Here is a 112,100-nt window from a genome sequence, read left to right on the forward strand (position 1 = left end):
GAACGTGACAAGGTCACAACCGGGCCATCTGCACCCTTGTCCTTTCCTGCGGCGCGGGCGGCATCCACTACGAAATCCGGCAGACCTTCCAGATCATCCTCGGACAGGTCCATGGACCAGTCGCGTTCATCCGCCAGAAGGTTCTGGGTAAAAGACGTCCCCAGCGAAGCCAAACGCGCCTTGATCTCCTGCATCCTAGCGTCTTCGTCGCCTTCAAGCGCCGCACCTGCGCGGACAAAACCGCGATGGGTCAGCATCAATACGCGGGCCCGTTCATCTGTCAGGTTCAGCTTGTCCTTGCGGCCCCACAGGTCGGCCACGCGCTGAAACAGCGCCTTGTTCGACGAGATGCCCGAAAAATGCGTCGACAATTTGGGCGAGAAGTCGCGCTGCAGCGCTTCGCGGGCCGGGTTACTATCGGCCCCGGCAACGGTGAAAAACACCGAAAGAACCTTGTCCATCTGCTCGCCTGCGGCCTCAAGTGCCTCGATCGTATTTGCGAAAGTGGGGGCGTCCGGATTTCCTGCAATCCCATCGATCTGAGCATTATGGGCCAGCATTGCCTGATCCAGAGCGGGGGCAAAATCTTCGTCGGCTATGTCGGCAAAAGGTGCAATTTCAAACGGTGTGGTCCAGTCGGACAAGATCGGATTGGTCATAGAAGTCTCCTTTGACCACAGAATTAGGAACGGTAGACCGGATGATCCAGAGCGGGACTACGACCCAGCGCCACAAACCGGACAATCGGCGCGACGGGACAAAGTGATCTTACGGCTTTCACCGTAAAGCGCGTCATAGATCAGCATTTCCCCAAGCAGGGCTTGACCGGCTCCGGTGATCACCTTGATTGCTTCGACCGCCATCATCGATCCGACCACACCGGGCAAAGGGCCGATCACCCCGGCCTCGGCACAGGACGGCGCCAGACCCGGCGCCGGAGCTTCGGGGAAGATACACTGATAGCAGGGTGCACCGTTGGCCGGATCGAAAACGCTCAGCTGACCTTCCCATTGTGACAGTGCACCTGAGATCAGCGGTTTACCCAGCGCTACCGCCGTACGATTGGCCAGATAGCGGGTGTCGAAATTGTCTGTGCCGTCGAGCATTAGATCGAAATCAGCGAACAGGTCGGAGGCGATCTCATCGGTCAGACGACGGTGATAGGGCAGGACGGTGACATTGGGGTTCTGCGCCTGCATGGCTTGCTGGGCCGAGAACACCTTGGGCATGCCAATATCCGCATCGCGGTGGATCACCTGCCGTTGAAGGTTTGCGTTCTCGACCTCGTCATCGTCGATCACGCCAATTGTGCCCACGCCTGCAGCGGCCAGGTATTGCAGCGCGGGCGCGCCGAGCCCTCCGGCACCAATCACCAGCACCCGCGCCTTTTTCAACTTTTTCTGACCCGGACCGCCCAATTCGCGCAGAACGATGTGGCGAGCGTAGCGCTCCAGTTCGGCTTCGGAGAATTTCTCGGATGGCATTGCGGGCTCCTGAGCTGAGGCTGGAGCGGCGCGACTGCGCAACGCTTTCAGCATATGTCCGTAAAGCAGTACCAGTAGCGCAGTGCCGCCCAGTATCAGCCACATCGCCGCAGAGCCGCCGGTCGCCTCGCGCAAAGGATGCCCATCGGGAAGGAGCAATTGGGCCGTTATCACCCCCAGCAACAGAACAGCGACCGATGTTACGCGTGCCGACCGGGAAACGCCCGCCAAATAGCCGACGCCCCACAGGGCTGCGGCGAGGATCAAAACCAGCAGCATCAGCCGCGCCCGGTCGAGCCGAAACCACCCACACCGCGCGTGGTCTCACTGAGCGCTTCAACCGCTTGGAACGAGGCCTGTACAACAGGGGCCACGACCAGTTGGGCGATGCGTTCGCCATGGGTGATTTCGAACACCTCTTGACCCGCATTCAGGACTATCACCCCCAGCGGACCACGATAGTCACTGTCGATGGTGCCGGGTGTATTGGGCAATGTGATGCCGTGTTTCAGCGCAAGACCCGAACGAGGACGAACCTGCACTTCGAACCCCTGAGGAATTTCGATCCGCAAACCAGTAGGCACCAAGACACGCTGACCAGGTTCCAGTGTGATCGACACGCCATCTGGCAGGTTCGCCCGCACATCCGCGCCGGCTGCCCCGGTTGTTTCATAAGACGGCAAAGGCACCGACGGATCAGCGCCCTCCTCGCGGATCACACGAATTGCAACCATCATTGTTCCTCTTGTCTAGCTGGTCAGCGCATCGGCGATCTTTTGCGCCAAACGCTGGGCGACTTGATCTTTACCCATGCGCGGCCATTCCTCGGCACCCTCGTCCGAGATCAGGATCACCGCGTTTTCGGAGCCGCCCATTATCCCGGTTGCCGGGCTGACATCATTGGCCACGATCCAATCGCACCCTTTGCGCCCCCGTTTCGCGGTGGCATGTTCAACTACATTGTCTGTTTCTGCGGCAAAGCCGACGACCAATTGGGGACGTCCGGTTTCGAGATGCGAGATGCGTTTCAAGATGTCGGGGTTCTCGGCAAATTCCAGTGTCGGCATCCCATCACGGCTTTTCTTCAATTTCTTGTCCGAGGCGCTGGCTACCCGCCAATCCGCCACGGCTGCGGCGAACACGCCCGCATCAACCGGCAGTGCAGCATCCACCGCATCAGACATTTGCTGTGCGGTTTCAACCGGCACAACCCGGACGCCCTCAGGCGGGGGAACGTCTGCCGGGCCGGTCACAAAGGTCACGTCAGCGCCCAATGTAGCCAACGCCCGCGCCACGGCTGTTCCCTGCGCCCCAGACGAGCGGTTGGCGATATAGCGCACCGGGTCGATAGGTTCATGCGTCGGCCCCGAGGTCACAAGCACGCGCTTGCCGTTGAGCGGACCGCCACCCAGCTCTGTTTCAATCGCCGCAACGATCTCAAGCGATTCAGACATGCGGCCGGGGCCGTATTCACCGCACGCCATGTCGCCTTCATTGGGGCCAACAAAACGAACGCCATCCGCCTGCAGCTGTTTTAGATTTCGCTGCGTCGCAGGATGTTCCCACATCCGCACGTTCATCGCGGGTGCACAAAGAACCGGCGTATCCGTGGCCATCAACAGGGTCGAGGCCAGATCGTTAGCCAATCCCCCTGCCATCTTTCCCATCAGATCGGCGGTCGCAGGGGCAACGACAATCAGATCGGCCGAGCGCGACAGCTGGATATGGCCCATTTCTGCCTCATCCGTCAGATCAAACAGATCGCAATAGACCTTTTCTCCAGCCAACGCCGATACCGACAGGGGCGTCACGAATTCTTCGGCGGCGCGGGTCAGAACAGGCGTCACAGACGCGCCGCGTTCCCTCAGCCGCCGGATCATATCCAGCGACTTATAGGCTGCGATCCCACCGCCAATGATCAGCAGAATGCGTTTCGATGCCAGCATGTTGAACCCTTCCTGTCCCGGTCGGCCCCGACATTAGGCAAGGGGGGCGGACAGTTCCAGCGGTTAATTGGATGTCTGAAACGCCAAGCAAGGATCTTCGCGTTCGATAGTCGGACTGTCGATCACGGCATCGAATTCTCCCTCGATGAGACCGTCCTCGGACTGGCCCAGCACAAACACTTTCAGCCCTGGACGCAGCCGGGACAGAAATGTCGGAATGCCCCGATCTTTTCGCGCGTGACCATTGCCGGTTATCACCGCAACCGGTCCGCCTGTCTCATCGGTCGCGCGAAGGATCGCTCGGGTCAACACAGCATCGCGCAGACGCTGAATAGCAACCAGCTGCGGCAACGCACTTTCTGGCATCGCATTGCAATGCGCGGCCAGTTGATCGGCCTCGCGCGCGGCTTGCTCCTCGGCTGGTAGCGGAACGGTCAGACCATAACGCGCCGCATCCGCACCCAAGGCGGTGGCTGCGCCCCGCTCCATCGCGGCACGGGTGGCCGCGCGCGGAACCATGGCGCCATATACCGGCGCGTCCGAAGCCTGAAAGACCGGGTAATACATGCTGAGCGGCGGCCAGCCGGATTCGATCCATTCCAGAATCCGCGCAAGCTCCTCGGGGTCGGATACAGCCTTATCCGCAAGACGTTGCGCACCTTCTTCGGTCACCATCTCCCACACGACGGCAGAGGGTTTCACAGCCTTTAACGCCTCGGCCTGAATAACATGGTGCTGAGGATTGTCGTGCACCTCACCCAGAATCACCACGTCCGCCGAAGTCATCGCGGACAGAATATCATCGGGGATAAGATCATCGGCATGGCCGGGGCTGGCCATAACCGCAAGTGCGCAAAGCAGAATCGCAAGATGTTTCATGCGATGAAGTGTTGCACCTCACGCGATTGAGCTTCAAGACTCTTGCGCATTTTAACAAATGCCGCTGCCTCTATCTGGCGCACACGCTCCTTGGACAGGCCAAGCTCCTGCCCCAGACTTTCAAGGGTCCGTATGGGTTCACGCAGCTTGCGTTCGCGCACGATAAACCTTTCGCGGTCGCTGAGCGCCTGCATCGCCGTCACCAACCATTCGCGCAACTGTTCTGTGTCATGGCTATTTTCGACTGTCTCGGCGGCCTGCTCCCGCTCATCTTCCAGCGCATCAATCCATTCGCGCCCATCTTCGTCGGCCGATTGTACGGCGTTCAGTGAAAAGTCGGAACCAGATAGGCGTCCTTCCATCATTTCCACATCGCGCAGCGGCACGCCAATTTCGGCGGCAATCATCTGGTGCAACTGATAGCGATCCAGATCCATCCCATCGCTTGCGGCTTCGCGCTCCAAACGCGCCTGAACCCGACGCATGTTGAAAAACAGCGATTTCTGGGATGAGGTCGACCCGGTCCGTACCATTGACCAATTGCGCATCACATAATCCTGAATGCTCGCCTTGATCCACCAGACCGCATAGGTCGAAAAGCGCACGCCCCTATCGGGATCAAACTTGTCCGCCGCCTTCATCAAGCCCAGACCAGCCTCTTGGATCAGGTCATTCATCGGCGCGCCATAGCGTTTGAACTTGGCCGCCATGGAAATCGCCAAACGCATGTAAGCTGTAATGAGTCGATGCAATGCCTTTTCGTCACGCTCATCACGCCACGCATAAGCTAGTTTCAATTCCGTCTCCGCGTCCAGCAATTCGGCCTTCATCGCTTGCCGCGACATCGAGAAATCGTTTGCATTGTCGAGTGCCATTGAAATCTCCCCTTTTCACTGGCGCGGGCTGGGCTTGCCTTGCCGATCTATGGTCGATACGCAGAACAAAACCGGGTGGATCATAAGAAAGGTAATTATAGTGTATCCGGATTTAACCTTTGTGTTGGGGGGTGCGGCCTCGGGAAAGTCGGCATTTGCCGAACAATTGATTGTTTCATCAGGTAAAAATCGAATTTACCTTGCCACATCACAAGTGTTTGATGACGAGATGCGCGAAAAGGTTCAACGCCACATTGCCCAGCGCGGGCAGGGCTGGGAAACCATCGAGGCACCATTGGACCTTGGCCCGGCTTTGGGCAATCTAACCCCCGACGATATCTGCCTGATCGACTGCGCCACCATGTGGCTGACCAATCACTTGCTGGCCGGAAACGATCTGGAACAGGAGCAAGCCAACCTGTTGCAGGCATTGAAATCATGCCGCGCGCCGATTGTGATAGTCTCGAACGAGGTCGGCCATGGTATTGTCCCAGACAACGCCTTGTCCCGCAGGTTCCGCGACGCGCAGGGGAGGTTGAACATCGCACTGGCAGCGCAGGCCGATCTGGCTGTGCAAGTCATCGCTGGGCTACCATTGGTGCTGAAAGGGCAACTGCCATGACCCGCCTGCATCTTGTCCGGCACGGGCCGACACATGCTAAGACCATGATCGGATGGTCCGACATTCCGGCCGACCTCAGCGATCACGCCGCCATTGCACGCCTGTACGACCACCTGCCTGCCAAGGCATTGGTCATCTCATCCGACCTTTCACGCGCCGCCGACACTGCTACGGCCATTCAGGGTAAACGCCAACGCCTGCCGCATCATCGCGATCTGCGCGAAATCCATTTCGGTACTTGGGAGTTGCGCGGTTTCAAAGAGATCGAGGCCGAAGACCCCGAGCTGACCTTTGCTTATTGGGACAACCCCGGCGACGTGCGCGCCCCAAACGGCGAAAGCTGGAATGAGGTACGCAGCCGCGTCGATGCCGTGATCGATCAATTAATCGCAGATCATTCCGGGCGCGATCTGATTGTTGTCGCCCATTTCGGCGTGATCCTGACCCAAGTTCAGCGTGCTCTTGGACTTACGGCCTTTGAGGCGTTCAGTCATCGCATCGACAACCTCTCGGTCACGGACATAACCCATCGTGGTGATCGCTGGTCGGTGGGGCGGATCAATCACTGCCCGTGATCACATCCCGCACAAATCACTGATTTACTGAACGGTCACACCACGCCATCCTCGTGACATGACTTATGATTTGTTTATCGGAGACCGCCTGTTTTCCAGTTGGTCCTTGCGCGGCTGGCTGATGCTGGAAAAATTCGGCCTGCCCTATCGAAGCCAGATGATCGGTCTCTATTCCGGCACTATGGCCGAGGATATGAAGCCGCTCGCCCCGGCGCGCCTTGTCCCCGCCCTGCGCCTGCCCGATGGCACCGTAGTGGGCGAAAGCCTCGCCATGGCAGAGACGCTGGCCGAAAACCACCCCGAGGCCGGGTTGTGGCCGCAAGACCCCTCCGCCCGCGCAACCGCTCGGTGGCTTTGCGCCGAAATGGTGGCCGGGTTCAACACCCTACGTGCAGAATGCCCGATGCAGTTGATGCATTGCTGGCAGGGGTTTACCCCGTCACCTGAGACCCGGGCTGATCTGGAACGGATCGAAACGCTCTGGGCCCATGCTCGCGCCGTATCCGGTTCAGAAACCGGCCCGCTCTTTGGCGAATATTCTCTGGCGGACGTGTTTTTCACGCCAGTCGCCGCACGGATTATTGGCTATGGCTTGCCGGTGTCCGAGGCCAATAAAGATTATTGTCTGGAATTGCTATCCGACCCAACAGTGCGCCAATGGCGCGCGATGGGGATGACGGTGACCTATGAACCATTCCCATATGCGCTGGATCTGCCATCTAAGACTTGGCCAATTGGCGGCCAATCCGACGCACGCCCGATCGAAGGCGGATCTTCGGTTAACGACGCATGCCCCTATTCCGGCAAACCGGTCTCACATTTTCTGGAACTGAACGGGCAGCGTTGGGGCTTTTGCAATCAATTCTGCCGTGACAAAACTGTCGCGGACCCCGCTGCGTGGCCGAAATTCACCGAAATGGCCAGCGCTGTTAACCATTCTTAAACCGCGCCCATGGCAGCAACGACCTGTTAACTAAAAAGGTCGTTCATGGTCGCCCGCTCCCACACAGTTGCCTTCCAAGGCGTCGATGCCCGCCCGGTCGAGGTGCAATGCGCCGTCTCGCCGGGCCTACCCGCTTTTTCCATTGTCGGTCTGCCTGACAAGGCAGTGTCCGAGGCCCGCGACCGTATCCGCAGCGCGCTAAGTTCCATGGCCATTGCGCTGCCTTCGAAACGGATCACCATCAACCTCTCGCCCGCCGACCTGCCCAAAGAAGGCAGCCATTTCGACCTGCCCATCGCCGTCGCGCTGTTATCCGCGCTGGAAATCATCCCATCCGACGCTGCCGAAGGCGCTGTTTCGCTGGGTGAGCTGTCATTGGACGGCTCGCTGGTACCGGTTGTCGGTGCCCTGCCCGCCGCGATGACTGCCGCTGCCGAGGATCGATCACTGCTCTGCCCGCGCGCCTCTAGCGCCGAGGCCGCCTGGGTCGATGCCACACAGGTAATTGGCGCCGGCTCATTGGGCGATGTGGTGCGGCATTTCTCGGGCCAGTCACCTTTACCTGCTGCCCAGCCTGGCGAGGTAAACCTAGCGCCCAGCGCCCGCGATCTGCGCGATGTAAAAGGGCAGGAAAGGGCCAAACGCGCGTTGGAGATCGCCGCGGCCGGACGCCATCACCTGATCATGATCGGGACACCCGGTTCCGGCAAATCCATGTTGGCGGCGCGCCTGCCCGGTATTCTGCCACCGCTGACGCCGACTGAGGCACTGGAAACTTCTATGATTCAATCGCTGTGCGGATTGCTGGACGAAGGTGGCATCAGTCGCACCCGCCCGTTTCGCGAACCCCACCACACGGCATCGATGGCTGCAATCGTGGGCGGGGGGAAAGGGGCAAAACCGGGTGAAATCTCGTTGGCCCATAATGGCGTATTGTTCATGGATGAGTTCCCGGAATTCCCCCGTACGGTGCTGGAAACCCTGCGACAGCCAATTGAGACCGGAGAGGTCATGGTCGCCCGCGCCAATGCCCACGTGAAATACCCCTGCCGCTTCATGTTGGTGGCTGCCGCCAACCCTTGCAAATGCGGATACCTCACTGATCCGGCCCGCGCCTGTTCCCGCGCACCTGTTTGCGGAGAGGACTATCTGTCCCGTATATCAGGCCCGTTGATGGACCGGTTTGACCTGCGAATCGAGGTGCCGCCCGTTGGGTTCACCGACCTTGATCTGCCGCCATCCGGGGATAGTTCTGCCACCGTCGCGGCCCGCGTCGAACAGGCCCGTGCTATTCAGGCCGAACGGTTCACCCACACACCGGGAACACGCCAGAATGCAGATGTTGAGGGTACAGTTTTGGAAGAAATCGCTGCGCCGGATGCTGAAGGCAAAGAACTGTTGCTAAAAGCTGCAGAACGGTTTGGCCTGTCGGCGCGCGCCTTTCACCGCATCCTGCGGGTGGCGCGCACGATTGCGGACCTGGACGGAGCACCAGATGTCCGCCGCCCGCATGTGGCCGAGGCGCTGAGTTTTCGAATCAGCGCCAAGGTCGCGACTTAAATCTTGGCCTCGATCGCCTGCCAGATTTTTTCGGCGATGTTTACGCCGTCAAACCGCTCCAACTCCTGAATGCCGGTTGGCGAGGTGACATTGATTTCAGTCAGGTAATCGCCAATCACATCGATCCCGACAAACACCTGCCCCTTTTCCTTCAACAGAGGACCAATCGCGGCACAAATCTCAATATCCCGCTGGGACAGGTCGATCTTTTCAGGACGACCACCCACATGCATGTTTGATCGCGTCTCACCAGCAGCAGGAACCCGGTTGATCGCGCCCACGGCCTCGCCATCCACCAGAATCACCCGCTTGTCGCCATTGCTGACATCGGGCAGGAATTTCTGGACGATTAGCGGCTCTCGCGAAAATCCGGTGAACAGCTCATGCAACGAAGTCAAATTGCGGTCATTCGCATCCAACCGGAAAACCCCAGCGCCGCCATTGCCGTAAAGCGGTTTCAGGATCACGTCGCCATGTTTTTCCTTAAACGCCTTTATCGTCTGCAGATCACGCGCAATCGTCGTCGGCGGGGTCAGGTCGGGAAAATCCAGAACCAGCAGCTTTTCGGGGTAATTGCGCACCCAGAACGGATCGTTGACCACCAATGTCTGCCCTTTCAAGCGATCCAACAGGTGCGTCGACGTGATGTAGTGCATGTCGAACGGAGGGTCCTGACGCAGCCAGACCACGTCGAACTCGGTCAGATCAACCTCGCGTTCCGGACCCAGTTCAGCGGGGTTGCCGGCGACGCGTTGCACTTTCATGTCGTGTCCGCGCGCGGTGATCCGCCCTTGTTGATAGGCCAGCTGATCCGGGCTGTAGAAAAACAACGTGTGCCCACGCGCCTGCGCCTCTTCGGCCAGACGGAATGAGCTGTCTGCATTGATATCCACGGCCCCGATCGGGTCCATCTGAAAGGCGATTTTCATGGCGTGTCCCTCAGTTTCACGCCAGATACATGGCCCAGCGGGGCCGGGGGTTCAATGGGGATCAAGCCTGACCGAACGCGTTTTCGATGATTTGAACGGCACCGGTCGCATCCACCAAAGCCGCATCAAACCGGACATTTGTCAGCTGTCCGCCGGGTTCGTGTTCCAGAAATTGCGCCGCCGAAGCGCAAATCCGGGCGATCTGACGCTGGCAGATCCGAGCGGCCGCCATGTCGAAACTGCTGCTTTTCTTGACCTCAATGAAAACGATTCCATCCGCGTTACGGGCAATCAGGTCGATCTCTCCGCCCGATCCGCGCCAGCGACGGTGCGCAATAAAGAAACCACGCCTTTCGTAATCCGCCGCAACCTGCTGTTCCGCTGCCTGTCCGGCGTAAAAGGAAACCGAACTGCGAACGGATCTTGCGGTCATGTCATCCCTTTCCCAGTTTCAGAGCCTTCTGATAGATTGGTCGGCGCGGCAGCTTATACATCTGCGACACTAGATCCGCCGCGTCCCGCACCGAATGGGTTTCCAAGGCCCGTTTCAAAGCCTCTTCTACGTCAGATTCGTTAACAGTTTCCGAATGGCCGCGATCCACCAGCAGGACGATCTCACCTTTGATCGTCTGACCCTGCAATTCAGCGGCGAGGTCACCCAAAGACCCGCGCCGAACCTCTTCGAATTTCTTGGTCAGTTCGCGGCACAGCGCGGCGGAACGGTCTTCGCCCAGCACCTTGGCCAGATCATAAAGGCACGCGGCCACGCGTTTGGGCGATTCGTAAAACACCAGCGTGCCGGGAATGTCGCGCAGGGTCTCGATCCGCGACCGACGTGCACCGGATGCGTTGGGTAGAAACCCGGCAAAAAAGAACGCATCGGTGGGGAGGCCTGCCAGCGTCAATGCCATCAACGCCGCCGAAGGGCCCGGCGCGCAGGTTACGACATACCCGGCCTCAGCCGCCTGCCGCCCCAGATCATAGCCCGGATCGGCAATCAGCGGCATTCCCGCCTCAGACGCATAGGCAACAGATTTCCCTTCGGCCAGCGCATCCAAAATTTTCCCACGTGCCCCGGCACCGCTGTGATCGTGATAGGCTAGGATACGCCGCCCATCCAAAGGAACACCGTGAATTTCCATCAACCGGCGCAGGCTGCGGGTGTCCTCGGCAGCAATCACATCTGCCGAGGCAAGCACGTCCAGCGCCCTAAGCGTAATGTCGCGCGCCGTACCGATCGGAGTGGCAACAAAATACAGGCCAGCGCCCAATCTGACTTTTTGGAAATTCAAAGCTGGACCCTCACAGCGTGACGTTTATTATCGCGACCCAATACATTGGCGGCTTCTCAAACCGCCGGGACAGGGAGTTTTCATTCAGATGTTTACCGTTTGCAAGCCCGTTCGCAAACTGGCGCGCACCGCCGCCGTTTTGACCACCGCCGCATTTCTGGCAGCATGTGATGTCGGCACCATCGGCGGAGGGCCGTCGATCAATGCATCCGACCCCGTTCCAGTTGCCCTGCTGGTCCCTGCAGGTTCAGGACAGGCCGGGGATGAAGCATTGGCGCGCAGTCTGGAAAACGCAGCACGGCTAGCCATGTCAGATTTGCAGAATGTTCAGATAGACCTGCGGGTCTATGACACGCGAGGCAGCTCGAATACAGCGGCGGCGGTTGCGCAGCAGGCGGTGGCAGATGGCGCGAAAATCATACTTGGTCCGGTCTATGCGCAGGCTGCAAATTCTGCTGGCATTGCGGCACTGAGCAGCAACGTCAACGTATTGTCCTTCTCGAACAACACCAGCATTGCAGGCGGCAATGTGTTTGTGCTTGGACCGACTTTCGACAATACAGCCAACCGTCTTGTCAGCTATGCGGGATCGCGCGGCAAATCAAACATGGTTATCGTTCACAGTAACGATGCTGCGGGTCAGTTGGGTCAATCAGCCATTGCCAACGCGCTTGCCAACAGCCGCGTGAACAATGCCGGATCGGTGGGCTATGACCGTTCACAACAAGGCGTCATCAACTCGGTTCCCTCAGTCAAAGCAACCGTAGACGCGTCGGGTGCGGATTCCCTGTTCCTGACATCGACCACGGCTGGCGCACTGCCTCTGTTCACACAACTGCTGCCCGAAGCGGGCGTCTCGCCGACGAATACTCAGTTCATTGGCCTGACGCGCTGGGATATTCCTGCGCAGACACTGGAACTGCCGGGCGTACAGGGTGGCTGGTTCGCACTGCCGGACCCGTCCAAGGCCCAAGCCTATCGCCAGCGATATAACAACACCTATGGCGAGGCGCCTCATCCGATTAGCGGGCTGGCCTATGACGGTATTGCAGCAATCGCCGCGCTGGTGAGCCAGGGCAAATCCAATGCGCTGACAGCGGCGGCGCTGACACAGAACGCCGGTTTCCAGGGCGTTGGCGGTATCTTCCGTCTGCATCCGAACGGCACCAACGAACGCGGTCTGGCTGTCGCCACGATCCAGAATAAACAGGTAGTAGTTATTGACCCTGCCCCACAAAGCTTCTCAGGCGCTGGTTTCTGATCAAACGGGCCTGACGCTCACCCCAAGGGGTGAGTTGATCTGCCCAGCCGATGAAATTTTCGACAGTGCCGCTGTTCTGGCGCAGCTGTCGGACGCTTTTGACACCACAACAGACAATGCCGCGCGGCGAAATGAGACCGTGCGGATTTTGCGTGCCACCCAAAAGACCGGGCGTCAGGCCATTGCCGATGCCTTTGCCAAGCGCCCATTCGAGGCGCGCGCCCTGACCCGCTCTTACACCTACCTGACCGACGGGCTGGTCTGCACCGCCATGAAGGTTGCAGGTGAATATTTGCACCCGCTGGCCACGCCGACGCAGGGTGAAAAGATCGCAGTGCTGGCCGTGGGCGGATACGGGCGCGGAGAAATGGCACCTGCGTCAGACGTCGACCTGTTGTTCTTGACCCCCTACAAAATCACCGCTTGGGCCGAGAGCGTGATTGAATCCATGCTCTATATCCTCTGGGATTTGCGGCTGAAAGTTGGTCACTCATCCCGTACGATCAAGGATTGCCTGCGGTTAGGCACCGAAGACTTTACCATCCGCACCGCCATGCTGGAGCAGCGCTATCTGGCCGGGGATATGGCGCTTGCAGCCGATCTGGAAAGCCGCCTGAAATCCGATCTGTTCAATGGGAGCGAGCGGCAATTCATCGAAGCCAAGCTGCAGGAACGCGACGAACGTCACAAAAAGCAGGGCCAGCGCTATATGGTCGAGCCCAACGTAAAAGAGGGCAAAGGCGGGCTACGCGATCTGCAATCGCTCTACTGGATTGCGAAATACGTCTATGGCGTTCAGGACGTGGCCGAGCTTGTTCCGCTGGGCCTGTTCACGCGCGACGAATTCAAGACTTTCGTCAAAGCCGAAGATTTCCTGTGGGCGGTGCGGTCGCATCTGCATCTGGTCACCGGGCGTGCGACTGAGCAGTTGACCTTTGATCTGCAGGTCGAGGTGGCCAACCGGATGGGTTATGAAGATCGGGCTGGCCGACGCGCGGTCGAGGTGTTCATGCAGCGCTATTTCCGCGAGGCAACCTATGTGGGTGAGCTGACCCGCATCTTCCTGACCAAGCTAGAAGCCCAACATGTGAAGGGCGAGGCCCTGCTTGAAAGGATTTTTCGCCGACGTCGGCGGATCAAAGCAGGCTACAAGGTTGTACATGGTCGGCTAAACGTGGCCGACCCGGACACGTTCCTGTCAGACAAGCTGAACTTGCTGCGCCTGTTCGAGGAAGGTTTGCGCACCGGCATGCTGATTCATCCGGACGCCATGCGGCTGGTGACCGCCAACCTGAACCTGATCGACGAAGATATGCGTGAAAACCGCGAGGCGCAGCGTATCTTTCTTGATCTGATGCTGAAACACGGCAATCCCGAACGCGCCCTGCGGCGGATGAATGAACTTGGCGTGCTGTCGGCCTTCCTGCCGGAGTTCGAGCACATCGTGGCGATGATGCAATTCAACATGTATCACAGCTATACCGTGGACGAGCATACCATTCAGTGCATCGTCAATCTGGCACAGATCGAACGGGGTGAACTTGTCGAGTCGCTGCCGCTGGCCTCGTCGATCCTAAAAGGAGAGGTCAATCGCAAGGTTCTGTATGTAGCGTTACTGCTGCACGACATTGCCAAGGGCCGCCCCGAAGACCATTCGATCCTGGGTGCGAAGATCGCCCGCAAGGTTGCGCCCCGTCTGGGGTTGAGCAAGGCGGATTCGGAAACGGTGGAATGGCTGGTGCGCTATCATCTGTTGATGTCGGATATGGCGCAGAAACGAGACATCTCTGACCCGCGCACCGTGCGCGATTTCGCCAAGGCTGTAAAAACGGTCAAACGGCTGGACCTGCTGACAGTGCTGACAGTCTGCGACATACGCGGGGTGGGTCCAAACACCTGGAACAACTGGAAAGCCACCTTGCTGCGCGCCCTGCATGCCGAAACCAAGCGCGCGCTTGAGACCGGGATGGAAGACCTAAACCGCAGCAATCGCGGTGCCGAAGCCAAAAAGGCATTGCGAGCCGAACTGTCAGGCTGGTCCAAATCAGATCTCAAGGTGGAAATCAGTCGGCACTATCCGCCCTATTGGCAGGGCCTGAACCTGTCGACCCATGTAGAGTTTGCCGAAATGCTGCGGGCGCTGGAAAACAGCGGTGATCCGGGCGAGGTGGAGATTCGCATGCATCCGGACGAAGATCGCGACGCCACCCGCGCCTGTTTCGCGATGGGCGACCATCCCGGTATCTTTGCGCGGATTGCGGGGGCTTTGGCACTGATCGGGGCCAACGTGGTGGACGCGCGCAGCTATACCACCAAGGATGGCTATGTAACCGATGCGTTCTGGATTCAGGATGCCGAGGGGCACCCGTTCGAGACCAGCCGCCTGCCGCGCCTGACTCAGATGATCCACAAAACGCTGAAGGGCGAGGTGGTGGCCCGCGATGCGCTAAAATCACGTGACAAGATCAAGAAACGCGAGCGCGCCTTCAATGTCCCGACCCATATCACCTTCGACAATGACGGATCGGAGATTTACACGATCATCGAGGTCGATACCCGCGATCGTCCCGGCCTGCTGTATGATCTGACCCGGACGCTGGCTGCAGCCAATGTCTATATCGCCAATGCGGTGATCGCGACCTATGGCGAGCAAGTCGTGGACACGTTCTATGTCAAAGACATGTTCGGACTAAAATACTATGCAGACAGCAAGCAGCGCACGCTCGAGGACAAGCTGCGCAAGGCCATAACCGAAGGCGCCGAGCGCGCGGCCTCATGAAGCAGATACGTCTATTTTCGGGCCTGTTCACAGTTGGGTTCTGGACACTGGCCAGCCGAATTCTTGGTTTTCTGCGGGAAATCCTGTTGACAGCCTATATCGGTCCGGGGCCGGTGATGGACGCTTTCGTCGCCGCCTTCCGTCTGCCCAACATGTTTCGCCGGTTCTTTGCCGAGGGCGCGTTCAATGCCGCCTTTGTGCCGATGTTTTCCAAACGTCTGGAAGGCGACGAGAACGCGCAAGGCTTTGCGCAGGATGCCTTCAACCTGCTGGCCGCGGCCGTATTGGCCTTGGTAGGTCTGGCGATGGTTTTCATGCCCGGCCTCGTGTGGCTAACGGCCGAGGGGTTCTACGGCGACGAGCGTTTCGATCTAGCCGTGGACTATGGTTATGTCGTCTTTCCCTACATCCTGTTCATGTCTCTGGCCGCCCTCTTTTCCGGGGTTCTGAACGCGACAGGTCGCTTTGCGGCGGCAGCGGCGGCACCGGTTCTGTTGAACATCTTCGCCTGCACAGCCCTGATCGCAGGCGCGATGTCTGGGGGTGAGGTCATTCGCTGGCTCATCACCGTTATTCCCATTGCCGGCGTCGCTCAATTGGCGCTGGTCTGGGTGGCCACCGAACGTGCTGGCATCCGCATCCGCGTAGGTTGGCCGCGCCTTACGCCTGAAATGCGAAATATGGTTCGTATCGCTGTGCCCGCCGCCCTGGCAATGGGGGTGACGCAAGTCAATCTGGTGGTGGGGCAACTTGTTGCCTCGAAAACTGAAAAGGCGGTCAGCTGGTTGTTTGCGGCGGATCGCCTGTATCAGCTGCCCCTAGGCGTTGTCGGGATCGCCATAGGTATTGTCCTGCTGCCCGACTTGTCGCGCCGCCTGCGCGCCGATGACAAAGAAGGAGCCCGAAACGCCTTTTCCCGCGCGGGAGAGTTCATGCTGTTGCTGACCTTGCCCTCGACTGTGGCGTTCCTGATCATTCCAAACCCGTTGGTTTCGGTCCTGTTCGAACGTGGGCAGTTCAGCGCTGAGGATACTGCAGCCACCGCACTGGCTGTCGCTGTCTATGGTCTTGGACTGCCCGCCTTCATGCTGCAAAAACTGCTGCAACCGCTTTATTTCGCACGCGAGGATACGCGGTCTCCGTTCCACTATGCGGTGGTGGCCATGGTCATCAATGCAGGTCTGGCCTTCGGTCTTTATCCGCTGGTGGGCTGGATCGCCCCAGCCATCGCCGCCTCAGCTGCAGGCTGGGCCATGGTGGCGCTGCTGGCCGTCGGCGCGCGCGGGATGGGCGACGAGGCCCGGTTCGATACCCGGTTCCGCCAACGCGCCGGGCGTATCGTGGCAGCCTCGCTAGGGATGGGGGTCGTTCTGTTTGCCGCCATCCAACTGTTCGGGTGGGCGCTGGAAATGGCGGGGTGGCGATATCTGGCACTTCTGATGTTGATCGCAGTCGCCGCCCTTAGCTATTTCGCACTGGGCCATCTATTGGGTGCGTTTAAGCTGTCCGAGTTCAAACGCGCCCTGCGCCGCTCATGATCAGTCACGACGAATGCGGCTGACAATCCGAGCCCATCCCCCCGGAGCTAAAAAGAAGGACAGGCCAAACCCGGTAGCAAAACCGCCCAGATCGGCCACCCAATCGGATGTCCCACCAAACAGCAGACCGAACACCAGTTGGATGCCCATAAGTATCGCAATCAGGCTGAACGCCCGTGACTGGTTTTCCCCCACCAGCGACAGCTTGCGCCATAGCAACCAGGTGAAAGCGCCGATCAGGCCATAAACAGGGGGGAAACCTCCGACCAGCGGGTAATTGGGGTCCAGCAGCAGCGCGTAAGCCAACGCTCCGCCCACACCGGACAGTACAAAGATCAGCAGCATCTGGAACCCGCCAAAGACTTCGGCCACCATCTTGCCCATTGCCAGCAGGAAAACGCAGACAAACACGGCCTGCGTGAACGTGCCCGACACGAATGGATAGGTCACGAACCGGATCACATGCTCGATTGGCCAGCGCCCGTTCTGCATCATCCAGTCAAAGATATCGGGTGAGAAGGAATAGCTTTGCAACGCGTCCAGCCGCCAACCCACAGCCGACGGGCCTCCGATCAACCCGCGAGTGCCCAAAGTAAAGGCCAGCTCCACTCCCATGATGAACAGGGTCAAAGCCACCACAACAGGCGGCAGAGGGTTCACGGCGGGTGTATAATGCTCACTGCTCATTGGGCTGGCCTTTCGCGGCTGTTGACGTCCCTTGGCCTCATGGGTAAGCGACGGGGGCTTATTTTTCCAGACGGGAGTTCCCTTCGATGACCGAAACTCAGTTCACGCCGCGTGTGTTTTCCGGCATCCAGCCGTCGGGAAACCTGCACCTTGGCAACTATCTGGGTGCGCTCAAGCGGTTCGTGGATATGCAGCAACCGGATATGGAGACCATCTATTGCATGGTTGATCTGCACGCGATCACCGTCTGGCAAGACCCCAAGGAACTGGCTCATTCGACACGTGAACTGTGCGCGGGCTTTATTGCGGCAGGTCTCGATCCGGAAAAGTCGATCTTGTTCAACCAAAGTCAGGTACCCGAGCATGCGCAACTGGCGTGGATATTCAACTGCGTCGCCCGCATGGGTTGGATGCAACGGATGACCCAGTGGAAGGACAAGGCGGGTAAGAACCAGCAGAATGCCTCGCTGGGCCTGTTCGCGTACCCTTCGCTGATGGCCGCTGACATTCTTACCTATCACGCGACTCACGTACCGGTGGGCGACGACCAGAAACAGCACCTTGAGCTGACCCGCGACATCGCGATCAAGTTCAATCATGACTACGGCGTCGATTTCTTCCCGATCACCGAACCGGTGATCGAAGGCGCCGCGACCCGCGTCATGAGCCTGCGTGACGGGTCAAAAAAGATGTCCAAGTCCGACCCCTCGGACATGAGCCGCATCAACATGACCGATGACGCCGACACAATCGCCAAGAAGATTCGCAAGGCCAAGACCGATCCCGAGGCGCTGCCCTCGGAACTGGATGGTCTGGACGAACGCCCCGAAGCACGCAATCTTGTGAACATCTATGCCGCGCTCAGCGACCAGACCGCTGAACAAGTTTTGGCTGAAGTCGGCGGCAAGCAATTCGGTGAGTTTAAGCCGATTCTGGCGGAACTTGCGGTCTCGAAACTGGCGCCTATTTCGTCCGAGATGGCCCGCCTGATGGGCGAAGAGGCCGAGATTGACCAGATTCTGGCCAAGGGTGCGGAAAAGGCCCGCGCCATCGCGGCCCCGATCCTGCAGCAGACCTACGAAATCGTCGGCATGGTTGGAGCAAAACAAGGCTGATTGCTCTGGACCTTACCCTGACGTCTTCCTAGGTTTGCGCAAAAGCTTGGGAGGGCGTCATGGCAGTCGGCAAGAATATCCGCACATACTTTGAGGGACAGTGGCATGACGGAGACGCGCCTATCATGCGCGCGGCCGACCACGGGTCTTGGTTGGGTTCTTCGGTCTTTGACGGTGCCCGGTATTTCGACGGCATGGCCCCAGATTTGGAGGCGCATTGCGCCCGCGTGAACCGATCTGCCGAGGCGTTGATGCTGACGCCATTCGTCACAGCCGAACAGATGGTCGAGATCGTCCGCGAAGGACTAACCGCCTACGGCACGGATTCAGCGGTCTATATCCGTCCGATGTATTGGGGCATCGATGGCGATGCGACAGCTATCATTCCGCAAGAGAACAGCACCGGCTTTGCGATTTGTCTGGAAGAGATCCCGATGGCGCCCGAAACTGCCTCGGTGACGCTGGGATATACACGCTTCCGCCGTCCGGTCCTGGAATCGTCAGTAGTAAATGCAAAGGCCGGGTGCCTCTATCCCAACAATGCGCGAATGCTGCAGGAGGTACGATCGAACGGCTTTTCAAACGCGCTTGTCGCCGATGCGCTTGGTCATGTGGCCGAGACCGCAACGGCCAATATTTTCATGGTTCGCGACGGAGAGGTCTTTACCCCGACCCCCAACGGAACATTCCTAGCCGGTATCACGCGCGCGCGCCACATCAAAAACCTGCGCGCAGACAGCGTGACTGTAAACGAAGCCATCCTCAGCTTTGACGATTTCCACAAAGCAGACGAAGTCTTCATGACTGGCAACATGAACAAGATCACACCGGTCACGGCACTGGAAGACACACGATACCAAGTCGGCCCCGTTGCCCGCCGCGCGCGCGAACTTTACTGGGACTGGGCTCTGAGCACACGCTAGGCTTTGGTTGCCAGCACGCATTTGGTGGGGCATGATCGCCCGAAATGAATGAGGACACTTCATGCGCAAATTTCTGGTCATTCTGGATGACAGTCGCGAATGCCTGAACGCGATGCGCTTTGCCGCCATGCGGGCAGCCAATACTGGTGGCGGCGTAACGATTCTGTCGGTTATCCCGCCGGATGAATTCAATCACTGGATCGGCGTGGCCGAAGTGATGCGCGAAGAGGCCCGTGAACGGATTCATGCCCATTACGAGGTTTTCGCCAAATGGATGCGCGACAAACAGGGCATTGATCCGGAACTGGCGATCCGTGAAGGCGACCCGGTTCCACAAATCATCGAACATGTTCAATCAGACCCTGAAATTGGGGTGCTTGTATTGGGCGCGGGGGTTGAAAAGAAGGGCCCCGGGCCGCTGGTGACGCAGCTGACCAAAAACTCTGGCAACCTGCCGATCCCAATCACCATCGTTCCCGGTGATCTGAGCAAGGAAAAGCTGGAAGAGATCACCTGAGGGGGCCTTATGACGCGAAACATCCAGTTCTGGTTCGAATTCGCGTCGACATACTCGTATCTCAGCGCGATGCGAATCGAGGATCTCGCGACGCAGCATGGCGTCGCTGTTGAATGGCATCCATTTTTGCTGGGCCCCATTTTTGCGGCACAAGGCTGGGATAATTCTCCGTTCAATATCTACCCTGCCAAAGGACGCTATATGTGGCGAGATATGGAGAGGTTGTCTGCCCAGCGCGGTCTTCAATTTGCACGGCCTGAGCCATTCCCTCAGAATGGCCTGAAAGCTGCACGGCTTGTGCTGACAATGGATTCCCATCCCCAAAGGGCCGCATTTGTTCGCGCCGTCTATGCTGCCGAATTTGTCGATGGACTGAACATTTCGGATGACGCCGTTCTGGTCGATTGCCTGTCACAAGCCAGCTTGCCCGCCCAAACACTTGACCGGTGTGACAACCCACGGGTCAAGACCGCGTTGATGGAACAAACAAAGGTCGCCGAGGCCAAAGGGATATTCGGCGCGCCCAGCTTTGTGGTCGGGGATGAACTGTTCTGGGGTGACGACCGACTGGATGATGCAATGCAACTGGCGGCTGAAATTTAGAATCGTTCCAAATCTTGACTTCCTCAGCCCGCACCCGCATATCAGGAACAACTGATACGGAGCCGCGCCATGTTCATTCAAACTGAATCCACGCCGAACCCCGCAACGCTGAAATTCCTGCCCGGTCAAACCGTGCTGGAAGCAGGCACTGCGGACTTCCCAACAGCGGAAGCTGGTGAGAAATCGCCTCTGGCCAAACGGATTTTCGGAGTAAGCGGCGTTACCGGCGTTTTCCTTGGCAATGACTTTGTCACCGTGACCAAGTCAGACGACGTTCAGTGGGACCACATCAAACCTGCTGTTCTGGGCGCCGTTATGGAACATTATCAGTCCGGTCAGCCTGTATTGGGTGACGATGCTCCAGCGGCGTCCGGTCACGCCGAGCATACTGGTGAAGACGCCGAAGTCGTCAATCAGATCAAGGACCTGCTGGACACACGTGTTCGTCCGGCGGTGGCTCAGGATGGCGGCGACATCACGTTTCACGGCTTCGACCGTGGTGTTGTGTACCTGCACATGCAGGGGGCTTGCGCAGGCTGCCCCTCTTCGACCCTGACATTAAAAATGGGCATCGAGAACCTGCTGCGTCACTACATCCCCGAAGTAACCGAGGTTCGCCCCGTTGCCGTCTGACCCTATCATTCTGGCTTTTGACACATCGGCCGCGCATTGCGCGGCCGCTTTGTTGCAGGGGGATACTATCCTCCTGTCGCGCGCGGAACCCATGTCACGTGGTCAGGCCGAGCGGTTAATGCCCTTGCTGGAAGAGGTTCTGGCCGAGGCCGATTGCACATGGCGCGATCTCACAGCCATTGGCGTCGGAATTGGACCGGGGAATTTCACTGGCATCCGTATCTCGGTTTCTGCTGCACGAGGGCTGGCACTGGGGCTGGGAATTCCCGCCGTGGGCGTATCGGGCTTTGACGCGCTGGCTGAAATCGGAGATGGATTGCCCGCCATTCGCGCGCCACGCGAACAGGTCTATGTCGCATTGCCCGGCCAGGAACCGGCGCTGATGGCGCAGGATCAGGCAGAATCACTTGGCCCCTTGATCCTGAACGACGATGCCAAGGCACAGGTGCAAGCCATCGCCCGACTGGCGGCAAAAAACTGGCAGAGCACGACCACGCCTCCGGCACCGCTCTATGTGCGCCCAGCAGATGCGGCTCCGTCCAAAGACGCGCCGCCTGTTTTGCTGGAAGAATGACACCGCAGGACCTTGCCCAAACCCACGCGGCAGCCTTTACCCAGTCCCGCCCTTGGACAGCCCAGGAGTTCGCCGACCTGCTGGCCAACCGCTTCACGCATGTTGTTGGAACCGCTGAAGCATTTGCCTTGTTTCAGGTGATCGCAGACGAAGCTGAACTGCTAACCATCGCCACCCACCCTGACCACCAGCGGCAGGGGCTGGCGCGGATTTGCATGCAGGATTGGCAGGCCAAAGCCAAACGACTGGGCGCCACCCGCGCTATTCTGGACGTTGCGGCAGACAACCTCCCGGCTATCGCGTTGTACGAACGCTGCGGATACGCGCCCTGTGCCCGGCGAAAGGGCTACTATCAGCGTGGAAACACTAAGAAAATTGACGCAATTGTCATGGCTCGAGACTTGGCCTGAGCGACTGCCTTGCATTTATTCGACCGCTTGGTCAAAAATCAGTTGACCACACCTGTTGCAAACGGCCTTAATACCCGCCATCACAACAGTTATGCTCGCTAACAGTGGGTAATCGGGACTATCCTGTCCCCGACCAACAATAACAAACGGGAGTATGAAATGACCCTGATGAAATCCTTGATGGGCGCTGCCGCTGCCGTCGCTCTGACCGCAGGTGCGGCCTTGGCAGAACCGGCCCTGATCTTCGACCTGGGCGGAAAGTTCGACAAGTCGTTCAACGAAGCCGCGCATAACGGGGCATCGCGTTGGGCCGAGGAAACCGGCGGCACTTATCGCGAGATCGAACTGCAATCCGAAGCCCAGCGCGAACAGGCCCTGCGCCGCTTTGCCGAAGCTGGCCTGAGCCCGATCATCACCATGGGTTTTGCAATGGCCGATCCGCTCAGCACGGTTGTTGGTGACTACCCCGACACGAAATTTGTTGTGGTCGACGTGAACTGGCTAGACGCACCGAACCTGCGTCAAGTTGGCTTTGCCGAGCATGAAGGCTCGTATCTGGTTGGCATGATGGCAGCCATGGCGTCGGAATCGGGCACCATCGGCTTCATCGGCGGTATGGATGTTCCGCTGATCCGTCATTTCGGCTGCGGTTACGCGCAAGGCGCCAAAGCCGTGAACCCCGATATCAACGTGGTTGCAAACATGACGGGCACCACTCCGGCCGCATGGAATGACCCGGTGAAAGGGTCCGAGCTGACCAAAGCGCAGATCAGCCAAGGCGCTGACGTGGTCTATGCCGCGGCTGGCGGTACCGGCGTTGGCGTTCTGCAAACCGCAGCCGACGAAGGTATCCTGTCGATCGGCGTGGACAGCAACCAGAACCACCTGCACCCGGGCAAGGTTCTGACCTCGATGCTGAAACGCGTTGACGTCGCCGTCTATGACGCGATGAACGCAGGGGACGACCTCGAAACCGGCGTGTTTGCCATGGGTCTGGCCGAAGAAGGTGTTGGCGTTGCGATGGACGAAAACAACGAAGCGCTGGTTTCGGATGAGATGAAAGCAGCCGTTGAAAAAGCCCGTCAGGACATCATCGACGGTAACGTGAGCGTTGTCAGCTATTACGAGAACGATAGCTGCCCGGCACTGCAGTTCTGATATCAGGCGGGGCGGGGGTTTGCCCTCCGCCTCGCATCCACTTTGCTGCGCGGCCCGCGCGGCCCTTCGGCAATCTGAGGACAAGACATGACAGTCCCCGCCATTGAGCTCAAAGGGATTTCCAAAGCCTTTGGGCCGGTCCAGGCCAACAAGGACATTTCCATCAGCGTCGCCCCCGGTACGATCCACGGGATCATCGGTGAAAACGGTGCGGGCAAATCTACGCTGATGAGCATTCTCTACGGCTTTTACAAAGCCGACAAAGGCGAGATCTGGATCAACGGCACGAAGACCGACATCCCCGACAGTCAAGCGGCCATTGCAGCGGGTATCGGGATGGTCTTCCAGCATTTCAAACTGGTCGAGAATTTCACCGTTCTGGAAAACATCGTTTTGGGCGCCGAGGATGGCGGGCTGCTGGCACCGTCTCTGGCCAAGGCCCGGAAAGAGCTGAAAGAGCTGGAAGAAGAATACGAGCTGTTTGTTGATCCCGACAAACGCATCGACGAAATCGGTGTGGGTATGCAGCAGCGCGTCGAGATTCTGAAGGCACTGTACCGCAAGGCCGAGATCCTGATCCTCGACGAACCCACCGGCGTTCTGACACCGGCCGAGGCGGATCAGCTGTTCCGCATCCTCGACCGGCTGCGGGCCGAAGGGAAGACGATCATCGTGATCACCCACAAGCTGCGTGAAATCATGGAGAACACCGACACCGTCTCGGTCATGCGTCGCGGACAGATGACGGCGACCGTCAAAACCGCTGAATCCAGCCCCGAAGAACTGGCCGAACTGATGGTTGGCCGTAAGGTGTTGTTACAAGTCGACAAGGTGCCTGCGAAACCCGGCAAGCCTATTCTTGAGGTCGAAAACCTGCGGGTGTTCGACTCGGCCGGTGTTGAGCGGGTCAAGGGCATCGACCTGACCGTCCGCGCGGGCGAAATCGTCGGCATCGCGGGCGTTGCGGGCAATGGCCAGTCGGAGTTGCTTGAGGTGCTGGGCGGGATGCGCCCCGGTCAGGGCTCGATCAAGCTGAACGGCGCACCGCTAGCGCTCAGTGGCCATGGGTCTGATGGACAGGCCCGGCGCGCGCAACACATCGCCCACGTGCCCGAGGACCGCCAGCGCGAAGGTCTGATCATGGACTTCCACGCGTGGGAGAATGTGGCTTTCGGCTATCACCGCGACCCGGCCTATAAACGCGGCATCTTTATGGACAACGCCGCGCTGCGCGCCGATACCGAAGCCAAGATCGAAAAATTCGACGTGCGCCCGCCCAATGGCTGGCTGACCGCCAAAAGCTTCTCGGGCGGAAACCAGCAAAAGATCGTCGTCGCCCGCGAGATTGAACGCAACCCGGACCTGTTGCTGGTCGGCCAGCCGACCCGCGGTGTGGACATCGGCGCGATCGAGTTCATTCACAAACAGATTGTCGCCCTGCGCGATCAGGGCAAGGCGATCCTGCTGGTCTCGGTCGAGCTTGAGGAGATCTTCTCGCTGTCCGACCGGATCGCGGTGATGTTTGACGGACATATCATGGGCGAGCGTCTGCCCCATGAGACGGATGAAAAAGAACTGGGCCTGTTGATGGCCGGTGTTGCGGGAGAGGCGGCGTAACATGGATAAAATGCCCAAATGGGCCGATGTCGTCCTGATCCCTCTGATCAGCCTGATACTGGCCACAGTACTTTCAGCGCTGGTTATCCTCGCCATTGGTGAAAACCCGGTTGAGGCGGTGAACCTGATGGTCACCGGCGCGCTGGGGTCAACCTATGGCTGGGGCTATACGCTTTATTACGCGACCAACTTCATGTTTACCGGGCTGGCGGTGGCCGTGGCCTTCCACGCGCGGCTGTTCAACATCGGCGGTGAAGGTCAGGCGATGCTGGGCGGACTTGGTGTTGCCATGGCCTGCTTGTACATCCCGTGGCCGCATTGGAGCATCGCCTTGCTGGGCGCCGGTCTTGCAGCGGCACTGTTTGGTGCCGCATGGGCCGCAATCCCGGCCTATCTGCAAGCCAAACGCGGCAGCCATATCGTGATCACCACGATCATGTTCAACTTCATCGCAGCCGCCTTTCTGAACTATATGCTGGTCAACGTGATGCGCCCGCAAGGCTCCCAGGACCCGGCAACCGCGCGCTTCCCCGAAGCGGTGCATCTGCCAACGTTCCAGTCAATGTTCTCGACCGCTGAAAACGTGGTGTTTCGCGGCGCGCCTGCGAATATCTCGTTCTTCGTAGCGGTTCTGGCCTGTGTCGTTGTCTGGGCACTAATCTGGCGGACGCGGCTGGGCTATGAAATTCGCGCATACGGCCATTCCGAGACAGGTGCGGTTTATGCCGGTATATCGCCCGTGCGCATTACCATCGTTGCCATGCTGATCTCGGGCGCGCTGGCTGGTCTGATGGCCACCAACAATGTCATGGGTGAAGCAGAACGGCTGGTCCTTAATTCGACCGAGGGCGCGGGTTTCATCGGTATCGCCGTCGCACTGATGGGCCGATCACACCCGTTCGGCGTATTCCTCGCAGCTATCCTTTTCGGGTTTCTGTACCAAGGCGGCGCCGAATTGGCGCTGTGGACCTCGATCCCGCGCGAACTGATCGTGGTTATTCAGGCACTGGTGATCCTGTTCACCGGAGCACTGGACAATATGGTGCGCATGCCGCTTGAGAAGCTGTTTCTAGGTCTGCGGAAGGGGGCCGAGTGATGGAGTTTTTCGTAACACTCATTCAGGTTCTCGATTCGACGATCCGCCTGGCCACGCCGCTGCTGCTGGCCTGCCTGGCCGGGCTGTATTCCGAACGCGCCGGCATTTTCGATATCGGACTGGAAGGCAAGATGCTGATGGCGGCCTTTTTCTCGGCAGCGGTTGCGGCAGTGACAGGATCTGTTTGGCTGGGCCTGTTGGCGGGGATCGGATCCTCGCTGATCTTGTCGGCGTTGCACGGCGTGGCTTCGATTACCTTCCGGGGAAATCAGCTGATCTCAGGCGTTGCCATCAACTTTCTGGCCTCGGGCCTGACCGTGCTGATCGCGCAAAGCTGGTTCAAGCAAGGTGGGCGTACTCCGTCGCTGTTTGGTGGAGGTCGCTTTGAGCCCATCGAGTTCCCCTTCGCCGAGGCGCTGAGCGGAGTCCCAATCATCGGGCCGATCTATTCCGAACTTCTGTCCGGTCATTCCATATTGGTCTACGTGGCCTTCCTTATGGTCCCGCTGACATGGTGGGTTCTATTCCGCACCCGGTTCGGCCTGCGCCTGCGTGCCGTTGGTGAAAACCCGGCAGCCGTGGATACCGCTGGCGTGTCCGTCGTTGGCCTGCGCTTTGCCGCCGTTGCCATCTGCGGCGTGCTGTGCGGCATCGCAGGGGCTTATCTAGCTACCGCTTTACAGGCCGGGTTCGTCAAGGAAATGACCGCCGGTCGCGGGTTCATCGCGTTGGCCGCGCTGATCTTTGCGAAATGGCGGCCCTGGCATGCAATGTGGGCTTGTCTGTTGTTCGGCCTGCTGCAAGCTATCGCGTTGCGGTTCCAGAACATCGATCTGGGTGGCGTCGTCATCCCGGTGCAGGTCATGGACGCCCTGCCCTATATCCTGACCGTGGTCATTCTGGCCGGGTTCGTTGGCAAAGCCATCCCACCACGCGCCGGTGGCGAGCCTTATGTGAAAGAGCGCTGATAAGTCCAGTTTGGGGCTTAATGCAGTACCACTCGCAGAAGGGCGGCATGCAGAGTTGATTTTGCATGCCGCACCCGCTCTAAAGAGGTATGCAAGTGTTTCCCACGATAACCCAGATCGGGTCGAGCCCAAGCCGGGCACAGGAAACACAGAAAAGCGTTACCTCTGCCGCTCTATTTTCTGTTCCACCAAATCGGCTTACTGGACAGGCCCCAGACGGGCTGTTATTCGCAGTACAGCCGCACCGCGCGTGCAGCATTCCAGTCTCACCCCAACTTCATGAGACAGGCCGGATCGCCATGGGTGATACGCCTGACCTCATCCGGTAATTCAACATGCAGATTTACCTTCCTATCGCCGAAGTCTCCGTCAACGCCTTTTTGCTGCTGGGGCTGGGCGGGATGGTCGGTATCCTGTCAGGCATGTTCGGCGTCGGCGGCGGGTTTCTTATGACGCCGCTGCTGTTTTTCATCGGCATCCCTCCGGCAGTCGCCGTTGCAACCGAAGCCAACCAAATCGTTGCTTCGTCCTTTTCCGGAGTTCTGGCGCACTTCCGACGAAAGACTGTCGACTTCCGAATGGGCACGGTCTTGTTGGTTGGGGGGTTGATGGGCGCCGCACTTGGGGTGGTGGTCTTTAACTATCTCAAAAGTTTGGGTCAGGTCGATCTGCTGGTTACGCTGTGCTACGTCGTCTTTCTTGGCGTCGTCGGCAGCCTGATGTTTGTCGAAAGCCTACGGGCGCTGCGCAAAGCGAAAAAGGGCGGCGGCGCACCGGCCAAGCGACGTCAGCGTGGCTGGGTTCACGCCATGCCGTTCAAGATGCGTTTCCGCACCTCAGGGCTGTATATCTCAGTCATTCCGCCGGTTCTGGTCGGGCTGTGCGTCGGGGTCCTGTCGGCCATTATGGGCGTCGGTGGCGGGTTCATCATGGTGCCTGCGATGATCTACCTGCTGGGAATGCCTACCAAGGTCGTGGTTGGCACGTCTCTGTTCCAGATCATTTTTGTCACCGCCTTCACGACCATGCTGCACGCAACCACAAACTATACGGTTGATATCGTTCTGGCCGTTCTGTTGCTGGTCGGCGGTGTTATAGGGGCGCAGATTGGCACGGTCATCGGCTCGCGGATGCCAGCCGAGCAATTGCGCGTTCTGTTGGCGGCCTTGGTTCTGGTTGTCTGTGGAAAACTGGCGCTCGATTTGCTGATTGAACCGTCCGAGCTTTTCTCCCTCGGCACCGAAGGGGGCCACTGATCATGCTGAAACGCCTGATTGCCCTATTGGTTTTGTGTTGCACACCAGCCCTTGCAGAGGATGAGCAGGTTGTTCTGGGCCTCAGCCAGGATCGCGTGGCCATCACTGCTACGTTCGACGGCTCGGAAATCCTGATCTTTGGAGCCGTCAAGCGGGAAACACCAATTCCATCCGGCCCGCCACTTGAGGTGATCGTGGCCGTGGCCGGACCTTCCAGCCCAGTGATAGTGCGACGCAAGGAACGGAAGGTTGGGATTTGGGTCAATACTGACAGCGTTCTGGTCGATTCAGCGCCGAGCTTTTACGCCGTTGCCACGAGTGGACCGCTGGATGACATTCTGACTGACACCGAAGACCTGAGATACCGGATTTCCATTGAACGGGCCATCCGATCAGTCGGGGCGGCGATGCACATAAGGGGGGCGCAGGATTTCGCAGATGCGGTGGTACGCATTCGCGAGGATGAAAATCTGTACTCTATCCGCGAAAATACCGTTGCCGTAGACGAACAAACACTTTTCCGCACTTCGATCGCGATGCCCGCCGACCTTACCGAAGGTGACTACGCTGCACGCATCTTCCTGACGCGCGACGGTGAGGTCATCTCGCAATACGAAACGATCATTGATGTTCGCAAAGTCGGGCTGGAGCGGTTCCTTTATAACATGTCCCGCCAGCAGCCAGTCTGGTACGGATTGATGTCGCTGGTCATTGCGATTGCGGCGGGATGGGGGGCCTCGACAGCGTTCCGGTTGCTGCGCGAAACCTGACGCTTATCCGCGCCCGATATAGGGCATAGTTGTCGCCATCACAGTCATGAATTGCACATTCGCTTCGGGCGGCAATTTCGCCATGTGCAGAACCGAACGGGCTGCATCTTCGACAGCCATGGTCGGATCAGGTATTTGTCCGGCGGCAATAGCGCTGTCCACCAGCCCCTGCACCATTTGCGTTCGTGCATTGCCAATGTCGATCTGACCGCAGGCAATGCCAAAATCCCGCCCGTCCAGAGACAGGCTTCGAGTCAGGCCAGTGATGGCATGCTTCGTTGCCGAGTAATGTACTGAATTCGGGCGAGGAACATGGGCGGCAATTGAGCCGTTGTTGATGATACGCCCACCTTGCGGAGACTGGTGGCGCATGATCCGAAAGGCCTCTCGGGCGCAATGGAACATGCCGTTCAGGTTCACGTTGACGCTTTGGTACCAGTCTTCCAGCGCAATCTCGTCAATCGTCCCGCCCGGCGCGAAAATCCCGGCATTGTTGAACAACACATCCAGGCGTCCGACCTTGCCATGAAAGTTGTTAAACACCGTTCTGACGGCCTCGGCGTCCGTCACATCGGCAACCAGAGGGATAGCAGTCTCGGCGTCCGAAGCTATCTCGTGTAACACATCCGCGCTACGGGCCAGCAGCCCTACGGTCCAGCCCTCAGCCATAAACAATTCGGCTGTTGCACGCCCAATGCCCGAGCTTGCGCCGGTCACGATGATAGTTCTCATGTTTCTTCGGCCTCCAAAGTCAGCGATGCCGCCGGGACGGCGCGCAGGTCATCCACGCGCAGCGGATAGGTGGGTTTGGCCAACCGGTTGCGCACCACCCAGATCAACCTTTCCTGCGCGCGTGTTATGGCGACATAGGCCAGCCGTTTCCACAGTGGTTGCCCAGCCTCAGTCCGCCCCATTCGGGCAGCAGCATAAATATCCGGAGCAAAGACCTGAACCGTATTCCATTGCGATCCCTGTGCTTTGTGAATCGTCACTGCCGCGCCGTGCAGAAAGGTCGCGCCCATGCGGGCGGCATAGGGAATAAAGGGCTCTTCCTCATCCGGCTTTTCGATTTTCACAATAGAGGCTGCGCTGACCTGCGGATCTTCAGCCCCCATCACATGCAGGCGTGAGAACCCCGGCTTACGCCCCGGTCCCAGATAAATAACCTGAGCCCCCTTGATCAGCCCGCGCGCCTCAAGGTCCAGACGTTTTTTGCGGTGCTTCAGGGGCAGCTCGATCCCATCGCAGATCAACGGCTCACCTTCCAGCAATTCGGTATCCGGCGCGCCGTGCACATTTCGGAACGCCTGTATCAACCGAATACGGGTGGCGTTGCGCCAAACCAAAACCGGGCTTCGGGCCATCAGATCAACTTCGACCCGCTGCCCCCATATTACCCGATCATCCGTTCGTGCAGTTTGCTCGACCAGTCTTTCGAAATCCTCGAACCCCATCTGAGGGTCCGCCAACGCGTGGGCCAGATCGAGAATTGGGTTATCAGAATCCTGCCGGTGGACACGATGAAGGACCTGTTTGCGCGGCTCGGGCAAAGCGTCAAACACCATACTGCCCGATTGGTTAACCGGTGCAAGCTGCGCCGGATCACCGAACAACAGAAGGGTCGGAAAGATCTCCTGCAAGTCTTCGAACTGCCGGTCATCCAGCATTGAGGCTTCGTCCACGAACCCGATGTCCAGAGGTTCATCCCGGCGTTTCCAACCTGTGATAAAATCCGACCCGCGCAGGCCAGCCGCGGCCAGCGCGCCGGGAATTGATTTGTTGTTCTGATAAAACGCCGCTGCGCGATCCAGTGCCTCATCGGTCAGGCCCTCAATCTCAGGGCGTTCGTCATTGCCTGCCAGCCATTCCGCGATCCGCTCGTATTCCGGGTCATAGACCGGGGTGTAGAGGATGCGATGAATGGTCGTCGCAGGTACACCACGCAGGCGCAAAACGCTGGCCGCTTTGTTGGTAGGCGCAAGGATGGCGAGGCTGCGCTTTTCCTTCGCCTTGCGGCTTTCGAAATCGCCCGAGACAATCTGCACGCCTGTTTCGGCCAACGCCTTATACAGCTCGGCCAGCAGCAAGGTTTTACCCGAGCCCGCCTTGCCGATCACCGCCATCACCCCGGACTTTCCTGCCCCCGGCAATTTCAGCAGGGCATCGTCATCCAGGTCAACACCGGCCGATCGCAGCATCTCGGCGATGCTGTCGTAGGCGGTTGCTTGGTCGTCGGATAAGGTCACGGGGGGCATAGACATGGCGCGACCCTACAGGGCCGCGCCAGCTATCACCAGAGACGGATTGGCGTTTTCGACCGGTCAGGCGGACAGAGCGAAACGGGGCTGCCGCCCTATGCTGAATGCTGTTTTGAACCACAGCCGTGACAACTCGCGCGGGATGCCGGCTCGCTCGGCCACGCGGTTGCAATCCTCTGCCGAATAGGGCCACAGCCCGACTGAAATCTGTTCACGCCCCTTTCCTTCCGATCCCAGAACCACCGGAGACGAACCGATCAGGCGATATATCCGAATCATGCGCGCATCAAAGACACCGGCGATATGGGTCAGGCCGAACCCTTCCATCATCTCTCCGCCGCTCAGCATGATAGCCCCCGCCGTGTGCGGGCTGGCAGTGCGGGACAGGCAAAACCGGGTGACTTCCCAAATCAGAGGGCTACAGATCGGATCACCGCCTGTCAGATGCCCGAAGATGTCGTTCACCATAACCGGGCCAGTGGTCGGCAGCACCCGCATCGAACCACCGTGGCTGCCATCCTCTTCTTCCCAGATGACATAAAGTGGGTTCAGGTCGTCATACTGATCCCGCTCTTCTCCTTTCTCATTGACGTGGACGTCCCAACCCAACCGAGTTTTGAACTGATCCGCACGATCGCGGAACATCCCCTCGGCCAGATCCGGAAACTTGTGCAACTCATCGGCATACAGATAGCGCAACATGACTTTTTCCCCTTGTCGTCCTGTGCAGGAACGAAGGGGGTACAAAGTCATAGTTAATTTACCGTTGGAGGCGCGCGCGCGTCTTAAACCACTATTAATCCTCTGCTCAGCGCCGTGACGATGGCATGGGTGGTGTTCTGCGCCCCAAGCTTGGCCCGCGCGCCTTCGATATAGACGCGCAACGTATGCTCAGAGATCGACAGTGAATGGGCCACTTGCGCACGGCTGTAGCCCAATGCCAGCAATGTCATCGCGTCCACTTCACGGGGTGACAGACCTCGCGAGGCCTCGGGTTGCCGGTCCCTTTCGAACTCCAAGGCTTTACGATTGATGTAGTGGGCAATCAGGATCAATTCACGGGAATGCCGTTCGATGAATGCCTTCCATGTTTCATCATCACAGGTGTGGTTGACCGTAAATAAGGCGAATTGCCCGTTCGGGCCACGGATTGGGATCGAATACCCCTGATTTCCAACCCCATGGCTTTGCGCGTCTTGAAGGAAAGCCTTGGCTACCTTGCTGGACCAGTCCAGCGTTTTCCAATCGACCGGGTGGAACCGCTGGAAACAGCCCAGAATGACAGGATCAATACGGTGATAATTCTTTTCAAGATACCGCTCAGCCCAGGCATCGGGATAGGTCGTATAGCCGTATTGATCCCCAGCGCCATCAACCCAGTGATATATGAGATGTTCGACTTTAAGCCTGTCGCGTAACCGGACGGCGACGTCGCTTAGCTCGTCAAGCGTGCTGGTGTTTTCCAAGTCCTCCAGGACCTGGCTCATATCGAGATTTGTTCCCATCCGCAGGCGTCCGCACCTCAGCCTTCATGGACGCGATCTCGGCTGCGGCAATCAGCTTGGTGTCATCCAACTGCTCGGCCAGCGCGATCAAACCGTTCTCAACAGCGAAGGCGTTGAGGTCCGACAACACGTCCAGTATCCACTTATTCTGCGCCATCAGGGTCTCTCCGAAATAGTTAACGAAGGGTTAACACAACCATAGCATGTGCAGTATTTTTTAGTCTATTCACTGCTTTCTACTCCCCAAAAACAGCGGGGATATTCCATTCAAACCTTTGAAAAAGCGCAATCTACCCTAAAAAGGACGCCCGCGAACCGTCATACGATTCGCGGGCGCCTGTGTTTCATTTTGGTGCGGCTTAACCGCGGGCGTCCAAAACCTCTTCCAGTGTGCGCATTCCGGTCTGCGGGGCCTGAACCAGAACCGACATGTTGCCCGGCTTATGCTCATTCCGCAGCATCTTCATGTGAGCGTCCGGAAGTTCATTCCACGAGAAAACCTCGGACATGCACGGATCCAGGCGACGTTCGACCATGAGCTGGTTCGCTGCCGACGCTTGTTTCAGATGCGCAAAGTGTGAGCCCTGCAGACGCTTCTGGTGCATCCACATGTAGCGGACGTCGAAGGTTAGGTTGTAGCCGGTGGTACCGGCGCAAATCACGACCATGCCGCCTTTTTTCACCACGAAGGTCGACACTGGGAAGGTGCTTTCGCCCGGATGTTCGAACACCATGTCGACATTGTTGCCCTTGCCGGTGATGTCCCAGATGGCTTTGCCGAACTTGCGGGCCTCTTTGAACCACTCGGCATATTCCGGGGTGTTCACTGTGGGCAGCTGACCCCAGCAGTTAAAGTCCTTACGGTTCAGAACGCCTTTGGCGCCCAGGCTCATGACGAAGTCACGCTTGCTTTCGTCCGAGATCACACCAATCGCGTTTGCACCCGCAGTGTTGATCAACTGGATCGCGTAGGACCCCAGACCACCCGACGCGCCCCAAACCAGAACGTTCTGGCCAGGCTTCAGGTCATGCGGCTCGTGGCCGAACAGCATGCGGTAGGCGGTTGCCAGTGTCAGCGTGTAGCAGGCGCTTTCTTCCCAAGTCAGGTGCTTGGGGCGCGGCATCAGCTGCTGAGCCTGAACATTGGTGAACTGAGCGAACGAACCATCGGGTGTCTCATAGCCCCAGATCCGCTGGCTGGCCGAATACATCGGGTCGCCGCCGTTGCAGTGCTCGTCATCGCCATCATCCTGGTTGCAGTGAATCACAACCTCATCGCCCACTTTCCAGCGCTTGACCTTGTCACCCACGGCCCAAACGATGCCCGACGCATCAGAACCTGCGATGTGGAACGGCTGACCGTGGCCGTCGAACGGGCTGATCGGCTTACCCAGCGACGCCCAGACGCCGTTGTAGTTCACGCCTGCTGCCATCACCAGAACCAGCACTTCGTGGCTGTCCAGCTTGGGCACGTCCACCACTTCCAACTGCATGGCGGTATCCGGCTCACCATGGCGCTCTTTGCGGATCGCCCACGCATACATTTGTTTCGGGACATATCCCATCGGAGGGATTTCACCCATCTCATACAGGTCTTTTTCCGGTGCCTCGTACGACGCGATGCCGCTGTCGGTGTCCAGAGCCATGATAGCCTCCTATGTTCAAAACTCTCGCCGCGATGCAGAATCGTCGGCTTTACCCGATGAGTATTGACCGCTGAGCAACATTGCAACCCATTTTGAGTTATTTTTGTAACTTTATGACCCTGCGGCTGCAGAATTTTCTTTCGCAAGCGCAGCATCAAGCTGTTTTCCACCCAAAGGCGCCGAGGCTGCATAGTAGTCCAGAAGATCAACCCGTTGACCTGACGACGATAATTTCCCGTCCTCACGTTTGAGAATGCGACGATCTACCAATTGCTGAATACCGCTCTCGATCGTCTGACGATCCATCGGCACTGAATATCCGTTGTGTTGCTGAAGGTGATCAATCAACGCCACCGTGTCGGTTTCCGAGATTTCACCCTTTTCGCGCACGATCCAACAGGCTGCGGCGCCGGGAACCAATGGAATCGCCTCCGCAATGCCTTCCATAAGATCACGCGCCAAATCCGTCATCAGATCTTCCTCGTGATCCGCGCGAAACGCCTGCAGCGAGATCGGCTGCCCATACCGCACCGAGGCGACCCCGAACCGTTCGTAACGCCCGATCAGTCGTCGGCCGACCTGTTTCAAAATCCACCAGGCAATCACTCCGATCTTGGCACGAAACCGGCGCTCATTTCCCAGAGCGGCCTTGGTCAGAATCGTATCTTCAAGAACCCGGTCGTAATTCAAGGCGACCGGTACAAACACCACGTCCCGTCCGGCAGGGACGGTCGCATCGATAATGTATTTTAACAGACCCAGCTTGGGTCTTCCCAATGCCCCGGTTAGGCTCAACCCGCCTTCGGGGAACATGGCCTGCGTCACACCGGCCTCTGTTGCGTGACGCACATAACAAGCCAGCACCTGCCGATACAGCTCACTGCCCGATTTTCTGCGAATAAAGTAGGCTCCCATTGCTCGAATCAGGCGGCTAAGCGGCCAGACCCGCGCCCACTCTCCCACTGCGTAGGACAGGGCCGATTGCCGCGCGGCCAGATAAGTGACCAGCACATAGTCCATATTGCTGCGGTGATTCATGACGAAGACGACCGTGGCGTCAGGGTCGATATCCTTCAGTGCTTTTTCGTCCATATAGCTCAGCCGCACATTATAGAATGCGTTGCTCAGCATACGCGCCACGCGGATAGCTACGCTGAAATAGGCAACGGCTGAAAAGGACGGAACGATCTCGCGTGCAAAGCGGCGGGCCTGCTCAAAGGCGACGGCCTCGGGCACGCCAGTTTCTCGGGCATGGGCCTGAACGGCCTGCCCAACCTGGGGATCATAGATAAGGCGCTGAATCATGTCGTGTCGGCGCGCCAATTTGAACGGCTGGATTGGCCGCTGAAGCCGCGTGTTCAATCGCTTGACCGCACGCTCCAGACGACGGCGAAAAAACCAGCGCACCGATGGGAACAGAAAATGCGATGCCAGCGTGACCGCGGCAAACACCAGGATCAGCAAAAACAGCCAAAGCGGAAGTTCCACGGTCTGAGTCATGAGCGCACACTGCCACCAAACGTCACGTCCTACAATCTGAACACATATATGCCGCGACGCAGCGAATTGACATATCCCGAAAATTGCGCTTTAGAACGCTTGAGCGTAATTTTCTTACCCACCCGATACACGAGGCCCCGCTATGACGCAGACGCAGAAAGATCGCCCTTGGCTCATCCGCACCTATGCCGGTCACTCCACCGCCAAGGCATCAAACGCGCTGTACCGCGGAAACCTGGCCAAAGGGCAAACAGGGCTTTCGGTGGCTTTCGACCTGCCGACTCAGACCGGGTATGACAGTGATCACACGCTGGCACGCGGCGAGGTCGGCAAAGTTGGCGTACCGATTAGCCATCTGGGCGACATGCGGGTTCTGTTCGATCAAATCCCGCTGGAACAGATGAACACGTCAATGACGATCAACGCGACGGCCCCATGGCTGCTGGCGCTTTATATCGCGGTTGCCGAGGAACAGGGCGCAGATGTATCCAAGCTGCAGGGCACCGTGCAAAACGATCTGATCAAAGAATACCTGAGCCGCGGCACCTATGTCTGCCCTCCGAAGCCATCGCTGAAGATGATCGCCGACGTCGCCGAGTACTGCTATTCGAACGTACCGAAATGGAACCCGATGAACGTGTGTTCCTATCACCTGCAAGAGGCAGGCGCGACACCGGAGCAAGAGCTGGCCTATGCGCTGGCTACGGCAATCGCGGTACTGGATGAACTGCGCCCTCGCGTTCCAGCCGAAGATTTCCCGGCGCTGTGTGGCCGTATTTCCTTCTTTGTGAACGCAGGTATCCGCTTTGTCACAGAGATGTGCAAAATGCGAGCCTTCGTTGATCTTTGGGATGAGATTTTGAAAGACCGCTACGGCGTCGAGAATCCGAAATTCCGCCGCTTCCGTTACGGTGTTCAGGTGAACTCGCTGGGCCTGACCGAACAGCAGCCTGAAAACAATGTGTATCGCATCTTGATTGAAATGCTGGCTGTGACGCTTTCCAAAAAAGCGCGCGCCCGCGCCGTGCAGCTGCCGGCATGGAATGAGGCCCTTGGCCTGCCCCGTCCGTGGGATCAGCAATGGTCGATGCGGATGCAGCAGATTCTGGCCTATGAGACTGACCTGCTGGAGTATGGTGACCTGTTCGACGGCAACCCCGCTGTCGACGCCAAAGTCGAGGAACTGAAAGAAGGCGCGCGGGCCGAGCTGGCCAATCTGGACTCGATGGGCGGCGCTGTGGCGTCAATCGAATACATGAAATCGCGCCTCGTCGATTCAAATGCCGAACGCCTTAACCGGATCGAACGGAATGAAACCGTTGTGGTTGGCGTGAACAAATGGATTGAAGGTGAGCCGTCACCCCTGCAAACCGAAGATGGCGGCATCATGGTCGTCGACCCGGCGGTTGAGCAGGAACAAATCGACCGTCTGAACGCATGGCGTGCAGAGCGAGATGACGCAGCAGTGTCTGCCGCTCTGGCCGCGTTGCGTGAAGCCGCCCAATCCGGAACCAATGTGATGGAACCCTCGATTGCTGCCGCCAAGGCGGGCGTCACCACGGGTGAATGGGCGGAAGAGATGCGCAAGGTCTATGGCACCTATCGCGGGCCAACCGGCGTTTCAGGTTCTGTGTCGAACAAGACCGAAGGACTGGACGATTTGCGCGCTGCGGTCGACGCCGTCAGCGACAAGCTGGGCCGTCGCCTCAAATTCCTGGTCGGCAAGCCAGGACTGGACGGCCATTCCAACGGCGCCGAACAAATAGCATTCCGTGCCCGCGATTGCGGCATGGATATCAGCTATGAAGGTATCCGCCTGACCCCCGAAGAGATTGTCACCGCTGCAATTGACGACGACGCCCATGTGATCGGTTTGTCCATTCTCTCTGGCAGTCATATCCCCTTGGTGCAGGACGTGATGAACCGCCTGCGCGAGGCCGGATTGGACAATATCCCGGTTGTTGTCGGAGGAATTATTCCTGATGACGATGCCGCAAAACTCAAAGCCATGGGCGTTTCCAAAATCTATACGCCCAAGAATTTTGAGCTGAATGCAATTATGGGCGATATCGTCACCTTGGTTGATCCGCAAAATCTGGCAGCAGAATAACGCCCTGTTCATTTCAATTCTCGTATTATCTGTTGCTTTGGCCAACGAGATAGTTAAATTCCGTTTCCTGTAATACGGCGGGCTGTTAAGCCCGCCCGCAACAGAATGCGGAATGGAGAACTGAAATGGCGATCAACCTTGAAAAGATGTCGCGCAAAGACCTGATCGAATTGCGCGATCAGGTGGATATCGCGCTAAAAAATGCAGAAAAGCGCGAACGCAAAGAGGCATTGCAAGCCGCTGAAAAAGCTGCGGCTGAATTTGGGTTCTCACTTTCTGAATTGTCCGGTGACGTATCAAAATCTGCTAAGGCTTTAAAAAACAAAGCAAAATACAAAAACCCCGGCAACCCGGACCAGACCTGGTCGGGGCGTGGGCGCAAACCACAGTGGGTTCATGACGCATTGAAGGCCGGGTCAGATATCTCGGACCTGGAAATCTGACCGGAATTAGCCCTAAAATGACAATTCATATCGGTGCGCAAAAAGGCGAAATTGCTGAAACCGTATTAATGTCCGGCGACCCGTACCGTGCAAAATGGGCGGCGGAAACGTTTTTGCAGGATGCAAAGCTGGTTAATGACGTCCGCGGCATGTTGGGATTTACGGGAACCTGGAAGGGGAACCCCGTCACGATACAAGGCAGTGGAATGGGCATGCCTTCGTTGTCGATCTATGCCAACGAATTGATCCGTGATTACGGCGCCAAGACATTGATCCGTATCGGCTCGTGCGGCGGGATGCAGGACAACATCAAAATCCGTGACGTAATTCTGGCGATGACAGCAACCACTCTCAGCACGCCGTCGCGCGGCATTCTGAAAGAGTTGAACTATGCGCCTTGCGCCGATTGGAGCCTGCTTCAAGCCGCAGTGCAGGCGGCGACCGCTAAAGGTACGCCTATTCATGTAGGCGGGATTTATTCGTCGGACGTGTTTTATGATGAACGTCCTGATTTGAATGAACAGATGGTGCGGCACGGCATTCTGGGGGTCGAGATGGAAGCGGCCGAACTTTATATCCTGGCCGCACGTCACAACTGCCGGGCCTTGGCTGTTCTGACTGTCTCCGATCACCTACTGACCGGTGAGGCACTGCCTTCATCCGAGCGCGAAGGCAGCTTTGGCGACATGGTCGAGATCGCCCTGCAGGCGGCATTTCCAAACGTTGAGTAAGCAAAGACAGGGCGTCAACAACGCCCTGTTCTTCTATTTTCCCTTTAAGCAATTGGTCGGAGAAGCCGTCCCATCTTGCTGTGCTCCGCAATAGGCGCACACCCAAAAACCTTCCTTGCGATGTTGCCGCCATCGGCAATCACGCGTCAAAGAAGACGTTCGCGCCCGCCAAAAGAAATAGGCGAACACACCAGCGGCCAGTAGAAGCAAGAAAATAGGCATGCTAAGGCATCGCCTAATCAACGGGCAATTTCAAGCGTCATGCCGCGTTGGCATATTCGAACAGCTTAGGCTCATGGGTTTTAGAGACCGGGGCAGGTACAGGCGTGTAGTAGGCCCATGCCTGCTCCAACGCTTCCAGCGCCTCGGCTGCTTTGGTTTCAGAGTTTTGTTCTTGCATCGGAGCGATCCCGTTTCGGTTCCATCACTCCTCCCTGTGGGCAGACTCATGCGGATCAGGACCAGCTGCATTGCATAGTTTTGCAATCTTGCCATGCACTTGCCGCAGGACGGCAAGTGCAGCGATCTAAGGCTTATTTAGACTGAACGGTCGACCATCATCTTTTTAATTTCGGCAATCGCCTTGGCCGGGTTCAGACCTTTCGGGCAGGTCTTGGCACAGTTCATGATCGTATGGCAGCGGTACAGCTTGAAGGGATCTTCCAGCTCGTCCAGACGCTCACCCGTGGCTTCATCGCGGCTGTCGATGATCCAGCGATAGGCATGCAGCAGCGCGGCGGGCCCAAGATAGCGGTCACCGTTCCACCAATAGCTCGGGCACGAGGTCGAGCAGCTGGCGCACATCACGCATTCATACAGGCCATCCAGTTTCTTGCGGTCTTCGATCGACTGCTTCCATTCTTTAGCCGGGCGGTTGGTCTTGGTTTCCAGCCACGGCATGATCGAAGCGTGCTGCGCATAGAAATGGGTCAGATCTGGGATCAGGTCCTTGACCACCGGCATATGCGGCAGCGGATAGATTTTCACGTGGCCCTTGATCTCATCCATTCCATAGATACAGGCCAGCGTGTTGATCCCGTCGATATTCATCGCGCACGAGCCACAGATACCTTCCCGGCAGGACCGGCGGAAGGTCAGGGTCGGGTCGATCTCGTTCTTGATCTTAATCAGCGCGTCCAGAACCATCGGGCCGCAGCTGTCCATGTCGACGAAATAGGTGTCGAGCTGCGGATTTTTCCCATCATCCGGATTCCAGCGATAGATCTGGAATTTGCGCACATTGGTAGCGCCCTCTGGCTTAGGCCAGGTTTTGCCCGTCGTGATGCGCGAATTCTTGGGGAGGGTTAGTTGTACCATATCAGGTGTCCTTCTCTTGCCAGCTCCTCAACAGCTGAGTGCCCAGTCTTTTCAAGATAAAGAGCAATACATTTTGGAAGTGCCATACTCATATCAGAACCTCACCGGCGCGAGGTGCCCTGCCTGCGAACATTGCAATTTCATCATTGACATGTTTTGGGTTTTTTTCGGTGAAATTATTAAAGATCGTTTCTTCGTAGCGTATCGGGCGCAGCCAGCCCTTTTCTCTTGGCAGCGTAACGCCAATCAGTCCCCTCTCAAAGGCCCAGCGCGCCAATCTGACGTCAACGAACTTTTGGCTTCCAGCCATATATTCGTACGGTGGAAAATCTTCAGCTTTCAAAATTGCCACACCGGTTGCAATCTGGTCGACGACGATTGGGGCCTTCTGCCCATCAAAAAAAACGCATACATCTCGAAAATCTGCCAAACGAGATTTGTAGGTCATGAGTTCAAGCGGGTATGCAACTGGTCGTAAAAGAACTGCACCGAACGATTTCCGCTTACTTCTATCAATACATTTTGAAAATACCGGGCGCCTGTATATTGAACCGTGGTACGATCCGATCATCGCCCGATCACCCAACGCCTCAAAACTTGATACGGTTTTTTCAACATAATCAGATGGATATACAATATCGTCATCGAGCATTATTACGTATTTTGCACCCGATATGTCCGGATAAAATTTACCTACGTCTTTCGTATCTTCATTCGGAATAATTGGTACTACGTTTTCTATTTCAACTACTTCAGGCGGCACCTCTTCGTATTCATTGAGGACCACGTTCAAACGATCCACTTGAGGCGCGACAGATTCTAGAACCTCCCGAAGACACTTGCGTCTCTTAGGATATGTTGCCAAATTTGCGATAATCATTGCCGTTTGAACCTCAAGTCAAACCCTTCAACTCTTTCGCTGATCCGCAATCTTGTACGTTCTTTTAGGGGTATTCTATTAACCATTCTCATAACTCGGATGGCGGTATCCGAAAGAGCCGGGTTCCGCGGGCTGGTTACTGTCAATTCACCTAACTCTGCCTCAGAAACACCTACACTTTTCAATAAGGCAGTGCCCAAAATTGCACCGGACCTCAATTCTTCGTCCATAGACGTAAACGTAATCGGAGCAGAAACTGAGTTCGCCAAACGAACCGACCAGTCCTCCCAACGCGGCCACCCGCTTGCGAATGGCGCTGCTTTTACCCAATTTTCGTAGGAAGAGGACACGCCTGCACGTTTAACACATTGCCGATATGTACTTTTGCGCCAAGCGTCTGCATCCCTGGTATAAAAGTGAAAACCGATCTTCACTCCAGAAGCACAGCTTTCAATCAAAGGCAAAATTCTTTCACCCCACGAAATTATGTCGCCAGTTTCGCCGAAAGGCACCCGGCCCAAGATATTTTCGTCGGATATCAAATAGGTTGATTTCCCGCTATCACGCGCGGCAGAATAGTGGTGCTTCAACGCATCGATTAATTTTCTCTCCGAAGCAATACTAGGGGCTTTGCAGAATTCTCTACCGGCAACCCGTAAGTCTTTCGTCGCGTCGCCATATGCGCGTACATCAATGTCGGCCAAATGAATTTTATTTGCATTCAAGAGCGCCTGTATAGATGTTGTCCCTGTTTTCTGGAAACCTAGGTGAAATATGACCTTAGGGGCACGAGCTGACGCTCCATCCTTGCGAGCAAAAACACCAAAGTTTCTCTGTTCCCCAAGTGTCATTCGATTCTTTCATAAAGCGTAAAAAACGCAAATGAATTATTTTGTTGATCTCCTCCAACATCAAGTTTGTATGGGTTCTCCCACGACTGTTTACGTTTCCATTTTGGAGCGTTCTGGGCCACCCAATTTGAATATTTTCTATGCCTTACATGTACAGCTTGAACAACTTCGTCGTGGTCAGATGCGTATATTAGAACAAATCTTTGGGCAGATCCAAAAAGCCGTTTCATGTACTTTTCGAACACTTCATCCTCGACCAGATGGTAAATAACATCCAACGACAAACCCAAATCTTTGGAGACGCGCGACTGGTCATATTGGTCTATCGTTACAAAAGCCCAAGTCTCGCGGTCGGAAAATCGCTCTGCACATTTCTCTACAACCTGTGGAACGACATCCACACCCAGATAGTTCTTGAACTCGAACAGACTCGCCTGATTACCATCGCCCGAGCCAAATTCAACTACCGACCGTATTGAATGATCTGAAACGAATTTGTTAATGAACTCAGCTTTATAGTCGGCCAATCTGCCATAAGAACCCGCTCCCGAATTGCGGCCCTTTTTATATCGTTCCACCCAATACTCGGACGAAACAAATTCACCCTTCTGAAGAGAAGTCGTATTTTGTTTTTTCTTTTTGAAGGGCCTAAATGGCATCAAAACGTCCTCGCCTTAGGCGCGATTTTCTTGAGGCTGATGCCACCCTCATCTTCGGTGGTCAGCGGGTCGACAATAACCGGTCGATAGCTGAGTTCAACTTTGTTGCCCTCAACCCGAGACACGGTGTGAACGCGCCAGTTCTCATCATCGCGTTCGGTGAAATCCTCATGCGCGTGCGCGCCACGGGATTCCTTGCGTGCCTCGGCGCCGACGATGGTGGCCAGAGCGCTTGGCATCAGGTTGGTCAGCTCCAGCGTCTCCATCAGGTCGCTGTTCCAGATCAAGGAGCGATCGGTGACCTTCAGGTCGTCCATTTTGGCGGCAATTGCCGTCATCTTCTCGACACCCTCGGCCATGGTCTTAGCGGTCCGGAATACGGCTGCGTCTTCCTGCATGGTGCGCTGCATTTCAAGCCGCAGATCGGCGGTCGGGATCGCGCCGCTGGCGTTGCGGACCGCGTCTAAGCGGTCAAACGCCTTGTCCACCGACGCCTGGTTCAGAACCGGATTCGCGGCTTTGGCGTCCACAACCTCACCTGCACGAATCGCAGCCGCGCGGCCAAACACCACGAGGTCGATCAGCGAGTTCGAGCCCAGACGGTTCGCACCGTGGACCGAGGCACAACCGGCCTCACCCACAGCCATCAGGCCCGGGACAACAGCGGTCGGGTTGTCGGCAGTGGGGTTCAGGACCTCACCCCAATAGTTGGTCGGGATACCGCCCATGTTATAATGCACGGTCGGCAGAACCGGGATCGGTTCCTTGGTGACATCGACGCCGGCAAAAACGCGCGCCGATTCCGAGATGCCCGGCAGACGCTCTGCCAGTGCTTCGGCGGGCAAGTGGCTTAAGTTCAGGTGGATATGGTCGCCATTCTCACCCAGACCACGGCCTTCGCGGATTTCCATGGTCATCGAGCGCGAAACATAGTCGCGCGGTGCCAAATCCTTGTACTGGGGCGCATAGCGCTCCATGAACCGTTCGCCTTCAGAGTTGGTCAGGTAACCACCCTCACCACGCGCGCCTTCGGTGATCAGGCAGCCCGAGCCATAGATGCCAGTTGGGTGGAACTGCACGAACTCCATATCCTGCAGCGCCAGACCCGCGCGGGCCACCATGCCGCCACCGTCACCAGTGCAGGTGTGGGCCGAAGTTGCGCTGAAATAGGCGCGGCCATAGCCGCCGGTCGCCAGAACAACCATCTTGGCGTTAAAGACGTGCATCGTGCCATCGTCCAGCTTCCAGCAAACGACACCCTGGCACTGCCCGTCTTCGGACATGATCAGGTCGATAGCGAAGTACTCGATGTAGAACTCGGCATTATTCTTCAGCGACTGGCCGTACAGTGTGTGTAGGATCGCGTGGCCGGTCCGGTCGGCGGCGGCACAGGTGCGCTGCACCGCGGGGCCTTCCCCAAACTCGGTGGTGTGGCCACCAAAGGGACGCTGATAGATTTTGCCTTCTTCGGTCCGGCTGAAGGGCACACCATAGTGCTCCAGCTCATAAACGGCCTTGGGTGCCTCACGCGCGAGGTACTCCATCGCGTCGGTGTCACCCAGCCAGTCCGAGCCTTTGACGGTGTCATACATGTGCCACTGCCAATGGTCAGGACCCATGTTTGAAAGCGATGCGGCGATCCCACCTTGCGCGGCAACCGTGTGCGACCGGGTCGGGAAAACCTTGGTAACGCAAGCCGTGCGCAAGCCTTGTTCGGCCATACCCAGCGTCGCCCGCAGACCCGCACCACCTGCGCCTACAACAACAACGTCGTATTCGTGGGTTTCATATTCATATGCTGCTGTCATTGTTCTTATTCCTTACCGCGCATCATCACAGGGCGAGTTTGACCAGGGCAAACAGCCCGGCCGCCATCAGCGTGTAGCCCAGAGCCCACATTGCAGCGAGGGAGACTTTCTCAAGCACCCCATGCACATAGTCCTCAATCGCTTCCTGAGCTTCGTACATCAGCTGCAACAGACCCACGATCAACGTCAGGGCGGTTACAATCGCCGGGAAGGGGCGGCTGAAATAGGCCAGAACCTCTTCGTAGGTTCCACCAATGCCTGCACCTAAGGTGAAGATGAAAATCGGAACCAGCACGGTCAGGATCATCGCCCGAACCATCGTCTGCCAATGGGTGTGTGTGCCGGATTTGCCTGCGCCCAGACCCTGCGCGCGCTTACGGTCAGTCAGATATCGCATGTGCCGTCTCCTTAAACCGCAATCACAGTGATGATGGTCAGGATGGTCGCGCCAACGAACATGCCCAGCCCCAGCTTCTCGGCAACTTCGATATCCAGGCAATAGCCAAAATCCCAGAGAACATGACGCAGACGGCCCAGCGTGTGATACCAAAGCCCCCAGGTCGCAGCGGTCAGGACAATGTCGCCGAACCAGCTGCGCAGGAATCCGTCGATCCCGGCAAACGCAGCTTCCGAGGTTGAAGCGGCCAGCAGCCACCAGACAACCAGAATTGCAACGGCGAATACCCCAATCCCGGTCAGACGGACCATGATCGACGACACAGACGTCATCTGAGGGCGGTAAATCATAATATGTGGCGAGAGCGGGCGGTTGCCCCGATTGACATCGGCCATGTCGGCTCCTCTTACGTTGGCTATTCGTCGTTTTACCTTTTTTTGCCTCGCTGTCACGTGCTGCATGCGCAAAAATGGGTAAAATAAGGTCAAAGTTGCAGATTTTGACAAATCGTGATCACACCAAATAGACCTGTGATCACAAAATTAATTCAATTATCTCAATGTTAGCGTTTACGGGTGTCGCTTATTGTGATCACGAATCTTCGCCATCACTCCAGAGCCGCCGATTGTTTCACAACTTCGCGCAACAGCTTTTTTCGGATCCGTTCGGGATAGTCGGCGAACCCGGATGCAGACACCACAAACGCCCCCTCCCCGACAATGACGTTTTCAAAGAAATAGGCCGTCAGGTCAGGCTCGCTTTCTTCGATCGCTATGGCATTCACGGTCACACCTCGACTGCGCAATGCTTCGTGAAGTTCCGACGGCTCGACCCCTTCGTTCGAAACACCGTCACCCGAGATGTCGATCAGGTGGCGTTTACATTCGGAAACCGGCTCAAAGCTGGACATGGTCATCTCAAGCGCCTCGCCGATCGCAGTGGAAAAATTACGCCAGACCCTTGGATCGCTGGCGACCTGATCCGCAAACTGTTCAAGCGTTTCAAAACTGTCGATCTTGGTCCAGGGGATGGTGATCTTCTGCCGCGAGGATCCGGTCCACTGTACCAGCATCACCCGCGCCTGCCCGCGCACCAGCGCCTCGGACACAAGGGGATCGCGCAGACCAGCGGCTAGGCCATCCATCTGAATCCGGTATTCCGATGAATCGACCGACCCGGATACATCCACTGCCAAAGCCAGCGCCAGATCACACGCCAACGCAGGCGGTGTCAGAAACAAGCAAGTAGCGAGTGAGCGAAGAAGGATCATGACCGCAGCCTAGCATGAACAGCGCAGACTGCGATCACATGAATGTGCTTCTATCAGGTCGGCATCAACGCCCAATAGTCGAGGTCGAGCAGAACATTCGGATGATACCGACCCTCTTCGTTTTTCAGCTCAAATGGCTCTCCACCCTTTGTAGCCACTAGTCGCAGACGGATGGCACCTACTCCGGGTACGCCAGTTTCGGCCTTATCCAGTACCTCGGACCAGGCCTTGATCGTGTCGCCTGCGAAGCAGGGGTTGGCATGGGCGCCACCATTCAGACCAACAATCATTTGCGCGTTGGCCAGCCCATTGAAAGACAATGTCCGCGCCATCGAGATCACGTGGCCACCATAGATCAACCGTCCATCGGGGCGGAAAGTCAGGTCGAAATGCACCTTTGCCGTGTTCTGCCACAGACGCGTGGCCAACATATGCTCGGCTTCTTCCACGGTAACGCCGTCCACGTGGTCGATGGTTTCGCCAATTTCGTAGTCGCCCCAGCGATGTGGCTCGCCTGCCAGCGCGAAATCGTAGTTTGAAAAGTCCAACCCTTCGGGGACAACCAGATCACCTGGCTCCAAAACCTTTTTCAGCTCTGGCACCACCGTTTCTGGTGCAGGTGCATTCGGGTTCGCCTTGCGCACCATCACCCAGCGGACATATTCGATGACCACTTCGTCCAACTGGTTCAGGCCGCGCGTCCGCACCCAGACCACACCAGTCTTGCCGTTCGAGTTCTGCTTGACACCGATCACCTCAGAGACCGAGCGCAGCGTGTCACCGGCGTAGACCGGCAGCAACCAACGCCCCTCAGCGTAGCCAAGGTTGGCCACCGCATTCAGCGAGACATCCGGCACTGTTTTACCGAACACCACGTGAAACGCCGCCAGATCATCAATGGGGCTTTCCTGCAACCCGCAGGCGCGTGCGAACTCATCAGACGAGTAAAGCGCATGGCGCGCCGGATAGAGCGCATGGTAAAGGCCCCGCTCACCTTCAGTAACCGTGCGTGGCACGGCATGGTGCAGGACCTGCCCGACTGCGTAGTCTTCGAAGAATCGGCCCGGATTTGTTTTTGCCATTATTGCTGTCCCAGTTTCATTTCGGGGGAATAGTCGGCCTCAACCTCTTTGGTCACGGCCTGCGCGCAGCGCATCATGCGGCTGTTTTCGTCATATGCATAGGAAGGTGAGCCATAAAGCTCCCACCCTTTGGCCAGCGCGTCAGACACTTTGTGGCAGAAGGCCGAGGTGTCTTCCTCGGTAAGCAGACGATATAGTTTTGCCATGATCTTTGCTCCTTATCCGCCAAACGGGGATGGACCGACCAGCCCGTGGATGTAACCAATCACACCCAGCAGAACGATCGACGCGACAAAGAACATCGCATCCTTGCCATAGGTGCCGGGCTCACCCGGCGTCCATTCAGGTTCGGACTTGTTGATTACGATCACTTCGACCACGGCCCAGGCCAGAAGCCCGCCAAACAGGATGATCGAGGCCAGATCACCATTGACCAGCAAATGCGCAAAGGCCCACAGCTTGAACCCACCCAGCATGGGATGGCGGAGCTTGTTCAAGAGGCGGCCTTTGGTGCCTGCGGGACTCATCATGTAAATCGCGATCAGCACCAGCAGGTTGTTTATATGCACCATAAACGTTGGTGGCGCCCAGACAAAGATCGTATCGGTCATGCGATAGCCGAAAATCATCAACAGAATCGCTGCCACCAGAGCCAGCGCAACAGCGCCTTTTCCGCCATTACCAAAAGCCGCGCGCTGTTCAGGCATCACGCGTTTGAACAGATGCGCGGCCCACCAAAGCGCCACACCAAGGATCAGAAGAACAAAGCCCATATTGGCTTACCCCGCTTGCAAAGCTGATATCGCCTCTGCTTTTGCCAGAGTTTCACGGGCTGTTACAACATGCAGGTTTTCAACGATCTTACCGTCTACTACGGCAACACCCTGACCCTGCGCCTCGGTCTCTTCAAACGCCGCGATCTGCCGACGGGCAAGATCAATTTCAGCCTCGGAAGGTGCAAAAGCCGCATTGGCGACTTCCACCTGAGCCGGGTGAATCAGGGTTTTGCCGTCGAAACCCATATCGCGGCCCTGCTCACATTCAGCAGCAAGACCGTCAGTGTCCTTGAATGCGTTATAGACGCCATCCACGATGATCAGCCCTTCGGTCTTGGCGGCCAGCAGGCAAAGACCCAGCGAGGTCATCAGCGGCAGGCGGTCAGGGCGGAACCGGGTCTGGAGGTCTTTTGCCAGATCGTTGGTGCCCATAACGAAGCCTGCCATCAGAGGATGGGCCGCAATCTCGGCAGCGTTCAGCATTCCGCGCGGTGTCTCCATCATCGCCCAAATCGGCATATCGCCGGTAATCGCCGCCAATGCGTCCACGTCAGCGGCTGAGTTCACTTTGGGCAGCAGCACCACATCGGCGTCCATGTCTCGTACGGCTTCGGCATCGGCCCGACCCCATTCGGTATCCAGGCCGTTGATCCGCACGATTTTGACCCGATCACCGTACCCTCCGGCTGCCAGTGCAGCGCGAAGCGTTTCGCGTGCATTGGCTTTTTCATCCGCTGCAACTGCATCCTCGAGGTCAAAGATGATCGCATCAACTGGCAAAGTCCGAGCCTTATCCAGCGCCCGATCACGGGAACCGGGGATATAGAGAACTGAGCGATAGGGGCGCTGACGAGGGTCCATTGGCCTCTCCCTTTGAAAGAATGTTGCGCGGAATGGGGCATTTTTTGCCGGAAAGTTCAAGGGCAAAATCGCCGCGCTGCAGCATTTGCGGCGCAACGGGCGGTAGTTTAACCAGATTTCTCCCAGTCCGCCTCACCCTGAAGCCAGATGGAATCCAGAGGGTACGCAGATGAAAAAGACGCTGTTCACGATGACGATGGGCCTTGGAATCATGGTTCTTGCTGCGCAACAGGTGCGGGCCAGTACCTGTGCACCGCGCGAAGATGTGATGAAACGACTGGCCGAAACCTATGGTGAAACGCGCCGCAGCATCGGCATTGCGCGTCAGGGTGCGGTGATGGAAATTTATGCCTCTGACCAAACCGGCAGTTGGACGATCACGGTGACGCTGCCGGACGGGATCACTTGTCTTGTTGCCTCGGGTCAAGCTTATGAGGCGATGGCCGAGGCGCTGCCTCCAAACATCTAAGTCAGAGCGTCCCAGATCAGTTTACTGCCTGTCAGTGTCAACAACACATAGGCGATGGAAAAAAACATGCGCTCGGACAGCAAGAAATGTGCCCGGACGCCCAGCCAGGCCCCGAGAATTGCAAAGGGTGTCAGCAGCAGATCGGCCCAAGCGGTGTGCCAGGTGAACAGGCCCAAATAGGCATAAGGCACAAATTTTGCGATATTAATAACCCAGAAAACCAACACGGTCGAAGCCTGAAACTCGGTCTTTGTCAGGCGCTGTGACAGCAGATAGACGGCGGCAGGCGGCCCACCGGCGTGGCTGACAAAGCTGGTGAAACCCGCGACCAACCCGGCAAACAGCCCCGCAATTGGCGGCAGGCGGTTGGCAAAGCCACGGATCAGGCCTTTGCTTTGGCCAATATGCCAGATCACGAAGCCAACCGAGATCCCCCCGATGAGAAGGCGCAGCAGGTCGTCATCCGTGGCGCGATACAGCAAGGCACCCAGCGCTACACCCGGCACAGCGCCCAAAATCAGCAGGCGTGAGTCCGGCCAGTTCCAACGTTTCCAATAGGGCCCAAGAGTGGCCACATCTATCACCATCAGGATTGGCAACATCAGCGCCAGCGCCTGACCGGGTTCGAGTATCAGGGCCAGAATCGACGAAGATGCAAAAGCCACGCCCGATCCGAACCCACCCTTCGAGATTCCCGCAAAGATCACCGCAGGGATCGCCACAGCAAAAAACATCAGGTTCAATTCGAACATGCGGCATCCCGGTTATAGGCTTGTCTTAAAGGCCGTTTAGCGCAATCACAGACCGCAGTGCAAACTGTATGCGGTTGCATGCCGCGCCCCATGATACTTGCAAGAACAAATTTAAACGACTAGCACAGCCGCAATTTCAAAACCGACCGGAGATCATCCAAATGGCCAGACCCAAGATCGCGCTTATCGGCGCGGGGAACATCGGCGGCACACTTGCCCATCTCGCAGCTGTTAAGGAACTGGGCGACGTTGTCATGTTCGACATCGCCGACGGCTTGCCGCAAGGCAAGGCGCTCGACATCGCTGAATCCGGACCGTCCGAAGGTTTCGACGCGGCCATGTCTGGCACCAGCGACTATGCCGACATCGCTGGCGCAGACGTCTGCATCGTCACTGCCGGGGTTGCACGCAAACCGGGCATGAGCCGTGATGACCTGCTGGGCATCAACCTGAAAGTCATGAAATCGGTTGGCGAAGGCATTGCCGCCCACGCGCCCGACGCATTCGTGATCTGCATCACCAACCCGCTGGACGCGATGGTCTGGGCTCTGCGCGAATTCTCAGGCCTGCCGCACCACAAAGTCTGCGGCATGGCAGGCGTTCTGGACTCGGCCCGTTTTGCACACTTCCTGTCGGAAGAGTTCAACGTTTCAATGCGCGATGTCACCGCCTTCGTTCTGGGCGGCCACGGCGACACCATGGTTCCTTCGGTTCGGTACTCGACCGTCGCCGGCATCCCGCTGCCCGATCTGGTTGAGATGGGCTGGACCTCGCAAGAGAAATTGGACGCCATTGTGCAGCGCACCCGTGACGGCGGCGCTGAGATCGTTGGCCTGCTGAAAACCGGCTCTGCGTTCTATGCTCCGGCAACTTCGGCAATCGAAATGGCCGAAGCCTACCTGAAAGACCAGAAACGCGTTCTGCCGTGCGCCGCCTATTGCAACGGTGAGCTGGGTGTCGACGGCCTGTATGTCGGTGTCCCCACAGTGATTGGCGCCGGTGGCATTGAACGCATCGTCGACATCAAGCTGAACGAAGACGAACAGGCAGGATTCGACAACTCGGTCAACGCCGTTAAGGGTCTGATCGACGCTTGCAAAGGTATCGACAGCTCGCTCGCCTGAGCCTTTCAGTAAAACTTCGGAAAACCGGCCCCAATATCGGGCCGGTTTTTCTATTTAGCACCTATGGTCGATCTGATTTACACAACTGTAGATGTTGGCGCAAACGGCCCAAATCCCTTTATTGAATGTGTTTTTGAGCGTTTCGCCCAGTCAATCGAATCAAAAATCACCAAGACCCGAAAATGTGATCACACCCCAGAAAGCTGTGATCACAAATAGGGAAAATCTTCGTGAAAAAACGCCATGCTGTCAAAAAACCCTTTAAATTTCTGCTCTACAGCACTCTATAACGGGTTAATCGTAGTCAGACGGGACAGTGTTGATGAACATTCACGAATATCAAGCCAAAGCTCTTCTTCGCAGCTATGGCGCTCCGGTCTCCGAAGGTCGCGCGGTTCTGCGCGCCGAGGAAGCCAAAACCGCAGCAGGCGAACTGGATGGCCCCCTATGGGTTGTTAAGGCGCAGATTCACGCAGGTGGCCGAGGCAAAGGGTCTTTCAAAGAGGCCGATGCCGGCGAAAAGGGCGGTGTCCGTCTGACCAAATCGGTCGAAGAGGCCGCCGAGGAAGCCAAGAAGATGCTGGGCCGCACGCTGGTCACACATCAGACCGGCCCCGCAGGCAAGCAGGTCAACCGCATCTATATCGAGGCCGGTTCAGGCATCGAACGCGAACTGTATCTGGCCTTGCTGGTGGACCGCCAGACCAGCCGCATTTCCTTCGTCTGCTCGACCGAAGGCGGCATGGATATCGAAGAGGTGGCCGCCGCCACGCCCGAGAAAATCCTGTCCTTCTCAGTTGACCCCGCAACTGGTTATCAGCCTTATCACGGCCGCCGCATCGCCTTCTCGCTGGGCCTTGAGGGCGCACAGGTCAAGCAATGCGTCAAACTGATGAACCAGCTCTATAATGCCTTCGTCGAGAAGGACATGGAGATGCTGGAGATCAACCCGCTGATCGTAGCAGACGACGGCAACCTCAAGGTATTGGACGCCAAGGTCGGCTTTGACGGCAACGCGGTCTACCGCCACCCCGATATCGCCGAACTGCGCGACACGACCGAGGAAGATCCCAAGGAACTCGAAGCCTCGAAATACGACCTGAACTACATCGCGCTGGATGGTGAGATCGGCTGTATGGTGAACGGTGCCGGTCTGGCGATGGCAACCATGGACATCATCAAACTCTACGGTGCTGAACCTGCCAACTTCCTCGACGTGGGCGGCGGTGCCACCAAAGAGAAAGTGACCGAGGCGTTCAAGATCATCACCTCGGACCCGCAGGTCAAAGGCATTCTGGTCAACATCTTCGGCGGCATCATGCGCTGTGACGTCATCGCCGAGGGCGTTGTGGCCGCAGTGAAAGAGGTCGGCCTGCAGGTTCCGCTGGTCGTGCGTCTGGAAGGCACGAATGTCGAGAAGGGCAAAGAGATCATCAACACCTCTGGCCTGGACGTGATCGCAGCGGACAACCTAAAAGACGGTGCCGAGAAGATCGTGAAGGCGGTTAAGGGTTAAGCTCTTTGCTAAAACTGGCGGCCATAACTATTGCAGCGTTTTCGCAAATTGGTTTCGCACATGCTGAATCCGAAGCGTGTGCGTCCAATGACGAAACTTGCTTGGCATGCGCCTCAGCGATCCAAAATGGCATCTTGCAGAAAGTCGTGGTGAGTTCTGTCGATATGGGACATTGGACAGCAAACGCTGCATTGGTTCCTGGGTCAACTGATGGCTTGCGGCGTTACGTCTTTCCTGATGTTGCCATTTTGGGAGAGAGTGGATCCAAGTATCTGGCTCATGCGGAGTGCTTTCTCAATAAGCCTGCTTCAGAACCAGTGTGGATCACGGTACAGTTTCGCGAGACACCGGCTTCAGAAGATTATGGCCTTCCCAACAGTCGTCAAAAAACACCGAAGCAAGCGCTTAGTTTGTTAAGCGACGAAGAATACGAGGCCACCGGCCTTCCATTTTCTCGCTATTTCGCGCTGAACTCAGATCAGATTTCAGAAATCCTGAACAAAGAATAGGAGACTCCAAAAAATGGCAGTCCTCATCGACGAAAATACCAAAGTGATCTGTCAGGGCTTTACCGGCTCGCAGGGCACATTCCACTCTGAACAGGCCATTGCCTATGGCACCAAGATGGTCGGCGGCGTGACCCCCGGCAAAGGCGGGATGACCCATCTCGACCTGCCCGTGTTCAACTCGGTCCACGAAGCCAAGCACGTGACCGAAGCCAACGCATCGGTGATCTATGTGCCGCCGCCCTTTGCTGCGGACTCGATCCTCGAAGCGATTGATGCCGAGATGGAAGTGATCGTCTGCATCACCGAAGGCATTCCGGTTCTGGACATGATGAGAGTACAGCGCGCGCTGGAAGGCAGCAAATCGCGCCTGATCGGCCCGAACTGCCCCGGTGTCATCACGCCTGATGCCTGCAAGATCGGCATTATGCCCGGCCACATTCACAAACGCGGGAGCGTGGGTGTCGTTTCCCGCTCGGGTACGCTTACTTATGAAGCTGTGAAACAGACAACTGACGTAGGACTGGGCCAGTCCACCTGTGTGGGCATCGGCGGCGACCCGATCAAAGGGACCGAGCATATCGACGTGCTAGAATGGTTCCTGGCGGATGACGAGACCGAGTCGATCATCATGATCGGCGAGATCGGTGGCTCGGCCGAAGAAGAAGCCGCACAGTTCCTGGCGGATGAGGCCAAGAAGGGCCGCAAAAAGCCGACCGCCGGTTTCATCGCAGGCCGCACAGCCCCTCCGGGCCGCCGCATGGGCCACGCGGGCGCGATTGTCGCCGGCGGCAAGGGCGGTGCCGAGGACAAGATCGAAGCCATGCGCTCGGCCGGTATCGTCGTGGCGGAAAGCCCGGCGCAGCTGGGTGAGGCCGTGCTGGAGGCGATTGGGTGAGGTCAGCGCCCCTCATACTATCTCTTGCAGCAGCATTGTTGCTGCAAGGTTGTGTTTCTGAACACAGCTCATCGGTCGAACGGTCTACTGAATTCAACAACGAGCAGCTGACGGGCATTGAGCCTGTTTCAGGCATTGATAACGAAGCCCTCGCTGCCGTTGTTGGAATTGGTTCGCAGATCGGTGTGTTTTATTATCCAGATCGGATTGATCGCAAACAATTGAGTGCAGCCCCTGCGAAGCTATGTGCAGAAAGAGGTGCCAAGGTCTTAGAGGTAGAAGACGTGGAATTGCACCATCCAGAAGAGTTACCGGGAACACGCCATCTAGTTGTGCGATGCACCGGTTAGTTTTGAGGACCTCGGAATAGTTTAGATGACCTTCTCCGACTCCATACGCACTTGTTTTACCAAGTTCTTCACCTTCTCGGGCCGTGCTTCGCGGCCCGAATACTGGTTCTTTCTCCTGTTCATCGTGATCTGGAGCTTCATCGCTGGGATCATCGACTGGCAGTTCTTCACTCAGGTTTCGGTCAGCGAAAGCGATGAAGTGAAATCCGTCACCGCGACGTCCTCGCAGCCGGTGCAAAGCATTGTGGGTCTGATCGTCTTCATCCCGCATCTGGCTGTCGCCTGGCGGCGGATGCACGATACCGGGCGCAGCGGGCTGTATGCTCTGCTGCCGATCCTTTTGATCCTCGGTGCCGGCGCCGTCCTGGTCTTTGGCATCGGCCTTGCCTCCAGTTTCCAGCATGGTGGCAATCTGGACATCCTGTTCACCCGCGCCACGCTGCTGATCGTCATTCCGACACTGCTTGTTCTGTTTGTGTCGCCCCTCCTGGTTCTGTGGTGGCTGACCCGCCCCAGCCAGCCAGGCACCAACCAATACGGTCCCAACCCATATGAGGTAGCCCAATGACCGAACATACGCCCAATTCCGCGTTTCACGCCTCAAGCTTCATGCAGGGGCACAATGCCGAGTATCTGGAGCAGCTTTATGCCCAGTACACCAAGAACCCCGGTGCGGTGGATGCCGCCTGGGCCGAGTTTTTCAAGGCCATGGGAGACGCTTCACCGGACGTTCAGAAAGAGGCCGAGGGGCCATCCTGGGCGCGGACCGACTGGCCGCCGATGCCAGCGGATGATCTGACAGGTGCGCTGACCGGCGAATGGGCTGAGATTGATGCCAAGGCCGCAGGCAAGAAGATCAAAGAAAAGGCGGCGGACAAAGGCGTTCAGGTCAGCGAAGATCAGATCAAGCGCGCTGTACTGGACAGTCTGCGGGCGCTGATGCTGATCCGGGCCTATCGTATCCGTGGCCACCTAGCCGCCGATCTGGATCCATTGGGTATGCGTGCGGCCAGCACGCATCCCGAGCTGGACCCGAAGACTTATGGCTTCACCGATGCCGACATGGATCGCCCGATCTTTATCGACAATGTTCTGGGCCTGCAGATGGCCAGCATGCGTCAGATCGTGGAGATCGTAAAGCGAACCTACTGCGGTACGTTTGCGCTTCAGTATATGCATATCTCGAACCCGGAAGAGGCCGCTTGGCTGAAGGAGCGGATCGAGGGCTATGGCAAGGAAATCGCCTTTACCAAAGAGGGCCGAAAGGCGATCCTGAACAAAATGGTCGAGGCCGAGGGATTCGAGAAATTCCTGCATGTCAAATACATGGGCACCAAACGCTTCGGTCTGGACGGTGGTGAGGCGCTCATCCCGGCGATGGAGCAGATCATCAAGCGCGGCGGTGCACTGGGCCTGAGTGACATCGTCATCGGCATGCCGCACCGGGGCCGCCTGAACATTCTGGCCAATGTGATGGGCAAGCCCTACCGCGCGATCTTCAACGAATTCCAGGGCGGCAGCTTCAAGCCAGAGGATGTGGATGGCTCGGGCGATGTGAAATATCACCTCGGTGCGTCCAGTGACCGTGAGTTCAATGGCAACAGCGTGCACTTGTCGCTGACTGCAAACCCTTCTCACCTTGAGGCGGTCAACCCGGTCGTGCTGGGCAAGGTCCGCGCAAAGCAGGATCAGCTGCATGATGAAGATCGCACCAAGGTCATGGGCGTTCTGCTACACGGTGATGCGGCATTTGCCGGTCAGGGTGTGGTGGCCGAAGGCTTTGGTCTGTCGGGCCTGAAAGGGCACAAGACCGGCGGCACCATGCATATCGTCGTGAACAACCAGATTGGCTTTACTACCGCGCCGCACTTCTCACGCTCCAGCCCGTATCCTACAGATATCGCTCTGATGGTCGAGGCACCGATCTTCCACGTGAACGGCGACGATCCCGAAGCCGTGGTGCACGCCGCCAAGGTGGCGACAGAGTTCCGTCAGAAGTTCCACAAGGATGTTGTCATCGACATCTTCTGCTACCGCCGGTTTGGTCACAACGAGGGCGACGAGCCCATGTTCACCAACCCGATCATGTACAAGAAGATCAAGACGCATAAGACCACTTTGTCGCTGTATACCGAGCGCCTGGTCAAAGATGGCCTGATCCCCGAGGGCGAAATCGAGGACATGAAGGCCGCCTTCCAGGCCCATCTGAACGATGAGTTCGAGGCTGGCAAAGACTTTAAACCCAACAAGGCCGACTGGCTGGATGGGCGCTGGTCGCATCTGGACAAGAACAAAGAAGAATACGTCCGTGGTGAAACTGCAATCACGCCGGAAACCCTGGCCGAGGTCGGCACAGCGCTGACCAAAGTCCCGGACGGGTTCGCACTGCACAAGACTGTGGGCCGCCTGCTTGACCACAAAAAGCGGATGTTTGAAACCGGCAAAGGTTTTGACTGGGCCACGGGTGAGGCTCTGGCTTTTGGCTCTCTGCTGACCGAAGGCTTCCCGGTGCGTTTGTCTGGTCAGGATGCAACACGCGGCACATTCAGCCAGCGCCACTCGGGCTTTATCCATCAGGAAAGCGAGCAGCGTTATTATCCGCTGAACAATATACGCAAGGGTCAGTCACATTATGACGTGATCGATTCTATGCTGTCCGAATATGCGGTTTTGGGTTTCGAATACGGCTACTCGCTGGCAGAACCGAACGCCCTGACCCTGTGGGAGGCGCAATTTGGCGACTTTGCCAACGGTGCGCAAATCATGTTCGACCAGTTCATCAGCTCGGGCGAAAGCAAGTGGCTGCGCATGTCCGGTTTGGTCACCCTGCTGCCGCACGGGTTCGAAGGGCAAGGCCCCGAGCACAGCTCGGCCCGTCTGGAACGATTCCTTCAGATGTGCGGCCAGGACAACTGGATCGTGGCGAACTGTACGACGCCTGCGAACTACTTCCACATCCTGCGCCGTCAGCTGCACCGCACCTTCCGCAAGCCGCTGATCCTGGTGACCCCGAAATCGTTGCTGCGCCACAAGCTGGCAATCAGCACGGCCGAAGATTTCACCACCGGGTCGAGCTTCCACCGGGTGCTTTGGGATGACGCGCAAAAGGGCAACTCGGACACCAAGCTGGTCAAGGACGACAAGATCAAGCGTGTGGTGATGTGTTCCGGCAAGGTCTATTATGACCTGCTGGAGGAGCGCGACGCACGCGGCATCGACGATGTCTATCTGATGCGGATCGAGCAATACTACCCGTTCCCGGCACATTCGCTGATCAATGAACTTGAGCGCTTTAAAGGGGCCGAGATGGTCTGGTGTCAGGAAGAGCCCAAGAACCAAGGTGCCTGGACATTTATCGAACCCAACATCGAATGGGTTCTGACCCGTATCAAGGCCAAACACACACGGCCACGCTATGTCGGCCGCGCAACCTCGGCTTCGCCCGCGACGGGACTGGCCAGCCAACACAAAGCCCAACAAGAAGCGCTCGTGAACGAAGCGCTGAGCATCGAAGGAAAGTAAACGATGACCATTGAAGTTCGTGTTCCCACGCTTGGCGAATCTGTCACCGAAGCCACGGTTGCGACCTGGTTCAAGAAACCAGGTGACGCGGTGGCAATGGATGAGATGCTCTGTGAGCTTGAAACCGACAAGGTAACAGTTGAAGTTCCGGCGCCTGCCGCCGGCGTCATGGGCGAAATCGTCGCCGCCGAAGGTGAAACCGTTGGCGTTGACGCGTTGCTGGCCACCATAACAGCAGGCGAAGGCGCTGCCCCGGCCCCAGCCGCAGCCCCTGCACCCACAGCCGAGACCGCACCTGCCGCAGACGCTGGCAGCGTTGATGTGATGGTCCCTACTCTGGGTGAATCCGTCACCGAAGCTACTGTTTCCACATGGTTCAAACAGGTTGGCGATGCGGTCGCACAGGACGAAATGTTGTGCGAACTGGAAACCGACAAGGTATCGGTTGAGGTTCCGGCACCCGCCGCTGGCGTTCTGGCCGAAATCGTCGCCCCCGAAGGCACTACTGTGGATGCTTCGGCCAAGCTGGCCGTGATCTCGGGCTCGGGCGCTGCAGCTGCCCCTGCCGCGGCCCCGGCCGCCGCCGCAGCCCCTGCTGCAGCCACCACAGGCAAAGATATCGCCAACGCGCCGTCGGCTGAGAAGGCCATGGCGCAGGCCGGGTTGTCCGCCGATCAGGTGAGTGGCTCAGGTCGCGATGGTCGTATCATGAAAGAGGACGTGGCCCGCGCTGTGGCAACTGCCGCCGCTCCGGCGCCAGCTCCGGCCCCTGCTGCCGCGCCGCGCGCACCGGTCGCGGCCCATGACGCTGCACGCGAGGAACGGGTCAAGATGACCCGCTTGCGCCAGACCATCGCCAAGCGCCTGAAAGACAGCCAGAACACTGCCGCCATGCTGACCACCTATAACGAGGTGGACATGACCGAGGTGATGGCTCTGCGCAACCAGTACAAAGACCAGTTCGAGAAAAAGCACGGCGTGCGTCTGGGCTTTATGTCCTTCTTCACCAAAGCCTGCTGCCATGCTCTGAAGGAAGTGCCCGAGGTGAATGCCGAGATCGACGGCAATGACATCGTCTACAAGAACTTCGTCCACATGGGCGTGGCCGCCGGCACACCCACCGGTCTGGTGGTTCCGGTTATCCGCGACGCGGACTCGATGTCCTTTGCCGCTATCGAAAAAGCCATTGCCGAGAAAGGCAAACGGGCGCGTGACGGCAAGCTTTCGATGGAGGAAATGCAGGGTGGTACATTCACTATCTCGAATGGTGGTGTCTATGGCTCGCTGATGTCGTCGCCAATCCTGAACCCCCCGCAATCGGGTATCCTTGGTATGCACAAGATCCAGGACCGTCCGATGGCGATCAACGGTCAGGTTGTGATCCGTCCGATGATGTATCTGGCGCTGTCCTATGACCACAGGATCGTTGACGGCAAAGGCGCCGTGACCTTCCTTGTTCGTGTAAAAGAGGCGCTGGAAGATCCGCGCCGCCTGTTGATGGATCTGTAATTATGGCAACTCATGTATTGTGGCAGGCCGATGTGGCCGATTTCGATGCCTGGCTGAATGTATTCCGCGAAGACGAACCTATGCGCAAAGCGGCGGGTATCCGCGACTTGCACGTCTGGCGTGACCCGGATCAACGCGATCATGCCATCGCCATGTTCGAGGTTACAAATCTGGACAAGGCTCGGGCCTTTTTCGGCTCGGAAGAGCTGGCGATGCACCACGAGCGGGGCGGTATCGCCCATATCACGATCAAGCTTTTGGAACCGGTTTAAATTAAGCACGGCATGACCCATTCACATTGGGTCATGCAGCCACCGGTCAATCCGGTCGACTTAGGAGAGTATAATGGCAAACTATGATGTCATCGTAATTGGCGCTGGCCCCAGCGGCTATGTCTGTGCCATCCGCTGCGCCCAGTTGGGGCTGAAAACAGCCGTGGTCGAAGGGCGTGAAACGCTAGGCGGCACCTGCCTGAACGTGGGCTGCATCCCGTCCAAAGCACTGCTGCATGCCAGCCATCAACTGCACGAGGCCGAGCATAACTTTGCCAAAATGGGCCTGAAAGGCAAAAGCCCCTCGGTCGACTGGAAACAGATGCAGGCCTATAAGGACGAAGTGATCGAGGGCAACACCAAGGGTATCGAGTTCCTGTTCAAGAAGAACAAGATCGATTGGCTGAAGGGCTGGGGGTCGATCCCTGCTGCTGGCAAGGTCAAGGTCGGTGACGAAGTACACGAGACCAAGAACATCATCATTGCGTCCGGTTCCGAGCCATCTTCTTTGCCGGGTGTCGAAGTCGATGAAAAAGTTGTCGTGACCTCGACCGGCGCGTTGTCGCTTGGCAAGATTCCGAAAAAGATGGTCGTCATCGGCGCGGGCGTTATTGGTCTTGAACTGGGTTCGGTCTACAGCCGACTGGGGGCCGACGTGACGGTTATCGAGTTCCTCAAGGAAATCACGCCAGGCATGGACCCAGAGGTCCAGAAGACCTTCCAGCGTATCCTCAAGAAACAGGGCCTGAAATTTGTGATGGGCGCAGCGGTTCAGAAAACCGAGGCGACCAAGACCAAAGCCAAAGTTACTTACAAGCTGCTCAAGGATGACAGCGAGCACGTGATCGATGCCGACACCGTGCTGGTCGCCACCGGACGCAAGCCCTACTCGGACGGTTTGGGGCTGGAAGCACTGGGTGTGGAAATGACCCAACGCGGCCAGATCAAGGTGGGTTCCGACTGGCAGACCAACGTGCCGGGCATCTACGCCATCGGCGACGTGACCGAAGGCCCGATGCTGGCGCATAAGGCCGAAGACGAAGGCATGGCCGCCGCCGAACAGGTCGCCGGCAAGCATGGCCACGTCAACTATGGCGTCATTCCGGGTGTCATCTACACTTGGCCCGAAGTCGCCAATGTAGGCGAGACCGAAGCAACGCTAAAAGAACAAGGGCGCGCCTACAAGGTCGGCAAGTTTATGTTCATGGGCAATGGCCGCGCCAAGGCGAATTTTGCCTCGGACGGGTTCGTGAAAATCCTGGCCGACAAAGATACCGATCGTATTCTGGGCGCCCACATCATTGGCCCAGCGGCGGGCGATCTTATACACGAGGTCTGCGTTGCAATGGAATTCGGCGCCTCAGCTGAAGATCTGGCTCTGACTTGCCACGCGCACCCGACCTATTCCGAGGCGGTGCGTGAAGCGGCGCTAGCCTGTGGCGACGGCCCGATCCACAGCTGATGAACAATAAGCGATCCGGTCAATGCCGGGTCGCTTTCCGGTTTATTCTGCAGACTTCTCTGTAACCGGACCAACTTGGCGTGTTTGAGGATCGGTTGGCCGTTTCCGTTTTAAGATTCGCCACGCATCCCGGAACGGCAGGAAATACAATTTCATGCAGGTGTCCATTTCATGACCACGGTCTTTCTCGGTCACTCCGAATTTCACGTCTCGGTTGTCATCAGGCATTACATAAGTTCCGAACAGCACATCCCAGAACGGAAACATAAACGCGAAATTCTTGTCCAGATGATCCGGGTGGCAACTGTGATGCACGTGGTGATGGGCTGGCGAAGGAAACACCTTTGACCAGACACCGGGCCAGCGCAACCAGACATGGGAATGCCGCAGGTTATATCCAACGATATTGAACATAAACATCAACACAGGCACGCCCAGCAAAACCGGAAGGCTGGGTTGGTATCCCAAAACCCTGAATGTCACCCCGGTAAAAGCACCAGTGCCAAACCCAATCAGAGTTTTGTAAGCCAAATTGTCTATAGGGTGTTCCCGAAAATTAGAGATCGGGTGCATGACCTCGGCACTGTGATGCACCTTATGAAACTGCCACAGAAGCGGGATTTTGTGCTGCAAATAATGGATATAAAAACCTAGAAAATCCATGATCATGAAAAACAGAAACATAAAAATCAGGGTCACGAGAGCACCCTGCCAACCAATCAATGGCTTTGTTTCAACGACCTCATGCCCGGTCAGTGCTCCGCTGGTTAGTTGATAACCCAATGCGGCGGAGCCCGCAAAGACAGTCAAAAGTAAAAAATGACCAATCATCATATGAAAAAAGAAGTACCTAACATCTAGCCAAGCCGAAGGGTGCTCCCACACTTTCTTAGGGAACAAAAAACCCAGAAAGCTACTCTCGCCACATACGTGGGATGCGTTTTTTCGCTTGGACCTGTAGACTAAGAAAGCAATTAATACTGAACTACTCAAATAGACATGAAAGATGCGGTTGCTGGGGTCCAAAGGCGAAAGGAGCACACCTTGCGCATGATCAAGAAATGCGTTCCATAACAACTGAAGCTGCTGCATCGAGGCCTCCGAATTTTCGAAGATAGTATTTGCGGCTCTGAGTTTGTCCACTCTCGTGACAAGTCAATGGCGCATTGTGGGCAATTCACCACATTGTTTTTTCTGCGCGTGCGCCCCATTCGGCATCATAGCGCTCGCCACCTTCTTCTCCGTGGCTTACTTCAGCCAAAATTTGTCCCATGCTGGGAAGATCGGCGCTTTCGTCTCTGGCTGTCCATGTCCGGGCTCGCATCATGGCCCGGGCACATTGCGTGTAGATTTCAGCAATTTCGATGATGGCGACAGTCGCTGGCTGTTTACCATTTTTCTCAAACTGCGCGCGCAGCGTGACATCCGCAGTCAGACGCGCCGTGCCGTTCACACGCACCACGTTATTTGAACCGGGTACAAGAAACATCAGTGCTACACGGGAATCTCGCACGATATTGCGCAAGGAATCCAAGCGGTTGTTGCCACGCCAGTCCGGAAGGGCCAGCTTGTTGGGGGTAAGCTCAAGAACCACTGGGCCGTCATCGCCTCGTGGACTGCCATCAACGCCCTCGGGGCCAACTGTACTGAGAATGCACAGCCGCGAGGCCATGATCCATTTACGGTAAAGCGGCGTCAGGCTGTGTGCCACTTTCCGCAGCGCCGGCGCGCCGGGGGTGCCGTAAAGCCTTTCGAGCGTTTCGATATCCTCAATGAACTCCATCCCGAACAAACCCCACTTCTTTCATCAAAGCGTCAGACCGTGTTTCGATCACATTTTCCAATCGACCAAGGAACTCATTGCGGGCAACGCCCGGTTCAATCGGGTCGAGGAAATCGACAATTGCCAGCCCCGGCTTACGCATGACGCCTGTGCGCGGCCAAAATACCCCAGCGTTCGTAGCGACGGGAACACAGGGAAAGCCCAGACCTTCGTACAATACAGCCGTTCCAACCTTATAAGGTTTGTGCACCCCTGGTGCGACACGTGTACCCTGTGGGTAGATGACCAATTGGCCGGGTTCCGTGAATTCTTTGGCCACATCCTTGACCATCTTGGCAACTGCGGCACCCTTTTTGCCGCGATCGACCGGGATACAGCCCAGGCGGCGCGCATACATGCCGATGATTGGGGTCCACAAAAGCTCTTTTTTCATGATGAACTTACCGTGGGGAATGGCATCGAAAATCATGATGATGTCGAGGAAGGACTGATGCTTGGCACCGATTACCACTTCGTCCACCGGTACTGCTCCGCGCACCTCGGTGCGGATGCCGACCATCCAGCGGGCCAACCACATGGTGGACCGGGCATAAGTCTTACAAGCCTGCAATGCCCCGCGTTTTGTGAACAAAGCATAGGGGGCAAAGACGATGCCGAGGATCAGCATCCAAGCGTAAATCGTGATCATGAAGATCAAAGAGCGAACCCATTGAAACGCTGTTGCCATCACGAAAGTTCCTTCAATTTACGACTCGCGGCGGTCCACGTCGCCAGAAAGGCGACTGCTGCGCCCAGTAGTGGGATCACCGCAGGTAACAACCAACCCACACCCTGAAAACCAAGACCAGTCAAAAACCCGCCCTCATCCGAGGCCTCGGGCAGCAGGAGAACGCCGGTCATACCCAGCAACACCCCGACAACAGCCCCAAAGAAAGCCCGATAGGTAAAGCGGCGGACAAATGCGCGGGCGATAAAGCTGTCTCGGGCACCGACCAGACGCAGCACTTCTATAATCTGGGCGTTGGCGGCCAGCGAGGCATTGGCGGCCAGCGTGACCATTGCTGCAGTGGCTCCTCCGATCAACAGGATCGAGACCCACCCCAGCCGCCGCAGCGACATTGCAGCATCCACCAGCGGTTCGCGCCAACGGGTATGGTCGTCCAGCACGGCGCCCGGAACCTCGGCCCCAAGCCGCAGACGCAAACCAGCGGCATCCAGACCCGGCTCGCCCTCGATGATCTCGATGAGTTGCGGAATGGGCAACGTGTCCAGCGGCAGGTCAGGTCCAAACCAGGGTAGCAGCAGCGCGGCCTGCTCTTCGGTCGTCAATGCCCGTGCCGAAGCGACACCGGGCGTCTGGCTGAGAACGGTCAGCGCGGCCTCGGTCTGGGCCGCCAGTTGGTCGGCGGGGGCGTTGATGCGCAGCGTGGCCGCCCCCGCCAATTCGGTCGCCCAGCGATCCGCTAACCGGCCCGAGGCCAGAGACAAGGCCAACACAAACACCGCCAGAAATGCCATTGCACCTGACACGAACAGTGTCAGATGCGCGGTGTAGCCAGTGGGAGGCACGACGCGATCCGCACGCGCGTCCCGTTGCAGCAGATTCTGGATGATCTCTTTGTTCATAAATCCGCCCCTGCCAGTTGAACCTGACGTTGCGAAATGCGCAATACGCGCGCCTGCACGTGGCTTTTGGCGGCACGTATGAGGCTCAGGTCGTGGGTGGCGATCAGGACGGTTTTACCCATCCTATTCAGTTCGACCAGAAGCCGCAGAAGACGTTGCGACATTTCCCAATCGACATTGCCGGTGGGTTCATCCGCCAGTACCACGTCGGGCGACAAGATCACCGCGCGGGCCACTGCGGCGCGCTGACGCTCGCCCCCCGACAGTTCCGGCGGAAGTGCGTCCAATCGAGAGCCCAGGCCCACCCAGGAAAGCAATTCGCTTAGATCCTCCCGCTTTGCAGCCTCGGCCTGTCCGGATACCATCAGCGGCAGGGATACATTCTCGGCCACAGTCATATGATCCAAAAAGCGGCAATCCTGGTGCACGACCCCGATCCGGCGGCGCAGCAAGGCCATCTGATCCCGGTCCAGACCTGCAACATCTTCGCCGAATGCGCTGAGCCGCCCGGATGTGGGCAGCAGCGCACCATAACAGAGTTTGAGCAATGTGGTCTTTCCAGCGCCCGACGGGCCGGTCAGAAAATGAAACGATCCCGACTGCAACTGCAGGGAAACATCGCTCAATAACTCTCCACCGCCATAGGTGTAGCTGACATTTTCCAGCTCGATCACAAGGGCCCCCGTTTTAGTTGCCGCCCTTCTTGCCCGAGCGCGGTTGTTGTTTCAATGCCTGCACCGGGTCGAATTGGTGACATTTGTGCTACGAAACCGAAAACACCCTTTGCGGTCAGGTCTTAACCGAATATCATCTCTGAAAAAACTAATATCGGGCCAAAGCCCCGACCAGGAGGCAGCATGCGTCTTACATGTCCGAATTGCAGCGCCCAGTATGAGGTGCCTGATGAGGTCATTCCAGAAGAAGGCCGTGACGTTCAGTGCTCGAACTGCGAGAAAACCTGGTTTCAGGTCAAGCATGCGGATCAGCCGGTTGAAAAAGAACCTGCCCCAGTTGCTGAAGAACCCGCGGCCCCTAAACCTGCTGTTGAATCTGAGCCTGAACCTGTAGAAGAAGAACCAACCCCGGAAATGACGGCCGAGCCCGCCCCAGAACCCGAACCACAACCGACCAGCAGAAGTATCGATCCGGCGGTTGCCAACATTCTCAAGGAAGAAGCCGCCCGCGAGGCGGACCTGCGCGCAAAAGAAGGCGGCAGCCTTGAAATCCAACCCGATCTGGCACTGGACGCCCCGCCCGCTCCTGAACCCGAACGATCGGTCGAATACGTGCCGCCCTCGCAGCGCCCAGCGAAAATACGACAACGGGGCGCCTTGCCTGATGTTGATGCGATCAATTCAAGCCTCCGCAGCGATAAAGCTGCCACGAAACCCAAAGTCGAGGAGCGCGCGCCGCGCAAATCCGGTGGCGGGTTCATGCGTGGTTTTGCGTTGATCCTGATTGTGGGCGTCATATTGCTACTGGTTTACGGAAACGCGCAAAGAATCAGCGACGCAGTCCCACAAATCGAACCTATCCTGTCTACTTATGTCTCGTTGGTTGATCAGGCGCGAATCTGGCTTGAAACGCAGACCTCGGGCGCGGCACAAAATTAACCCTGCCTCGTACCTGACTAGAACCGCTCCAGCAGACGTTTAAGGTATTCCAGTTCAATCTGGGGGCGGTCCGTCTCGCCGGTGCGGCGGCGGATTTCGTCCAGCAATTCGCGTGCACGCCGATAGACATCCTCACCCTGAAGCAGGTTGTCATCGGTCGAGATTGATCCGTTCGCGCCTGGGCTACGACCCAGCGGATCGCGGTTTGTTGCCTGCATATCGCCTTGTTGCGAACCCTGGCCCGGCTGGTTTTGCTGGTTCTGGGCCAAAGCCTCACCCAGTGACCGCATACCTTCGCGCAGGGCTTCCATCGCTTCAGACTGGCGGTCGATGGCTTCGGCCAGATCATCGCTGCGCAGCGCATCTTCGGCCTCATCCATCGCACGTCCTGCTCGGCCCAACGCATCCCGCGCCGCGTCACCCTCGGGCGTGCCAGCACCCGGCAGGTTCTGTTGCTGGCGACCCAGCTCATCCCGTAACGCCTGTTGACGATCGGCCAGCGAGTCCTGGCCCGGTTGGCCACCACCATCTGTCTGATCCGAGCCCTGCCCCTGTCCGCCTTGTCCTTCGTGGCTCTGGCCTCGACCCAAGCCACCATTGCGGCCTTCATTGCCTTGGCTTTCACCGGCCTGCGCGCCGGGATTGAACTGTTCTTGCAGATCGCGGAACGCCTGATCGCTCAGACCCTGCTGTTCGCGTAGGGTTTCAGCCAATCCTTCCATTGCCTGCTGACCCTCGGATTGCTGACCTTGACCCTGTCCTTGCGTGATGCGCATGTTTTCCATCATCTGCTGGAACTCTTCCAGCGCCTGCTGCGCCTCGGCCATACGGCCCTGTTCCATCAGCTCTTGAATGCGGTCCATCATCCGCTGCAAATCATCCTGCGTCATCTGCAGGGTTTCGCCGTTCTGCCCCTGCTGATTTTCGTCGAACTCACCATTTTCCTGCGCCAAACGCTGAAGTTGGCGCATGTAATCCTGCGTCGCTTCACGCAGCTCTTGCATCAAATCGGCGATTTCCTCATCGGTGGCACCGTTCTTCATCGCCTCGGTCAGACGTTCCTGCGCCCGACGCATGCGTTCCAAAGCGTCTGCCAAGGTGCCTTCTTCGATCAAAACCGCCAAATCCCAAAGCGCCTGCGCGATTTCTTCTTGCTGCTCTGATGTCAGCCCATAATCGTTGAACGTCTCCAGCCGCCGCAGGGTCACACGCAAGCGCAGATACGCAGTATCGGACCGGAAAACATCTTCGGGCAAGTGCGAGACCGCCCGCAAAATCTGCGCCACCCGCGACGCGTTATCTCGCGCCCAAAGCAAGTCGCGTCGCTGTTCGATCACTGCGGCCGCCAACGGATCAAAGAACCGACGTGCAGGTAACTGACTCATGTAGGGATCGGATTGGCTTTCCTGATCAGCGGCATCTCGCACCATCAAAGTAATTTTCACAGGCAGATGCGCCCAAGGGTGCTCCGAGAAATCCTCGATCAGGTCTTCGGTGAAATCGGCCCGATCACCAATAATCGGCATCGGCAACTCGACCTCGATCACATCGCGCGGTTCGGGGTCGGTTATCAGACCATAACGACGGTCAACTGCGGGCAAATCCAGTTCGATCAGGGCTGACCCGGACACAACACCATAATCGTCAGTGGCCGCGAAAGGCAGCTTCATCTGCCCACCTGCCTCGGATTCGGCGTCTTCAGTCACGGCAACCTGCGGAGCGGTGTCCGCAATGACCTGCAGCGCCCAGTCGCGCCCAGACGGTCCGTCAATCGTCAACGTCCCCGAACGTTCGGCGACAAATTCCTGTTCCGGCTCAGTCCTGTCCTCAGCGCCCAGAGGCGATGTCGTCTCGGTCAGGCTATGGGCACCAACCTCGCCATAGAACCGCAAGGTCACGCGACTACCTTGTGGCACTGACAGCATCGGGTCAGACTGATCCGCCAGATACAGCGTGGGCAACCCGGTATAGCGCGGCGGTTCTACCCAGCCCTCCCAACTTGGCCCCTGCCCGGCAACAGCAGCGCCCGGAGCCATCTCGGTCACCGAGCCAATGCGCCAGACGGAACCGAACAACACGGCAATCACCAGCGCCAACAATGCTGAATAGCGCAGGGCATACGGATCGCGATCCGCCAACCTCAGATCAGGTTTGACCGGTTCCGCTTGCGCCGTTCGCTGCGCCATTCGGGTCTGGTGCGCATGCCACAGCGCCACCGAATCCGCGTCCATCGCGCCAATAGCCTGTTCGTCCAACAACGCCTGAATCGGACGTCCCGGCAAAGATTCGTCCAGCCGCACCAGCGCCTCGGCCCGGCTGGGAAAATGGAACCGCCGGATGCCCCAAACCAATGCGACCAGCAGGCCAAGACCTGCCACAGCACCCACAGCCCAGACCACTTCAACCCGAACGTGATCCTGCAATCCCAGCATCAAAGCAGCCAGAATCGCCATGGAAATCGAAAAGAACGGCCAGAGTGCGCGCAATTCTCGCTCGGCCAGCATCCCTGCATATGTCAGCCACAGGGACAGTCTCGGGATCGGCAGGTTCGGTCTTGCGGTCAAGGCGGGCCTCCTAAACAGGCCCGGACGGTCATCGCGTCAGAGCCACTCGGGTATGGTATCGCGGTTTATGATTTCGTCAAAGCTTGGACGTTCACGAATGACTGCAAATTGATCCCCATGCACCAGAACCTCGGGAATCAGCGGTCGGGTGTTATATTCACTGGCCATCACAGCGCCATAGGCCCCGGCACTGCGGAAAGCGACCAGATCGCCCGCCTGCAAAGGCGGCATATTGCGCTGCTTGGCAAACGTATCGCCGGTCTCACAAACCGGGCCGACGATGTCATAGGGTTGTTGTTCCACACCCGCCTCAGGTTCCTGAACCGAGACAATGTCATGATGCGCCTCATACATGGCCGGGCGGATCAGGTCATTCATAGCGCCATCAATAATCAGGAAATCACGGCCTTCACCGGATTTCACATAAATCACTTTGCTGATCATCAGCCCAGCATTACCAGCGATCAACCGGCCGGGTTCAATCTCGATCTCACAATTCAAATGGCCCAGTGTCTTCTTGATCAGCGCGCCATATTCCATCGGCAGCGGCGGCGCATCATTGGCGCGGGTGTAAGGAATGCCCAAACCGCCCCCCAGATCGAGCCGCCGGATATTGTGACCCTCGGCGCGCAATTGCTCGGTCAGTTCAGCGACCTTGGTATAGGCCAGCTCAAATGGCTCAAGCTCGGTCAGTTGCGAACCGATATGGACATCGATGCCGATCACCTCCAGCCCCGGCAGGGTGGCGGCGTGGGCATAGACCTCTGAGGCGCGGGCGATCGGGATGCCAAACTTGTTTTCCGACTTACCTGTGGCGATCTTGGCGTGGGTTTTGGCGTCCACGTCCGGGTTCACCCGCACGGTAATCGGTGCGACCACGCCCAGCTCCAACGCAACCGCGTTGATCACTTCCATCTCGGGTTCGGATTCCACGTTGAACTGGCGAATGCCGCCGGTCAGTGCGGTGCGAATTTCATCGGCCGTTTTGCCGACGCCCGAGAATACGATCTTGTCGCCCGGAACGCCTGCTGCCTTGGCGCGCAGATATTCCCCGCCCGAGACCACATCCATTCCCGCACCCGCCTGGGCCAGCGTCTTCAGAATCGCCTGATTGCTGGCCGCCTTCATTGCGTAACAGACAAGATGGTCGGTGCCCTCCAACGCGTCATCGAACAGCTGGAAATGCCGCAGCAAAGTTGCCGTCGAATAGACATAAAAAGGTGTCCCAACCGCTGCAGCGATTTCAGAGATAGGGACATCCTCGGCGTGAAGCGCGCCGTCGCGATAGAGAAAGTGATCCATAACTGCGCGCTTAGACCAAAATGCCCCCGCGGATCAATGGATTCTACGCCTATCGGGGCATTCCTTTAATTGACCGTCGACACGCCAACCCGGCCATAGCCTGAGATCGAGATGCCCGACCCGCTGGATTCAGGCGCGGGTTCGGGGCGAGAGCTGGACGATGGGTCGCAGGCTGCCAGAGTGGCAAGGCACAGAATTAGGCCGGCGGTTTTCATTGTGTCATCTTTTCCGGTGATTTTGGCGCAGGGCCGATCATGCATAGCAAGTGGGTAACGCTCGGTGAAATTGCAATTAAATCGGCGCTTAAATGCCAAGATAAACGCCCAGTCCGCCACGCCGCAGGCCGACACCACCACCGACATAGGTGCCGCTACTGCCGACTCCGACATTGGCGCTCATCGAGGGTTGGACAGGCTCGCCATCCGCGCCGCATCCGGCCAGGGCGAACCCGACCGAAATCAGAAACACCAAACGCAGTATCCGCATCACACCAGCGCCTTCCACCGCTTGATCTGGGCACGCACCTGATCCGGCGCCGTACCACCATAGGACTGACGCGAGTTTACCGAATTTTCGACGGTAAGGACAGAATAGACATCATTCGTGATATCGGCATGGACGGATTGCATGTCTTCGAGGGTCAGGTCAGGCAGGTCGCAGCCCTTGCCCTCGGCCATTGCCACCAAGGACCCGGTAACATGGTGCGCGTCGCGGAATGGCAGGCCCAGCACCCGCACCAGCCAGTCGGCCAGATCGGTCGCGGTCGAGAAACCGGACCCTGCCGCTGCGGCCAGGCTTTCGCGGTTCGCGGTCATGTCCTTGACCATGCCCTCCATCGCCGCCAGCGCCAGCATCCAGTTGTCGGCGGCGTCAAAAACCTGCTCTTTGTCTTCCTGCATGTCCTTGGAATAGGCCAGTGGCAGGCCCTTCATCACCATCATCAGCGCGGTATTTGCACCATATATCCGCCCCACTTTGGCGCGGATTAGTTCTGCTGCATCGGGGTTCTTTTTCTGCGGCATGATCGACGATCCGGTCGAGAACCGATCCGACAGGGTGACAAAACGGAACTGGGCCGAGGACCAGATCACAAGTTCCTCTGCAAAGCGCGACAGGTGCACGGCACAGATCGAGGCGGTCGACAGGAATTCAAGCGCGAAATCGCGGTCGCTAACGGCATCCAAAGAGTTTGCTGCAGGGCGGTCAAAGCCCAACGCTTCGGCAGTCATTTGGCGGTCGATGGGGAACGATGTTCCGGCCAGCGCGGCAGCACCCAAGGGGGATTCGTTCATCCGGGCGCGGGCGTCACGGACGCGGGACAGGTCGCGGCCAAACATCTCCACATAGGCCATCATGTGGTGACCCCATGTCACCGGCTGCGCGGTTTGCAGGTGGGTGAAGCCCGGCATGACCCAATCGGCGCCGGCCTCAGCCTGCGCCAAAAGCGCACGGATCAGGGCCAAAAGGCCGGTTTCCGCCGCGTCCAGCTGATCACGGACCCACAATTTAAAGTCCGTCGCCACCTGGTCATTTCGCGACCGGCCCGTGTGCAAACGTCCTGCGGGCTCACCAATCACCTCTTTCAGCCGCGCCTCAACATTCATGTGAATGTCTTCCAGCGCGGTCGAGAACCGAAATTCTCCGTTCTGAATTTCTGACAAAACGGTGAGCAGCCCTTCCCGAATGGCTTCGGCGTCACTATCAGTTATAACGCCTGTGGCGGCCAACATGGCGGCATGGGCACGCGAGCCTGCGATGTCCTGGGCTGCCATCCGCTGATCGAACCCGATCGAGGCATTGATCGCCTCCATGATCGCGTCTGGACCGGCGGCAAAGCGGCCGCCCCACATCTGGTTCGAGGATTGATCGGTCATGTAAGAAAACCCGGAGTTGATATGCGCCTATTTCGTCTGATCCCCCTTTATATGGCCCTTGCGCTGGGTGCAAATGCGGCTTTGGCCACGGATGCGGAAACTCTGGGTCCATTGCGGGACGGCACCCTGAAGCGCTTGATTCTGCATTCTGAACCGAAACCCGCCAAGGAAATCGAGTTCCAGTTGGAAGATGATGGCGGCATTGGCACGCTTGAGGACTATGCCGGGAAATATGTTCTGGTGAATTTCTGGGCAACCTGGTGCGCGCCCTGCCGCAAAGAAATGCCTCAGATCGCCGAGCTGCAGGAAGAATTCGGCGGTGACAAGTTTCAGGTTCTGACCCTTGCCACCGGGCGCAACTCACCGGCCGGGATCAAGAAGTTCTTCGAAGAAAACGGCATCACCAACCTACCACGCCATCAGGACCCCAAATCAGCCGCCGCGCGTGAATTCGGCGTCGTGGCGTTGCCAATCACCGTCATCCTGAACCCGCAAGGTCAAGAGATCGCGCGGCTGATTGGCGATGCGGAATGGAATTCAGACAGCGCCAAGGCGATTATCGCGACACTGGTCGGTGCTGAAAGCTAAGTACAACACATAAGAAATTCACGAATCATGCTATTCTCTCAGCTTTAATCGTTGGGAGAATAGTTATGAAATAAATTGTCACCCTGGCCGCGGCGGTCAGTGTTCTATGCATTGCGGCGCCTACAGCAGATGCAAAAGACATCAAAAAGAAACAGCAATTCATGGATGCTGTCGTTGGCAAGAAACTCGTGAGCGGCGGATCTTGGCCTATCGTTACTGCTGATGGCACGATACAGGGGGAAATCGCCAAAAATGGCAAAATCAAAGATGCTTGGGTCTGGAACAAAAGATATTTTTGCCGGAATGTCTTTGTTGGGACAAAGCAGCTTCCTGAGGACGGCCAGAAAGTCACAATCGACGGTGAACAGGTAACTTTCACACGTGATAAGGGAAAAGGTGAGGCCGTGCCTATGACCATTTCCAACTAGGTAGAAAACACTGCATTTTTTTGTGCTAGAATGAAACCGGTCCCTTTGGACCGGTTTTTCTGTTGGTTACCAGTGAAAGGAGGCGACAATGAAACCAGTGGTTCTGTTGATCGGTCGCTTGCCGAATGTCATCGGCGACGTGGCGCGGCGCTTGGATCACATGCCAATCCAATGGCTGGGCGCGCATGATCAGGACGAGGTCCGGCGGCAACTGGATGCCGAACCTCGGATCGTCTGCGCCATCATAGGCGCGGGCCTGGATGACAAGATACGCGGAGAGATGGTGGGCATAATCGCGGCACGCAGGCCGGACATCTGCATTCACCTCAAAGACAGGGCATCAGGCCCTGACGGGCTGGTGCCCTTTGTCGAACGTGTGGTGCAGCACCAAATCTTGGATACGCTCGAAGCAAGCTGACGCGACGCTACCTTTGACAGCGTCATGACCGCTCTGCACTCTGCCGAGCGGGAGGAAAGAATGCCGCTTGAAATACTTCTGGTTTTGGTGGTCGGAGGCATCATCGGCATCACCGTGCTGCTGCATCTGTCAGGGCAGTCGCGCGTACGGGAACTGACCCCCCAAACTGCGCGCACGGAATGGCTGCGCCATGCGCCTGACGACATGATAATCGACATTACAATCTCACATGACAAACGGTCCGCCCTGATCAGGTCCGAGACCGGCAACGGGCTGCTGTGGTCCTTTGGTGCCGACACGGTGGCGCGTCACCTGCTGGATTTCAACTGGATCAAGCACCCAGAGGGGTTCGAGGTTCAGTTCCACGACTTCGGCACACCCAAAACCCTCATCCGACTAGACGATTTCGAACGCCCGCACTGGCACAACCTGATGGATCCCGCATGACCGATCAAGTGAGCTTTCCCGACGCCGTGCAATGGGCGGTTCCCTTCTTCATTACCGCCATTCTGGCCGAGTTCCTGTGGATTGCCTTCAAAGGCAAAGGTGGGCGGTACGAGACGCGGGATGCAGTGACCTCTTTGGTGATGGGTGCCGGAAACATCGCCTCAGGCTTGTTGCTTGGGTTTATCGCCTATGGGTTCTTTATGTGGCTGTGGCAGATCACTCCGCTGAACCTTGGCACCTCGATCCCTGTGATTGTCCTGTGTTTTGTGCTGGATGACCTGCGCTACTACTGGGTGCACCGGTTCGGACATCGCATCCGCTGGGTCTGGGCCAGCCATGTGAATCACCACAGTTCTCAGCACTACAACCTGACCACCGCCTTGCGGCAAACCTGGACCTATACATTCACCTTCATGATGGTAGTCCGCGCTCCCCTGATCCTGATGGGCTTTCATCCGGCGATGGTACTGTTCTGCGGCGGGTTGAACCTGATCTACCAGTTCTGGATTCATACTGAGGCGATCGGCAAAATGCCCCGTTGGTTCGAGGCAGTGATGAACACCCCCAGCCACCACCGCGCCCATCACGGCCGTAACGCGCGTTATCTGGATTGCAACTATGCGGGCGTTTTCATCATCTGGGACAAGATGTTCGGCACTTTTGTACCTGAGCAAGAGAATGACCGCGTCGATTACGGGTTGGTACACAATATCGGCACGTTCAACCCGCTGCGCGTAGCCTTCCACGAATGGGTCGGCATCTGGCGCGACGCAACGCAGCCGGGACTGACCCTGCGCGAACGTCTGGCTTATTGCTTTGCACCGCCGGGCTACAGTCATGACGGCAGCCGTGAAAACTCAGCACAGATCAAAGCGCGGCATTTGGCACGCCACCCCGAGGACAGTGGAACGCCCGGTTTTGAGCAATTCGAGGCCGGAACGCCCAAATCACAAGCGAAACAGGCATAAATTTACCGGTCTGCCCTCGGTCACCTTGAAAGCGGGATATCACATTCCATATGCAACGGATGTGATCCATATCGAGTAACCGGAGGCCGACATGACTCGCTTGACGACAGCTTCAACTACGTTTGGCCTGTTGGGTCTTGTTCTGGCCATGTTGACAGTGCTGGCCGGAGGATCATCGGCAATCGTAGTATTGGGTTTCATCATGCTGGTACTGGGCTTTGCGGGCGCAGTTGTCGGTGGCGTCGCCGCATTGGGTCGTATCTGGGAAACTTCGCGCTGAATCGCGTATACTTTGCACCTAATTAACCGCAGATTCATGAATTTGCCCTGAAATTTGACCCTGACAGGCGACGTGAAGGGATGGATCAGGACATGCGGGACGTAAAACAGGCGGACGTGCCCGAGGGTACCGATAGCCCGCTGGGCGCAGCTATCGCATCCCGAGATGCCTCCACGGTTCAGATGGCGACCGAAGCCGTGAAACACAAGCAATGCAAACTGGCCTTTCAGCCCGTCATGCAAGCCCAACCGCCGTTTGGCGTGGCGTTCTATGAAGGGTTCATTCGGGTTCTGGACGAAACCGGGCGGGTAATACCCGCACGGGATTTCATGCCCCAGCTCGAAAATACACCTATTGGCCGCGATCTTGATTGTGTCGCGCTTGAGATGGGGCTTAGGACGCTTGCTAGAAATCCGGAAATCCGGCTATCCATCAACATGTCCGCCCGTTCGATCGGATATGCCCGGTATTCACGGGTGCTGGAGCGGTTTCTTAAGAAAGATGCCAACCTGGGCGAACGCCTGATCCTTGAGATATCTGAAAGCTCGGCCATGACTGTACCCGAGCTTGTCGTCGATTTCATGGACCGGCTACAACCGCGCGGTATCGCTTTTGCGCTGGACGATTTCGGTGCCAGCAATTTCAGTTTCCGCCATTTTCGAGAGTTTTTGTTCGACGCCGCCAAAGTCGATGGTCAGTTCGTGCGCGGCATCAGCACCAACCCCGACAATCAAGCGCTGGTCCGGGCACTGATCGCCGTGGCGCGGGAGTTTGAAATTCTCGTGACCGCCGAATCGGTCGAAACCAGGGAAGATGCCGAATTTCTTGTGGCCAATGGTGTGGACTGTTTGCAGGGGTTTCTGTTCGGCGCTCCAACAGTCTCGGCCCCCTGGACAAGAGAAAACACCAAAAAAACAGGCAGCTAAGCGCAAAATTTCCGCCTCCTCTCCTCCTGAGACAAGCTGACCGTTGCTGCAATTGCAGCATTACGCTATGCCATGAGCAGCTGGAGCGGGGAATAGGGGGCGCTCTCGTTCACAGAGGCATTGACTCTGCGTTCTGCGCCGCTACCGCTCCTACAGGACCTTGATGGTAAAGGATTGTCTAAATGACCAACGTAGTAATCGCATCCGCAGCTCGAACCGGTGTCGGCAGTTTTGGCGGCTCGTTTGCAAACACACCCGCACATGATCTGGGTGCCGCCGTTCTAGAAGCCGTCGTGGAGCGCGCCGGTGTCGAAAAAGGTGAGGTCAGCGAAACCATCATGGGTCAGGTCCTGACCGCCGCTCAGGGCCAGAACCCGGCGCGTCAGGCGCATATCAATGCCGGTCTGCCGCAAGAAAGCGCGGCCTGGGGCATCAACCAGGTCTGCGGCTCGGGCCTGCGTGCCGTGGCACTGGGTGCTCAGCACATCCAGCTGGGCGATGCCGAGATCGTTGCCGCTGGTGGTCAGGAAAACATGACACTTTCGCCCCATGCTGCCGCCCTGCGCGCTGGTCACAAGATGGGTGACATGAAATACATCGACACGATGATCCGCGACGGTCTGTGGGATGCGTTCAACGGCTACCACATGGGTCAGACCGCTGAGAACGTCGCCGAGAAATGGCAGATCAGCCGTGAAACGCAGGACGCATTCGCGGTCGCATCGCAGAACAAGGCCGAAGCAGCCCAAAAAGCTGGCAAATTCGCCGACGAGATCGTGCCTTTCACCATCAAAACCCGCAAGGGCGACATCGTGATGGATAAGGATGAATACATCCGTCACGGCGCAACAATGGATGCAATGGCTAAACTGCGCCCGGCCTTCACCAAGGACGGCTCGGTCACGGCCGCCAACGCTTCGGGCCTGAACGACGGTGCTGCTGCGACCTTGCTAATGTCGGCCGAAAACGCCGAAAAGCGCGGGATTGAGCCTCTGGCCCGTATCGCATCTTATGCGACCGCCGGTCTGGACCCGTCGATCATGGGCGTCGGCCCGATCTACGCCTCGCGCAAGGCGCTGGAAAAGGCAGGTTGGTCGGTTGACGATCTGGATCTGGTCGAAGCCAACGAAGCCTTTGCCGCGCAAGCCTGCGCTGTGAACAAAGACATGGGTTGGGACCCTTCGATCGTGAACGTGAACGGTGGCGCGATTGCCATCGGCCACCCGATCGGCGCCTCCGGCTGCCGCGTCCTGAACACGCTGCTGTTCGAAATGAAACGCCGCGACGCGAAGAAGGGTCTGGCGACTCTCTGCATCGGCGGCGGCATGGGTGTTGCCCTCTGCGTGGAGCGCGACTAAGCGCTTTGCCTGCTAAACATAAAGGGCGTCCGTTGGGCGCCCTTTTTTGTTACACACGGGCATCACCCATTAGATGCGACAATATCGCCGATCAGAAAGACAAATACGACGACGAAACGATATTGCGCAGCAATCTCTCTCAGAGTAACAGAATTACCAAGCAGATTTAATTGGAGGACTCCTCAATGGCACGTACAGCACTCGTCACCGGCGGCTCCCGCGGCATCGGCGCATCAATTTCCAAGGCGCTCAAGGCCGAAGGTTACAACGTTGCAGCCACTTATGCTGGGAACGATGAAGCGGCGGCAAAATTCACCGAGGAAACCGGTATCGCCACCTACAAATGGAACGTGGCGGATTATGACGAATCCAAAGCAGGCATCGAAAAAGTCGAAGCCGAAGTTGGCCCCATCGACATTGTAGTCGCGAATGCAGGTATCACGCGCGATGCACCGTTCCACAAGATGACTCCGGAACAGTGGCATCAGGTGATCGACACAAACCTGACCGGCGTCTTCAACACCGTGCACCCTGTCTGGGCTGGCATGCGCGAGCGCAAGTTTGGCCGTGTGATCGTCATCAGCTCGATCAACGGTCAGAAAGGTCAGTTCGCGCAGGTGAACTATGCCGCGACGAAAGCGGGCGACCTGGGCATCGTAAAATCCCTGGCGCAGGAAGGCGCGCGCGCGGGTATAACCGCTAACGCGATCTGCCCCGGCTATATCGCAACTGAGATGGTGATGGCCGTTCCTGAGAAGGTCCGTGACTCGATCATCAGCCAGATTCCGGCTGGCCGCCTGGGTGAGCCAGAAGAAATCGCACGCTGCGTCGCGTTCCTGGCGTCTGATGATTCTCAGTTCATCAACGGTTCGACAATTTCGGCCAACGGCGCACAGTTCTTCGTCTGATCCGAAAACCGAAATGAATACGGGCCGGTCCTATTGGACCGGCCCTTTTTTATCCCGTAAGAACGCGCGCGCTGCGTTCAGCGGGAACCAAATAACCAGTAGAAGGCCTGTGCGATCGCCTTGCTACGCTCGGCATGCGCCCGCTGAAAGGCAAGGGCGGCCGCCGGATTTGTCGTCGCCTCGATCATGGCAACACTCCTTTCACATCAGCTTTGTTTGACTTTAATCCAACATGCACCCTATGAATTAATTCGACAAACGAGCTTTGTCGGAACTTCAGTTAAGTATATCTTGTGCATCAATGAGCGATTATCTTCCCCCTCTGACTGCGTTGCGCGCTTTTGATGCCGCCGCACGGCATATGTCCTTCGCTAAGGCGGCTGAGGAACTGCACGTCACCCCGGCGGCGCTGTCCTTTCAGATCAAATCGCTGGAGGAACATCTGGGTCGGCCCCTGTTTCGCCGCCTCAACAGGGCGGTGGAACTGACCGAGGCAGGGCGAATGCTGGCCCCTGGCGCAGCCGATGGGTTTGCTACGTTACACACGGCCTGGAGAGCGGTTCGAAAACTTCAGGACAGCACGAACCTGACAGTAACTGCCGGCCCCGCCCTGACCGCGAAATGGCTGGCCCCGCGCCTGTACGAGTTTGCGCGGTCACACCCCGAGATTGATCTGCGTTTCTCGGCCACGCTGCGAAAAATGGATTTGGAGCGAGACGACGTAGACGTCGCGATTCGTTTTGGCGAAGGTGAGGATGAAGGTCTGTATTCAGTACCGGTGCGCAAGGAATGGCTAACTCCGGTCATGATCCCGGAAATGGCCGCTCAATTCCCAACACCTGAAAGCCTGAAAGAAGCCCCACTGATCCACGATGACTCCATCAGCTTTCTGAAACCACCCTGCGACTGGCCGATGTGGTTTCGCGCAGTTGGAATCGACTTCACGCCCACTCACGGCGCGCATTTTTCCAATGCGGATCATGCCATTGATGCAGCAGTGGCCGGTGTCGGGGTTGTTCTGGGCCGCCGCCCCATGATCCTTAAGGACATCTCAGAAGGGCGGTTGGTTGCGCCTTTCAAAACCGCAATCGAAACCCGTGCCCGTTTCCGTTTTGTATGCCTGAAAGGGGCCGAGGAACGCCCTCAGGTCGCCGCCTTTCGCGATTGGTTTTTGGCCGAAATCGAAAAAACCGCACATATCTCCGACGAGTTCGAGATCATCCCCGTCGAAGAGGTCGCTCTGAAATGACCAGAACGCGCGCGACTGCTGTCGGGTTTATCGCCGTCCTCTTATGGTCCCTGCTGGCATTGTTTACGGTCGGATCTACGCCCACCCCACCATTGTTGTTGAATACGATCTGTTTTTCGATCGGGGGTGCTCTGGGCCTGATCTGGACATGGGCAAGCGGCGGGCTGGGCCAATTGCGCGCTGTACGCTGGACCACCTACGCTTTCGGTACAGTCGGATTGTTTGGCTATCACGCACTTTATTTTTCGGCGCTGCGCATGGCACCGGCTGCCGAAGCTGGGTTAATCGCCTATCTCTGGCCGCTGCTGATCGTATTGTTCTCAGGATTGTTACCCGGAGAGCACTTGCGAATTGGGCATCTGTTCGGCGCTTGCCTGGGCTTTGCCGGGGCCGCTGTGATCATCGCAGGTGGTGGCACCGGGTTTCAAGCCGCCCATCTACCGGGATATGGGTTGGCGCTGCTCTGCGCACTTACATGGTCAGGCTATTCGGTCCTGTCACGACGGCTGGGCAAAACACCGACAAGTTCGGTTGCCGTATTCTGTATCGCCACTGCCATCGCCTCGGGCATGCTGCATCTAATGCTTGAGGACACAGTCTTTCCTGACAGCGCCTTCGGCTGGGCCTCAGTGGCTGCACTCGGGCTGGGGCCCGTGGGGCTGGCGTTCTACGTCTGGGATATCGGGGTCAAGCAGGGTGACATTCAGATTCTGGGCACGGCATCCTATGCAGCACCCTTGCTGTCTACCTTGGCTTTGGTTGTGGCCGGGATCGCCGCCCCGACTTGGGGTCTGGCGATCGCGGCTGTTTTAATCACTGGCGGCGCGGCCATTGCCGCGCGGGCCAGTATGCGTCGCTAGTTGGACAGGCGCTCGATCTCTTCTTTCAGCTTGAGCTTCTGCTTTTTGAGTTGAGCTATATGGAGATCGTCGATGCCAGGCGAGCGTTGGGCTTGTTCAACTTCAAGACCGAGGTTTTCGTGCTTTTTCTTCAGTTCGGTCAGGTGTGCGCTCACGCTCATGGCGATACTCCTTTGTTGGTGTCTGAGTTTCACGTAAGAAGTTGATCACATCGTTTCCACCCTGTCACGCTGCATACGCACAGAATCTGCAATAAATCCGACAAATTCGGCTGGTTAATGCCTATTGCCCGGAAAACACGGGCAGCGCGGCCCCATTCCGCAGCACATCCGAAACCTGAGTCGTATAACTGTCACCGTCTTTCTCATGCCGTTCACCCGCATGCAAAATCAGCGGTGCGTGCATTCGAAACGCGGCCTTTCCACCCTTTCTGGCACGCAGAATCACCAATTCCGCAGTGCGATCAAGACGCGCTGCCAGCGGCAGCACTTCGACCGAACCCAAACGTCCGGCACAACCTGCCAGCATATCAGGCAAACGATCTGCCTTTTGAACCATGTGCAGATACCCTCGGGGCGCGAGGCGTTTGGCTGCCGTATCGAACCAGATATCAAGCGGTGTCCCTTCTCCCAATGCGATACTACGCCCCTGATCGTTGGCAGAACTATGCGCCCCAGCGCGGTAATAGGGCGGATTGGCGATGACATGGTCGAATTGGCGCTGTTTCAGCTCTGCCGGAAGGGCACTGAGGTCAGCCTCGACCACCTCAAGCGAGGCGTCGTTTTCGATCGCGTTCCGGCGGGCCAGATCGGCATAGGCAGGCTGCAGTTCAACGCCCACACCGTGCGCCCCCGGAACGCGCGCAAGAAGGCACAGGATTGCCGCCCCTGCCCCGCAACCCAGTTCCAGCACAGTATGACCACGTGTCGCCGGGACAGCCGCCGCAAGCAATACCGGATCCACCCCTGCACGATAACCCGAACGCGGCTGCCAAAGGCGCACACGCCCGCTCAGAAAATCATTGCAGGTCAGATCGCTATCGGAAAACAGGCTCATCGGCCCAGCGGGATATCATTGTCGCGCATTACCCGTTCAGCACGGATCAAATCATCCGCGCGCACCATCAGACGGCGCGGGAAAATTCCGATGCCCCCCTCGAGGATGCTCATATTTACGTCCATCTGAAAGCAGTCTATATCCTCACCCTCAAGAAGGGCTGAAGCAAAGGCCAGGATCGTTGGATCGGTGCTACGCAAAAGTTCTTTCATGGGGATGGATGTAAAGGCAAGGTACGCGGAAAGTCGAGCCTTGTATCAGGAGTGTGATGGATACCGACACGATCACGAAACCGCATGAGCGGCTGGCAGAACTTCTGGCCGACGAAATGGACGCGGTCAATGAGCTGATCCGTACGCGCATGGCTTCTGAGCACGCGCCACGTATTCCCGAGGTCACTGCACATCTGGTTGAAGCGGGCGGCAAACGCTTGCGACCGATGCTGACATTGGCTGCGGCGCGGTTGATGGGATACTCGGGCGACCATCACATCCGTTTGGCGGCAACTGTCGAATTCATTCACACCGCGACCCTATTGCATGACGATGTGGTGGACGAAAGCGGCCAGCGGCGTGGCCGGCCCACGGCCAACCTGTTGTGGGACAACAAATCCAGCGTTCTGGTAGGCGATTACCTGTTTTCCCGCAGCTTCCAATTGATGGTTGAAACCGGATCGTTACGTGTTCTGGACATTCTGGCCAACGCCTCAGCCACCATTGCCGAAGGCGAAGTGCTGCAGATGACTGCCGCCACAGACCTTCGCACTGACGAAGCGATTTACCTGCAGGTCGTGCGCGGTAAAACCGCTGCTCTGTTTTCAGCTGCAACCGAAGTTGGTGGGGTGATCGCCGGGGCGTCCGAAGAACAGGTCAAAGCGCTGTTCGATTACGGCGACGCTTTGGGGATAGCATTCCAGATTGCCGATGACCTGCTGGATTATCAGGGCGACAGCAAAGCAACCGGCAAGAATGTCGGCGATGATTTCCGCGAGCGGAAGCTGACTCTGCCGGTGATCAAGGCCGTGGCACAAGCAACCCCGGAAGAGCATGCCTTTTGGGAGCGCACGATTGGCCGGGGCCGTCAGGAAGAGGGTGATTTGGACCTGGCGCTAAACTTGATGAACAAGTATGGCACGCTTGAGGCGACACGGTCTGACGCCCTCGGCTGGGCTGCCAAGGCCAAAGATGCTCTGAATGCCCTACCCGATCACGAAATCCGCACCTTGCTGCGTGATCTGGCCGATTACGTGGTCTCGCGTCTCAATTAAGCCGCGTCGCGCGGCACCACCAACCGGGATGAGCTGCGCCGATCTCATAAGCCGCAAAATGCGCATCTTTCATTGTGGGATAGAGCGCAAAACAGGTTGAGCCAGAGCCCGACATGCGGGTCAAAAGGGAATGCTTGGTTTCGGCAAGATCGCCAAGCACTCGCTCTACTTCAGGGGCCAGCCGTGTCGTTGGCGGTTCCAGGTCGTTTCGTTGGCTCTGCAACCAAGTGGCACAATCTTCAACTGTTTGAAATTCAGGAACAACCTCGGGCATGGGAGGGTTTTCCCGACTGCCCAGAGATGAAAACACTGCCCCCGTCGGCACTTCCACGCCCGGATTGACCAGCAGGGCCGGCAGTTGCGGAAGTTCGACCGACGTTAGCTGCTCACCAATGCCGCGCATCCGGGTCGAACCCGCTTGCATGCATACCGGCACATCCGCGCCCAAAGACAGTGCTGTATCCAGTGGGACCAAATCATCCTGACCCACCGCCACTCGCAAGGTCGCGGCCGCGTCGGACGATCCGCCGCCAATACCGCCGCCATGGGGCAGGACTTTGTTCAGATCAATATGTCCGGTCCAGCCCGCAGCCTCGGCCGCTTTCCAAACCAGATTGTGGCTGTCTGTAGGAACACCTGCTGCATGTTCACCGGTGACAGAGATCGACAAAGCGGGCCCGGGTGAAAACTCCAACGTGTCGCCCACATCCGCAAATACCACCAACGAGTCCAGCAGGTGATATCCGTCTGCCCGTTGGCCGGTCACATGCAGGGTCAAATTGATCTTGGCGGGCGCAAACGCCTTAGTTGCCATTGGCAACCTTCAGCGGTTCCGCGCCTTCGTCAGCCAATACAGCGTCCAACCCGATTTCCAGTTTGCTTCGGATGCGCTCGGGGTCGGCTTCGCTATCGGTGTCCTCGGGGTCGATGAATGACAGGGCGCGTTTCCACTGGAACTCGGCCTCGCGCGCGCGACCCACGGCCCAGTAGACATCACCCAGATGGTCGTTCACCACCGGATCGACCGGCATCAGCTCGACCGCGCGTTCCATATGCTCTACCGCTTCGTGATACCGGCCCAGACGGAACAGAACCCAGCCCAGACTATCGACGATATAACCGCTGTCGGGGCGCGCAGCGACGGCGCGTTCAATCATCTCAAGCGCCTCATCCAACTTCTCGCGCCGCTCGACGAGCGAATAGCCCAAATAGTTCAAAACCTGCGGCTGGTCCGGGTTCAACTCAAGCGCACGACGGAAGTCAGACTCGGCCTGATCCCATTGCTTCAAACGCTCGTGCGAGATTCCACGGGCATAATACAGAAACCAGTTCGCGCCTGAATTACCCTCGGTCAGTTCAATGGCGCGATCATAAGATGCAACCGCGCTTTTGTATTCCTCTTCCTGTCGTTGCAGGTCTGCCAACGCGACATGAACGCTGGGCAGGCCAGGGTTTTGAGCGGCCAGAGTCTGCAACACTTCGGCTGCCGCATCCTTTTTTCCTGAGCGGCTAAGAACCTCGGCCCGGCCCAGCTCGGCCGCGTGGTAATCGCTGCTGTCGGCGGGCACCATGCGATAGGCTTCTACCGCCAAACCATGTTGCCCCAACGCATCCAGCAGGTTGGCGCTCAGCAGAATTGCGTCCACGTGATCAGGGCGCAAGAACACGGCTGTACGGACATAGAGCAAAACGTAATTCTGCGCCGCTTCATTGCTCAGGGCTGCGCCGACCGAAAAGAACACCTCGGCCATACCGTCCTTCGCCGATTGTACATGGGTGAACGGCAGAGTCTCACCAGCCGTCAGCCGCGCCACATAGCCTTCGATCGAGGGATCGCTGCCAGCGGCAAAAACTTCCTCAACGAACTGCAGCGCGTCTGAATTGCGGTCCAACTGCGACAAGACCTCAGTCCGGGCCAAGGCTGCACGGCGGGAAAAGCGGGCGACAGCACCGTTATGCGCCGTGAAAACCTGCTCAGCACCTTCAAAATCGCCGACCGAGGCCAGAGCCAAAGCTTTGTGGTAAAGGGCGAATTCCCGCAAGCCATCCTGCGTTGCAACCTCGTCAAATGCCTCCATCGCGCGTGTCATTGCGCCTTGGCCAATGTATGCCCAGCCTTGCATCAACCCATCGACCAACGGCCCCACACCTTGAAGTTCAGGGGCGCGACTCAACAACTCTTCAAGTTGACCTTCAGATGCGAGATTTGCGGTGATCACGATCCGCGCGGCTTGGCTGTTCAGCCCGGCTTGTTCGATCGACTGAGCTATCGGCAGTGCACGCTCCAACTCGCCAAGCGACAGGCGGGCGACAACGACGCTTTCCAGCAAAGCGGCATTTTCGGGATCAGCTTTCAGGGCCTGCGCATAGTATTTCTCGGCCGCAGTATAGTCGTTCTCGTAAATCGCCTGACGGCCGGCCAAATAGGCGCCGGACCCTGTATCCGCCTGAGTCGGAAGCACAAATGACGAGGTGAACAGCGCGGCCAATACCGCGCGACGAACCAGAGAAGTCACCAAAATCCTGCCTTGCTATTGTTGACTGCTCAACAAGCTAGGGCTTTGGCTGGCAAGAGGCAATGGCAGAGCCTTCACGACCCTGCCAATACCCGGATTTTTGCTTACATGTTAGGATAGTTCGGGCCATCCCCACCCTGCGGTGTAGTCCATGTGATGTTCTGGCTGGGATCCTTGATATCGCAGGTCTTGCAATGGACACAGTTCTGGAAGTTGATCACGAACCGCGGTTCACCATCCTCCTCAACCAGTTCATAAACACCCGCCGGGCAATAGCGCTGCGCAGGTTCGTCGAACTTAGGCATGTTTACACCGACCGGGATCGATGGGTCGGCCAGCTTCAGGTGGCAAGGCTGGCTTTCCTCGTGGTTGGTCGCAGCAAAGGACACGTTGGTCAGACGATCAAATGACAGCGTCCCATCCGGCTTGGGATAGTCGATGGGCTCGTGCTTGCTGGCCTCTTCGGTCGATTCCGCGTCGTTCTTGCCGTGACCCAATGTACCCAACAGCGAGAAGCCCAGTGTGTTGGTCCACATGTCCATGCCGCCCAACATCAACGAGGCAGTCAGGCCGTATTTCGACCACAGCGGCTTGACGTTGCGCACTTTTTTCAGGTCAGCGCCGATGGCGCCTTCACGCACATCTGTTTCGTATGCGGTCAGCTCATCACCCGAACGCTCGGCCTTGATCGCATCATAGGCGGCCTCGGCAGCGGCTTTGCCCGACAACATCGCGTTGTGGTTACCCTTGATACGCGGCACGTTGACCATACCCGCCGAACAACCCAGCAGCGCCACACCCGGCGCGACCAGTTTCGGCATCGACTGATAGCCACCTTCGGTGATCGCCCGTGCGCCGTAGGCCACGCGCTTGCCGCCTTTCAGCAGCTCGGCAACCATCGGGTGGTGCTTGAAGCGCTGGAATTCCATGTAGGGGTACAGGTAAGGGTTCTTGTAGTTCAGGTGGACTACGAACCCGACATAGACCTGATTGTTTTCAAGATGATAGATAAACGACCCGCCACCTGCGTTGCTGCCCAGGGGCCAGCCCATCGTGTGCGTGACCGAGCCTTCCTTGTGCTTGGCCGGGTCGATCTCCCAGATTTCTTTCATGCCGACGCCGTATTTTTGCGGCTCTTTGCCGGCAGACAGATCGTATTTGGCGATGACTTCCTTGGACAGCGAGCCGCGCACGCCCTCCGACAGGAAGACATATTTGCCGTGCAGTTCCATGCCCGGTTCCGTGTTGGGACCATAGGAACCGTCAGCTTCAAGACCAAAGACACCAGCCACAACGCCTTTGACCTCACCGTTGTCGCCATAGACCAGCTCGGAACAGGCCATGCCGGGGAAGATTTCTACGCCTAGTTCTTCGGCTTGTTCGGCCATCCAGCGGCAGACATTACCCATCGAGACGATGTAGTTACCGTGGTTGTTCATCAGCGGCGGCATCGGGAAGTTGGGGATCCGGATCTTGCCCGCTTCACCCAGCATATAGAAATTGTCTTCGTTGACCGGCGTGTTTAGCGGCGCGCCTTTTTCCTTCCAGTCGGGGATCAGAGCATCCAGACCGCAGGGGTCCAGCACCGCGCCCGACAGGATATGCGCACCAACTTCTGAACCCTTTTCCAGAACCACGACATTCAGGTCGGCATCCAGCTGTTTCAGACGGATGGCCGCCGACAGGCCCGCGGGGCCTGCGCCCACAATCACCACGTCGTATTCCATCGCTTCGCGTTCAATCTCGGCCATCGCGGGCTCCTTAGCTAACTTTCCGAATTGGCGCTTTCACTGCGTGGTCTGCGCAATATTGTTTCACGGCTGATTACATGTTCTGAAAGACCTTGGTCAATCAAAACACGGCGTAACATTGCTGCAATGCGGCAGTTATGCCTCGGGAGCGTCCCCCATAAGGTACCTGGGACCGCTACCATAGGTTTTGGCACGGTCATCCGGGTTGTAAAGGGCACATTTCGGCAGGCTCAGACAGCCGCAGCCGATGCAGCCATCCAGATTGTCGCGCAATCGCGTCAGGGTAGCGATTCGCTGATCCAGATGGGCGCGCAATCCGACGCTGATATCCTTCCAGTCCTGCGGCGTTGGCGTGCGGTTTCCGGGCAACCCAGACAACACATCGCGGATTTCCGGAAGGGACAGGCCAAATTGTTGCGCTATCATGACGAAGCTCAGCCGCCGGATATCTGCGCGCTGATACCGCCGCTGGCCGCCTGCGTTACGCCAAGGAGCGATCAGGCCCTGCGCCTCGTAATACCGAATGGCGGAAACAGCCAACCCGGTACGCCGGGCCAATGCGCCAATTGCCAACCCTTCAGAAATGGCCATGATTTTCCTCACAACTACCTTGACCTCAAGTTAGGTTTAGAAATTATGGTGAGTCGCGACACGCCTCAAGACTGAAAAGGAGATCCCATGATGGCGACGCTTGAACATACCAATTTTACCGTCCGCGACCCGCAAGCATCGGCTGCGTGGATGCACAAGGTTTTTGGCTGGAAAACCCGCTGGGAAGGCCCGGCGATTGCAGGCGGATATACGGTGCATGTGGGCAGCCAGCATACCTATCTCGCGCTCTACGCGCCCAGCGATCCAAAACTGTCTGAAGAAAGTAGCTATGACATTGTCGGTGGGCTGAATCATGTGGGTGTTCTGGTCGAAGATATCGACGCAACCGAGCAGAAAGTGATCGCTGCAGGGTTCACTCCAAAATCACATGCGGATTACGAACCCGGCAAACGGTTCTATTTCAACGATGACAATGACATCGAGTTCGAAGTGATTAGTTACAACTAGGCCGTATTCCGCGCGTTGCACGGCCAATCCCTCTTGCATTTCACGCTTCATTTGGGTCAGGTAATCAGCAACCCATCAAATCGCCCCGACGCTGGTTCCATGCGGCGGGGCGCATCACTTTCTGCGTGGACGACAAGAACATGGAAAAAATTCCAATGACGCCTACGGGCAATGCCGCGCTTGCGGCAGAGCTGAAGAACCTGAAATCGGTTGAGCGCCCTGCGATCATCGAAGCGATCGCAACCGCCCGTGAACTTGGTGACCTGAAGGAAAACGCCGAGTATCATTCGGCCCGTGAAAAACAGGGCTTTATCGAAGGTCGGATCAAAGAGCTGGAAGGCATTCTGTCGCTGGCCGATGTGATCGACCCGGCCAAGCTGTCGGGCGCGATCAAGTTCGGCGCCAAGGTTACTCTGGTCGACGAAGACACCGACGAAGAAAAGACCTGGCAGATCGTGGGTGAGTATGAGGCCAATATTGAAAATGGCCTGCTGAACATAAAATCCCCCATCGCCCGCGCCCTGATCGGTAAGGACGAAGGTGACAGTGTCGAGGTACGTACCCCCGGTGGGGTACGATCCTATGAAGTTCTGAGTATCGAGTACGCCTGATCGGAGCATCCCCATGTCCGAGCCCACACCTGAGCACGAAACAGAGCGGCCGACTTCACTGGGCATCTACGACAAGCCCTCGGAGCCGTCCATTACCTCGATCGAGATCGCGGCCGTCGTGCTTAGTGTGATTTGGCTGGTCATTGCAGTTTTGTTTCTCGTGCTGCCTGACAACATTCAGGGCGGCGGCTTCGTGATCACCCTGCTGGCCGTATTTTTGCCAGTGGCTATGATCTGGGTCGCCGCGATGGCAATGCGCGCCAGCCGCATCATGCGCGAGGAAAGCGAGCGCCTTCAGACCGCCATCGATGCGCTCCGGCAGGCTTATGTGGGGCAGCAGCAGCGCGCCGCCATTTCGCATGAACCAGCTGTCACCAAAAAACTGGACGAAATTGCGGAAACGGCGAAAAAGACTGAAAGCGCGCTGGCCACGTTTTCGACTAAGCGTACGGAACCTGTTCCACTTGCAACGCCAAACGGGGCAAGCGATCAAACCTCGCTTGAATTGGGCACCCAGGCCGAGGATATTTCTCCGCCGCTGAGCACGGATATCTTCATCCGCGCGCTGAATTTTCCCGAAACTCAGGAAGACACCGAAGGTTTCAACGCCCTGCGCCTGGCATTGAAAGACCGCAAGACTGCGCAGTTGGTACAAGCCTCGCAAGACGTCCTGACCCTGCTCAGTCAAGAAGGCATCTATATGGATGACCTGCGCCCCGACATGGCCCGCCCTGAAATCTGGCGCCAGTTTGCACAAGGTGCACGTGGGCGTTCGGTGGCCGCACTCGGGGGTATCCGCGACCGCTCGTCTCTGGCGCTGACCGCCGCACGGATGAAACAGGACCCGATCTTTCGCGACGCCGCGCATCATTTCCTACGGCGCTTTGACCACATGATCGTCGCGTTTGAACCCGAGGCCAGCGATGCCGACCTGACCTCGCTGGGGGAAACCCGCACCGCGCGGGCCTTCATGTTGCTGGGGCGGGTTGCGGGGACCTTCGACTAAAGCCCGAAACTGCCATAGGGAATAAACCGGACCATATCGCCCGGTTTGATATGACGCGCACCGTCTTCAATTTCGACCAGCCCTTCGGCCCAGCTTAGCCCGCTGATCCGGCCCGACCCTTCCGAGGCGAACACCTCGGCCCGACCATCCCTGACACGGGCGCGCAGATACTCGCGACGGCCCGGTTTCTTGCGTTTTTCAAAGGCAGCAGGCAGATCGAAAGCCTGCGGCTCTTGCCACCCCTCACCTGCCATTAGCCCCAGCGCCGGGCGGGCAAAGATCAAAGTGCAGACCATAGCCGCCACCGGGTTTCCGGGCAGACCAAACACTGGCGTGCCGTTCCACAGGCCCAACGCCAGAGGGCGACCCGGTTTCAGCGCAATCCGCCATTCCTGCATCGCACCTGCCTCGCGCAGCAGGGCCGAGACGTGATCTTCATCCCCGGCGGACGCCCCGCCGCTGGTCAGGATCACATCCGCCTGCTTTGACGCGCTGTTCAGCCGGTCGCGCAGCTCTGCGCGATCATCCGGCACGCGCCCCAAATCCACCGGCTGAAACCCCATCCGATCAATCAGCGACAAAAGCATTGGCCGATTGGCATCAAATATCTGACCGGGCCCAGCGGTTTCACCGGGCTCAACCAGTTCATCTCCGGTGGACAGAACAGCCACGCGCAAGGTCTTGCGCACATGGATTTCCGCGATGCCCGTTGCCGACAGCAAGGCCAGATCGGCGGACGTCAGCCTGCGCCCGGCGGGCAGAACCAGATTTCCCTCGGCCACATCCTCGCCAGCGCGGCGGGTGTTGGCGCCCTGTTTCAAAGGCCCGTGAAAAGCGATGTGGTTGTCCTGAACCGTCACATCTTCTTCCAGAATGACCGTATCCACGCCGTCAGGCAGAGCGGCACCCGTCAGCACGCGCACGGCATGTCCATCCGGCACGGTCCCGTCAAACGGGATGCCCGCAGCCGCCCGGCCCGGATACAGAGGCATGACTTGCGCACCCTCTTGGGCAGCACCAGCAAATCCATAACCATCCACTGCCGTATTTGGTTGCGGCGGGTTCGAACGGTTCGCAAGGACATCCTCAGTCAAAATACGCCCTGCGGCCTGTGACAATGCGACCCTTTCGGGCGTTGCGACCACGGTCAACCGCTCACGCAACAGCGCCAGTGCATCCTCCACCGGCGTCCAGTTCACTCCGGCGGGCAAAGCGAAACAATCGTTACGCAGAGGCGGCGGTGCGATATTCGGTTTGCTCTGTGACACTCCCAAAATCCAACCTTCCTCTGCTGCGTTCACGTTCAGATGTTGCGCCAGTTCTTCGACCTGCATCCGTGCAACTGACAGTGCAACCTGTTCAACTTGCCAGGCATCCTTGATCCGCCCGTCCGGCGCAGACCCAAGGGTCAACGAGGGCCAGATTTCCACGAAGGCAACCGGCGTGTCCAGCGCCTCGAACGGCCAGACCGAGATCTGCCCGGTAAATGCGCGGCGCAAACGGGCCAGTACTGGCAGGCCCATCATTACCTGACCCCCAACTGCCCCGGCACCGCCCATCTGCCAGCAGGAAAAGCTACCCTTGGCTTCCGGCATCAGTTCGACAGCCCGGCGCTCGGGGAAGGGATTTTGGTAGTCAGATTTGTTTTTGGGCAGGCCGTCGATGTCGCGCTGCAGGCCGTTGAACCAGAACGGACCTTTACCGCCAAAGTACCGGTTGATCTCACCAGCCAGATCGAAACGATTGTTGGCCTTGGGCGAGTCCTCAGTCCGGCGTTCGAACCAGTCCCACAGTTTCAGCGGATCATCCGATCCCGTCAGCGCACGGGCAAAACCTTTGGGATAGCCAAAGGGGAAATCGAAGCCCAGAAACAGCCGCCGACCGGCGGCAATCTCGGTCTCGATCAGGTTTCGCAACCACAGTTCAGCAATGCCGCGGTTTCTGAGATAAATCGGTTCTTCCGCTTCGCCCTTGCGCACCACACAAGCCCAGATCGCATCCTTGCGCGGTCGGGGGCCGGTATCGTTGCCACTGGACCAGTCGAGCATGGCGAAACTGTCGAAACCGGTCACAAACCAACCTCTTGCAGGATGAAATTTGCGATAGATTCGGTGTCGTCCAGATCAAAAACCGGCACCTGCACATCCAGCGGCCCGTCGCTGGCAACGGCGCGAATAGTGGCGTTTTCAGGAGCCATCAGAGCATTACCCACCTCGGCCCGAAACGCTTCGACCTTGGGATGGGCTTCGCGCTTGAACCCTTCGATCAGCACCAGATCGACAGGCGACAAGCGCCCCAGAAGGTCTTCCAAAGACGGCTCAGGCGCACCGCGCAGCTCTTGCATAAGGGCGATACGCTGACCCGAGGCCAGCAACACTTCGGACGCCCCCGCAAGCCGGTGTCGATAGCTGTCGGTGCCCTCCTGATCGACATCGACGCTGTGATGGGCATGTTTCAGGGTCGAGACGGTAAAACCACGTCCGGCGATCTCTGCCACCAGCCGCTCCATAAGCCCGGTTTTGCCTGCGTTTTTCCAGCCGGTGACGCCGTAGACCCTCATGCCTGCTCCAGCAGTCGTTTGGCCCGTGCCAGATCATCAGGCGTGTTGACGTTGAAAAACGGATCGAACGGCTCCGCCGGAAACAGCGCCTCACGCCCGTCATGTTGATCGGTCCACAGCACGACCTTGCGCAACCCGTCGTTCAAAGCATCCCGCAGATCATCACGCAGCGCCACAGGCCAGAGGCCAAAGGTCGGATGTCGGTTGATCCGCTTACCCCCGCCGGATTTCAGCGCCTCATCCCCAGTACGCGGCGTAGTGGCCAGAACCAGAGGATGGGTTTGCCCTTCGGCGACCCTCGTTAGCCGCACCACCAGATCGCGCGGAAAAAACGGTGTGTCGGCGGCGGCGGTGACGATACTGTCAGCCCCTTGCGTGGCCGCCCATTCGAGCCCGGCCAAAACGCCCGCCAAAGGACCAGCGAAGCCTTCGATCGTGTCGGGTAGGATGGGCAGGTTCAGATCAGCGAACCGTTCAGGATCACCATTGGCGTTCAAGGCAAGACCTTCCACCTGCGGGGCTAGCCGTTCGATCACATGGAGCAATAGGCTTTGGCCGCCCACCTGCAGCAACCCCTTGTCGCCCCCACCCATCCGAGTGGCCAGACCGCCTGCTAGAATTACGCCAAGTGGTTTTCTTGCTGCCTCAGCCATTGGCACTTTTCCTGCGATGTTTCTTGTCCTCAACCTGAACAGTCGCCGGATCAACGTCGCGCACCAACCGGTCCTCGCCCGACAGGCAAACAAACCGCTGTCCCCGCATACGGCCGATCAGGGTCAGACCGACCTCGCGCGCAATCTCGACACCCCAGGCGGTGAAACCCGAGCGGGATGCCAGAACCGGGATGCCCATCATCGCCGTCTTGATCACCATTTCCGAGGTCAGGCGGCCCGTGGTGTAGAGAATCTTGTCCTCCGCTGCCTCACCTTCGGACAGCATCCAGCCCGCGATCTTGTCGACCGCATTGTGGCGGCCCACGTCCTCCATATAGACCAGTGGACGGTCCTCGCGACACAGGACCGTACCGTGGATCGCCCCTGCCTCAAGGTACAGCGACGGGGTGCGATTGATCTTGGCCGCCAGATCATACAGCCATGACGTGCGCACCTGAACTTGAGGCAGGCGCACGTCCTCTAGCCCCTCCATCATATCGCCGAACACGGTACCTACTGCGCAACCGCTGGTGCGGGTCTTTTTCTTCAGCTTGTCTTCATAGGACGTCTCGCGCGCTGTGCGGACAACCACGGTTTCCAAGTCATCATCGTAATCGACGCGCGTGATCTCATCATCCGACAGCAGCATGCCCTGATTGCGCAGGAACCCCAGCGCCAGGTATTCCGGATAGTCGCCGATGGTCATTGCGGTCACGATTTCCTGTTTATTCAAGAAAATCGTTAACGGGCGCTCCTCGACAACCGAGATATGGCTGACCTCTCCATTCTGGTCCACGCCCTCGACAGCACGAGTCAATCGCGCCGCGCCGGGATCGGGGGCGATGATGTAGTCCGAGACATCCAGTTCCGTAGCCAATTGCAACCCTTTCCCAAGACCGCTACTTCTGCTGCGGACACCATAGGATTTAGCCATGGCAGACACCACATCCAAGTCATACTTCTGGAAGGGTTTACGCGACGGGTCCCCGTTCATTTTCGTAGCGATCCCTTTCGGCACACTGTTCGGCGTTTTTGCCGCCGAAGCCGGGTTGGACATCGTCCAGACCATCGCCTTTTCCGCCACCGTGTTCGCGGGGGCCGCACAGTTCACGGCACTGCAATTGCTGCAGGACAATACACCCACCGCCATCGTATTGGCCTCGGCGCTGGCGGTGAATTTGCGGGTGGCAATGTATTCTGCCTCTCTGACGCCTTATCTGGGGGCCGCGCCCCTATGGCAACGGGCCTGTGCCGCCTACCTGACGGTGGATCAGTCCTATGCCTGTTCGATCGTACGGTTCGAAAAAGAGCCACAAATGACAGTACCCCAGCGCATGGCCTATTTCGTTGGCACGGTCACACTGATCACTCCGCTGTGGATTCTTGCATCTTATTTGGGGGCAGTGCTGGGCACGCGAATCCCGGAAAGCTGGGCGCTGGATTTCGCGCTACCGATCACCTTTCTGGCCATGATCGGGCCGATGATGCGTACGTTGGCGCATGTGGTGGCCGCTCTGGTCGCCATCGTTGTCGCGTTACTGGCGGTTGCAGTTCCCTATAATCTGGGCCTGCTGATTGCCGGTGCGGCAGGCATGATGGCCGGCGCACAAGCTGATCTGATGTTGGAACGCAAGCTGGAGCGGAAAAGAACATGACCCAGATCGATGCTACAACCATGTGGATCGTGATCATTGGTCTGGCCATCGGCAGCTTCGCCCTACGCTTTACCTTTATCGGTCTGGTCGGGGACCGCCCGATGCCGCCATGGCTGCTGCGCCATCTGCGCTATACGGCCGTTGCCATCATCCCGGCGCTGATCGCGCCGCTCGTCATGTGGCCTACCGCCACCGAAGGCCAGCCGGATGTCCCGCGCATGACCGCAGCAGCGGTCGCATTATCTGTCGGCGTGATTTCCAAGAACGTGCTTGCGGCTATATTTACCGGAGCAGCCAGTCTCTACGGGCTGCTGTATCTATTGGGCTGATTGCGCTTCCAGCTCGTTCAGTCGGGCATTGTTGAACGCCAATCCTTGCTGCAAATCCGCGTTGTCGTTTTCGCGGTATTCGGCGGTTTGAACTCCGGGCAACTGACCGAACTGATCGGAAAGTTTGACGGGATAAAACGTGGTTTGGATCTGCTCGAACCCCGGAACCTGTTGCAACAACTGTGCCGTTGAATTGGCGCAGAACGCGCCCGCAACCGGGCCTGACTGTTTTGCCAATTGTAGGGCAATCTCAGCCTGTTGCGGCGTCACCTCGATGGTTTGGATACGCGCGTAATGCGTCTCGCGCGCGTGACTGCTGCGATAAGCGCGCTCGACATTCGGAGTGATACCGTACAGCACATCATCTTTGATCGGCACCACATCCGCCCGGAATGAGCCCGCAGGGTCGAAAATCACGCGCTCACTGCCGCTGATCATCAACGAGGTATGAGCACCCGAGCCTGTCCGGGTGCTGATCATCGTATACAGCGTCAGGGTCGAAGGCCCGGGATCCCGATAGGACCTGGACACGATTTCCGACTGATCTGCCTGTGGTCGCTGCGATCCGGTGCAGCCCGCCACGGTTACTGCCAGCAGGCAGGCAAGCAATATCCTGATCACGGTCGACCCCGTTTCGGATTAAGAGGCGAAAACCGCCAGGAATAGGCAGAGGAAGGCGATCGCAACTACGCACCATGTGGTAGCCTTGATAAAGCCGTGGAAGGTTTTTTCTTGGACGGTGATGTCCATTTCGCCGTGCTTGTGTTCAGCCATGACTCAGAGATTCCTAATTCGCGTGTTTGAGATGTTGGATAAATGAAAATCCAAGTGCTGTCACCACGTCATTCGGGCGCAGGGGTCAAGGATTTGAACACGGAACACCCCGGATAACCGAACCCCCAGCGCCAGGGCAAACCCGAACAGGGCCCGCCACCCAATCGCACCGCCCTATACATGGCCTCGGCGGTCACGGAATGGGCTGTACGAATCTGATCAGGCGTCATGTCGTACCTGTCAGCGAATTCCTCAGCATTGTCTTCCCCGTGCTGTTTGACACAAGCGCGCAAGGCTTCGTCTGCGGACAGGCGCGCGTCAAAACTCGCCTCAGCCTGTGCCGCACCGCCAGCATTGTGATAGGCACGGTCGTGGGTCACACAGCAGTATTCCCACGGTGGGTGCGCCTCGTAGAGCGCTCTGAACTTGGGGAAGGTTTCAGCCACGAAACGCCAACTGGTCGACAGACCACCTGAACAGCCATCCGTTTCAAATGGGATAAGCTCGACATCACCCCGCTGCGCAAACAGCGCGCGATGGGCAGGCATCTCGATAGTGCGCATAAAGTCTTGAGCCGACGCCGAGGCAGCCATCAGTGCAAGCAAGGCCGCTGATTTAAGGGCTTTCATCGCGCATCGCCTGCGTATCGACGGTCATGCCGAAAGTGGTCGCCATCCACAGCAACAGCCGCTCTGCCGGCCCCATTTCGGCCCGGATGCGCAACACCTCGTTGGCCATTGCCGGGCGGTCGGTGATCAGCCCGTCCACCCCCAAAGAGGCCATGGCTGACATCTGCAACGGGTCATTGACCGTCCAGACATAGATATCCTTGCCCGCTGCGTGGACCGAGCGCACAAGCCCCGGCGTCGCCATTGCGGCGTTCACGGCGATAAAGTCACCCTCAAGCCCGGTCAGATCGCCGATGGCGGTCGCGGCCAGAACCCCTGCCCGCCAGTCGGGACGGATGGATTTCATTTTCTGCACCGCCGGGTATTTCAACGACATGGTGGCGATGTCGTCCTGCATCTCCATCTCTTCGACAATCGCCGCGACCCGGTTTTCTAGGTCAACGTCATGGCCATAATATTTAAGCTCGATGATGACCTTGGATTTGCCTTTTGCGGCCTCAAGCACCTGACGCAATGTCGGCGTGCGCTCATCGGCATATTCGGGACCGAACCAACTGCCGATGTCGATGTCGGCCAAATCCTCCATCGTTGCATCCCAAACCTTGAGGTTCACACCCGCCAGTTTCATGAAATCGCTGTCATGAGCAACGATGACCACATCATCCGCCGATTCCTGCACGTCGATCTCAACCCAATCCGCCCCGTCCTCAATCGCCTTGAAGACCGCGGCCATGGTGTTTTCGGGCCGTAAAGCTGCAGCACCACGATGGCCTATGACCTCGGCCCGATCTGGAGCTTGAATTCGCGCCAACAAATGCTGGCCAAACCACAACCCAATCAGCACGGCCGCCACTGCTGCGCCGACGACGGCGAACAGGGGCATCCGCAAGCTTCCCGGTTCGGGGTGGGGTGGTTCCGAGGTCCTGATCTCGAAAAAACCGTCCAGCAGAACCGCCAGAGCGCCCAGCGCGGTCGCCGCCAGCACCAGCCCCGCCAAAGACCAGATTCCCGCGATCACTAGGCTGTAGATCAGCGCCAGACGCAGATTGTCCGCGCCTTGCAGCGGCACAACCGAGAACAACACCCCAGCCACCCAGGCAATCGCAGAGGAGATGGCGAGGCGCAGGATCAACCAGATCGCCAGCTCGATCTTGAGGCGCCCGCGTTTGCCTTCCATCCGGGTGCCGCTGATGTTGAAAGCGTGTGCCGGGTGGACACCTTCAAACAGCACCAGATGCAAGGAAAGAGCCCATGCCGACAGGCGGCGGATCAATACCCACGCCATCGCCAACAGCACGACACCGATCAGCACCACTGCAACCCAGAAGGATGGTGGGTGGAAAGTCAGGTAATAGTTGATGTCATATTCGGTCAACGTCCACCACGCGATCACGGCTGAGACCAGCACAAAGGGCAGGACAAGCAGCAGAACCCGCAGCACAAACCGCACCGCGAAGCCGAACAGATTTGGCAGACGCGAAATGATCAGCCCGATGGCCGAACTGCCAGCACGCCATGGGTCGGATTCGCCCATTCGCAGGGATCCCGCCATGACCGCGAAGACAAACACTTCGGCCAGCAGAAACAGGCTGAGGACGACGATGGCCGAGATGAATCCCGCGGGTGAGAGGACGAAGGCGGCGATGGCTTGATCGGTCAAAGCGGTCTGGTTCGACAGCGATACCGCAAGGTTCACGGTAATTGCCACGCCGGGCGCTATCAGCGCCACCAGCAACAATCGCACGGCGACATAGATCGGCACAAAGATGCGGCGGCGTGCCCATGCATCTCTGTAGGCTTTTGTAACGGCTGAGAAACTGGTCACGCTGCACCCCCGGAATTGAGAACTCATTCAAGGCTGCGCAGAAGTGAATTGCAAGTCAGGTATTCAGGTTTCTTCCAGATCCTTGGCCAACCGAAAGCCGATCCGATTGGCGGGCTTATCCTCGACCGATTTGGGCAAGGCGCGTAGCATCACATTCAACTGGCTGACATGCTGCACCAGCTGGGTTCGCGCGCCGGTCGCGTCCGAACCGTAGAAGGTGATGATATCGGGGTCGAAATAACCCATGCCTTCGATCCGCATCACACCGGCATCACCGCCGGTAAAGCCCATGGCGACCTCCTGATCACCGTCCAGCGTCTGTTCGAAATTCTGGATATAGAGGATCAGCCGTTCATAGGCCCATTGCGCCGGGCTTTTGGTCGCGACGGGTTTTTGCAGCTGACCGGGCAAGTCCTTGGCGCCGGATTTCGCATTCGGGTTGGCGTGTACCTCATAACACCGGGGCAAAGCCGCTGCCTCCGCCGCCTCGGCCGATGTTTCGATCTGGTCCTGCATGCCTTTACCCTTTGCGCTGAAACTCCCACGCCCCGTCCGCGCGGCGCGTCCGGGTAACAACTCCAATGTGGTAGAGATGGTTTAGATGTGCAACCGCCTCGACCAGCGCCAGCCCATACTCGCCCTCACCGATCTGGCGTTTGAACAAAGGTACAAAGCAATCGGCAGCGGTTTTGGGCGTGTCGAGGAAATCCTGCAGGCGGTCCAGCGCGCCGTGGTGATTGTCGATCAGTTGTTTCATGCGCAACGGCAGGCCGGTGAACGGCAGCTTATGCCCGCCCAGCGCCAGATGATCCGGGCGTGCCAGACCCTTCAGCCTCTCACACGCCTCAAGCCATTCGGCTACCGGATCGGCCATCGGTTCGGTGACATAAACACCCAGATTGGGGCTGATCGAACTGAGAATCTGATCTCCGGTGATCACCAGATTGTCGTCGCGACACCAGAACGTGGCGTGTTCCGGGGCGTGGCCGTTGCCCATATGCACGTCCCAGTCCCGCCCTCCCATACGGATCACGCTACCCTGCTTGATCCGGGTAAAGCCCAGAGGCATCGGATACACAGTGTCGCAGAAATTGAACGGGCGCTGTGTCATCCGCTTGGCGAGAAACTCGGCGTCCATCCCGGCGCTGCGATAGTAATCCAGTGTTTCTTGTGGCCAGCTTTCCTGCACGTCCAACTGCAGCATCCGCGCAAAAAGCCAGGCGGTGCGGGTCGTGACCAGCTCGGCGCCATGCTCGGACTGGAACCAGCCCGCATTGCCGATATGGTCGGGATGGTGGTGGGTGACTACGACGCGCGTGATCGGCTTGCCCGCCAGTGGCCCTTCCATCAGCTCTGCCCAGATGCGGCGCGTCTTGTTCGAGGACATGCCCGTGTCGATCACCGTCCAGCCATCGCCGTCATCCAGCGCGTAGATGTTGACGTGATCCAGCGCCATGGGCAGCGGCAGACGCATCCACTGCACCCCTTCGGCAATCTCAATCGCCTCACCCTGTGCCGGAGGCTCGGGCCAAGGATACCGAATCGCCAAAGGGGAATCTCCGTCCATCAGGCCACAAACTCCTCTACGCTGAGGGCGTATAGATCATCCGCGCCATTCTGCGCCTGCGCCAGCAGACCGGCATATTCCGGCAGCAGCGCATTGATGTAATACCGCGCCAGCTTAAAACGCGGGCCGTTGGGTTCGGCCTGCGCCGCCTTCAGGTGATAGTGCGCACCAAGAACACGGGCAAAGGCATGCAGATAGGGCACTGCCCCGGCAAAGCGGGCGTTCATGTCAGACTGCGCGACGATCCATTCGGTGGCTTCGCGCAGGCTTTCCGTAGCCTCCCAGACCGGGCCAGCCAGATCCGGCAGAGTGGCGCGAGCCTGTTCGGCGTGATCCTCGATCTCATCCAGCAGGCGCGAGGCCGCTTCGCCCCCATCCATCATCTTGCGCGCCACAAGGTCCATGGCCTGAATACCATTGGTACCCTCATAGATCGCGGTCACACGCACATCGCGGTAAAACTGGGACGCACCGGTTTCTTCGATGAACCCCATGCCGCCGTGCACCTGCACACCCGTTTCCGAGACACGAATACCGGTTTCAGTCCCGAATGCCTTGCAGATCGGGGTCAGCAGTGCCGCACGCGCGCCCCATTCAGCGTCGCCGGTGGCGTTGGCCATGTCGATGGCCGCAGCGTTGGCCAACATGATTGCCCGCGCGGCAAAGGTATCGGCGCGCATGCTCATCAGCATCCGGCGCACATCTGCATGGTCAATGATGGTGCCCGAGGGCGTCTTGCCCTGCTTGCGCTCCAACGCATAGGCCAGCGCGTGTTGATAGGCCCCTTCAGCGGCCCCCACACCCTGACCTCCAACACCCAGACGGGCATTGTTCATCATGGTGAACATTGCGGCCATACCGCCATGTTCCTTGCCCACAAGCCAGCCCTTGGCGCCGTCATACTGCATCACGCAGGTTGGCGAACCGTGCAGACCCATCTTGTGCTCGACCGAAACCACTTTCAGATCGTTCGCCACGCCGGGGTTGCCATCTTCATCCGGCAGGTATTTGGGAACCAGGAACAACGAAATCCCTTTGGTTCCGGGCACCCCATCCGGCAGGCGCGCCAACACCAGATGGCAGACATTCTCGGTAAAATCGTTATCGCCCCACGAGATGAAAATCTTCTGACCCGAAACCGAATAGGTTCCGTCCCCATTTGGTTCCGCCTTTGAAGACAGTGCACCCACATCGGAACCAGCCTGAGCCTCGGTAAGATTCATAGTTCCCGACCATTCACCAGACATCAGCTTTGGCAGGTAAAGCGTCTTCAACTCGTCGCTTGCGTGATGTTCCAGCGCCTCGATCTGGCCCTGCGACATCAGTGGCGCCAGTTGCAGAGACAGGCAAGCGGCCGACATCATCTCGTTCACTGCACTCGTCAGTGCCATCGGCAGGCCCATGCCTCCATGCTCCGGATCTCCGCTCATCCCGATCCAGCCCCCTTCGGCGATGGCTTTCCAACCATCGGCATAGCCCGAAGATGTTCGCAACACGCCGTTTTCCATTCGTGCAGGTTCCAGATCGCCGGGACGCTGCAACGGGGCCATCACCTCTTCGCACATCTTTCCAGCCTCGGTCAGGATCGCGCTGACCACATCCTCGCTGGCTTCTGAGAATTTCTCGGTCGACGCGATCTGATCGAATCCAACAACGTGGCGGAACAACAATTCGTAATCGGATATGGGCGCGCGGTATGGCATGGCTTTCCTCTGGACTGTCTGTGCGGCTTTTCGCGGTTGGGGTTGGAAATTGCAACGCCCACCTTTAAGCATCCTTGATTAATCGAAAACGTAACCGGCCACATGTCACAAGCAATCAAAACGCGGCGTCACAACAAATGATCCCCAACGGCACATTGGAATTAACCGCCGACCCAAGCGGAATCGCTCAGGCAGCGGACCTGCTGCGACAAGGCCTGCTGGTCGCCTTCGCCACCGAGACGGTCTATGGCCTTGGCGGTGACGCGCGCAATGGCGAGGCCGTGGCCAGCATCTATGCCGCCAAGGGCCGGCCCAGCTTTAACCCATTGATCGCGCATGTGGATTCAATCGAGTCCGCACAACGGTATGTGGGATGGTCCGACCCGGCCGAGGCATTGGCCGCCGCGTTTTGGCCCGGCCCTCTTACCATGGTACTCCCATTGCGCGACGGGCACGGGATTTCACCTCTGGTCACGGCAGGGCTTGATACGCTTGCCGTACGCGTGCCCGCACACGGCACCGCCCGCGCGCTGCTGGCAGCGTTCGATGGGCCGGTGGCGGCACCCTCGGCCAACCCCTCGGGACAAATCAGCCCAACCACCGCCGAACATGTGCGCACCGGTCTGGATGGCCGCATCGCCGCTATTCTGGATGACGGCCCCTGTGGCGTCGGACTGGAATCAACAATCGTCGGGCTGGCCGGGGAACCGTCTCTGCTGCGCCCCGGAGGTGTGGCGCTGGACCAGATCGAATCCATTCTGCATACGCAATTGCACGTGCATCAGGCCGGAGATTTGCTAACCGCACCGGGTCAATTGCAATCGCATTACGCACCGGATGCCCCTGTCCGGCTAAATGCGACCAACGCACAGGGCGATGAGGTTTTGCTGGGGTTCGGCTCGGTTGCGTGTGATCTAAACCTGTCGGTAAAGGGCGAATTGACCGAAGCTGCTGCGAACCTGTTCTCGGCCCTGCATACGCTTAACACCACAGGCCGCCCGATTGCGGTAACCCCGATTCCAGATCGTGGTCTGGGTGCTGCCATTAACGATCGCCTTCGCCGCGCAGCAGCTCCGCGCAACAGCTGATCAGGCGCGTCCGGCGCTGGCCGACAGAGTCAGGGGATCGACACCCAATGTGGCCAATGCGGCCTCCCATTTCTCATCATCGGGCACATCGAACACAAGATCCGAGGTCGCCTCGGTGGTCAGCCAGCCATTCATGGCGATCTCATCCTCCAACTGGCCGGGGCCCCAACCTGAATATCCAAGCGCCAGAGTGGAATTCAAAGGCCCTCGGCCCGAAGCCAGGTCTTCCAGCACATCCATCGTCGCAGTCATGCTGAAATCATCCGAGATTTTCATCGAATGCAGGTTGGCGTCGTAGTCCGCGCTGTGCAGGACAAAACCGCGCGACATCTCGACTGGGCCACCAAAATGCACGAGGCGTTCACCCACGACAGGGATACGGCACGCAATATTCAGTTGGCTCAGCAGTGTTTTGATCCGCAAGTCCGACGGCTTGTTGATAATCAGACCCATCGCGCCATCGTCTCCGTGGCTGCACATGTATACCACCGAATGATCAAAACGCGGATCACCCATACCAGGCATCGCAATCAAAAGTTTTCCGGTCAGGTCCATGGAATTACAACTCTTGCTTCGTCCGCCTCTCAACAATGACCCCGGCAGGTAGGGATTGGCAAGGGATCAGGCCATATTTCGCTAGATTTCATCCGAGTGACTGGAACGTGACTTGGAATCGCGGTTCGGAACGCGCATTTATAAGGGTATGAAGCGTTTACTAAAGTCATCTGCGTTCGCCCTGACCGCATGTTTCACCCTGACCGCCCCTGCGCACGCACAGGCGTTGGACGGGGTTGTGCAATTGGATGTCCTCGACGGCGGGCGCACCGCCAGCGGCACATATCTGAGCGCGTTGCGGTTGACGCTTAAGGACGGCTGGAAAACCTATTGGCGCGCGCCCGGTGACGCCGGTATCCCGCCGCAGTTTGACTGGAACGGCTCGCAAAATGTGGGCGACGTGTCGATTACATGGCCCGCGCCCGAAGTGTTTGTACAGAACGGCCTGCAATCCATCGGCTATACGCATCAACTGGTGTTGCCAGTCGAAATAACGCCCTTGAACCCTGCGAAACCCGTGCAGCTGCGCGGGGATATGGATTTGGGCGTCTGCAAGGATGTCTGCATTCCCGAACGTCTGGATTTCGACCATACGCTGGACGCCGACGCAGGCCGCAACCCGGCCATCGCTGCCGCCTTGGCGCAGCGCCCCTATTCCGCGAAAGAGGCGCGCGTAACCGCCGCCACTTGCCAACTGACCCCGACCTCGGACGGGATGCAGATCGAGGCTCGTGTCACCATGCCCTCGGCGGGTGGAAACGAAGTTGCCGTGATTGAACCGGGCAACCCGGTGCTCTGGGCCGCGCCGCCCAAGACAATACGGCAGGGCGATACCCTTGTGGCGACGTCGGAAGTGATCAGCGCCTCGGGCGCGACTTTTGCGCTGGATCGGTCTGAGATCAGGATTACGGTTTTGGGCGCCAATCACGCCGTGGACATTCAGGGCTGCAGCGCAGGCTAAGGCATGGAGAAATCCCCAAAGATCGGAGCATTGGCTGTTGTTGTACACGACGCCAAAGTGCTTCTGGTGCAACGCAGCAAACAACCTGACGCGGGGCTGTGGGGGTTTCCCGGTGGCCACGTGGAATGGGGCGAAACCGTCATGCAGGCCGCGCAGCGGGAACTGCATGAGGAAACCTCGGTCATTGCCGAACCACTGCACTACCTCGATAATCTGGACCTGCTACGACACGGCGAAGACGGCGCAGTGCAGTCGCATTACCTGCTGGTCGGTGTCGCCTGTCACTACCAATCGGGAAGCCCATTGGCCGGGGACGATGCACTGGATGCACGCTGGTTTCCCGTTGAACAGATTCGACAAGGCGATCTGCCCATGAGCAATCGTGTCACTGATCTGCTGGAAACAGCTCTGCGCCGCTGCTAGGCTGCGCGCCCTCGGATGCGTACGTAAAGCAGGCTGGACAGCACGATGCTCAACAACAGGATCGGCAGCGCACCGGCGACAAAGGCAACCAGCCCCATGCGCAGCGCCGCGACACTTTCTTCGCCCCCATAAAGCTCTGACAGCACACCAATCGGAGCACCTGCAGACACCGGCCAGACCATTGTCACTCCGAACCATAGCAACAACGCCAGCCCGGTGGCCGTCACTGCACCTTGCACCACCCGATCTGGCGCCCGCAGCGCCCGGCGCATCGCAGTCATCGGACGCGACAGGTCATTCAGAATAGCCAGCAGCGCAGGTACCAGCAACAGCACCAAGAGCATTCCGAAGCCAAGCCCGTAAACCAACGTGATCACCGAGGGTTTGAGGAATTGCGCCTGCTGCGAACCCTCATAGAGAAGCGGTGTCAGCCCCAGAACCGTGGTCAGCGTCGTCAGCATGACCGGGCGCAACCGGTCTGCTGTGCCCTCGACAATCGATGGCACGAGCCCACGCTCTTGTTGATAGGCGTCGATGGTCGTGACCAGCACAATCGAGTCGTTGATGATAATCCCGGTCATCCCCAACAAACCTATCACGGTGAACATGCTTAGTGGCACATCCCAGATGTAATGGCCCCAGATCGCACCCACCAAACCAAACGGAATGATCGCCATGACCACCAAAGGCCGCGTCCAGCTGGCAAAGACCCAAGCCAACACCAGATAGATGCCAGTCAAGCACAGGATCAGGCCAGTGCGTGCCTCGGTCAGGAATTCATCCTCTTGCTCGCTCAGACCCGCCATCTGCCATTCGACCTGCCGTTCGGCGGCGATATTGGGCAGGATCTCATCACTCAAAGCTCGGGCAATTTCTGCCGCACGGGCCGGATCATCTTCTGAAATGTCGCCGATTACAGAAATCACCCGCAGGCCGTTTTCACGCCGCACGGCCGAGAAACCCGATTTACGCTCGACCGAGACGATATCGGCCAGCGGAACATAGACCCCGTCCGGCGTGCGCATCAGGGTGCGTTCCAGGAAATCGGCGGTCAACTCACCCTCGGGCAGTTCCACACGGATTTCAGAGCTGCGCGGGCCGTCGGGGAAGGTCGCGGCCTCAATCCCGTTCAGCCGGTCGCGCAACACACGGCCCAGCGTTTCGATACGGAAGCCCAGTGCCTGCCCCTTGGCGGTCAAGTCCAGAATGAAATCTTCCTTGTCATAGGCCAGATTATCCTCCAGCGCGGACACTTCGGGGTATTTTGACAGCTCGGCCTGCAAATCCTCAGACGCGGCCTTGAGCGTATTCACATCAGAGCCGTAAAACTGCACGTCAATCGCATCGCCGCCGGGACCCGAGCGCCAACCACGGAAGGTCAGCAGTTCGACCTTGGGGTGGCGCGGCACGAAGTCCTGCAATTCGCCTACGAATTCAAAGCTGGAATAGGGGCGCAGATCGGCGTCGATCAACTCGATTGAAATCCCGCCCAGAAGATCCTGATCCTTGCCCTCTGCCGCGGGCGGATTGAACCATCCGGCGTTGCCGCCGACCTCGGCCAGAACATAGTCGATCGGGTTGCGACCATGGCGTTCTTCGTAAATCTGGCCCAGTTCTTCGGCGGCGCGTTGGATTTCGTGCATCATAGCAAGCGAATCTTCGCGAGTAGCGCCTTCGGCCATGATGAAATTTCCGGTGACCGAGCCACGTTCAGGCGCGTTGAAGAACCGCCAGTTCACGTCACCTTTTATGAACAGCGCTAGCTGGCTGGCCAGTATCACCACCATTATCGCCACGACCACATAGCGCGCCCAGACAACCCAAGCGATCAACGGGCGGAACAAGTGATCCCGCACCCAGCGGAAGCCGCGATTGACTACGCGGTTGGGCCAGTCATACCAATGTTCCTTGGCCGAATGCGCGATGGCATGGGCCATGTGGTTGGGCAGGATCAGGAAACATTCAATCAACGACGCGATCAGCACCGCGATTACCGTAAACGGGATGTCATAGATCAGCTCACCGAACCGACCGCCAATTGCGGTAAGGCCGAAAAAGGCAATCACCGTGGTCAGTGTGGCGGCAAATACCGGCATCGCCATCCGGCGCGCTGCTCGTTCGGCGGCCACAACAGGGGCCTCGCCCAGCCGTCGCGAGCGGAAATCGGCGTGCTCGCCTACGACAATGGCATCATCCACCACAATGCCCAGCGTAATGATCAGCCCGAACAACGAAATCATGTTGATCGACAACCCACCAATATACATGAACGCTATTGCCGCCGACATCGCCACCGGAATACCCGCAGCAACCCAAAAGGCAATGCGCGCGTTCAGGAACAGAAACAGCAGGCAGACCACTAGGCCCAGGCCTACCAGCCCGTTGTCGACCAGAATATCCAGTCGGTCGGTGATTGCCTGCGCACGGGTCCGGATCAGTTCGATCGTCACGCCTTCGGGCAGGATGGCCTGAAGCTCGCCCACCACTTCCTCGACCGTGCGCTGTATCTTGATGGCATCACCTTGGTTCGAGCGGTCAACGCGCACGGACATGGCCGGGTTTTCGCCCACAAAGTAACTGCGGTTGCGATTAACCCCTTCGACCCGAATAGTCGCAACATCGCCCACATACAGCTTGGAGCCATTAGCAAAATTGCGCAGAGCGATACCCTCGATCTCTTCCGGCGTACGTTTTTCGGTGCCGGTGCGAATGCGAGCATTGGCCCCGGTAACATCACCCGCCGGATTGGCCATGGCCTCGGCCGCGATGGCCTGAGCAATCTCGTTCAACGTGATGTCGTTTGCGATTAATTGCGCCGTCGGCACCTCGACGACCACGCGCGGGGCGGCAACCCCCCGGATCGTGGTACGGGTCACACCAACCGCGAACAGACGGGTTATCAATTCGTCGGTGAACTTGGCCAGTTGGTCCGGGTCGACCGGGCCTGTCACGACCACATCCGTCACCCGATCCCGCCACGCCCCGCGCCGGATCGAGGGTTCTTCGGCATCCTCGGGCAGGTTTGTCACGCCATCGACAGCGGTTCGAACCTCATCTACGGCGCGCGACATGTCCCAGTTGGGTTCGAACTCAAGCCGGATACTGGCGCGCCCTTCGCGCGAGGTCGATGTCGTGCTGGCCACCCCTTCGACCGCCAACAGTGCCGGTTCCAGCAATTGCACGATTCCGTTGTCCACGTCCTCTGGACCGGCACCGTCCCATTCAACATTCACGTCGACACGTTCAAGGATCACGTCGGGGAAAAATTGCGCACGCATGGCCGGGATCGCAGCTGCACCCAGAACCAGCATCACCAGTAACAAAAGATTGGCCACCGTCCGATGACGAGTGAAGTAGCTGAGAATACCGCCCGCCGCTCCGGGGATTTCGCGCATCATGGCGCTTACCCTCCAGCCCGCGTCTCGATACTACGCACCAGTGAGGCAGGAACCCTGGCCTCACTCAGTTGCCCCAAAACGCGAGCCTTGACGTCATTGGGCATCTGATCGCTGGCTTCAACCCGCGCCATCAGCTGGGCGCGCTGTTCCTCGGACAGTTCAACCATATCGGGATCAGCACTCGCCTCAACCCGCAGTGGCCTCACCCGGACCCCGCCGCCCAGCAAAGGCGTCCGGCCCACCACCACTTCGCGCCCGGCCAGCCCCTGCCCACGCAGCAGCACCTCGTCGCCCTGACGACGGATCAACTGTACCGGCAACGCTTCGAGCCGGTCATCGGGGCCCAACACCAGAACCGTGCCCGCTGCATCCAGAACCGATGCAGGTAGGCGCACAACATTGTCCAGCGGTTGCTCCTCGACTGTGACCGTGACAAAATCGCCGGGTTTGAACCCCGGTGCGTCATCCAAGCGGGCATAGATGAGGCGACCTGTCTGCCCCTCGCCCGCCGATCCGCTATCACGGCTGATACGACCTGTGGCCATCAGATCCGCACCTGTCACCTCAAGGGATACCGTGACCGGCGCGTCGATCAATTCACCCTCGGCGTCCAACAATCGCACGAACTGCGCCGTTGAAACGCGGAACGCGACCTCAAGTGCGTTGGGGTCCACAAGTTCGGCAAGCTTTTCATTCGCAGATACCAGACGCCCTTCGACCAAAGTCACATCGGTCAAAGTTCCGCTAAATCGCGCGCGAACCGTCATGTCATCCAGATCACGTTCAGCGGCTTCAAGTGCAATCCGTGCGCGGGCCAGCAATGTTGTGGCCTGATCCACCCGGGATTCCGCCTGCGCCAACGCGATGCGGCGAGCCAGAACCGCTTGCTGGGCCGCCGCTTCGGCCAGTTCCGCCTCTTCAACGGCAGCGGGCGTGCCCACCCCACGGCTCTGCAAGTCCTTTTGGCGCTGCAACGCGCGCCCACGCAAACTCGCCTGCGCCTCGGCCGAGTTCAACTCGTCTTGCGCCAGCAGCAGCGAGCGTTCGGCATCGCGTTCTTCGAATTGTGCATCCAGCAGGTCGGACTTGGCGCGATCCAGCGCCGATTGCGCGTCGGCCGGGTCAAGCTCAACCAGAACCTCGCCTGCCGCGACGACACCGCCATCCTCAAAGTCATCTGCCAGAGTAATGACACGTCCGCCCAGCGCCGCGCGCAACTCTAATCGGCGGCGGCTTTGTACTTCGCCAAAGGCTTCCAGATAGGGTGTTACGGTCTCAAGCTCGGCGGGTTGAACACTAACGGCAAAAATACGTTCGCGTGCTTCCGGAGGCTCGCTTTCGCGGTTCAACGCCTCTTGCACCGCGCTGGTGACCAGTTGCACCGCAACAAATACCAAGGCCAGCGTCAGAAACGCCAGAAAGATACCTACAAGGCTTTGCCTCAGAAATCGCATCAATCACTTACCCCGGTCGCATCAGGCTGCTACGTGCAAAAGGTAGCCGCACCTAGAAAAATGCCAAGCCACAAAGCGGTTACGAACTGTTATACGCGCAACCAGTCTACTTCCGTCGCAGATGTTCGTCCAATCGGGGCATTATTTCCACAAAATTGCAGGGTCGGTGGCGGTAATCGAATTGTTTTTCCAAAATCCCGTCCCAAGCATCCTTGCAAGCACCCGGACTGCCTGGCAGTGCGAATAGGTACGTCCCTTGCGCCACGCCGCCCGTGGCACGGGATTGCACGGCGGATGTACCGATCTTTTCCATCGAAATGATGGTGAATACGATGCCGAATGCCTCGATTTCCTTTTCATAGACATCCCGGTGCGCCTCGACCGTCACGTCGCGACCCGTCAAACCGGTGCCGCCGGTCGAGATCACAACGTCGATTTCGGGATCGCTAACCCACAGCTGCAACTGCGCTGCGATTTCATTGCGCTCATCGCGGATGATCTTGCGATCGGCCACCGCATGGCCCGCGCGTTCGATCCGGTCCACCAATGTCTGGCCCGAGCGATCTTCGTCCAGCGACCGCGTGTCCGAGACCGTCAGAACGGCGATCCGGACCGGAATAAATTCCATGCTTTCGTCAATGCGCGACATGTGGCGTCAGGCCCTTTCCATGATGGCAAGTCGGACGGCGAGGGCGGTGAAAATCCCCCCGGTCACCCAGCCCATAATACGCGAGGCACGCGGGTTCGAGATCAGAACCTTTCCCGCGCCGCCGGCAAAAATACCCACCAGCCCATTCACTACGAAGCCGCCCAGCGCAATGATCAAGCCGAAGATCAGGAACTGTGGTAGGATCGGGCCGGTGGCAGGGTTTACGAATTGCGGGATGAAGGCCAGCACGAACAGGATGACCTTGGGATTGGTAAGGTTCACAATCATCCCATCGCGAAACGCGTGGCTTGTGGGCTTTGTCGGGGCTTCGGCGGACACCGCTCCGTTCCGGATTGCACCCCAGGCGAGGTACAGCAGATAAGCCACACCCATCCAGCGGATCACATCGAACAGCCACGGCAAGCTGTTTACCGCCGCACCCAGACCCAAACCGGCAAGCAAAACGTGGACCATCAACCCCAGAGAGATACCAGCACTTGCCACCAACGCCGGTCGGGAACCAGAGCGCAAGCCCTGACCAAAGCAGAACATCATATCGGCGCCGGGGGTGAAATTCAGCGCAAGGGCTGCCGGAATGAATGCCAGCAGAGTGACCGTTTCTATCATAAAGTGACCTCGAACCAGTTTACTTTGGGACCCAGATTAGCGACCTGAGTACGACCGATTGTGCCGCGATAACCCCAGCTGTCATGGATATGGCCGCACAGCGCAAATTGCGGCTGCAGCCGTTCCACCGCGTCGCGCACGGCCACCGACCCCACCGCATCACCCATAGACGTAATATCGCCGTGCCCCTTGGGCGGAGAATGCGCGATTAGAATGTCGGCAGCATCGCAACGGTCCAGCAGCTCAGCGGCCTCGGCATCCGTCATGTCGCATGACCAGTCGCCAAAGGGCGTGACCGGCACCCCGTACCCCAAACCAAACAGGCGCAGACCATCAACCGTCATACCGGTACCATGCAACACATGCACTCCCTCGGGCGCGGCGTCGGTCAACTCTCCGGCGCTTTCGGCATTTCCGGGGACCAACACCAACGGTGCAGTGATGCCTGACAGCATCTCCATAGCTGCATCCAAACCCTGTCGCATGTTGCAGTAATCTCCGGCACCGATCACCAAATCGGCCTCGGTGCTGGCGGCGACGACCTCGGCAGCGCGGTTGCGTGCCATATGCAAATCGGAAAACGCTAGGATACGCATCACGTGCCCTCCAACCGAGCTTTCAGTTCCAGTAGATCGGCCCAAGCCTGCCGCTTCATCTGCGGCTGGCGCAGCAAATATGCGGGGTGAAACATCGGAATCACCGGCAAATCCAGCGCCTGTTCCCACTTCCCGCGCAGCCGGGTGATACCACGTTTGCCCAACACCGCCTGACAGCTGATATTTCCCATGATGACAAGAACTTCGGGTTTGGCCAGCGCCACATGCCGTTCCAGAAACGGCTTCATCATGCCGATCTCTTCCGGTTTGGGGTCGCGGTTCTGTGGCGGCCGCCACGGCAGTACGTTGGTGATATACACGTTCTGGGTGCGATCCAGATCAATTGCCGCCAGCATCCGGTCCAGCAATTGCCCCGCACGCCCGACAAAGGGTTTTCCCTCGCGGTCTTCCTCGCGGCCCGGAGCCTCACCAATGATCATGACCCGCGCGCCCGGTGTGCCGTCGGCAAAGACCAGTTGCCGCGCACCTCGTTTCAACTCGCAATGCTGAAACGCGTCCATCGCCGCGCGCAGTTGATCCAGCGATCCGGCACCATTGGCGGCAGATTTCGCTACAACAACCGGATCCACCTGCTTGGGCTTTTCCGGCGCGGCCTTTACTGCGGCAGGCTTTTTGGCTTTGGGCGCGGTGTCGGGCAACGCATAACGGTCAATCGGCGCGTCGCCGATTGCATCCGTTGCGCCCAGTTCGA

General features: G+C 58.0%; 120 protein-coding genes and 1 pseudogene (2 of these 121 cut by a window edge). 55 read left to right on the forward strand and 66 right to left on the reverse strand.

Features of this window, described 5'->3' with window-relative positions:
• From ACR0D7_RS09460 to ACR0D7_RS09485, 6 genes are all read right to left on the reverse strand, one after another.
• Positions 1–659: the start of a M3 family metallopeptidase gene (locus tag ACR0D7_RS09460; protein WP_480678797.1), read on the reverse strand. 1,357 nt of this gene lie to the left of the window's left edge; 659 of the gene's 2,016 nt are visible here — the first part of the coding sequence; the start codon lies at positions 657–659; the stop codon falls past the left edge of the window.
• Between the two features lie 57 nt (positions 660–716).
• A complete protein-coding gene (locus tag ACR0D7_RS09465; RefSeq protein WP_480678798.1) occupies positions 717–1,763 on the reverse strand; it encodes a HesA/MoeB/ThiF family protein in 1,047 nt (348 codons plus the stop codon).
• The gene (dut, locus tag ACR0D7_RS09470; RefSeq protein WP_480678945.1) at positions 1,763–2,218 is read right to left on the reverse strand and encodes a dUTP diphosphatase; all 456 of its coding nucleotides are present in this window, start codon (positions 2,216–2,218) and stop codon (positions 1,763–1,765) included. Before dut ends, ACR0D7_RS09465 begins: the two co-directional genes overlap by 1 nt.
• 15 nt (positions 2,219–2,233) lie before the next feature.
• Complete coding sequence (gene coaBC / locus ACR0D7_RS09475; RefSeq protein WP_480678799.1) at positions 2,234–3,430, reverse strand: bifunctional phosphopantothenoylcysteine decarboxylase/phosphopantothenate--cysteine ligase CoaBC; 1,197 nt, start codon at positions 3,428–3,430, stop codon at positions 2,234–2,236.
• A gap of 63 nt (positions 3,431–3,493) precedes the next feature.
• Entirely contained in the window at positions 3,494–4,309 is an 816-nt protein-coding gene (locus ACR0D7_RS09480; protein WP_480678800.1) for a ChaN family lipoprotein, read from the reverse strand.
• The gene (locus ACR0D7_RS09485) at positions 4,306–5,184 is read right to left on the reverse strand and encodes an RNA polymerase factor sigma-32 (protein ID WP_170385941.1); all 879 of its coding nucleotides are present in this window, start codon (positions 5,182–5,184) and stop codon (positions 4,306–4,308) included. The genes ACR0D7_RS09480 and ACR0D7_RS09485 overlap by 4 nt, the downstream gene beginning before the upstream one ends.
• A gap of 100 nt (positions 5,185–5,284) precedes the next feature.
• On the opposite strand from ACR0D7_RS09485, the gene cobU reads away from it, so the two are divergent.
• From cobU to ACR0D7_RS09505, 4 genes are read left to right on the forward strand one after another with little or no spacing between them, the layout of a single operon-like run.
• Positions 5,285–5,806 (forward strand): bifunctional adenosylcobinamide kinase/adenosylcobinamide-phosphate guanylyltransferase, encoded by a 522-nt coding sequence (gene cobU, locus ACR0D7_RS09490; protein WP_480678801.1) that lies wholly within the window; start codon positions 5,285–5,287, stop codon positions 5,804–5,806.
• A complete protein-coding gene (locus tag ACR0D7_RS09495; RefSeq protein WP_480678802.1) occupies positions 5,803–6,381 on the forward strand; it encodes a histidine phosphatase family protein in 579 nt (192 codons plus the stop codon). Before cobU ends, ACR0D7_RS09495 begins: the two co-directional genes overlap by 4 nt.
• A gap of 58 nt (positions 6,382–6,439) precedes the next feature.
• Positions 6,440–7,324 (forward strand): glutathione S-transferase N-terminal domain-containing protein, encoded by an 885-nt coding sequence (locus ACR0D7_RS09500; RefSeq protein ID WP_480678803.1) that lies wholly within the window; start codon positions 6,440–6,442, stop codon positions 7,322–7,324.
• A gap of 45 nt (positions 7,325–7,369) precedes the next feature.
• Positions 7,370–8,884 carry a YifB family Mg chelatase-like AAA ATPase gene (locus ACR0D7_RS09505; RefSeq protein ID WP_480678804.1) on the forward strand — a complete coding sequence of 505 codons (1,515 nt, stop codon included), beginning with the start codon at positions 7,370–7,372 and terminating at the stop codon, positions 8,882–8,884.
• On the opposite strand, the gene gshB is transcribed toward ACR0D7_RS09505, so the two are convergent.
• The 3 genes from gshB to rsmI form a co-directional block, all read right to left on the reverse strand.
• Positions 8,881–9,813 (reverse strand): glutathione synthase, encoded by a 933-nt coding sequence (gene gshB, locus ACR0D7_RS09510; protein WP_170573918.1) that lies wholly within the window; start codon positions 9,811–9,813, stop codon positions 8,881–8,883. The genes ACR0D7_RS09505 and gshB overlap by 4 nt on opposite strands.
• 61 nt (positions 9,814–9,874) lie before the next feature.
• The gene (locus ACR0D7_RS09515; RefSeq protein ID WP_480678805.1) at positions 9,875–10,246 is read right to left on the reverse strand and encodes a YraN family protein; all 372 of its coding nucleotides are present in this window, start codon (positions 10,244–10,246) and stop codon (positions 9,875–9,877) included.
• Between the two features lies 1 nt (position 10,247).
• Positions 10,248–11,105 carry a 16S rRNA (cytidine(1402)-2'-O)-methyltransferase gene (rsmI, locus tag ACR0D7_RS09520; RefSeq protein ID WP_480678806.1) on the reverse strand — a complete coding sequence of 286 codons (858 nt, stop codon included), beginning with the start codon at positions 11,103–11,105 and terminating at the stop codon, positions 10,248–10,250.
• Positions 11,106–11,193: 88 nt separating this feature from the next.
• Between rsmI and ACR0D7_RS09525 the strand changes: the two genes are divergently transcribed.
• The 3 genes from ACR0D7_RS09525 to murJ are packed head-to-tail and all read left to right on the forward strand — an operon-like array spanning position 11,194 to position 16,683.
• Positions 11,194–12,366, forward strand: a complete 1,173-nt coding sequence (locus ACR0D7_RS09525) for a penicillin-binding protein activator (RefSeq protein WP_480678807.1) — start codon at positions 11,194–11,196, stop codon at positions 12,364–12,366.
• The gene (locus ACR0D7_RS09530) at positions 12,326–15,145 is read left to right on the forward strand and encodes a [protein-PII] uridylyltransferase (RefSeq protein WP_480678808.1); all 2,820 of its coding nucleotides are present in this window, start codon (positions 12,326–12,328) and stop codon (positions 15,143–15,145) included. The genes ACR0D7_RS09525 and ACR0D7_RS09530 overlap by 41 nt, the downstream gene beginning before the upstream one ends.
• Positions 15,142–16,683: a murein biosynthesis integral membrane protein MurJ gene (gene murJ, locus ACR0D7_RS09535; RefSeq protein ID WP_480678809.1), complete on the forward strand. Its 1,542-nt coding sequence runs from the start codon at positions 15,142–15,144 to the stop codon at positions 16,681–16,683. Before ACR0D7_RS09530 ends, murJ begins: the two co-directional genes overlap by 4 nt.
• Here murJ and ACR0D7_RS09540 read toward each other — a convergent pair whose 3' ends face one another.
• Positions 16,684–17,370: a rhomboid family intramembrane serine protease gene (locus ACR0D7_RS09540; protein WP_480678810.1), complete on the reverse strand. Its 687-nt coding sequence runs from the start codon at positions 17,368–17,370 to the stop codon at positions 16,684–16,686.
• Between the two features lie 86 nt (positions 17,371–17,456).
• Between ACR0D7_RS09540 and trpS the strand changes: the two genes are divergently transcribed.
• The 13 genes from trpS to ACR0D7_RS09605 all read left to right on the forward strand — a co-directional run bounded on the left by trpS (position 17,457) and on the right by ACR0D7_RS09605 (position 29,010).
• On the forward strand, positions 17,457–18,485 hold the full coding sequence (gene trpS / locus ACR0D7_RS09545; protein WP_480678811.1) for a tryptophan--tRNA ligase: 1,029 nt from the start codon (positions 17,457–17,459) through the stop codon (positions 18,483–18,485).
• A gap of 59 nt (positions 18,486–18,544) precedes the next feature.
• The gene (locus ACR0D7_RS09550; RefSeq protein WP_480678812.1) at positions 18,545–19,408 is read left to right on the forward strand and encodes a branched-chain amino acid aminotransferase; all 864 of its coding nucleotides are present in this window, start codon (positions 18,545–18,547) and stop codon (positions 19,406–19,408) included.
• A gap of 61 nt (positions 19,409–19,469) precedes the next feature.
• Positions 19,470–19,925 carry a universal stress protein gene (locus ACR0D7_RS09555; protein WP_170385901.1) on the forward strand — a complete coding sequence of 152 codons (456 nt, stop codon included), beginning with the start codon at positions 19,470–19,472 and terminating at the stop codon, positions 19,923–19,925.
• 9 nt (positions 19,926–19,934) lie between these two features.
• A complete protein-coding gene (locus tag ACR0D7_RS09560; RefSeq protein WP_480678813.1) occupies positions 19,935–20,528 on the forward strand; it encodes a DsbA family protein in 594 nt (197 codons plus the stop codon).
• A gap of 69 nt (positions 20,529–20,597) precedes the next feature.
• Positions 20,598–21,161, forward strand: a complete 564-nt coding sequence (locus ACR0D7_RS09565; RefSeq protein WP_480678814.1) for a NifU family protein — start codon at positions 20,598–20,600, stop codon at positions 21,159–21,161.
• Positions 21,151–21,735: a tRNA (adenosine(37)-N6)-threonylcarbamoyltransferase complex dimerization subunit type 1 TsaB gene (tsaB, locus tag ACR0D7_RS09570; protein ID WP_480678815.1), complete on the forward strand. Its 585-nt coding sequence runs from the start codon at positions 21,151–21,153 to the stop codon at positions 21,733–21,735. The genes ACR0D7_RS09565 and tsaB overlap by 11 nt, the downstream gene beginning before the upstream one ends.
• The gene (locus ACR0D7_RS09575) at positions 21,732–22,145 is read left to right on the forward strand and encodes a GNAT family N-acetyltransferase (RefSeq protein WP_480678816.1); all 414 of its coding nucleotides are present in this window, start codon (positions 21,732–21,734) and stop codon (positions 22,143–22,145) included. Before tsaB ends, ACR0D7_RS09575 begins: the two co-directional genes overlap by 4 nt.
• A 159-nt stretch (positions 22,146–22,304) precedes the next feature.
• Complete coding sequence (locus ACR0D7_RS09580; RefSeq protein WP_480678817.1) at positions 22,305–23,303, forward strand: BMP family lipoprotein; 999 nt, start codon at positions 22,305–22,307, stop codon at positions 23,301–23,303.
• A gap of 87 nt (positions 23,304–23,390) precedes the next feature.
• Positions 23,391–24,920: an ABC transporter ATP-binding protein gene (locus ACR0D7_RS09585; protein WP_480678818.1), complete on the forward strand. Its 1,530-nt coding sequence runs from the start codon at positions 23,391–23,393 to the stop codon at positions 24,918–24,920.
• A gap of 1 nt (position 24,921) precedes the next feature.
• Positions 24,922–26,016, forward strand: a complete 1,095-nt coding sequence (locus ACR0D7_RS09590; RefSeq protein WP_480678819.1) for an ABC transporter permease — start codon at positions 24,922–24,924, stop codon at positions 26,014–26,016.
• Positions 26,016–26,984 (forward strand): ABC transporter permease, encoded by a 969-nt coding sequence (locus tag ACR0D7_RS09595; RefSeq protein WP_170385876.1) that lies wholly within the window; start codon positions 26,016–26,018, stop codon positions 26,982–26,984. The genes ACR0D7_RS09590 and ACR0D7_RS09595 overlap by 1 nt, the downstream gene beginning before the upstream one ends.
• Before the next feature lie 335 nt (positions 26,985–27,319).
• Positions 27,320–28,240 carry a sulfite exporter TauE/SafE family protein gene (locus ACR0D7_RS09600; RefSeq protein ID WP_480678820.1) on the forward strand — a complete coding sequence of 307 codons (921 nt, stop codon included), beginning with the start codon at positions 27,320–27,322 and terminating at the stop codon, positions 28,238–28,240.
• A gap of 2 nt (positions 28,241–28,242) precedes the next feature.
• A complete protein-coding gene (locus ACR0D7_RS09605; RefSeq protein WP_480678821.1) occupies positions 28,243–29,010 on the forward strand; it encodes a TIGR02186 family protein in 768 nt (255 codons plus the stop codon).
• Between the two features lie 3 nt (positions 29,011–29,013).
• Here ACR0D7_RS09605 and ACR0D7_RS09610 read toward each other — a convergent pair whose 3' ends face one another.
• The 7 genes from ACR0D7_RS09610 to ACR0D7_RS09640 form a co-directional block, all read right to left on the reverse strand.
• The gene (locus tag ACR0D7_RS09610) at positions 29,014–29,742 is read right to left on the reverse strand and encodes an SDR family oxidoreductase (protein WP_480678822.1); all 729 of its coding nucleotides are present in this window, start codon (positions 29,740–29,742) and stop codon (positions 29,014–29,016) included.
• On the reverse strand, positions 29,739–31,271 hold the full coding sequence (locus ACR0D7_RS09615) for an ATP-dependent DNA helicase (RefSeq protein WP_480678823.1): 1,533 nt from the start codon (positions 31,269–31,271) through the stop codon (positions 29,739–29,741). Before ACR0D7_RS09615 ends, ACR0D7_RS09610 begins: the two co-directional genes overlap by 4 nt.
• Positions 31,272–31,331: 60 nt before the next feature.
• Complete coding sequence (locus tag ACR0D7_RS09620) at positions 31,332–31,970, reverse strand: acyl-homoserine-lactone synthase (RefSeq protein ID WP_480678824.1); 639 nt, start codon at positions 31,968–31,970, stop codon at positions 31,332–31,334.
• An 83-nt stretch (positions 31,971–32,053) separates the two neighbouring features.
• Positions 32,054–32,773, reverse strand: coding sequence for a helix-turn-helix transcriptional regulator (locus tag ACR0D7_RS09625; protein ID WP_170385858.1), 720 nt, complete (start codon positions 32,771–32,773; stop codon positions 32,054–32,056).
• Entirely contained in the window at positions 32,712–32,930 is a 219-nt protein-coding gene (locus ACR0D7_RS09630) for a hypothetical protein (RefSeq protein ID WP_170385449.1), read from the reverse strand. The genes ACR0D7_RS09625 and ACR0D7_RS09630 overlap by 62 nt, the downstream gene beginning before the upstream one ends.
• A gap of 202 nt (positions 32,931–33,132) precedes the next feature.
• A complete protein-coding gene (gene ccrA, locus ACR0D7_RS09635) occupies positions 33,133–34,419 on the reverse strand; it encodes a crotonyl-CoA carboxylase/reductase (protein WP_170385855.1) in 1,287 nt (428 codons plus the stop codon).
• 111 nt (positions 34,420–34,530) lie between these two features.
• Positions 34,531–35,919, reverse strand: a complete 1,389-nt coding sequence (locus ACR0D7_RS09640) for a 1-acyl-sn-glycerol-3-phosphate acyltransferase (protein WP_480678825.1) — start codon at positions 35,917–35,919, stop codon at positions 34,531–34,533.
• A gap of 133 nt (positions 35,920–36,052) precedes the next feature.
• On the opposite strand from ACR0D7_RS09640, the pseudogene ACR0D7_RS09645 reads away from it, so the two are divergent.
• The 3 genes and pseudogenes from ACR0D7_RS09645 to deoD form a co-directional block, all read left to right on the forward strand.
• Positions 36,053–38,029, forward strand: a pseudogene (locus tag ACR0D7_RS09645) (methylmalonyl-CoA mutase family protein); the annotation flags it as partial.
• 125 nt (positions 38,030–38,154) lie between these two features.
• Positions 38,155–38,472 carry an H-NS histone family protein gene (locus ACR0D7_RS09650; protein WP_480678826.1) on the forward strand — a complete coding sequence of 106 codons (318 nt, stop codon included), beginning with the start codon at positions 38,155–38,157 and terminating at the stop codon, positions 38,470–38,472.
• 17 nt (positions 38,473–38,489) lie between these two features.
• Positions 38,490–39,203: a purine-nucleoside phosphorylase gene (gene deoD, locus ACR0D7_RS09655; RefSeq protein WP_480678827.1), complete on the forward strand. Its 714-nt coding sequence runs from the start codon at positions 38,490–38,492 to the stop codon at positions 39,201–39,203.
• 259 nt (positions 39,204–39,462) lie between these two features.
• Here the strand turns inward: deoD and ACR0D7_RS09660 are convergent, their stop codons facing one another.
• From ACR0D7_RS09660 to ACR0D7_RS09720, 13 genes are all read right to left on the reverse strand, one after another.
• Positions 39,463–39,603 (reverse strand): hypothetical protein, encoded by a 141-nt coding sequence (locus ACR0D7_RS09660; protein ID WP_480678828.1) that lies wholly within the window; start codon positions 39,601–39,603, stop codon positions 39,463–39,465.
• 137 nt (positions 39,604–39,740) lie between these two features.
• On the reverse strand, positions 39,741–40,520 hold the full coding sequence (locus ACR0D7_RS09665) for a succinate dehydrogenase iron-sulfur subunit (protein ID WP_480678829.1): 780 nt from the start codon (positions 40,518–40,520) through the stop codon (positions 39,741–39,743).
• An 88-nt stretch (positions 40,521–40,608) separates the two neighbouring features.
• Positions 40,609–41,322, reverse strand: coding sequence for a glycosyltransferase family A protein (locus ACR0D7_RS09670; protein WP_480678830.1), 714 nt, complete (start codon positions 41,320–41,322; stop codon positions 40,609–40,611).
• A 74-nt stretch (positions 41,323–41,396) separates the two neighbouring features.
• Positions 41,397–42,251, reverse strand: a complete 855-nt coding sequence (locus tag ACR0D7_RS09675; protein WP_480678832.1) for a hypothetical protein — start codon at positions 42,249–42,251, stop codon at positions 41,397–41,399.
• Positions 42,248–42,910: a class I SAM-dependent methyltransferase gene (locus ACR0D7_RS09680; RefSeq protein ID WP_480678833.1), complete on the reverse strand. Its 663-nt coding sequence runs from the start codon at positions 42,908–42,910 to the stop codon at positions 42,248–42,250. Before ACR0D7_RS09680 ends, ACR0D7_RS09675 begins: the two co-directional genes overlap by 4 nt.
• Positions 42,910–44,718 carry a succinate dehydrogenase flavoprotein subunit gene (sdhA, locus tag ACR0D7_RS09685; protein ID WP_480678834.1) on the reverse strand — a complete coding sequence of 603 codons (1,809 nt, stop codon included), beginning with the start codon at positions 44,716–44,718 and terminating at the stop codon, positions 42,910–42,912. The genes ACR0D7_RS09680 and sdhA overlap by 1 nt, the downstream gene beginning before the upstream one ends.
• A gap of 25 nt (positions 44,719–44,743) precedes the next feature.
• A complete protein-coding gene (locus tag ACR0D7_RS09690) occupies positions 44,744–45,115 on the reverse strand; it encodes a succinate dehydrogenase, hydrophobic membrane anchor protein (protein ID WP_480678835.1) in 372 nt (123 codons plus the stop codon).
• Between the two features lie 11 nt (positions 45,116–45,126).
• Entirely contained in the window at positions 45,127–45,510 is a 384-nt protein-coding gene (gene sdhC, locus ACR0D7_RS09695) for a succinate dehydrogenase, cytochrome b556 subunit (RefSeq protein ID WP_480678836.1), read from the reverse strand.
• A 212-nt stretch (positions 45,511–45,722) separates the two neighbouring features.
• Positions 45,723–46,385 (reverse strand): DUF1194 domain-containing protein, encoded by a 663-nt coding sequence (locus tag ACR0D7_RS09700; protein ID WP_480678838.1) that lies wholly within the window; start codon positions 46,383–46,385, stop codon positions 45,723–45,725.
• Between the two features lie 53 nt (positions 46,386–46,438).
• The gene (locus tag ACR0D7_RS09705; RefSeq protein ID WP_170385819.1) at positions 46,439–47,467 is read right to left on the reverse strand and encodes a MaoC family dehydratase; all 1,029 of its coding nucleotides are present in this window, start codon (positions 47,465–47,467) and stop codon (positions 46,439–46,441) included.
• Complete coding sequence (locus ACR0D7_RS09710; RefSeq protein ID WP_480678839.1) at positions 47,467–47,673, reverse strand: DUF1737 domain-containing protein; 207 nt, start codon at positions 47,671–47,673, stop codon at positions 47,467–47,469. The genes ACR0D7_RS09705 and ACR0D7_RS09710 overlap by 1 nt, the downstream gene beginning before the upstream one ends.
• A gap of 12 nt (positions 47,674–47,685) precedes the next feature.
• The gene (locus ACR0D7_RS09715) at positions 47,686–48,240 is read right to left on the reverse strand and encodes an NnrU family protein (RefSeq protein WP_480678840.1); all 555 of its coding nucleotides are present in this window, start codon (positions 48,238–48,240) and stop codon (positions 47,686–47,688) included.
• A 6-nt stretch (positions 48,241–48,246) separates the two neighbouring features.
• Complete coding sequence (locus tag ACR0D7_RS09720; protein ID WP_480678841.1) at positions 48,247–49,104, reverse strand: HpcH/HpaI aldolase/citrate lyase family protein; 858 nt, start codon at positions 49,102–49,104, stop codon at positions 48,247–48,249.
• A 169-nt stretch (positions 49,105–49,273) separates the two neighbouring features.
• Between ACR0D7_RS09720 and ACR0D7_RS09725 the strand changes: the two genes are divergently transcribed.
• Positions 49,274–49,573, forward strand: a complete 300-nt coding sequence (locus tag ACR0D7_RS09725; protein WP_480678842.1) for a hypothetical protein — start codon at positions 49,274–49,276, stop codon at positions 49,571–49,573.
• On the opposite strand, the gene ACR0D7_RS09730 is transcribed toward ACR0D7_RS09725, so the two are convergent.
• Positions 49,570–50,325 (reverse strand): sulfite exporter TauE/SafE family protein, encoded by a 756-nt coding sequence (locus tag ACR0D7_RS09730; RefSeq protein WP_480678843.1) that lies wholly within the window; start codon positions 50,323–50,325, stop codon positions 49,570–49,572. The genes ACR0D7_RS09725 and ACR0D7_RS09730 overlap by 4 nt on opposite strands.
• Positions 50,326–50,486: 161 nt before the next feature.
• Here ACR0D7_RS09730 and mdh point away from each other — a divergent pair, with 161 nt between their 5' ends.
• The 10 genes from mdh to lpdA all read left to right on the forward strand — a co-directional run bounded on the left by mdh (position 50,487) and on the right by lpdA (position 61,484).
• Entirely contained in the window at positions 50,487–51,449 is a 963-nt protein-coding gene (gene mdh / locus ACR0D7_RS09735) for a malate dehydrogenase (RefSeq protein ID WP_170385801.1), read from the forward strand.
• Between the two features lie 322 nt (positions 51,450–51,771).
• A complete protein-coding gene (gene sucC, locus ACR0D7_RS09740) occupies positions 51,772–52,965 on the forward strand; it encodes an ADP-forming succinate--CoA ligase subunit beta (protein ID WP_170573851.1) in 1,194 nt (397 codons plus the stop codon).
• A gap of 5 nt (positions 52,966–52,970) precedes the next feature.
• Positions 52,971–53,474, forward strand: coding sequence for a hypothetical protein (locus ACR0D7_RS09745; protein WP_480678844.1), 504 nt, complete (start codon positions 52,971–52,973; stop codon positions 53,472–53,474).
• Between the two features lie 13 nt (positions 53,475–53,487).
• A complete protein-coding gene (gene sucD, locus ACR0D7_RS09750) occupies positions 53,488–54,369 on the forward strand; it encodes a succinate--CoA ligase subunit alpha (protein ID WP_480678845.1) in 882 nt (293 codons plus the stop codon).
• Positions 54,366–54,719, forward strand: coding sequence for a hypothetical protein (locus tag ACR0D7_RS09755; RefSeq protein WP_480678846.1), 354 nt, complete (start codon positions 54,366–54,368; stop codon positions 54,717–54,719). Before sucD ends, ACR0D7_RS09755 begins: the two co-directional genes overlap by 4 nt.
• A 25-nt stretch (positions 54,720–54,744) precedes the next feature.
• The gene (locus ACR0D7_RS09760) at positions 54,745–55,287 is read left to right on the forward strand and encodes a DUF805 domain-containing protein (protein WP_480678847.1); all 543 of its coding nucleotides are present in this window, start codon (positions 54,745–54,747) and stop codon (positions 55,285–55,287) included.
• Positions 55,284–58,241, forward strand: coding sequence for a 2-oxoglutarate dehydrogenase E1 component (locus ACR0D7_RS09765; protein ID WP_480678848.1), 2,958 nt, complete (start codon positions 55,284–55,286; stop codon positions 58,239–58,241). Before ACR0D7_RS09760 ends, ACR0D7_RS09765 begins: the two co-directional genes overlap by 4 nt.
• 3 nt (positions 58,242–58,244) lie before the next feature.
• Entirely contained in the window at positions 58,245–59,750 is a 1,506-nt protein-coding gene (odhB, locus tag ACR0D7_RS09770) for a 2-oxoglutarate dehydrogenase complex dihydrolipoyllysine-residue succinyltransferase (RefSeq protein ID WP_480678849.1), read from the forward strand.
• Positions 59,751–59,752: 2 nt separating this feature from the next.
• Entirely contained in the window at positions 59,753–60,022 is a 270-nt protein-coding gene (locus tag ACR0D7_RS09775) for a hypothetical protein (protein ID WP_170385777.1), read from the forward strand.
• Between the two features lie 73 nt (positions 60,023–60,095).
• Positions 60,096–61,484 carry a dihydrolipoyl dehydrogenase gene (gene lpdA, locus ACR0D7_RS09780; protein WP_480678850.1) on the forward strand — a complete coding sequence of 463 codons (1,389 nt, stop codon included), beginning with the start codon at positions 60,096–60,098 and terminating at the stop codon, positions 61,482–61,484.
• Between the two features lie 42 nt (positions 61,485–61,526).
• Here the strand turns inward: lpdA and ACR0D7_RS09785 are convergent, their stop codons facing one another.
• From ACR0D7_RS09785 to ACR0D7_RS09805, 5 genes are all read right to left on the reverse strand, one after another.
• Positions 61,527–62,576: a sterol desaturase family protein gene (locus ACR0D7_RS09785; protein WP_480678851.1), complete on the reverse strand. Its 1,050-nt coding sequence runs from the start codon at positions 62,574–62,576 to the stop codon at positions 61,527–61,529.
• A gap of 85 nt (positions 62,577–62,661) precedes the next feature.
• Positions 62,662–63,267 carry a pyridoxamine 5'-phosphate oxidase family protein gene (locus ACR0D7_RS09790; protein WP_480678852.1) on the reverse strand — a complete coding sequence of 202 codons (606 nt, stop codon included), beginning with the start codon at positions 63,265–63,267 and terminating at the stop codon, positions 62,662–62,664.
• The gene (locus ACR0D7_RS09795; protein WP_480678853.1) at positions 63,254–63,994 is read right to left on the reverse strand and encodes a lysophospholipid acyltransferase family protein; all 741 of its coding nucleotides are present in this window, start codon (positions 63,992–63,994) and stop codon (positions 63,254–63,256) included. Before ACR0D7_RS09795 ends, ACR0D7_RS09790 begins: the two co-directional genes overlap by 14 nt.
• The gene (locus ACR0D7_RS09800; RefSeq protein WP_480678854.1) at positions 63,994–64,893 is read right to left on the reverse strand and encodes a cell division protein FtsX; all 900 of its coding nucleotides are present in this window, start codon (positions 64,891–64,893) and stop codon (positions 63,994–63,996) included. Before ACR0D7_RS09800 ends, ACR0D7_RS09795 begins: the two co-directional genes overlap by 1 nt.
• On the reverse strand, positions 64,890–65,567 hold the full coding sequence (locus ACR0D7_RS09805; RefSeq protein WP_480678855.1) for a cell division ATP-binding protein FtsE: 678 nt from the start codon (positions 65,565–65,567) through the stop codon (positions 64,890–64,892). Before ACR0D7_RS09805 ends, ACR0D7_RS09800 begins: the two co-directional genes overlap by 4 nt.
• Before the next feature lie 183 nt (positions 65,568–65,750).
• On the opposite strand from ACR0D7_RS09805, the gene ACR0D7_RS09810 reads away from it, so the two are divergent.
• Complete coding sequence (locus ACR0D7_RS09810; protein WP_480678856.1) at positions 65,751–66,506, forward strand: zinc-ribbon domain-containing protein; 756 nt, start codon at positions 65,751–65,753, stop codon at positions 66,504–66,506.
• 17 nt (positions 66,507–66,523) lie between these two features.
• On the opposite strand, the gene ACR0D7_RS09815 is transcribed toward ACR0D7_RS09810, so the two are convergent.
• The 5 genes from ACR0D7_RS09815 to argH all read right to left on the reverse strand — a co-directional run bounded on the left by ACR0D7_RS09815 (position 66,524) and on the right by argH (position 72,246).
• Positions 66,524–69,070: a TIGR02302 family protein gene (locus tag ACR0D7_RS09815; RefSeq protein ID WP_480678857.1), complete on the reverse strand. Its 2,547-nt coding sequence runs from the start codon at positions 69,068–69,070 to the stop codon at positions 66,524–66,526.
• A 36-nt stretch (positions 69,071–69,106) separates the two neighbouring features.
• Positions 69,107–70,372 carry a diaminopimelate decarboxylase gene (gene lysA / locus ACR0D7_RS09820; protein ID WP_170573826.1) on the reverse strand — a complete coding sequence of 422 codons (1,266 nt, stop codon included), beginning with the start codon at positions 70,370–70,372 and terminating at the stop codon, positions 69,107–69,109.
• 65 nt (positions 70,373–70,437) lie between these two features.
• Positions 70,438–70,587 carry a hypothetical protein gene (locus ACR0D7_RS09825; protein ID WP_480678858.1) on the reverse strand — a complete coding sequence of 50 codons (150 nt, stop codon included), beginning with the start codon at positions 70,585–70,587 and terminating at the stop codon, positions 70,438–70,440.
• 88 nt (positions 70,588–70,675) lie between these two features.
• A complete protein-coding gene (locus tag ACR0D7_RS09830; RefSeq protein ID WP_480678859.1) occupies positions 70,676–70,858 on the reverse strand; it encodes an argininosuccinate lyase in 183 nt (60 codons plus the stop codon).
• Positions 70,858–72,246 carry an argininosuccinate lyase gene (argH, locus tag ACR0D7_RS09835; RefSeq protein WP_480678860.1) on the reverse strand — a complete coding sequence of 463 codons (1,389 nt, stop codon included), beginning with the start codon at positions 72,244–72,246 and terminating at the stop codon, positions 70,858–70,860. Before argH ends, ACR0D7_RS09830 begins: the two co-directional genes overlap by 1 nt.
• Before the next feature lie 21 nt (positions 72,247–72,267).
• Between argH and ACR0D7_RS09840 the strand changes: the two genes are divergently transcribed.
• The 11 genes from ACR0D7_RS09840 to yddG all read left to right on the forward strand — a co-directional run bounded on the left by ACR0D7_RS09840 (position 72,268) and on the right by yddG (position 80,676).
• On the forward strand, positions 72,268–72,834 hold the full coding sequence (locus tag ACR0D7_RS09840) for a TlpA disulfide reductase family protein (RefSeq protein WP_170385748.1): 567 nt from the start codon (positions 72,268–72,270) through the stop codon (positions 72,832–72,834).
• Positions 72,835–72,995: 161 nt separating this feature from the next.
• Positions 72,996–73,262, forward strand: coding sequence for a hypothetical protein (locus ACR0D7_RS09845; protein WP_480678861.1), 267 nt, complete (start codon positions 72,996–72,998; stop codon positions 73,260–73,262).
• An 88-nt stretch (positions 73,263–73,350) separates the two neighbouring features.
• Positions 73,351–73,680 (forward strand): hypothetical protein, encoded by a 330-nt coding sequence (locus ACR0D7_RS09850; RefSeq protein ID WP_170385742.1) that lies wholly within the window; start codon positions 73,351–73,353, stop codon positions 73,678–73,680.
• 60 nt (positions 73,681–73,740) lie between these two features.
• Positions 73,741–74,127: a hypothetical protein gene (locus ACR0D7_RS09855; protein WP_480678862.1), complete on the forward strand. Its 387-nt coding sequence runs from the start codon at positions 73,741–73,743 to the stop codon at positions 74,125–74,127.
• Positions 74,124–75,095, forward strand: coding sequence for a sterol desaturase family protein (locus ACR0D7_RS09860; protein ID WP_480678863.1), 972 nt, complete (start codon positions 74,124–74,126; stop codon positions 75,093–75,095). Before ACR0D7_RS09855 ends, ACR0D7_RS09860 begins: the two co-directional genes overlap by 4 nt.
• 91 nt (positions 75,096–75,186) lie before the next feature.
• Positions 75,187–75,375, forward strand: coding sequence for a hypothetical protein (locus tag ACR0D7_RS09865; RefSeq protein WP_480678864.1), 189 nt, complete (start codon positions 75,187–75,189; stop codon positions 75,373–75,375).
• Between the two features lie 92 nt (positions 75,376–75,467).
• Positions 75,468–76,301, forward strand: a complete 834-nt coding sequence (locus ACR0D7_RS09870) for an EAL domain-containing protein (RefSeq protein WP_480678865.1) — start codon at positions 75,468–75,470, stop codon at positions 76,299–76,301.
• Positions 76,302–76,483: 182 nt separating this feature from the next.
• Positions 76,484–77,659: an acetyl-CoA C-acetyltransferase gene (locus ACR0D7_RS09875; RefSeq protein WP_480678866.1), complete on the forward strand. Its 1,176-nt coding sequence runs from the start codon at positions 76,484–76,486 to the stop codon at positions 77,657–77,659.
• A gap of 185 nt (positions 77,660–77,844) precedes the next feature.
• Positions 77,845–78,567 (forward strand): acetoacetyl-CoA reductase, encoded by a 723-nt coding sequence (gene phbB / locus ACR0D7_RS09880; RefSeq protein ID WP_170385726.1) that lies wholly within the window; start codon positions 77,845–77,847, stop codon positions 78,565–78,567.
• Between the two features lie 301 nt (positions 78,568–78,868).
• Positions 78,869–79,816: a transcriptional regulator GcvA gene (locus ACR0D7_RS09885; RefSeq protein ID WP_480678867.1), complete on the forward strand. Its 948-nt coding sequence runs from the start codon at positions 78,869–78,871 to the stop codon at positions 79,814–79,816.
• The gene (gene yddG / locus ACR0D7_RS09890; RefSeq protein ID WP_480678868.1) at positions 79,813–80,676 is read left to right on the forward strand and encodes an aromatic amino acid exporter YddG; all 864 of its coding nucleotides are present in this window, start codon (positions 79,813–79,815) and stop codon (positions 80,674–80,676) included. Before ACR0D7_RS09885 ends, yddG begins: the two co-directional genes overlap by 4 nt.
• Here yddG and ACR0D7_RS09895 read toward each other — a convergent pair.
• The 3 genes from ACR0D7_RS09895 to ACR0D7_RS09905 form a co-directional block, all read right to left on the reverse strand.
• Complete coding sequence (locus ACR0D7_RS09895) at positions 80,673–80,837, reverse strand: YdcH family protein (RefSeq protein ID WP_170742008.1); 165 nt, start codon at positions 80,835–80,837, stop codon at positions 80,673–80,675. The two genes, yddG and ACR0D7_RS09895, sit on opposite strands and share 4 nt — an antisense overlap.
• A gap of 121 nt (positions 80,838–80,958) precedes the next feature.
• Positions 80,959–81,732 carry a tRNA1(Val) (adenine(37)-N6)-methyltransferase gene (locus ACR0D7_RS09900; RefSeq protein ID WP_480678869.1) on the reverse strand — a complete coding sequence of 258 codons (774 nt, stop codon included), beginning with the start codon at positions 81,730–81,732 and terminating at the stop codon, positions 80,959–80,961.
• A complete protein-coding gene (locus tag ACR0D7_RS09905) occupies positions 81,729–81,944 on the reverse strand; it encodes a putative signal transducing protein (RefSeq protein ID WP_170327214.1) in 216 nt (71 codons plus the stop codon). The genes ACR0D7_RS09900 and ACR0D7_RS09905 overlap by 4 nt, the downstream gene beginning before the upstream one ends.
• Before the next feature lie 56 nt (positions 81,945–82,000).
• Here ACR0D7_RS09905 and ACR0D7_RS09910 point away from each other — a divergent pair, with 56 nt between their 5' ends.
• Positions 82,001–82,999, forward strand: a complete 999-nt coding sequence (locus ACR0D7_RS09910) for a polyprenyl synthetase family protein (protein ID WP_480678870.1) — start codon at positions 82,001–82,003, stop codon at positions 82,997–82,999.
• Here ACR0D7_RS09910 and ACR0D7_RS09915 read toward each other — a convergent pair.
• The 4 genes from ACR0D7_RS09915 to soxR form a co-directional block, all read right to left on the reverse strand.
• Positions 82,992–83,813 carry a 4-(cytidine 5'-diphospho)-2-C-methyl-D-erythritol kinase gene (locus ACR0D7_RS09915; protein WP_480678871.1) on the reverse strand — a complete coding sequence of 274 codons (822 nt, stop codon included), beginning with the start codon at positions 83,811–83,813 and terminating at the stop codon, positions 82,992–82,994. The two genes, ACR0D7_RS09910 and ACR0D7_RS09915, sit on opposite strands and share 8 nt — an antisense overlap.
• Positions 83,803–85,518: a tetratricopeptide repeat protein gene (locus ACR0D7_RS09920; RefSeq protein WP_480678872.1), complete on the reverse strand. Its 1,716-nt coding sequence runs from the start codon at positions 85,516–85,518 to the stop codon at positions 83,803–83,805. Before ACR0D7_RS09920 ends, ACR0D7_RS09915 begins: the two co-directional genes overlap by 11 nt.
• Positions 85,519–85,619: 101 nt before the next feature.
• Positions 85,620–87,266, reverse strand: a complete 1,647-nt coding sequence (locus ACR0D7_RS09925) for an electron transfer flavoprotein-ubiquinone oxidoreductase (RefSeq protein WP_170573802.1) — start codon at positions 87,264–87,266, stop codon at positions 85,620–85,622.
• A gap of 135 nt (positions 87,267–87,401) precedes the next feature.
• A complete protein-coding gene (soxR, locus tag ACR0D7_RS09930; RefSeq protein WP_480678873.1) occupies positions 87,402–87,857 on the reverse strand; it encodes a redox-sensitive transcriptional activator SoxR in 456 nt (151 codons plus the stop codon).
• 87 nt (positions 87,858–87,944) lie between these two features.
• Here soxR and ACR0D7_RS09935 point away from each other — a divergent pair, with 87 nt between their 5' ends.
• The 3 genes from ACR0D7_RS09935 (at position 87,945) to ACR0D7_RS09945 (ending at position 89,942) form a co-directional block, all read left to right on the forward strand.
• The gene (locus ACR0D7_RS09935; RefSeq protein WP_480678874.1) at positions 87,945–88,325 is read left to right on the forward strand and encodes a VOC family protein; all 381 of its coding nucleotides are present in this window, start codon (positions 87,945–87,947) and stop codon (positions 88,323–88,325) included.
• A gap of 140 nt (positions 88,326–88,465) precedes the next feature.
• Positions 88,466–88,936, forward strand: coding sequence for a transcription elongation factor GreA (gene greA / locus ACR0D7_RS09940; protein WP_058282071.1), 471 nt, complete (start codon positions 88,466–88,468; stop codon positions 88,934–88,936).
• Positions 88,937–88,949: 13 nt separating this feature from the next.
• A complete protein-coding gene (locus tag ACR0D7_RS09945; RefSeq protein WP_480678875.1) occupies positions 88,950–89,942 on the forward strand; it encodes a hypothetical protein in 993 nt (330 codons plus the stop codon).
• On the opposite strand, the gene ACR0D7_RS09950 is transcribed toward ACR0D7_RS09945, so the two are convergent.
• The 4 genes from ACR0D7_RS09950 to fdhD are packed head-to-tail and all read right to left on the reverse strand — an operon-like array spanning position 89,939 to position 94,089.
• Positions 89,939–92,014, reverse strand: coding sequence for a molybdenum cofactor synthesis domain-containing protein (locus ACR0D7_RS09950; RefSeq protein WP_480678876.1), 2,076 nt, complete (start codon positions 92,012–92,014; stop codon positions 89,939–89,941). The genes ACR0D7_RS09945 and ACR0D7_RS09950 overlap by 4 nt on opposite strands.
• A complete protein-coding gene (gene mobB, locus ACR0D7_RS09955) occupies positions 92,011–92,502 on the reverse strand; it encodes a molybdopterin-guanine dinucleotide biosynthesis protein B (RefSeq protein WP_480678877.1) in 492 nt (163 codons plus the stop codon). The genes ACR0D7_RS09950 and mobB overlap by 4 nt, the downstream gene beginning before the upstream one ends.
• Positions 92,499–93,155, reverse strand: coding sequence for a molybdenum cofactor guanylyltransferase MobA (gene mobA, locus ACR0D7_RS09960; protein WP_480678878.1), 657 nt, complete (start codon positions 93,153–93,155; stop codon positions 92,499–92,501). The genes mobB and mobA overlap by 4 nt, the downstream gene beginning before the upstream one ends.
• The gene (gene fdhD, locus ACR0D7_RS09965) at positions 93,148–94,089 is read right to left on the reverse strand and encodes a formate dehydrogenase accessory sulfurtransferase FdhD (RefSeq protein ID WP_480678879.1); all 942 of its coding nucleotides are present in this window, start codon (positions 94,087–94,089) and stop codon (positions 93,148–93,150) included. The genes mobA and fdhD overlap by 8 nt, the downstream gene beginning before the upstream one ends.
• Here fdhD and ACR0D7_RS09970 point away from each other — a divergent pair.
• Together ACR0D7_RS09970 and ACR0D7_RS09975 are read left to right on the forward strand one after the other, a co-directional pair.
• Entirely contained in the window at positions 94,088–94,810 is a 723-nt protein-coding gene (locus tag ACR0D7_RS09970) for an AzlC family ABC transporter permease (RefSeq protein ID WP_480678880.1), read from the forward strand. The two genes, fdhD and ACR0D7_RS09970, sit on opposite strands and share 2 nt — an antisense overlap.
• Positions 94,807–95,139 (forward strand): AzlD domain-containing protein, encoded by a 333-nt coding sequence (locus tag ACR0D7_RS09975; protein WP_480678881.1) that lies wholly within the window; start codon positions 94,807–94,809, stop codon positions 95,137–95,139. Before ACR0D7_RS09970 ends, ACR0D7_RS09975 begins: the two co-directional genes overlap by 4 nt.
• On the opposite strand, the gene ACR0D7_RS09980 is transcribed toward ACR0D7_RS09975, so the two are convergent.
• The 7 genes from ACR0D7_RS09980 to ACR0D7_RS10010 all read right to left on the reverse strand — a co-directional run bounded on the left by ACR0D7_RS09980 (position 95,128) and on the right by ACR0D7_RS10010 (position 101,637).
• Positions 95,128–95,760, reverse strand: a complete 633-nt coding sequence (locus tag ACR0D7_RS09980; protein WP_480678882.1) for a hypothetical protein — start codon at positions 95,758–95,760, stop codon at positions 95,128–95,130. The genes ACR0D7_RS09975 and ACR0D7_RS09980 overlap by 12 nt on opposite strands.
• Positions 95,761–95,778: 18 nt before the next feature.
• Entirely contained in the window at positions 95,779–95,913 is a 135-nt protein-coding gene (locus ACR0D7_RS09985; protein WP_170385673.1) for an aa3-type cytochrome c oxidase subunit IV, read from the reverse strand.
• Between the two features lie 68 nt (positions 95,914–95,981).
• A complete protein-coding gene (locus ACR0D7_RS09990) occupies positions 95,982–96,542 on the reverse strand; it encodes a hypothetical protein (protein WP_480678883.1) in 561 nt (186 codons plus the stop codon).
• Positions 96,529–98,367, reverse strand: coding sequence for a glycerophosphodiester phosphodiesterase (locus ACR0D7_RS09995; RefSeq protein WP_480678884.1), 1,839 nt, complete (start codon positions 98,365–98,367; stop codon positions 96,529–96,531). Before ACR0D7_RS09995 ends, ACR0D7_RS09990 begins: the two co-directional genes overlap by 14 nt.
• Positions 98,368–98,430: 63 nt before the next feature.
• Positions 98,431–98,883 carry a DUF6173 family protein gene (locus ACR0D7_RS10000; protein ID WP_170385664.1) on the reverse strand — a complete coding sequence of 151 codons (453 nt, stop codon included), beginning with the start codon at positions 98,881–98,883 and terminating at the stop codon, positions 98,431–98,433.
• 4 nt (positions 98,884–98,887) lie between these two features.
• Complete coding sequence (locus ACR0D7_RS10005; RefSeq protein ID WP_480678885.1) at positions 98,888–99,934, reverse strand: MBL fold metallo-hydrolase; 1,047 nt, start codon at positions 99,932–99,934, stop codon at positions 98,888–98,890.
• Positions 99,934–101,637, reverse strand: a complete 1,704-nt coding sequence (locus ACR0D7_RS10010) for an acyl-CoA dehydrogenase family protein (RefSeq protein WP_480678886.1) — start codon at positions 101,635–101,637, stop codon at positions 99,934–99,936. Before ACR0D7_RS10010 ends, ACR0D7_RS10005 begins: the two co-directional genes overlap by 1 nt.
• A 137-nt stretch (positions 101,638–101,774) precedes the next feature.
• On the opposite strand from ACR0D7_RS10010, the gene ACR0D7_RS10015 reads away from it, so the two are divergent.
• Positions 101,775–102,725, forward strand: coding sequence for an L-threonylcarbamoyladenylate synthase (locus tag ACR0D7_RS10015; RefSeq protein ID WP_480678887.1), 951 nt, complete (start codon positions 101,775–101,777; stop codon positions 102,723–102,725).
• On the opposite strand, the gene ACR0D7_RS10020 is transcribed toward ACR0D7_RS10015, so the two are convergent.
• Positions 102,726–103,280, reverse strand: coding sequence for a YqgE/AlgH family protein (locus ACR0D7_RS10020; RefSeq protein WP_480678888.1), 555 nt, complete (start codon positions 103,278–103,280; stop codon positions 102,726–102,728).
• Between the two features lie 148 nt (positions 103,281–103,428).
• Here ACR0D7_RS10020 and ACR0D7_RS10025 point away from each other — a divergent pair, with 148 nt between their 5' ends.
• Together ACR0D7_RS10025 and ACR0D7_RS10030 are read left to right on the forward strand one after the other, a co-directional pair.
• Positions 103,429–104,241 carry a protein-disulfide reductase DsbD domain-containing protein gene (locus ACR0D7_RS10025; protein ID WP_480678889.1) on the forward strand — a complete coding sequence of 271 codons (813 nt, stop codon included), beginning with the start codon at positions 103,429–103,431 and terminating at the stop codon, positions 104,239–104,241.
• Positions 104,242–104,244: 3 nt separating this feature from the next.
• Positions 104,245–104,664, forward strand: a complete 420-nt coding sequence (locus ACR0D7_RS10030) for an NUDIX hydrolase (RefSeq protein ID WP_170573773.1) — start codon at positions 104,245–104,247, stop codon at positions 104,662–104,664.
• Here ACR0D7_RS10030 and ACR0D7_RS10035 read toward each other — a convergent pair.
• The 6 genes from ACR0D7_RS10035 to ACR0D7_RS10060 all read right to left on the reverse strand — a co-directional run.
• Entirely contained in the window at positions 104,661–108,062 is a 3,402-nt protein-coding gene (locus ACR0D7_RS10035; protein ID WP_480678890.1) for an efflux RND transporter permease subunit, read from the reverse strand. The genes ACR0D7_RS10030 and ACR0D7_RS10035 overlap by 4 nt on opposite strands.
• Before the next feature lie 5 nt (positions 108,063–108,067).
• Positions 108,068–109,516, reverse strand: coding sequence for an efflux RND transporter periplasmic adaptor subunit (locus ACR0D7_RS10040; RefSeq protein ID WP_480678891.1), 1,449 nt, complete (start codon positions 109,514–109,516; stop codon positions 108,068–108,070).
• A 106-nt stretch (positions 109,517–109,622) separates the two neighbouring features.
• The gene (gene moaB, locus ACR0D7_RS10045; RefSeq protein ID WP_480678892.1) at positions 109,623–110,165 is read right to left on the reverse strand and encodes a molybdenum cofactor biosynthesis protein B; all 543 of its coding nucleotides are present in this window, start codon (positions 110,163–110,165) and stop codon (positions 109,623–109,625) included.
• A 6-nt stretch (positions 110,166–110,171) separates the two neighbouring features.
• Positions 110,172–110,792, reverse strand: coding sequence for a LysE family translocator (locus ACR0D7_RS10050; RefSeq protein WP_480678893.1), 621 nt, complete (start codon positions 110,790–110,792; stop codon positions 110,172–110,174).
• The gene (locus tag ACR0D7_RS10055) at positions 110,789–111,388 is read right to left on the reverse strand and encodes a metallophosphoesterase family protein (RefSeq protein WP_480678894.1); all 600 of its coding nucleotides are present in this window, start codon (positions 111,386–111,388) and stop codon (positions 110,789–110,791) included. The genes ACR0D7_RS10050 and ACR0D7_RS10055 overlap by 4 nt, the downstream gene beginning before the upstream one ends.
• Positions 111,388–112,100: the 3' portion of a uracil-DNA glycosylase gene (locus ACR0D7_RS10060; RefSeq protein WP_480678946.1), read on the reverse strand. It continues 52 nt past the right edge of the window; only the last 713 of its 765 coding nucleotides appear in the window; its start codon lies off the right edge, out of view; the stop codon is at positions 111,388–111,390. The genes ACR0D7_RS10055 and ACR0D7_RS10060 overlap by 1 nt, the downstream gene beginning before the upstream one ends.

Source organism: Ruegeria sp. BB7, from assembly GCF_056539365.1.

Coding starts and splice junctions, on each gene's coding strand:
- ACR0D7_RS09465 (WP_480678798.1), bottom strand. CDS start 1,763: ATGCTGCTGGTTTTGATCCTCGCCGCAGCCCTGTGGGGCGTCGGCTAT.
- dut (WP_480678945.1), bottom strand. CDS start 2,218: ATGGTTGCAATTCGTGTGATCCGCGAGGAGGGCGCTGATCCGTCGGTG.
- coaBC (WP_480678799.1), bottom strand. CDS start 3,430: ATGCTGGCATCGAAACGCATTCTGCTGATCATTGGCGGTGGGATCGCA.
- ACR0D7_RS09480 (WP_480678800.1), bottom strand. CDS start 4,309: ATGAAACATCTTGCGATTCTGCTTTGCGCACTTGCGGTTATGGCCAGC.
- ACR0D7_RS09485 (WP_170385941.1), bottom strand. CDS start 5,184: ATGGCACTCGACAATGCAAACGATTTCTCGATGTCGCGGCAAGCGATG.
- ACR0D7_RS09495 (WP_480678802.1), top strand. CDS start 5,803: ATGACCCGCCTGCATCTTGTCCGGCACGGGCCGACACATGCTAAGACC.
- ACR0D7_RS09500 (WP_480678803.1), top strand. CDS start 6,440: ATGACTTATGATTTGTTTATCGGAGACCGCCTGTTTTCCAGTTGGTCC.
- ACR0D7_RS09505 (WP_480678804.1), top strand. CDS start 7,370: ATGGTCGCCCGCTCCCACACAGTTGCCTTCCAAGGCGTCGATGCCCGC.
- gshB (WP_170573918.1), bottom strand. CDS start 9,813: ATGAAAATCGCCTTTCAGATGGACCCGATCGGGGCCGTGGATATCAAT.
- ACR0D7_RS09515 (WP_480678805.1), bottom strand. CDS start 10,246: ATGACCGCAAGATCCGTTCGCAGTTCGGTTTCCTTTTACGCCGGACAG.
- ACR0D7_RS09525 (WP_480678807.1), top strand. CDS start 11,194: ATGTTTACCGTTTGCAAGCCCGTTCGCAAACTGGCGCGCACCGCCGCC.
- murJ (WP_480678809.1), top strand. CDS start 15,142: ATGAAGCAGATACGTCTATTTTCGGGCCTGTTCACAGTTGGGTTCTGG.
- ACR0D7_RS09540 (WP_480678810.1), bottom strand. CDS start 17,370: ATGAGCAGTGAGCATTATACACCCGCCGTGAACCCTCTGCCGCCTGTT.
- trpS (WP_480678811.1), top strand. CDS start 17,457: ATGACCGAAACTCAGTTCACGCCGCGTGTGTTTTCCGGCATCCAGCCG.
- ACR0D7_RS09550 (WP_480678812.1), top strand. CDS start 18,545: ATGGCAGTCGGCAAGAATATCCGCACATACTTTGAGGGACAGTGGCAT.
- ACR0D7_RS09555 (WP_170385901.1), top strand. CDS start 19,470: ATGCGCAAATTTCTGGTCATTCTGGATGACAGTCGCGAATGCCTGAAC.
- ACR0D7_RS09560 (WP_480678813.1), top strand. CDS start 19,935: ATGACGCGAAACATCCAGTTCTGGTTCGAATTCGCGTCGACATACTCG.
- ACR0D7_RS09565 (WP_480678814.1), top strand. CDS start 20,598: ATGTTCATTCAAACTGAATCCACGCCGAACCCCGCAACGCTGAAATTC.
- ACR0D7_RS09575 (WP_480678816.1), top strand. CDS start 21,732: ATGACACCGCAGGACCTTGCCCAAACCCACGCGGCAGCCTTTACCCAG.
- ACR0D7_RS09580 (WP_480678817.1), top strand. CDS start 22,305: ATGACCCTGATGAAATCCTTGATGGGCGCTGCCGCTGCCGTCGCTCTG.
- ACR0D7_RS09585 (WP_480678818.1), top strand. CDS start 23,391: ATGACAGTCCCCGCCATTGAGCTCAAAGGGATTTCCAAAGCCTTTGGG.
- ACR0D7_RS09590 (WP_480678819.1), top strand. CDS start 24,922: ATGGATAAAATGCCCAAATGGGCCGATGTCGTCCTGATCCCTCTGATC.
- ACR0D7_RS09595 (WP_170385876.1), top strand. CDS start 26,016: ATGGAGTTTTTCGTAACACTCATTCAGGTTCTCGATTCGACGATCCGC.
- ACR0D7_RS09600 (WP_480678820.1), top strand. CDS start 27,320: ATGCAGATTTACCTTCCTATCGCCGAAGTCTCCGTCAACGCCTTTTTG.
- ACR0D7_RS09605 (WP_480678821.1), top strand. CDS start 28,243: ATGCTGAAACGCCTGATTGCCCTATTGGTTTTGTGTTGCACACCAGCC.
- ACR0D7_RS09610 (WP_480678822.1), bottom strand. CDS start 29,742: ATGAGAACTATCATCGTGACCGGCGCAAGCTCGGGCATTGGGCGTGCA.
- ACR0D7_RS09615 (WP_480678823.1), bottom strand. CDS start 31,271: ATGTCTATGCCCCCCGTGACCTTATCCGACGACCAAGCAACCGCCTAC.
- ACR0D7_RS09620 (WP_480678824.1), bottom strand. CDS start 31,970: ATGTTGCGCTATCTGTATGCCGATGAGTTGCACAAGTTTCCGGATCTG.
- ACR0D7_RS09625 (WP_170385858.1), bottom strand. CDS start 32,773: ATGGGAACAAATCTCGATATGAGCCAGGTCCTGGAGGACTTGGAAAAC.
- ACR0D7_RS09630 (WP_170385449.1), bottom strand. CDS start 32,930: ATGGCGCAGAATAAGTGGATACTGGACGTGTTGTCGGACCTCAACGCC.
- ccrA (WP_170385855.1), bottom strand. CDS start 34,419: ATGGCTCTGGACACCGACAGCGGCATCGCGTCGTACGAGGCACCGGAA.
- ACR0D7_RS09640 (WP_480678825.1), bottom strand. CDS start 35,919: ATGACTCAGACCGTGGAACTTCCGCTTTGGCTGTTTTTGCTGATCCTG.
- ACR0D7_RS09650 (WP_480678826.1), top strand. CDS start 38,155: ATGGCGATCAACCTTGAAAAGATGTCGCGCAAAGACCTGATCGAATTG.
- deoD (WP_480678827.1), top strand. CDS start 38,490: ATGACAATTCATATCGGTGCGCAAAAAGGCGAAATTGCTGAAACCGTA.
- ACR0D7_RS09660 (WP_480678828.1), bottom strand. CDS start 39,603: ATGCAAGAACAAAACTCTGAAACCAAAGCAGCCGAGGCGCTGGAAGCG.
- ACR0D7_RS09665 (WP_480678829.1), bottom strand. CDS start 40,520: ATGGTACAACTAACCCTCCCCAAGAATTCGCGCATCACGACGGGCAAA.
- ACR0D7_RS09675 (WP_480678832.1), bottom strand. CDS start 42,251: ATGACACTTGGGGAACAGAGAAACTTTGGTGTTTTTGCTCGCAAGGAT.
- ACR0D7_RS09680 (WP_480678833.1), bottom strand. CDS start 42,910: ATGCCATTTAGGCCCTTCAAAAAGAAAAAACAAAATACGACTTCTCTT.
- sdhA (WP_480678834.1), bottom strand. CDS start 44,718: ATGACAGCAGCATATGAATATGAAACCCACGAATACGACGTTGTTGTT.
- ACR0D7_RS09690 (WP_480678835.1), bottom strand. CDS start 45,115: ATGCGATATCTGACTGACCGTAAGCGCGCGCAGGGTCTGGGCGCAGGC.
- sdhC (WP_480678836.1), bottom strand. CDS start 45,510: ATGGCCGATGTCAATCGGGGCAACCGCCCGCTCTCGCCACATATTATG.
- ACR0D7_RS09700 (WP_480678838.1), bottom strand. CDS start 46,385: ATGATCCTTCTTCGCTCACTCGCTACTTGCTTGTTTCTGACACCGCCT.
- ACR0D7_RS09705 (WP_170385819.1), bottom strand. CDS start 47,467: ATGGCAAAAACAAATCCGGGCCGATTCTTCGAAGACTACGCAGTCGGG.
- ACR0D7_RS09710 (WP_480678839.1), bottom strand. CDS start 47,673: ATGGCAAAACTATATCGTCTGCTTACCGAGGAAGACACCTCGGCCTTC.
- ACR0D7_RS09715 (WP_480678840.1), bottom strand. CDS start 48,240: ATGGGCTTTGTTCTTCTGATCCTTGGTGTGGCGCTTTGGTGGGCCGCG.
- ACR0D7_RS09720 (WP_480678841.1), bottom strand. CDS start 49,104: ATGGACCCTCGTCAGCGCCCCTATCGCTCAGTTCTCTATATCCCCGGT.
- ACR0D7_RS09725 (WP_480678842.1), top strand. CDS start 49,274: ATGAAAAAGACGCTGTTCACGATGACGATGGGCCTTGGAATCATGGTT.
- ACR0D7_RS09730 (WP_480678843.1), bottom strand. CDS start 50,325: ATGTTCGAATTGAACCTGATGTTTTTTGCTGTGGCGATCCCTGCGGTG.
- mdh (WP_170385801.1), top strand. CDS start 50,487: ATGGCCAGACCCAAGATCGCGCTTATCGGCGCGGGGAACATCGGCGGC.
- sucC (WP_170573851.1), top strand. CDS start 51,772: ATGAACATTCACGAATATCAAGCCAAAGCTCTTCTTCGCAGCTATGGC.
- sucD (WP_480678845.1), top strand. CDS start 53,488: ATGGCAGTCCTCATCGACGAAAATACCAAAGTGATCTGTCAGGGCTTT.
- ACR0D7_RS09760 (WP_480678847.1), top strand. CDS start 54,745: ATGACCTTCTCCGACTCCATACGCACTTGTTTTACCAAGTTCTTCACC.
- ACR0D7_RS09765 (WP_480678848.1), top strand. CDS start 55,284: ATGACCGAACATACGCCCAATTCCGCGTTTCACGCCTCAAGCTTCATG.
- odhB (WP_480678849.1), top strand. CDS start 58,245: ATGACCATTGAAGTTCGTGTTCCCACGCTTGGCGAATCTGTCACCGAA.
- ACR0D7_RS09775 (WP_170385777.1), top strand. CDS start 59,753: ATGGCAACTCATGTATTGTGGCAGGCCGATGTGGCCGATTTCGATGCC.
- lpdA (WP_480678850.1), top strand. CDS start 60,096: ATGGCAAACTATGATGTCATCGTAATTGGCGCTGGCCCCAGCGGCTAT.
- ACR0D7_RS09785 (WP_480678851.1), bottom strand. CDS start 62,576: ATGCAGCAGCTTCAGTTGTTATGGAACGCATTTCTTGATCATGCGCAA.
- ACR0D7_RS09790 (WP_480678852.1), bottom strand. CDS start 63,267: ATGGAGTTCATTGAGGATATCGAAACGCTCGAAAGGCTTTACGGCACC.
- ACR0D7_RS09795 (WP_480678853.1), bottom strand. CDS start 63,994: ATGGCAACAGCGTTTCAATGGGTTCGCTCTTTGATCTTCATGATCACG.
- ACR0D7_RS09800 (WP_480678854.1), bottom strand. CDS start 64,893: ATGAACAAAGAGATCATCCAGAATCTGCTGCAACGGGACGCGCGTGCG.
- ACR0D7_RS09810 (WP_480678856.1), top strand. CDS start 65,751: ATGCGTCTTACATGTCCGAATTGCAGCGCCCAGTATGAGGTGCCTGAT.
- lysA (WP_170573826.1), bottom strand. CDS start 70,372: ATGGATCACTTTCTCTATCGCGACGGCGCGCTTCACGCCGAGGATGTC.
- ACR0D7_RS09825 (WP_480678858.1), bottom strand. CDS start 70,587: ATGAAAACCGCCGGCCTAATTCTGTGCCTTGCCACTCTGGCAGCCTGC.
- ACR0D7_RS09830 (WP_480678859.1), bottom strand. CDS start 70,858: ATGCGGATACTGCGTTTGGTGTTTCTGATTTCGGTCGGGTTCGCCCTG.
- argH (WP_480678860.1), bottom strand. CDS start 72,246: ATGACCGATCAATCCTCGAACCAGATGTGGGGCGGCCGCTTTGCCGCC.
- ACR0D7_RS09840 (WP_170385748.1), top strand. CDS start 72,268: ATGCGCCTATTTCGTCTGATCCCCCTTTATATGGCCCTTGCGCTGGGT.
- ACR0D7_RS09845 (WP_480678861.1), top strand. CDS start 72,996: ATGGATGCTGTCGTTGGCAAGAAACTCGTGAGCGGCGGATCTTGGCCT.
- ACR0D7_RS09850 (WP_170385742.1), top strand. CDS start 73,351: ATGAAACCAGTGGTTCTGTTGATCGGTCGCTTGCCGAATGTCATCGGC.
- ACR0D7_RS09855 (WP_480678862.1), top strand. CDS start 73,741: ATGCCGCTTGAAATACTTCTGGTTTTGGTGGTCGGAGGCATCATCGGC.
- ACR0D7_RS09860 (WP_480678863.1), top strand. CDS start 74,124: ATGACCGATCAAGTGAGCTTTCCCGACGCCGTGCAATGGGCGGTTCCC.
- ACR0D7_RS09865 (WP_480678864.1), top strand. CDS start 75,187: ATGACTCGCTTGACGACAGCTTCAACTACGTTTGGCCTGTTGGGTCTT.
- ACR0D7_RS09870 (WP_480678865.1), top strand. CDS start 75,468: ATGCGGGACGTAAAACAGGCGGACGTGCCCGAGGGTACCGATAGCCCG.
- ACR0D7_RS09875 (WP_480678866.1), top strand. CDS start 76,484: ATGACCAACGTAGTAATCGCATCCGCAGCTCGAACCGGTGTCGGCAGT.
- phbB (WP_170385726.1), top strand. CDS start 77,845: ATGGCACGTACAGCACTCGTCACCGGCGGCTCCCGCGGCATCGGCGCA.
- ACR0D7_RS09885 (WP_480678867.1), top strand. CDS start 78,869: ATGAGCGATTATCTTCCCCCTCTGACTGCGTTGCGCGCTTTTGATGCC.
- yddG (WP_480678868.1), top strand. CDS start 79,813: ATGACCAGAACGCGCGCGACTGCTGTCGGGTTTATCGCCGTCCTCTTA.
- ACR0D7_RS09895 (WP_170742008.1), bottom strand. CDS start 80,837: ATGAGCGTGAGCGCACACCTGACCGAACTGAAGAAAAAGCACGAAAAC.
- ACR0D7_RS09900 (WP_480678869.1), bottom strand. CDS start 81,732: ATGAGCCTGTTTTCCGATAGCGATCTGACCTGCAATGATTTTCTGAGC.
- ACR0D7_RS09905 (WP_170327214.1), bottom strand. CDS start 81,944: ATGAAAGAACTTTTGCGTAGCACCGATCCAACGATCCTGGCCTTTGCT.
- ACR0D7_RS09910 (WP_480678870.1), top strand. CDS start 82,001: ATGGATACCGACACGATCACGAAACCGCATGAGCGGCTGGCAGAACTT.
- ACR0D7_RS09915 (WP_480678871.1), bottom strand. CDS start 83,813: ATGGCAACTAAGGCGTTTGCGCCCGCCAAGATCAATTTGACCCTGCAT.
- ACR0D7_RS09925 (WP_170573802.1), bottom strand. CDS start 87,266: ATGGCCGAGATTGAACGCGAAGCGATGGAATACGACGTGGTGATTGTG.
- soxR (WP_480678873.1), bottom strand. CDS start 87,857: ATGGCCATTTCTGAAGGGTTGGCAATTGGCGCATTGGCCCGGCGTACC.
- ACR0D7_RS09935 (WP_480678874.1), top strand. CDS start 87,945: ATGATGGCGACGCTTGAACATACCAATTTTACCGTCCGCGACCCGCAA.
- greA (WP_058282071.1), top strand. CDS start 88,466: ATGGAAAAAATTCCAATGACGCCTACGGGCAATGCCGCGCTTGCGGCA.
- ACR0D7_RS09945 (WP_480678875.1), top strand. CDS start 88,950: ATGTCCGAGCCCACACCTGAGCACGAAACAGAGCGGCCGACTTCACTG.
- mobB (WP_480678877.1), bottom strand. CDS start 92,502: ATGAGGGTCTACGGCGTCACCGGCTGGAAAAACGCAGGCAAAACCGGG.
- mobA (WP_480678878.1), bottom strand. CDS start 93,155: ATGGCTGAGGCAGCAAGAAAACCACTTGGCGTAATTCTAGCAGGCGGT.
- ACR0D7_RS09970 (WP_480678880.1), top strand. CDS start 94,088: ATGGCAGACACCACATCCAAGTCATACTTCTGGAAGGGTTTACGCGAC.
- fdhD (WP_480678879.1), bottom strand. CDS start 94,089: ATGGCTAAATCCTATGGTGTCCGCAGCAGAAGTAGCGGTCTTGGGAAA.
- ACR0D7_RS09975 (WP_480678881.1), top strand. CDS start 94,807: ATGACCCAGATCGATGCTACAACCATGTGGATCGTGATCATTGGTCTG.
- ACR0D7_RS09985 (WP_170385673.1), bottom strand. CDS start 95,913: ATGGCTGAACACAAGCACGGCGAAATGGACATCACCGTCCAAGAAAAA.
- ACR0D7_RS09990 (WP_480678883.1), bottom strand. CDS start 96,542: ATGAAAGCCCTTAAATCAGCGGCCTTGCTTGCACTGATGGCTGCCTCG.
- ACR0D7_RS10000 (WP_170385664.1), bottom strand. CDS start 98,883: ATGCAGGACCAGATCGAAACATCGGCCGAGGCGGCGGAGGCAGCGGCT.
- ACR0D7_RS10005 (WP_480678885.1), bottom strand. CDS start 99,934: ATGGACGGAGATTCCCCTTTGGCGATTCGGTATCCTTGGCCCGAGCCT.
- ACR0D7_RS10010 (WP_480678886.1), bottom strand. CDS start 101,637: ATGCCATACCGCGCGCCCATATCCGATTACGAATTGTTGTTCCGCCAC.
- ACR0D7_RS10015 (WP_480678887.1), top strand. CDS start 101,775: ATGATCCCCAACGGCACATTGGAATTAACCGCCGACCCAAGCGGAATC.
- ACR0D7_RS10020 (WP_480678888.1), bottom strand. CDS start 103,280: ATGGACCTGACCGGAAAACTTTTGATTGCGATGCCTGGTATGGGTGAT.
- ACR0D7_RS10025 (WP_480678889.1), top strand. CDS start 103,429: ATGAAGCGTTTACTAAAGTCATCTGCGTTCGCCCTGACCGCATGTTTC.
- ACR0D7_RS10030 (WP_170573773.1), top strand. CDS start 104,245: ATGGAGAAATCCCCAAAGATCGGAGCATTGGCTGTTGTTGTACACGAC.
- ACR0D7_RS10035 (WP_480678890.1), bottom strand. CDS start 108,062: ATGATGCGCGAAATCCCCGGAGCGGCGGGCGGTATTCTCAGCTACTTC.
- ACR0D7_RS10040 (WP_480678891.1), bottom strand. CDS start 109,516: ATGCGATTTCTGAGGCAAAGCCTTGTAGGTATCTTTCTGGCGTTTCTG.
- moaB (WP_480678892.1), bottom strand. CDS start 110,165: ATGTCGCGCATTGACGAAAGCATGGAATTTATTCCGGTCCGGATCGCC.
- ACR0D7_RS10050 (WP_480678893.1), bottom strand. CDS start 110,792: ATGATAGAAACGGTCACTCTGCTGGCATTCATTCCGGCAGCCCTTGCG.
- ACR0D7_RS10055 (WP_480678894.1), bottom strand. CDS start 111,388: ATGCGTATCCTAGCGTTTTCCGATTTGCATATGGCACGCAACCGCGCT.